This window comes from Acidimicrobiales bacterium (assembly GCA_035512495.1).
Taxonomy (GTDB): domain Bacteria; phylum Actinomycetota; class Acidimicrobiia; order Acidimicrobiales; family CADCSY01; genus DATKDW01.
Genome location: DATKDW010000039.1, coordinates 1 through 103,424, shown reverse-complemented (window position 1 = coordinate 103,424; position 103,424 = coordinate 1). Strand labels below are relative to the sequence as shown.

At 72.0% G+C, this 103,424-nt stretch carries 95 protein-coding genes; 41 read left to right on the top strand and 54 right to left on the bottom strand.

Annotated features, from left to right (window positions below):
• Positions 1-1,269, bottom strand: a 1,269-nt coding sequence (locus VMN58_05065) for an ATP-binding protein (protein ID HUF32566.1), incomplete at its 3' end; no start/stop codon positions are given.
• Positions 1,270-1,332: 63 nt separating this feature from the next.
• Between VMN58_05065 and VMN58_05060 the strand changes: the two genes are divergently transcribed.
• A complete protein-coding gene (locus VMN58_05060; protein ID HUF32565.1) occupies positions 1,333-2,028 on the top strand; it encodes a DUF4388 domain-containing protein in 696 nt (231 codons plus the stop codon).
• Here the strand turns inward: VMN58_05060 and VMN58_05055 are convergent, their stop codons facing one another.
• The 9 genes from VMN58_05055 to VMN58_05015 form a co-directional block, all read right to left on the bottom strand.
• Positions 2,029-2,841 (bottom strand): tRNA (adenine-N1)-methyltransferase, encoded by an 813-nt coding sequence (locus VMN58_05055; protein HUF32564.1) that lies wholly within the window; start codon positions 2,839-2,841, stop codon positions 2,029-2,031.
• A complete protein-coding gene (locus VMN58_05050) occupies positions 2,838-3,776 on the bottom strand; it encodes an ATP-binding protein (protein HUF32563.1) in 939 nt (312 codons plus the stop codon). The genes VMN58_05055 and VMN58_05050 overlap by 4 nt, the downstream gene beginning before the upstream one ends.
• Positions 3,773-3,973, bottom strand: coding sequence for a MoaD/ThiS family protein (locus tag VMN58_05045; protein HUF32562.1), 201 nt, complete (start codon positions 3,971-3,973; stop codon positions 3,773-3,775). The genes VMN58_05050 and VMN58_05045 overlap by 4 nt, the downstream gene beginning before the upstream one ends.
• Before the next feature lie 49 nt (positions 3,974-4,022).
• Positions 4,023-4,256 (bottom strand): hypothetical protein, encoded by a 234-nt coding sequence (locus VMN58_05040; protein HUF32561.1) that lies wholly within the window; start codon positions 4,254-4,256, stop codon positions 4,023-4,025.
• Positions 4,256-4,480, bottom strand: a complete 225-nt coding sequence (locus VMN58_05035; GenBank protein ID HUF32560.1) for a hypothetical protein — start codon at positions 4,478-4,480, stop codon at positions 4,256-4,258. The genes VMN58_05040 and VMN58_05035 overlap by 1 nt, the downstream gene beginning before the upstream one ends.
• Entirely contained in the window at positions 4,477-4,800 is a 324-nt protein-coding gene (locus VMN58_05030; GenBank protein ID HUF32559.1) for a hypothetical protein, read from the bottom strand. Before VMN58_05030 ends, VMN58_05035 begins: the two co-directional genes overlap by 4 nt.
• Positions 4,801-4,893: 93 nt before the next feature.
• A complete protein-coding gene (gene dacB, locus VMN58_05025) occupies positions 4,894-6,285 on the bottom strand; it encodes a D-alanyl-D-alanine carboxypeptidase/D-alanyl-D-alanine-endopeptidase (GenBank protein ID HUF32558.1) in 1,392 nt (463 codons plus the stop codon).
• Positions 6,286-6,325: 40 nt separating this feature from the next.
• Positions 6,326-7,792 carry a CoA-binding protein gene (locus VMN58_05020; GenBank protein ID HUF32557.1) on the bottom strand — a complete coding sequence of 489 codons (1,467 nt, stop codon included), beginning with the start codon at positions 7,790-7,792 and terminating at the stop codon, positions 6,326-6,328.
• Positions 7,789-8,442, bottom strand: a complete 654-nt coding sequence (locus VMN58_05015) for an acetate--CoA ligase family protein (protein HUF32556.1) — start codon at positions 8,440-8,442, stop codon at positions 7,789-7,791. Before VMN58_05015 ends, VMN58_05020 begins: the two co-directional genes overlap by 4 nt.
• A 20-nt stretch (positions 8,443-8,462) precedes the next feature.
• On the opposite strand from VMN58_05015, the gene VMN58_05010 reads away from it, so the two are divergent.
• A complete protein-coding gene (locus VMN58_05010; protein HUF32555.1) occupies positions 8,463-10,217 on the top strand; it encodes a beta-N-acetylglucosaminidase domain-containing protein in 1,755 nt (584 codons plus the stop codon).
• Positions 10,218-10,282: 65 nt separating this feature from the next.
• On the opposite strand, the gene VMN58_05005 is transcribed toward VMN58_05010, so the two are convergent.
• Together VMN58_05005 and VMN58_05000 are read right to left on the bottom strand one after the other, a co-directional pair.
• Entirely contained in the window at positions 10,283-11,215 is a 933-nt protein-coding gene (locus tag VMN58_05005) for a TIGR03564 family F420-dependent LLM class oxidoreductase (protein ID HUF32554.1), read from the bottom strand.
• A 28-nt stretch (positions 11,216-11,243) separates the two neighbouring features.
• On the bottom strand, positions 11,244-11,852 hold the full coding sequence (locus VMN58_05000; protein ID HUF32553.1) for a TetR/AcrR family transcriptional regulator: 609 nt from the start codon (positions 11,850-11,852) through the stop codon (positions 11,244-11,246).
• Between the two features lie 76 nt (positions 11,853-11,928).
• Between VMN58_05000 and VMN58_04995 the strand changes: the two genes are divergently transcribed.
• The 5 genes from VMN58_04995 (at position 11,929) to VMN58_04975 (ending at position 19,848) form a co-directional block, all read left to right on the top strand.
• Positions 11,929-13,032, top strand: a complete 1,104-nt coding sequence (locus VMN58_04995) for an amidohydrolase family protein (GenBank protein HUF32552.1) — start codon at positions 11,929-11,931, stop codon at positions 13,030-13,032.
• A gap of 47 nt (positions 13,033-13,079) precedes the next feature.
• On the top strand, positions 13,080-14,237 hold the full coding sequence (locus VMN58_04990; GenBank protein ID HUF32551.1) for an FIST N-terminal domain-containing protein: 1,158 nt from the start codon (positions 13,080-13,082) through the stop codon (positions 14,235-14,237).
• 76 nt (positions 14,238-14,313) lie between these two features.
• Positions 14,314-16,143, top strand: coding sequence for a transketolase (locus tag VMN58_04985; protein ID HUF32550.1), 1,830 nt, complete (start codon positions 14,314-14,316; stop codon positions 16,141-16,143).
• A 4-nt stretch (positions 16,144-16,147) separates the two neighbouring features.
• Positions 16,148-17,266, top strand: coding sequence for a transaldolase (tal, locus tag VMN58_04980; GenBank protein HUF32549.1), 1,119 nt, complete (start codon positions 16,148-16,150; stop codon positions 17,264-17,266).
• Between the two features lie 149 nt (positions 17,267-17,415).
• A complete protein-coding gene (locus tag VMN58_04975; GenBank protein ID HUF32548.1) occupies positions 17,416-19,848 on the top strand; it encodes an EAL domain-containing protein in 2,433 nt (810 codons plus the stop codon).
• A gap of 9 nt (positions 19,849-19,857) precedes the next feature.
• Here the strand turns inward: VMN58_04975 and VMN58_04970 are convergent, their stop codons facing one another.
• Positions 19,858-22,407 carry a fused MFS/spermidine synthase gene (locus tag VMN58_04970; GenBank protein ID HUF32547.1) on the bottom strand — a complete coding sequence of 850 codons (2,550 nt, stop codon included), beginning with the start codon at positions 22,405-22,407 and terminating at the stop codon, positions 19,858-19,860.
• 89 nt (positions 22,408-22,496) lie between these two features.
• On the opposite strand from VMN58_04970, the gene VMN58_04965 reads away from it, so the two are divergent.
• Positions 22,497-22,973 carry a helix-turn-helix domain-containing protein gene (locus VMN58_04965; protein ID HUF32546.1) on the top strand — a complete coding sequence of 159 codons (477 nt, stop codon included), beginning with the start codon at positions 22,497-22,499 and terminating at the stop codon, positions 22,971-22,973.
• Positions 22,974-23,000: 27 nt separating this feature from the next.
• A complete protein-coding gene (gene cofH / locus VMN58_04960) occupies positions 23,001-25,259 on the top strand; it encodes a 5-amino-6-(D-ribitylamino)uracil--L-tyrosine 4-hydroxyphenyl transferase CofH (protein ID HUF32545.1) in 2,259 nt (752 codons plus the stop codon).
• A gap of 139 nt (positions 25,260-25,398) precedes the next feature.
• On the opposite strand, the gene VMN58_04955 is transcribed toward cofH, so the two are convergent.
• Entirely contained in the window at positions 25,399-25,584 is a 186-nt protein-coding gene (locus VMN58_04955; protein ID HUF32544.1) for a hypothetical protein, read from the bottom strand.
• 59 nt (positions 25,585-25,643) lie between these two features.
• Here VMN58_04955 and VMN58_04950 point away from each other — a divergent pair, with 59 nt between their 5' ends.
• Positions 25,644-26,771: a TIGR00730 family Rossman fold protein gene (locus tag VMN58_04950; GenBank protein HUF32543.1), complete on the top strand. Its 1,128-nt coding sequence runs from the start codon at positions 25,644-25,646 to the stop codon at positions 26,769-26,771.
• An 82-nt stretch (positions 26,772-26,853) separates the two neighbouring features.
• Complete coding sequence (locus VMN58_04945; protein ID HUF32542.1) at positions 26,854-27,069, top strand: hypothetical protein; 216 nt, start codon at positions 26,854-26,856, stop codon at positions 27,067-27,069.
• 20 nt (positions 27,070-27,089) lie between these two features.
• On the opposite strand, the gene VMN58_04940 is transcribed toward VMN58_04945, so the two are convergent.
• Positions 27,090-27,290, bottom strand: a complete 201-nt coding sequence (locus VMN58_04940; GenBank protein ID HUF32541.1) for a hypothetical protein — start codon at positions 27,288-27,290, stop codon at positions 27,090-27,092.
• Positions 27,291-27,360: 70 nt separating this feature from the next.
• On the opposite strand from VMN58_04940, the gene VMN58_04935 reads away from it, so the two are divergent.
• Positions 27,361-28,113, top strand: a complete 753-nt coding sequence (locus VMN58_04935) for a hypothetical protein (protein HUF32540.1) — start codon at positions 27,361-27,363, stop codon at positions 28,111-28,113.
• Here VMN58_04935 and VMN58_04930 read toward each other — a convergent pair.
• Positions 28,110-29,174: a hypothetical protein gene (locus tag VMN58_04930; protein ID HUF32539.1), complete on the bottom strand. Its 1,065-nt coding sequence runs from the start codon at positions 29,172-29,174 to the stop codon at positions 28,110-28,112. The genes VMN58_04935 and VMN58_04930 overlap by 4 nt on opposite strands.
• A 74-nt stretch (positions 29,175-29,248) precedes the next feature.
• Entirely contained in the window at positions 29,249-31,090 is a 1,842-nt protein-coding gene (typA, locus tag VMN58_04925; protein ID HUF32538.1) for a translational GTPase TypA, read from the bottom strand.
• Between the two features lie 65 nt (positions 31,091-31,155).
• On the opposite strand from typA, the gene VMN58_04920 reads away from it, so the two are divergent.
• Entirely contained in the window at positions 31,156-32,817 is a 1,662-nt protein-coding gene (locus VMN58_04920; protein HUF32537.1) for a chloride channel protein, read from the top strand.
• A gap of 122 nt (positions 32,818-32,939) precedes the next feature.
• Here VMN58_04920 and VMN58_04915 read toward each other — a convergent pair whose 3' ends face one another.
• Positions 32,940-33,083, bottom strand: coding sequence for a hypothetical protein (locus VMN58_04915; GenBank protein HUF32536.1), 144 nt, complete (start codon positions 33,081-33,083; stop codon positions 32,940-32,942).
• A 152-nt stretch (positions 33,084-33,235) separates the two neighbouring features.
• On the opposite strand from VMN58_04915, the gene VMN58_04910 reads away from it, so the two are divergent.
• Positions 33,236-34,840 carry an alpha-amylase family glycosyl hydrolase gene (locus VMN58_04910; GenBank protein HUF32535.1) on the top strand — a complete coding sequence of 535 codons (1,605 nt, stop codon included), beginning with the start codon at positions 33,236-33,238 and terminating at the stop codon, positions 34,838-34,840.
• Positions 34,841-34,867: 27 nt separating this feature from the next.
• On the opposite strand, the gene VMN58_04905 is transcribed toward VMN58_04910, so the two are convergent.
• From VMN58_04905 to VMN58_04885, 5 genes are read right to left on the bottom strand one after another with little or no spacing between them, the layout of a single operon-like run.
• Positions 34,868-36,073, bottom strand: coding sequence for a ribonuclease D (locus VMN58_04905; GenBank protein ID HUF32534.1), 1,206 nt, complete (start codon positions 36,071-36,073; stop codon positions 34,868-34,870).
• Positions 36,074-36,075: 2 nt separating this feature from the next.
• On the bottom strand, positions 36,076-36,408 hold the full coding sequence (locus tag VMN58_04900; GenBank protein HUF32533.1) for a rhodanese-like domain-containing protein: 333 nt from the start codon (positions 36,406-36,408) through the stop codon (positions 36,076-36,078).
• A gap of 28 nt (positions 36,409-36,436) precedes the next feature.
• Positions 36,437-37,024 carry a molybdenum cofactor guanylyltransferase gene (locus VMN58_04895; GenBank protein HUF32532.1) on the bottom strand — a complete coding sequence of 196 codons (588 nt, stop codon included), beginning with the start codon at positions 37,022-37,024 and terminating at the stop codon, positions 36,437-36,439.
• Positions 37,021-37,941 (bottom strand): hypothetical protein, encoded by a 921-nt coding sequence (locus VMN58_04890; protein ID HUF32531.1) that lies wholly within the window; start codon positions 37,939-37,941, stop codon positions 37,021-37,023. The genes VMN58_04895 and VMN58_04890 overlap by 4 nt, the downstream gene beginning before the upstream one ends.
• A gap of 40 nt (positions 37,942-37,981) precedes the next feature.
• Complete coding sequence (locus VMN58_04885; protein HUF32530.1) at positions 37,982-38,416, bottom strand: DUF3151 family protein; 435 nt, start codon at positions 38,414-38,416, stop codon at positions 37,982-37,984.
• 66 nt (positions 38,417-38,482) lie between these two features.
• Here VMN58_04885 and VMN58_04880 point away from each other — a divergent pair, with 66 nt between their 5' ends.
• Positions 38,483-38,746 carry a hypothetical protein gene (locus VMN58_04880; protein ID HUF32529.1) on the top strand — a complete coding sequence of 88 codons (264 nt, stop codon included), beginning with the start codon at positions 38,483-38,485 and terminating at the stop codon, positions 38,744-38,746.
• Positions 38,747-39,336: 590 nt separating this feature from the next.
• Here the strand turns inward: VMN58_04880 and VMN58_04875 are convergent.
• The gene (locus VMN58_04875) at positions 39,337-40,095 is read right to left on the bottom strand and encodes a lipase family protein (GenBank protein HUF32528.1); all 759 of its coding nucleotides are present in this window, start codon (positions 40,093-40,095) and stop codon (positions 39,337-39,339) included.
• A 586-nt stretch (positions 40,096-40,681) separates the two neighbouring features.
• Here VMN58_04875 and VMN58_04870 point away from each other — a divergent pair.
• Positions 40,682-40,906 (top strand): hypothetical protein, encoded by a 225-nt coding sequence (locus tag VMN58_04870; GenBank protein HUF32527.1) that lies wholly within the window; start codon positions 40,682-40,684, stop codon positions 40,904-40,906.
• Positions 40,907-40,969: 63 nt separating this feature from the next.
• On the opposite strand, the gene VMN58_04865 is transcribed toward VMN58_04870, so the two are convergent.
• From VMN58_04865 to VMN58_04845, 5 genes are all read right to left on the bottom strand, one after another.
• On the bottom strand, positions 40,970-41,773 hold the full coding sequence (locus VMN58_04865; protein HUF32526.1) for a methyltransferase domain-containing protein: 804 nt from the start codon (positions 41,771-41,773) through the stop codon (positions 40,970-40,972).
• A 152-nt stretch (positions 41,774-41,925) separates the two neighbouring features.
• A complete protein-coding gene (locus VMN58_04860; protein HUF32525.1) occupies positions 41,926-42,342 on the bottom strand; it encodes an ester cyclase in 417 nt (138 codons plus the stop codon).
• A 171-nt stretch (positions 42,343-42,513) separates the two neighbouring features.
• Positions 42,514-43,281, bottom strand: coding sequence for an alpha/beta hydrolase (locus VMN58_04855; protein ID HUF32524.1), 768 nt, complete (start codon positions 43,279-43,281; stop codon positions 42,514-42,516).
• Positions 43,278-44,726: a pyruvate kinase gene (gene pyk / locus VMN58_04850; GenBank protein HUF32523.1), complete on the bottom strand. Its 1,449-nt coding sequence runs from the start codon at positions 44,724-44,726 to the stop codon at positions 43,278-43,280. Before pyk ends, VMN58_04855 begins: the two co-directional genes overlap by 4 nt.
• A 46-nt stretch (positions 44,727-44,772) precedes the next feature.
• Positions 44,773-45,174 carry a VOC family protein gene (locus VMN58_04845; GenBank protein HUF32522.1) on the bottom strand — a complete coding sequence of 134 codons (402 nt, stop codon included), beginning with the start codon at positions 45,172-45,174 and terminating at the stop codon, positions 44,773-44,775.
• Positions 45,175-45,196: 22 nt separating this feature from the next.
• Here VMN58_04845 and VMN58_04840 point away from each other — a divergent pair, with 22 nt between their 5' ends.
• Positions 45,197-45,790, top strand: coding sequence for a histidine phosphatase family protein (locus VMN58_04840; GenBank protein HUF32521.1), 594 nt, complete (start codon positions 45,197-45,199; stop codon positions 45,788-45,790).
• A 27-nt stretch (positions 45,791-45,817) separates the two neighbouring features.
• On the opposite strand, the gene VMN58_04835 is transcribed toward VMN58_04840, so the two are convergent.
• The gene (locus VMN58_04835) at positions 45,818-47,014 is read right to left on the bottom strand and encodes an acyl-CoA dehydrogenase family protein (protein HUF32520.1); all 1,197 of its coding nucleotides are present in this window, start codon (positions 47,012-47,014) and stop codon (positions 45,818-45,820) included.
• A 123-nt stretch (positions 47,015-47,137) separates the two neighbouring features.
• On the opposite strand from VMN58_04835, the gene VMN58_04830 reads away from it, so the two are divergent.
• The 4 genes from VMN58_04830 to VMN58_04815 are packed head-to-tail and all read left to right on the top strand — an operon-like array spanning position 47,138 to position 51,956.
• Entirely contained in the window at positions 47,138-48,883 is a 1,746-nt protein-coding gene (locus VMN58_04830) for a family 43 glycosylhydrolase (protein HUF32519.1), read from the top strand.
• Between the two features lie 33 nt (positions 48,884-48,916).
• Positions 48,917-49,678: a decaprenylphospho-beta-D-erythro-pentofuranosid-2-ulose 2-reductase gene (locus VMN58_04825; protein HUF32518.1), complete on the top strand. Its 762-nt coding sequence runs from the start codon at positions 48,917-48,919 to the stop codon at positions 49,676-49,678.
• The gene (locus tag VMN58_04820; GenBank protein ID HUF32517.1) at positions 49,675-50,580 is read left to right on the top strand and encodes a decaprenyl-phosphate phosphoribosyltransferase; all 906 of its coding nucleotides are present in this window, start codon (positions 49,675-49,677) and stop codon (positions 50,578-50,580) included. The genes VMN58_04825 and VMN58_04820 overlap by 4 nt, the downstream gene beginning before the upstream one ends.
• On the top strand, positions 50,577-51,956 hold the full coding sequence (locus VMN58_04815) for an FAD-binding oxidoreductase (GenBank protein HUF32516.1): 1,380 nt from the start codon (positions 50,577-50,579) through the stop codon (positions 51,954-51,956). The genes VMN58_04820 and VMN58_04815 overlap by 4 nt, the downstream gene beginning before the upstream one ends.
• Here VMN58_04815 and VMN58_04810 read toward each other — a convergent pair whose 3' ends face one another.
• Positions 51,957-52,745 carry a transglutaminase-like domain-containing protein gene (locus VMN58_04810; GenBank protein ID HUF32515.1) on the bottom strand — a complete coding sequence of 263 codons (789 nt, stop codon included), beginning with the start codon at positions 52,743-52,745 and terminating at the stop codon, positions 51,957-51,959.
• A gap of 65 nt (positions 52,746-52,810) precedes the next feature.
• On the opposite strand from VMN58_04810, the gene VMN58_04805 reads away from it, so the two are divergent.
• Genes VMN58_04805 through VMN58_04795 form a run of 3 tightly spaced genes read left to right on the top strand, consistent with a single transcriptional unit; the run spans position 52,811 to position 55,524 of the window.
• Positions 52,811-54,334, top strand: coding sequence for an AMP-binding protein (locus VMN58_04805; GenBank protein HUF32514.1), 1,524 nt, complete (start codon positions 52,811-52,813; stop codon positions 54,332-54,334).
• Between the two features lie 57 nt (positions 54,335-54,391).
• A complete protein-coding gene (locus VMN58_04800) occupies positions 54,392-54,751 on the top strand; it encodes an STAS domain-containing protein (protein ID HUF32513.1) in 360 nt (119 codons plus the stop codon).
• A gap of 11 nt (positions 54,752-54,762) precedes the next feature.
• Positions 54,763-55,524: a glycerophosphodiester phosphodiesterase gene (locus VMN58_04795; GenBank protein HUF32512.1), complete on the top strand. Its 762-nt coding sequence runs from the start codon at positions 54,763-54,765 to the stop codon at positions 55,522-55,524.
• Positions 55,525-55,532: 8 nt separating this feature from the next.
• Here the strand turns inward: VMN58_04795 and VMN58_04790 are convergent, their stop codons facing one another.
• Positions 55,533-56,894, bottom strand: a complete 1,362-nt coding sequence (locus tag VMN58_04790) for an FAD-binding oxidoreductase (GenBank protein ID HUF32511.1) — start codon at positions 56,892-56,894, stop codon at positions 55,533-55,535.
• Between the two features lie 217 nt (positions 56,895-57,111).
• Here VMN58_04790 and VMN58_04785 point away from each other — a divergent pair, with 217 nt between their 5' ends.
• From VMN58_04785 to VMN58_04775, 3 genes are all read left to right on the top strand, one after another.
• Complete coding sequence (locus VMN58_04785; protein ID HUF32510.1) at positions 57,112-58,383, top strand: hypothetical protein; 1,272 nt, start codon at positions 57,112-57,114, stop codon at positions 58,381-58,383.
• Between the two features lie 102 nt (positions 58,384-58,485).
• A complete protein-coding gene (locus VMN58_04780) occupies positions 58,486-59,181 on the top strand; it encodes a nucleoside monophosphate kinase (protein HUF32509.1) in 696 nt (231 codons plus the stop codon).
• A gap of 43 nt (positions 59,182-59,224) precedes the next feature.
• Positions 59,225-60,493: a L,D-transpeptidase gene (locus VMN58_04775; protein ID HUF32508.1), complete on the top strand. Its 1,269-nt coding sequence runs from the start codon at positions 59,225-59,227 to the stop codon at positions 60,491-60,493.
• On the opposite strand, the gene VMN58_04770 is transcribed toward VMN58_04775, so the two are convergent.
• From VMN58_04770 to VMN58_04750, 5 genes are read right to left on the bottom strand one after another with little or no spacing between them, the layout of a single operon-like run.
• Positions 60,494-61,435, bottom strand: a complete 942-nt coding sequence (locus tag VMN58_04770) for an acyl-ACP desaturase (protein HUF32507.1) — start codon at positions 61,433-61,435, stop codon at positions 60,494-60,496. It abuts the gene before it with no gap.
• Positions 61,436-61,472: 37 nt separating this feature from the next.
• Positions 61,473-61,958 (bottom strand): hypothetical protein, encoded by a 486-nt coding sequence (locus VMN58_04765; GenBank protein HUF32506.1) that lies wholly within the window; start codon positions 61,956-61,958, stop codon positions 61,473-61,475.
• A 31-nt stretch (positions 61,959-61,989) separates the two neighbouring features.
• Positions 61,990-62,637, bottom strand: coding sequence for a DNA-3-methyladenine glycosylase 2 family protein (locus tag VMN58_04760; GenBank protein ID HUF32505.1), 648 nt, complete (start codon positions 62,635-62,637; stop codon positions 61,990-61,992).
• The gene (locus tag VMN58_04755; protein ID HUF32504.1) at positions 62,634-63,752 is read right to left on the bottom strand and encodes a mannosyltransferase family protein; all 1,119 of its coding nucleotides are present in this window, start codon (positions 63,750-63,752) and stop codon (positions 62,634-62,636) included. The genes VMN58_04760 and VMN58_04755 overlap by 4 nt, the downstream gene beginning before the upstream one ends.
• Entirely contained in the window at positions 63,749-65,278 is a 1,530-nt protein-coding gene (locus VMN58_04750) for a glycosyltransferase family 39 protein (protein ID HUF32503.1), read from the bottom strand. Before VMN58_04750 ends, VMN58_04755 begins: the two co-directional genes overlap by 4 nt.
• A gap of 121 nt (positions 65,279-65,399) precedes the next feature.
• Between VMN58_04750 and VMN58_04745 the strand changes: the two genes are divergently transcribed.
• The gene (locus VMN58_04745; GenBank protein HUF32502.1) at positions 65,400-66,953 is read left to right on the top strand and encodes an NAD(P)/FAD-dependent oxidoreductase; all 1,554 of its coding nucleotides are present in this window, start codon (positions 65,400-65,402) and stop codon (positions 66,951-66,953) included.
• Between the two features lie 20 nt (positions 66,954-66,973).
• Here the strand turns inward: VMN58_04745 and VMN58_04740 are convergent, their stop codons facing one another.
• Together VMN58_04740 and VMN58_04735 are read right to left on the bottom strand one after the other, a co-directional pair.
• Positions 66,974-67,429, bottom strand: a complete 456-nt coding sequence (locus VMN58_04740; protein ID HUF32501.1) for a hypothetical protein — start codon at positions 67,427-67,429, stop codon at positions 66,974-66,976.
• Positions 67,430-67,627: 198 nt separating this feature from the next.
• A complete protein-coding gene (locus VMN58_04735; GenBank protein HUF32500.1) occupies positions 67,628-68,986 on the bottom strand; it encodes a glycosyltransferase family 39 protein in 1,359 nt (452 codons plus the stop codon).
• A gap of 62 nt (positions 68,987-69,048) precedes the next feature.
• Between VMN58_04735 and VMN58_04730 the strand changes: the two genes are divergently transcribed.
• Positions 69,049-70,428 carry a glycosyltransferase family 39 protein gene (locus tag VMN58_04730; protein HUF32499.1) on the top strand — a complete coding sequence of 460 codons (1,380 nt, stop codon included), beginning with the start codon at positions 69,049-69,051 and terminating at the stop codon, positions 70,426-70,428.
• Here VMN58_04730 and VMN58_04725 read toward each other — a convergent pair.
• From VMN58_04725 to VMN58_04695, 7 genes are read right to left on the bottom strand one after another with little or no spacing between them, the layout of a single operon-like run.
• Entirely contained in the window at positions 70,319-71,836 is a 1,518-nt protein-coding gene (locus VMN58_04725; GenBank protein ID HUF32498.1) for a glycosyltransferase, read from the bottom strand. The two genes, VMN58_04730 and VMN58_04725, sit on opposite strands and share 110 nt — an antisense overlap.
• Positions 71,833-73,842 (bottom strand): hypothetical protein, encoded by a 2,010-nt coding sequence (locus VMN58_04720; GenBank protein ID HUF32497.1) that lies wholly within the window; start codon positions 73,840-73,842, stop codon positions 71,833-71,835. The genes VMN58_04725 and VMN58_04720 overlap by 4 nt, the downstream gene beginning before the upstream one ends.
• A 1-nt stretch (position 73,843) precedes the next feature.
• Complete coding sequence (locus VMN58_04715; GenBank protein ID HUF32496.1) at positions 73,844-75,766, bottom strand: hypothetical protein; 1,923 nt, start codon at positions 75,764-75,766, stop codon at positions 73,844-73,846.
• Positions 75,767-75,816: 50 nt separating this feature from the next.
• Positions 75,817-76,848 carry an NAD-dependent epimerase/dehydratase family protein gene (locus VMN58_04710; protein ID HUF32495.1) on the bottom strand — a complete coding sequence of 344 codons (1,032 nt, stop codon included), beginning with the start codon at positions 76,846-76,848 and terminating at the stop codon, positions 75,817-75,819.
• Complete coding sequence (locus VMN58_04705; GenBank protein ID HUF32494.1) at positions 76,848-77,897, bottom strand: NAD(P)-dependent oxidoreductase; 1,050 nt, start codon at positions 77,895-77,897, stop codon at positions 76,848-76,850. The genes VMN58_04710 and VMN58_04705 overlap by 1 nt, the downstream gene beginning before the upstream one ends.
• The gene (locus VMN58_04700; GenBank protein ID HUF32493.1) at positions 77,894-79,318 is read right to left on the bottom strand and encodes a GMC family oxidoreductase; all 1,425 of its coding nucleotides are present in this window, start codon (positions 79,316-79,318) and stop codon (positions 77,894-77,896) included. The genes VMN58_04705 and VMN58_04700 overlap by 4 nt, the downstream gene beginning before the upstream one ends.
• A complete protein-coding gene (locus VMN58_04695) occupies positions 79,315-79,617 on the bottom strand; it encodes a hypothetical protein (GenBank protein HUF32492.1) in 303 nt (100 codons plus the stop codon). Before VMN58_04695 ends, VMN58_04700 begins: the two co-directional genes overlap by 4 nt.
• Positions 79,618-79,674: 57 nt before the next feature.
• Between VMN58_04695 and VMN58_04690 the strand changes: the two genes are divergently transcribed.
• Together VMN58_04690 and VMN58_04685 are read left to right on the top strand one after the other, a co-directional pair.
• On the top strand, positions 79,675-81,402 hold the full coding sequence (locus VMN58_04690; protein HUF32491.1) for a hypothetical protein: 1,728 nt from the start codon (positions 79,675-79,677) through the stop codon (positions 81,400-81,402).
• A 10-nt stretch (positions 81,403-81,412) separates the two neighbouring features.
• Complete coding sequence (locus VMN58_04685) at positions 81,413-82,162, top strand: polyprenol monophosphomannose synthase (GenBank protein HUF32490.1); 750 nt, start codon at positions 81,413-81,415, stop codon at positions 82,160-82,162.
• Here VMN58_04685 and VMN58_04680 read toward each other — a convergent pair whose 3' ends face one another.
• Positions 82,163-82,912: a class I SAM-dependent methyltransferase gene (locus VMN58_04680; protein ID HUF32489.1), complete on the bottom strand. Its 750-nt coding sequence runs from the start codon at positions 82,910-82,912 to the stop codon at positions 82,163-82,165.
• Positions 82,913-83,075: 163 nt separating this feature from the next.
• Between VMN58_04680 and VMN58_04675 the strand changes: the two genes are divergently transcribed.
• A complete protein-coding gene (locus tag VMN58_04675; GenBank protein ID HUF32488.1) occupies positions 83,076-84,254 on the top strand; it encodes a glycosyltransferase family 4 protein in 1,179 nt (392 codons plus the stop codon).
• Complete coding sequence (locus VMN58_04670; protein HUF32487.1) at positions 84,251-88,603, top strand: alpha-(1->3)-arabinofuranosyltransferase family protein; 4,353 nt, start codon at positions 84,251-84,253, stop codon at positions 88,601-88,603. Before VMN58_04675 ends, VMN58_04670 begins: the two co-directional genes overlap by 4 nt.
• A 4-nt stretch (positions 88,604-88,607) precedes the next feature.
• On the opposite strand, the gene coaA is transcribed toward VMN58_04670, so the two are convergent.
• The 3 genes from coaA to arfB are packed head-to-tail and all read right to left on the bottom strand — an operon-like array spanning position 88,608 to position 90,233.
• Complete coding sequence (gene coaA / locus VMN58_04665; GenBank protein HUF32486.1) at positions 88,608-89,567, bottom strand: type I pantothenate kinase; 960 nt, start codon at positions 89,565-89,567, stop codon at positions 88,608-88,610.
• A 1-nt stretch (position 89,568) separates the two neighbouring features.
• Positions 89,569-89,769 (bottom strand): hypothetical protein, encoded by a 201-nt coding sequence (locus VMN58_04660; protein HUF32485.1) that lies wholly within the window; start codon positions 89,767-89,769, stop codon positions 89,569-89,571.
• Positions 89,770-89,816: 47 nt separating this feature from the next.
• A complete protein-coding gene (gene arfB, locus VMN58_04655; protein ID HUF32484.1) occupies positions 89,817-90,233 on the bottom strand; it encodes an alternative ribosome rescue aminoacyl-tRNA hydrolase ArfB in 417 nt (138 codons plus the stop codon).
• 40 nt (positions 90,234-90,273) lie between these two features.
• On the opposite strand from arfB, the gene VMN58_04650 reads away from it, so the two are divergent.
• Positions 90,274-90,951, top strand: coding sequence for an alpha/beta fold hydrolase (locus VMN58_04650; GenBank protein HUF32483.1), 678 nt, complete (start codon positions 90,274-90,276; stop codon positions 90,949-90,951).
• Between the two features lie 9 nt (positions 90,952-90,960).
• Here VMN58_04650 and VMN58_04645 read toward each other — a convergent pair whose 3' ends face one another.
• Positions 90,961-91,218: a NifU N-terminal domain-containing protein gene (locus VMN58_04645; GenBank protein HUF32482.1), complete on the bottom strand. Its 258-nt coding sequence runs from the start codon at positions 91,216-91,218 to the stop codon at positions 90,961-90,963.
• 49 nt (positions 91,219-91,267) lie between these two features.
• A complete protein-coding gene (locus VMN58_04640) occupies positions 91,268-91,483 on the bottom strand; it encodes a hypothetical protein (protein HUF32481.1) in 216 nt (71 codons plus the stop codon).
• 87 nt (positions 91,484-91,570) lie between these two features.
• Here VMN58_04640 and VMN58_04635 point away from each other — a divergent pair, with 87 nt between their 5' ends.
• Entirely contained in the window at positions 91,571-93,004 is a 1,434-nt protein-coding gene (locus tag VMN58_04635; GenBank protein HUF32480.1) for an FAD-dependent oxidoreductase, read from the top strand.
• A gap of 33 nt (positions 93,005-93,037) precedes the next feature.
• On the opposite strand, the gene VMN58_04630 is transcribed toward VMN58_04635, so the two are convergent.
• Positions 93,038-93,820 (bottom strand): SDR family NAD(P)-dependent oxidoreductase, encoded by a 783-nt coding sequence (locus VMN58_04630; GenBank protein ID HUF32479.1) that lies wholly within the window; start codon positions 93,818-93,820, stop codon positions 93,038-93,040.
• A gap of 63 nt (positions 93,821-93,883) precedes the next feature.
• Here VMN58_04630 and VMN58_04625 point away from each other — a divergent pair, with 63 nt between their 5' ends.
• From VMN58_04625 to VMN58_04610, 4 genes are read left to right on the top strand one after another with little or no spacing between them, the layout of a single operon-like run.
• On the top strand, positions 93,884-94,822 hold the full coding sequence (locus VMN58_04625; GenBank protein HUF32478.1) for an alpha/beta hydrolase: 939 nt from the start codon (positions 93,884-93,886) through the stop codon (positions 94,820-94,822).
• 1 nt (position 94,823) lies between these two features.
• Positions 94,824-95,480, top strand: a complete 657-nt coding sequence (locus tag VMN58_04620; GenBank protein ID HUF32477.1) for an alpha/beta hydrolase — start codon at positions 94,824-94,826, stop codon at positions 95,478-95,480.
• Positions 95,481-95,490: 10 nt separating this feature from the next.
• Entirely contained in the window at positions 95,491-96,951 is a 1,461-nt protein-coding gene (locus VMN58_04615) for an AMP-binding protein (protein ID HUF32476.1), read from the top strand.
• A gap of 46 nt (positions 96,952-96,997) precedes the next feature.
• Complete coding sequence (locus VMN58_04610; protein ID HUF32475.1) at positions 96,998-98,077, top strand: Zn-dependent alcohol dehydrogenase; 1,080 nt, start codon at positions 96,998-97,000, stop codon at positions 98,075-98,077.
• A 30-nt stretch (positions 98,078-98,107) separates the two neighbouring features.
• Here the strand turns inward: VMN58_04610 and VMN58_04605 are convergent, their stop codons facing one another.
• Positions 98,108-99,118 carry a tyrosine-protein phosphatase gene (locus VMN58_04605; protein HUF32474.1) on the bottom strand — a complete coding sequence of 337 codons (1,011 nt, stop codon included), beginning with the start codon at positions 99,116-99,118 and terminating at the stop codon, positions 98,108-98,110.
• Between the two features lie 189 nt (positions 99,119-99,307).
• On the opposite strand from VMN58_04605, the gene VMN58_04600 reads away from it, so the two are divergent.
• Positions 99,308-101,071 carry a bifunctional diguanylate cyclase/phosphodiesterase gene (locus VMN58_04600; GenBank protein ID HUF32473.1) on the top strand — a complete coding sequence of 588 codons (1,764 nt, stop codon included), beginning with the start codon at positions 99,308-99,310 and terminating at the stop codon, positions 101,069-101,071.
• 174 nt (positions 101,072-101,245) lie between these two features.
• Positions 101,246-103,424 (top strand): sodium-translocating pyrophosphatase (locus VMN58_04595; GenBank protein ID HUF32472.1); only part of this gene is annotated, 2,179 nt, incomplete at its 3' end.

Below are 103,424 nucleotides of genomic sequence, written 5' to 3'. Positions count from 1 at the left end.
TGCGACCTCGGGCTCGGCCGGGGCCGGGCGGGAGAAGAGCGGTGCCGGAGTCGGCTCCGCCGCTGCGACCTCGGGCTCGGCCGAGGCCGGGCGAGAGAAGAGCGGCTGCGGCTCGGCCGGGGCAGACGGGGCAGGATGAGCCTGTGGGGCGACCGGAGCTGCCGGAGCGACCGGGGCTGGCGCGGCGAGGGAGCGGAGGATCCTCGCTGGCAGCGTGACCCTGGCGGTGACGCCCCCAGCGTCGGAGGTGAGGGACAGGTGGACCCTGATCCCGAACCGGTCGGCGACCCGGGCGACGACGGCAAAGCCGAGCTGCGGGCCGAGGACGACGTCCTCGGCAGGCGGGCGGGCCAGGACGTCGTTGGCTGCGAGGAGGTCAGGGGTGGCCATGCCGAGGCCCTTGTCGACGATGGTGACCAGCATCCCGTCGGTCGCCGGCTCGGCCGTGACCGACACCCGGCTGAACGGCGGCGAGAACCCGGTGGCGTTCTCGATCAGCTCCGCCAGCAGGTGAGCGGTGCTCGCTGCCGCCGTCCCGTCGAGGGCGACGTCCATCGATCCGGTGATGTCCACGCGGGCGTAGTCCTCCACCTCGCTGGCGGCGGCTCGTAGCACGTCGGCGACGGGAACGGGCTGCCGGCGACGGCGGGCGGGGTCGGCACCCGCGAGGACCAGGAGGCTCTCGGCGTTGCGCCGCATCCGGGTCGCCAGGTGGTCGAGGGCGAAGAGGTGCTCCAGCTGGTCGGGGTCGGTCTCGCTGTCCTCGAGGTCGTCGAGGTAGCGCAGCTGGCGGTCCAGGAGCGACTGGTTTCGGCGAGCGAGGTGGAGAACGGTCTTCTTGACGCTGGCGCGCAGCGCGGCCTGCTCGTGAGCTGCACGGGTCGCGACGTCATGCACCGCGTCGAGGGCGGCCGCCAGCTGGCCGGCCGGACCGTCCAGGTCGCCGGCCAGTGGCTCGACCTCGGGGACCTCGGTGCCGGGGCGCTGGATGGCCACCACGGCGTGGCGGAGTGCTGCCTCTCTACGGCCCGCGGCCTCGGCGAGCTCCTCGAGGGGTTCGGCCTGACGCCGCTCTGCGCGCCTTGCGCCGAGGGCGGCCAGCCCGCCGACGACGAGGACCACAGCGGCGGCGATTGCTGCGGGCGGCACCGCGGCACCGGTGAGGTCGACCGACGTCGCAGCCACCGCGCCGGCGCCGACGACGGCGAGGCCGGCGAGCGGTGCCGCAGCGGTCGGTGGGATCCAGGTGTGGCGCTTTCGCTCCGGCACGTGGGGGCTCCTGTCGGGATCGGTCGTGGTCTGCGCCCGTGGTGCGGTTGGGCACGGTCAGTGGTGACTGTCAGGAGCATCGGCGGCCTGAGGGGAGGCCTTGAGGCAGAATGGCCGCCCTCGCCGGCACCGCCGGCCCCGCCCGAGGAGGCCACCATCGTCGACCCTCAGACCGCCGGACCCTCCCTCGACGGTGACCTGGCCGACTTCCCGGCCCCCGAGATCCTCCGCCTCCTTGCCACCAGCGGCGCCACCGGACGCCTGACCGTCGGCACCGCCGAGCCACGTCACGTCGATCTCCGGGGCGGCCTCGTGGTCGGTGCCGGGGGTCCCGATCGGCACACCGGCGACGATGACGCGCACGAGGCGGTGGTGATGACGGTCCTCGACCTGGTCGTGCTCGGGTCCGCCCCGTTCCGGTTCGACGCCGAAGAGCATGCCGGGGACGCCGCCGGGGAGGGTGCCGAAGGCGTCGAGGTGGCCGCGGTCCTCCACGACGTCGACGAGCGCCTCGAGGAGTGGCGCGAGATCGCCACCGTCATCCCCTCGACCTCCGTCGTCGCCCGCCTCGCCCCGTCGCTCCCGCCGGGAGCCGGCGCGGTCACCCTGGCCGAGGAGGAGTGGGCAGTGGTCGCCGCCCTCGACGGGCGCCGCACCCTCACCGACGTGGTGGTCGCCACCGGGACCGGCGCCTTCGACGTCTGCGCCCTGGTCTACCGGTTGGCCCGCCTCGGCGCCGTCGAGGTCGAGGGGGACTGATCAGCGAGGGGTCCGCGGGGCCTTGAGGCCCCCAGGGATGGGCCCGAGGAGCCTGGCCGAGGTGAGGAACCCGGTGTGGGCCACCATGCGGTGGTCGGGGCGGACGGCGTCGCCCTCGACGTGCCAGGTCCGCTGCAGGACCTCCACGGTCTGCGCCAGCTCGAAGTCGCTCTCGTCGAGCGCCTGACGGACCTTGGCGACCTGGATGACCGACGGGGAGTACGACACCAGGGTCCCACCTCCCCGCAGCGCCTTCTCGGCGTGCGGCACCGCCCGCCAGGGCTCGGGGAGGTCGAGGATCACCGCGTCGACGCCGCGCTCGTCGATCCCCTCGTAGACGTCGCGCTCCTCCACCCGGTACCGCTGGCGCGCCGCCTCCTCCCCCACGAAGGCGGCCACGTTCTGGCGGGCCCGCTCGGCGAAGTCGTCGCGCAGCTCGTAGCCGACGACGTCGGCGCCGGCTCGCACGAGGGTCATCGACAGCGCACCGGATCCGACGCCCGACTCAAGGACCCGGACCCCGGGGTGGATGTCGGCGAGGACCAGGATCGGCCCGAGGTCCTTCGGGTAGATGACCTGCGCACCACGGGGCATCCGCAGGACCGTGTCGGTGAGGGTGGGGCGCATGGCGGTGTAGCGGGCGCCGGTGGTGGAGCGGACGGTCACGCCTTCCTCTTGGCCGATCACGTCGTCGTGGGACGCCACACCCGTGTGGGTGTGGAACTCGCCGCCGGCGACGAGGGTGACCAGGTACTGCCGGCCCTTGGCGTCGACGACGATGATCCGCTCCCCCGCGGCGAGTGGGCGGTTCACCCTGGCCTCGGGGGCCGCACGGCAACGGGTTCGGCGCCCGCAGCGCGCTCGACGAGCCGACAGAAGGCGCACACCTCCGTGGTGGTGGGCGCGCCGCAGGACGAGCACTCCCCCAGCCCCTCCTGGCTCGCCTCGGTCCCGCCGGTGAAGAGGTGGGACGCCTTGTCGAGGAACTCGAAGTAGAACGCCGCCTTGGCTCCCGGGGATGCGACGTCGATGTCGTTGAGGGCCTCCTTGTACGCCAGGTGGCGGTTCCCGGTCGCCATGGGGCACTCCTCGACCTGGTAGTCGATCCCCCGCAGGACGCAGTACGCCGCCATCTCCCGCTCAGCCAGGCGCACGAGGGGCTTGATCTTGCGAGGGAAGCCCGGCCGGGCGGGCAGCACCGGCAGCTGACGACCCAAGTACTCGGTGTTCCAGCGCAGCACGTTGCCGAACAGCACTGCCGCCTCGTCGTCGAGGTTGTGCCCGGTGGCGACGGCGTCGTAGCCGCCCTCCAGTGCAGCGGTGTTGAACAGGTGGCGCTTGGAGAGCCCGCACGCCGAGCACGGGGCCCGCCGAGCGGCCTTGGCGCCCGTCGGCACGTCGAAGCCGTGATCGTCGCGGAGGTCGACCTCGACGAGGTGGAGGCCGCGCTGCTCGGCGAACGCCCTGGCGTGCTCGCCGGAGACGTCGCTGTACTCGCCGATGCCGAGACCCAGGTAGAGGCCGTCGGCCTCGTAGCCGAGGTCGACCAGGAGGTCCCACAGAGCGAGGGAGTCCTTGCCACCGGACACGGCGACGAGCACCCGCTCGCCCGGCGCCAGCATGTCGAACCGGTCGAGGGTGCGCCGGACCTGCTCCCGGCAGTGGCCGATGAAGTGCTCGGCACAGAAGTTGGCGTTGTGGCGTCGCACGTCGATGACGGCCGGGCCACGGCACACGCGGCACTTCACGACGCACCACCAGAGATGACGGGCCGGATCTCGACGGCGTCGTCGTCGGCGAGGACGGCGTCGCCGGGAACGAGGGTGTCGTTGCGGATCACGAGCACCGACTCACGGTTGAGCTCGAGGCGCCTGAGGAGGACCTCGACGCGCACGGGACCCTCGACCTCGATCACACGCCTGGGGTTGCGGAGGGTCACGTGCACGCAACCATGATGGCGGTGGGGCGACCGGCAGCGAAACCGGCCGCCGGCGTCAGCCCTCGACCTCGACGCCGGAGCCCCCGACGATGGTCACTCGCCGGTCGCCGTTGCGGATCAGGAAGGCACCACCGGGCTCGAGCTCCTGGCGGAAGACGACGACGGGCTTGTCCAGCTTGCGAAGCAGCTTCGCCCCGACCAGGACGACCCACACGACGACCCAGGCCTTCGAGCCTTCGAAGAGGCCCCGGGCCATCGCCTTCTTGCGCAGGACCGTGGTGATGGGCATCAGACGCGATGGATCTCGACCACGGTGGTCTTCTTCTTGCCCTTCCGCTTGCCCCAGGCAAAGGCGATGGCGACCACCACGACCGCCGCCACCGCGCCGGCGGCGATCACGTAGCTCCGGCTGGCATCGCCGACCTGATCGACCTCGCCACGGATCTCCCGGAGCTTGCGCTCGATGTCGTCGCGCGACACCTCGTCGGTGCTGGTGGCGTGCTTGCTGCTCACGACGTGGAGCCTCGCTTCTTGGTGGCGGACAGGGCGAGGGCGATCACCACGGCGCAGGCGACCACGGTGATGAGGTACGGCGCCCACGACCAGCTGCCCTCGAAGACCGTCGTCTGCGACTGCAGCGCCCGCAACAGGGCGACCGCCAGCAGGATGCCGCCGATGCCAACGAGGAACGAACCACCGATGCCGAAGGCCACGTAGCGTCCGAGGCCCTTGAGCGGCTCGACGGTCTGCTGGATGGCGTAGGTGCGGATGAGCTCCCACAGCTCGGCCACGAGGGTCGGCAGCGACTTGTCCTTCGCTCGGTTCTCTGGCACGGGCGCTCCTCGCGGGCCGGGGGTGCTGGGCGACGCCCGAAGGCGGCCTCGCCCTTCCTATCTCCCCGCCAGCCGGCTGGCAAGCACCAGGGACTAGGGGTGGGCGCCGGGCCGGAGCGGATCGAGCGCGGGGAGGTCCAGTGGGGCGGTGAGGATGGTGACGAGCATGTCCTGGAGGGCCCCGCCGTCGGCGCCCGCTTCGAGCCCGTTGGCCACGTAGGCGAAGCGGAGGCGCCGCCCATCGGCTGCTTGCACCTCGCCCACCAGGGCAGACACGGAGCGGATCGAGCCGGTCTTGGCTCGCAGCACTCCGGCCACGTCGGTCCCGCGGTAGCGATGCGCCAGCGTCCCCGACTCCCCGGCCACCGACAAACCGGTGGTGATGGGACCAGCGGGGTCGGCCGTGGCCAGGACGTCGAGGAGGAGGCGGCAGGTGACCCGGTTGCCGGGGTCGAGCCCGGAGCCGTCGAGGACGCTCACCCCCGCGAGCGGGAGCCCCCTCGCGGCGAGGCTCTCGATGACGGCACGGGCGCCGGCGGCGGTGCTGCCCTGGCCGAGCACCCGCAGGCCAAGCTCCTTGAGGAGCAGCTCGGCGGTGCCGTTGTCGCTCTCCCGCAGCAGCTGGCGCACGAGCTCGGAGACGGGGGGCGACTCCACGCTGGCCAGGGGCACGGCGGGGCTCGGCGCCACCCCGGCTGCCGGCTCCCCCACCACTTCGATCCCCCGTGCACGCAGGAGCTCGGTGAGGACGCCCGCTGCCCCGACCGCAGGATCGGCGAACGGCAACATGGGGGGCACGCGCGAGAACCCGTCGTTGACCGACAGGGCCGACAGCGGCCCGATCTGGCCGTCCAGGGCGTAGCGGACGGGCCAGCTGGCCACGTAGCGCTGCTGGTCGTAGCGGCTCTCGTCGCCGATCACCCCACCGCGGACCACGGTGATGCCGGCGTCGCGAACCCGGTCGGCGACGGCCTCGAGCAGCGTCACCAGCGCCGGTTGACGGCGGAAGGATGCAGCCCAGTCAGCAGTGCCGAGCACGGGATCGCCGCCGCCGACGAGCCACAGGTCGCCCTCGACGATGCCCTCGACAGGATCAGCGGCGACGACGGCGGTCGTGACCAGGCGCTCGTCGGCCGGGAGGTGCTCGAGGACGGCCACCGCCGTGAGGAGCTTCAGCGTCGAGGCTGGCACCACCGGCTCGTTCGGGAGGTGGTCGACCAGCGTGCGGTCGCCCTGCTCGACGACCAGGCAGGACCCCGGTGGCGTGGCCTGGACCACGGCGTCGAGGGCGGCCACTTGGCGCCGTTCGGCCAACGAGGCGAGGAGCGCCGCCGGCACCCGACGGGGCGAGAGCACCGGTGCCAGCGGTGACGGCGCCTGCGCCACCGGGGCGGCGTCTGCTGCAGCGGGCACGTCGCGCACGGCGACCGCCGCGCAGGCGACGGCCACGAGGCCGAGGATCACGCTGGCCAGGTGACGGGGCACCCGGCGATGGTACGAGGGCGGGAAGGCCCGCCCGTGTCGTCTACAGGCCCCGGCGCTGGCGCCACCGGGCGTGGCGCCACAGGTGGTCGAGGGCGGTGACAGCCCGATTGGACGAGGCGTAGCAGAGTCGACCGCTGGCCCGGACCGCGGCCGGTCCTGGGTTGTCGGGGGTGGCGACCGCCAGCTCGGTGGCGGTCAGGATGGGCTTGCCCGTGCGCTCGCTGACCTCGGCGGCCGCCTCGGCGAACCGGGCGTCCTGGCGCTCGTGGTACGCCACGATCCGCTCGAGGCCGTGGTCCGGGTAGAAGGGGCCCTCTCGCATGAGGCGAGCCTGGTTCGACTGGATGCCGAGTCCCAGGTAGATCACGGCGTCGACAGCGTCGTGGCACGCGACGAGCTCCATGACCTCGGGGATGGTGTCGCGGGTCTCGCCACCGGCGAGGTCGACCGGGTTGTTTCGGCTCCACCGGGGTGGGAGCTTCTCGTCGATCGCGGCGAGGAGGTCGTCGGGCAGCGCCACCAGCTCGAGGGACGTGTGGGCGAGGGCGTCGGCCGTCACCACGCCCCAGCCGCCGGCGGTGGTCATCACCACCACGCGCGGCCCGGCAGGCAGCGGCTGGGTGGCGAAGGTGGCGGCGGCCTCGAAGGCCTCCTCGACGGTCGCGGCGCGGGTCACGCCTGTCTGGCGGCACACGCCGTCGAACACGGCATCGTCGCTGGCGAGGGAACCGGTGTGGCTGGCTGCGGCCCGTTGCCCGTAGGCCGACGCGCCCCCCTTCAGGAGCACCAGCGGCTTGCGCGCGGTGACGGAGCGGAAGCGCTCCGCCACTTGGCGGCCGTCGCGGATGCCCTCCACGTAGGCGAGACCGACCGCCGTCTCGGGGTCGTCGCCGAAGAAGTCGAGGTAGTCGGCGACCGTGGTGGCCGCAGCATTGCCGGCGGAGACGGCGCGGCTCACGCCCACACCCGTCTGCACCGCGTAGTTCATGAAGCTCGACACGAAGTTGCCGGACTGACTGGCGATCCCGATGCGGCCCGCCGGGGGGTAGGGGGCCACGATCTGCGCGCACAGCGACGACGGGGTCGAGAGCACGCCCTGGCCGTTCGGGCCGGCGAGGAGGATCCCGAGCTCGTCGGCGAGGGCCACCAAGTCGGCCTCGGCGGCCGCGCCCTCCTCCCCCGCCTCGCCGTAGCCAGCCGAGGTGACGAAGGCCGCCCGCACGCCCTTGGCGGCGCAGGCCCGCAGCAGGTCGGGGTTCGCTGAGGCGGGAGTGCAGACGAAGACGAGGTCGGCCTCGTCGTCAGGCAGGTCGTCGATGGAGGTGGCGCACTGGATCCCGAGGACTTCGCCGCCCTCCCGGTTGGTGGCGAAGACCCGACCCTGGTAGCCGCTGGCCAGGATGTTGTGCAGTGCCACGAACCCGAACTTGCCGGGGTGGCTGGAGGCGCCGGCGACGATCACGCCGCGAGGGTCGAACAGCGCCGAGAACCGCGTGGTGTCGCTCATCGGGCCTCCACCTCCAACAGAGCGTCGACGGCGACGGGCCGGCCTTCGGGGGTGATGATCACCGGGTTGAGGTCGGCAGACACCACGTCGGCCTCCGCCTCCGCCACCGCCGCCAGGGCGAGGATGAGGTCGACGACGGCGCCCCGGTCGACGGCAGCCTCGCCCCGAAAGGCACCAAGGAGCGACGAGGTCGAGAGGTCGTCGAGCATGTCCTCGGCGTCGACGCGTGCCAACGGCACCATCCGAAAGGTGACGTCCTTGACGGCCTCGGCGAGGATGCCGCCGACCCCGAGCATGACCGTCATCCCGAACTGGGGGTCGCGGTGCAGCCCGGCGATCAGCTCTCGGTTGCCGGTGACCATCGGCGCCACGAGCACCCCGACCTCACCGTCGTCCGGGGTGGCGGCGTCGAGGAGCTCTCTCGCCGCCGCGCGCACCGCCGCCTCGTCGCCGAGGCGGAGCCGGACGAGCCCCCGCTCGGTCTTGTGGGCGATGCCGTCGCCACAGAGCTTGGCGACGACGGGGAAGCCGATCTCGGTCGCTGCCGCCGCTGCGGCCTCGGGATCGTCGACGACGCGCTCGTCGGCCACGGGCACACCGTGGGCGGCGAGGCGGCGCTTCGACTCGGCCTCGGAGAGGGTGGAGGGCATGGCGGCGTAACGTAGTGGCCATGACGCAGGCGACCCCCGCCGGGCCCCTCGTCGGCGTCATCGAGGGCTTCTACGGCCGGCCATGGTCCTGGCCCGAGCGCTCGGTTGTCGCCACGTGGTGTGCCGAGCGGGGGATGACCCACTACGTCTACGCCCCGAAGGACGACCCGCTCCACCGCGAGCGCTGGCGGGAGCCCTATCCCGGTGCCGAGCTGGCGGCCTTCGGCCGCTTCGCCGACGGGTCGCCCCTGGCCCTGTCGTTTGCCATCTCCCCCGGACTCTCCATCGACGTCTCGTCCGCATCCGATCGCGATGCGCTGTGGGCAAAGGTCGCGAGCGTGCTCGAGCGTGGCGCGTCCTCGGTCGTGCTCGCCCTCGACGACATCCCCGACCGGGAAGGCCTGGGGGAGGAGCACGCCGCCCTCACCGCCTGGCTGCACGGCCGCCTCGACGGCGACGCAGCGCTGGCCCTGGTGCCCACCCAGTACATCGGCAGCAGGCCCACCGCCTACCTGCAGGCCCTGACCTCACTGCCCGACGACGTCGCCATCGGCTGGACGGGCGAGTCGGTCGTCAACGACACCATCACCGTGGCCCACGCCGAGCGGCGGACCGAGGCCCTCAGCGGACGGCCGCCACTGCTGTGGGACAACGTCCCGGTCAACGACGCCGTCATGGCCGACCGCCTCTTCCTCGGTCCGGTCCGCGGTCGCGAACCCGGCCTGGCTGGCGCCTGCAGCGGGTGGCTGGCCAACGCCATGGTCCAACCGACCGCCTCGCTGCTCCCGCTGGCGTCGATCGCTGCTCACCTGCGGGGCGACGACCCGTACGAGGCCTGGGCGACGACGGCCGACGAGCTCGGTTGGCGGCGCCTGGCCGAGGCGTGCGACGGCACCGAACCCAACCGCTTGGTCGACGAACTCCTCGGCGCGGTCGACGAGGCGGCGACGTCGTTGGCGGGCGATGCCCTGGCGACGTGGCTCCGGGAGGCCGAGGACTGCCAGGGCCCCGGGCTGGAGGACGAGGCCGGGACCTGGATCGACCAGACCCAGGCCGAGGCCACGGTGGGCAGGCGGGCCCTGCGCCTGCTGCGCACCGCCCGGGAGGCGACAACCGGTGATGACGCCGACGCCGTCCTCGGCCGGGCCTTCCGCCTGCTGGCCGAGTGGCCTGCCGTCCGCCGCAGCCCCCACACCGTCTTCGGGCCCCGGTGCAGCGCCCGCCCCGCCCTGTCCCAGCGAGCCGACGGCGGCTGGCGCCTACGCTCCGACGCCCTGCAGGAGGATGCCAACGCCCTCGACCGCCTCGCTCGAGCAGCGTTGGCGGCGGCATCGACGGTGACGGTCGGTGCTCCGGCGGGCGCATCTGTGATGATCTCGCCCATGCGCGCCTTCCGCATTGCCCTGCCGGCGTCAGATCTCGACCGGTCGCGAGCCTTCTACGAACGGGTTCTCGGGATCGACGCCGACGACACCGTCCCTTCCCGTTTGTACTTCCACTGTGAGGGCTTCATCGTCGCCCTCATCGATCGGGCCGTCGAGGCCCACGACGAACGACTCCCACTGCACCCGCTCCCCGACAACCTCTACTTCGCGACCGACGACCTCGACGCCACCTTCGATCGGGCCACGCACGTCGGAGCCGAGATCACCTCACCCATCGAGATGCGGCCCTGGGGCGAGCGGTCGTTCTACTGCACCGACCCCGACGGTCACTTGCTCTGCTTCGTCGACGACAGCACGCTGTTCCTCGGCCACGGAGCCGACTGGGACTGAGCGAGCAGCATCTGGGTCAGCTCGCTATCGAGCTCACGTCACCTCGAATTCGACAGCACGTTGGCTCAGCTGGCGGCGGCGAGTCCCACCAGGAGGTCGTGGGTGCGCTGGCGGGACGCCTTGCGGTCGCCTCCGACCGGGAAGGGGGCGGCCCACACGTCGGTGGCCCCGGCGGCGAAGAGCTGTCGGATCTGGGCCTCCACCGCCGCCTCGTCACCGATGATCGCCGCCTCGGCCGGGCCCGCCACCTCCCCGTGCTCGAGGATGCGCTGGTAGTTGGGCAGCTGGCCGTAGACCTCGAACTGGCTAGCGGCGACCTGGCGCGCCTCGTCGATGTCGTCGTGTACCGCGACGGGCAGGCCGGCGACGATCCGGGGCGCGGGGCGCCCGGCAGACTTGGCGGCACGGGTGATCCGGGCCGCCACGTGGGACTCGACGGCCCGGGCGTTGGCCATCCAGAGGATGGTGCCCGCCGCGCGCTCCCCCGCCACCCGGAGGAGTCGGGAGCCGAGGGCGGCGACGAGCACCGGGATGGGCTCGCCTCCGGTGATCGGCTGGGCCATGCCGCTCGGCTGCGCCCGCACCTGGTGGTCCTCGCCTCGGAAGTCGACGGTCTCGCCGGCCAGCAGGCTCGTGAGGATGGTCACGTACTCCTCGGTATGACGACCTGGGTGGTCGTAGGACAGGCCGAGGGATCCCTCCACCACCGGCTGGTGCGAGGGACCCACCCCGAGCACCAGGCCGGGGCGACCCATCGAGGCCACCACCGCCTCGGCCCGGTTGGCCTGGAGGACCGGATGGCAGAGGTACGTGGGCAGCACCGCCGTGCCGAGCTCGATGCTGGTGGTCGCCTTGCCGGCGTGGGAGATGGGCAACAGGGCATCGCCGGCCACCGCCCCGGGCAGCCACATCGAGGCGAAGCCGTCGGCCTCGGCCTGCACTGCCTGCTCCACGATCCGCTCGATCGTGGATCCCCCACCTGTCAGCCCGATGCGCATGGCCCGGAACGTACCGCGTCCGCCCCGCTCAGGGCTCCAGGGCGGAGCGGAAGAATGCCTTGACGTGGTCGAGGCGACGAGCGAGCGCCTTCTCGCCGAGCGGGTCCTCCTCGAGCAGGGCCTCCAGGAAGGCGGCGTCGCTGAAGTAGCTGAGGAGGGCGCCGTAGCCGGTGAGGAGCATCTGCGCGGAGTCCTGACGGCGGAACCTCCCGGCGTCCATCTCACGTTCGAAGAAGGCGACGGCTCGGCGGAAGTAGGGGGTGAGGGCGACACCGATGTCGATCCCGTGACCGCCACCGTCGATCGCCTCCCGCCGCAGCAGCCTGATGAAGTCGGAGTTCTCGGAGAAGAACTCGAAGCTGGCGTCGAGGACGTGGTCCACCATGGTCCAGCCCTCTCGCGGGCCCGCGACGGCCTGCTCGACCCGAAGCGCGAAGTCAGTCACGCACAGGGCCCAGACCTCCTGGTACAGGGCCTCCTTCGAGGCGAAGTGGTGCAGGAGGCTCTGGCGGCGGATCCCGACCTCGTCGGCGATGAGGTTGAGCGAGGTCCCGTCGTAGCCGTGCTCGGCGAATGCCCTCGTGGCTGCCAGGACGATGGCCTCTCGGGTCGAGGGGACCGACTCCTGAGATGCCATGGGCCGAGGGTACCGGGGTCCATCGGCCCGGCTCGGGACTCCACCACTCCCATGGCGGGCCGTAGGGTCGTCCTCGATGGCCTTCACCCTCACCGTCGCACGGGTGCTCGGCTGCCCGGACGCCCTACCGGGCCCCGCGACCGTGGTGATCGACTCGGGAGAGATCCGGGCGGTGACCCCTGCGGAGGCGGCGGCTGCCGTCGAGCCCTGGACCCTCGTGCCGGGCTTCGTGGACCTCCAGGTGAACGGCATCGGCGATGTCGACGTCGCCACCGCCGACGGGCCCGACTGGGCCCGATTGGACGCCCACCTCCTCGGCGCCGGCGTCACCAGCTGGTGCCCGACGCTCGTCACGGCGCCCCTCGACGTCTACCCGGCTCGTCTCGAGCGGGTGGCCGCCGCAGCCGTCAGGCCCGAAGAGGGACAGCCCCTGATCGTGGGTGCCCACCTGGAGGGCCCCATGCTGGGGGGCCGTCCCGGCGCTCACCCACCGGCCCACCTCCAGCCCGTCGACCTGGCCTGGTTGGACTCCCTCCCACCGGTGGTGCGGCTGGTGACGATCGCGCCGGAGCTCGACGGGGTCATCGACGCCATCGGCCTCCTCCGCTCACGCGGGATCGTCGTGAGCCTCGGGCACTCCGCCGCGGAGGCGTCGCAGGTCACGGCCGCAGTCGACGCCGGGGCCACCATGGTCACCCACCTGTACAACGGGATGGAGCCGCTGCACCACCGCCGGCCGGGCCTGGTGGGCGTCGGCCTCACCGATGAGCGCCTTGCCGTCGGGTTGATCGCCGACCTGGTCCACGTCGACCCCACGGCGCTGGCCCTCGCGTTCCGTGCCAAGGGGCCCGGGCGCGTCGTGCTGGTGAGCGACGCCGTGGCATGGCAGGCGGAGCGCATCGGCCGCACCGAGATCCGCCACGACGGGACGGCGCCACGGTTGCCCGACGGCACGCTGGCCGGGAGCAGCCTCACGATGGACGCCGCCATCCGCAACATCGTCGCGAGCGGCGCGGCGTCGCTCGAGGCCGCTGTCGCCGCCGCCAGCACCTCCCCCGCTGCCGTCCTCGGCCTGGACGACCGGGGCCTGGTGGCGCCGGGCCGGCGCGCCGACCTGGTGGCCCTCGACGGGGACCTGGAGGTTGTGGCCACTTGGGTGGGGGGCGTCCGGCGACCGTGAGGCCGTGCCACCCCCGAATCGGCGATCGTCGCCGGTAGGTTCCGAGGGTGACCTTCGCCGCGGCCCTCTCCCAGCACCCCCTGGCGACCCACGCCGTCGGCGAGGTCGTGGGCGAGGTCCTCGACGGTGTCGGTGAGGCCCCCGACCTAGCGCTGCTGTTCGTCAGCACCGCGCACACCGGGGCGGTGGACGACATCGCCGGGGCCGTCCGCGACCTCCTGCGGCCGTCGACGCTCCTCGGCTGCACCACCGCCACGGTGGTCGGCGGCGGGCGCGAGGTGGAGCAGGGGCCCGCCATCGCCCTCTGGGCGGGGGCATCGGTGGCGGCGACACCCTTCCGGCTCCAGGCCGAGGTCAGCCCTGACGGAGCGGCCGTCAGCGGGTTCCCCGAGCGCGCCGATCTGCCCGACGACGCCAGCGGGGTGCTCCTCCTCGGCGATCCCTTCACCTTCCCCGCCCACGAGTTCGTCGAGGGCCTCCGCGACCAGACCGGCCTCGACCTGCCCGTCGTCGGCGGGCTGGCATCGGCTGCTCGGGGACCCGGCGGCAGCCGTCTCCTGCTCGACGGAGGGATCGTCGACGACGGGGCGGTGGGGGTCGTGCTCTCCGGCGTCGAGCTGTCGACCGTCGTGTCGCAGGGCTGCCGCCCCATCGGCAGCCCGATGGCGGTCACCCGCAGCGAGCGCCAGGTGATCTACGAGCTCGCCGGGCGTCCGGCGCTGGAACGGGTCCAGGAGATCGTCGCCGGCCTCGGCCCGGAGGACCTCGCCATGGCCCAGCACGGTCTGCACCTCGGCCGCGTGATCGACGAGCAACAAGCCGACTACGGCCGAGGGGACTTCCTGATCCGCAACGTCATCGGCGGCGATCGCGATGCCGGCGCCATCGCGGTCGGCGACGAGGTCCAGGTGGGCGCCACCGTCCAGCTCCAGGTGCGCGACGCAGATTCCGCCGACGAAGACCTGCGGCGCATGCTGCACGGCCGTGCCGCCGACGCGGCCCTCCTCTTCACCTGTGCCGGGCGCGGCTCGAACCTCTTCGGGGAGCCCGACCACGACGCGCGGACGGTCGACGAGATCCTGGGGCCGCTCGCCATGGCCGGCATGTCCTGCGCCGGCGAGATCGGGCCCGTGGGAGGGCGCAGCTTCCTCCACGGCCTCACCGCCTCGCTCCTGATGCTCAGCGACCCGGCGGGCCCAGCCTGAGGCCGCCGGCGCGCCCCGCCCCGCTGGGTAGGGTTGGCGGTCCTCCGTTCCCGAGACCCGATCAGGTGGTCAGTCGATGAAGAGCCTCGAGACCTGCGAGCAGCTGGCCCAGCAGCTGCGCGTCGACTCCGTCCGCCAGGTGGACCGAGCCAGCTCTGGCCACGCCACGTCGTCGATGTCGGCCGCCGACCTCATGGCGGTGCTGCTCACCGACCACCTCCGCTACGACTTCGACCGACCCGACGACCCGTCGAACGATCACCTGATCTTCTCCAAGGGTCACGCCTCACCGTTGCTCTACGCCGCCTACCGGGCGGCGGGGGCCATCACCGACGACGACTTGATGAGCTTCCGCGCCTTCGGGAGCCGGTTCGAGGGTCACCCGACCCCGGTCCTCCCGTGGGTGGACGTCGCCACCGGATCCCTCGGCCAGGGCCTGCCGATCGGTGTGGGCATCGCCCTCGCCGGCGCAAGGCTCGACCGCATCCCCTACCGAGTGTGGGTGCTCTGCGGCGACAGCGAGATGGCCGAGGGGTCGATGTGGGAGGCCTTCGCCCACGCCGCCCACGAGAACCTCGACAACCTGACCGCCGTCATCGATGTCAACCGATTGGGTCAGCGGGGCGAGACGATGCACGGCTGGAACCTCTCCGCCTACAGCGAACGGGCCCGTGCATTCGGCTGGCACGCCATCGAGGTCGACGGCCATGACCTCGAGGCGATCGACGCCGCCTACGCCGAGGCAGCTGCGACGACCGGGCGCCCCACCGTCATCGTGGCCAGGACGGTCAAGGGCAAGGGCGCCTCGGCCGTGGCCGACGCCGACGACGCCCACGGCAAGCCCCTCGCCGACGCCGACGCCGCCATCGCCGAGCTCGGTGGGCGCACCGACCTCACCGTCGAGGTGAACGTGCCCGTGGGTGGCACCCCGCACCGCTTCGACGTCGGCACCATCGACCTACCCCGCTACGAGGTCGGCAGCGAGGTCGCGACCCGCAAGGCCTACGGCGAGGCGCTCGCCGCCCTCGGCGCCGGGCGTGGCGACGTGGTAGCCCTCGACGGTGAGGTCAGCAACTCGACGTTCTCGGAGATCTTCCGGGACACCCACCCCGACCGCTTCTTCGAGATGTACATCGCCGAGCAGCAGCTCGTCGCCGCCGCGGTGGGCATGCAGGTCAGGGGCTGGGTCCCCTTCGCGTCGACCTTCGCCGCATTCCTGAGCCGAGCCTACGACTTCGTGCGCATGGCAGCCATCAGCCGTGCCGACCTCCGGCTCTGTGGCTCGCACGCCGGGGTCTCCATCGGCGAGGACGGCCCGTCACAGATGGCCCTCGAGGACCTCGCGTCGCTGCGAGCCATCCACAGCAGCACCGTCCTGTACCCGTGCGACGGCAACCAGACGACCCGTCTCGTCGAGCTCATGGCCGACCTCTCCGGCATCTCCTACATCCGGACCACCCGAGGAGCCACCCCGGTGATCTATGGGCCCGACGAGACCTTCGCGGTCGGGGGGAGCAAGGTGCTGCGGTCGTCCGACGACGATGTCGCCGCGCTGGTCGGAGCCGGCGTGACCCTGCACGAGGCCCTCAAGGCGGCCGACGCCCTGGCCACCGAGGGGATCGCCGTGCGGGTGATCGATCTCTACTCGGTGAAGCCGGTCGACGTCGACACCATCCGCCAGGCCGCCGGCACCGGGCTGATCGTCACGGTGGAGGACCACTGGCCCGAGGGCGGCCTCGGTGACGCCGTGCTCGATGCCCTCGCCGACACCACCGATCCGGTCCGGGTCGTCAAGCTCGCCGTCGCCGGCATGCCCGGCTCGGGCAAGCCCGACGAGCTGCTCCGCTTCGCGGGCATCGACGCCGAGACCATCGCCGCCGCAGTGCGCGACGGCGTGCGCACCTGATCCGATGCCCAGGCTTTCCGATCTCTACGGCCAGCAGGGCCAGAGCCCTTGGCTCGACAACCTCCGACGCGACTGGCTCCAGGACGGGACCCTGCAGCGCTGGCTGGACCGAGGGGTCAGAGGGGTCACCTCCAACCCCACCATCTTCGAGAAGGCCATGTCGAGCGGCACCGCCTACGACGCGCAGCTCCGCTCCCTGATCCAGGACGGGGCGAGCGTCCTCGACGCCTACTGGGCGATGGTCAAGACCGACATCGTCGATGCCCTCGACCTCCTCGAGCCGCTCCACCAGCGCAGCGACGGCACCGACGGATTCGTGTCACTGGAGCTGGCGCCGGACATGGCGAGGAACACCGCGGCAAGCATCGAGGCGGCCCGGGCGTTCCACACCGAGATCGACCGCCCCAACCTCTTCGTCAAGATCCCCGCCACCGAGGAGGGCATCCCCGCCATCCGGCAGATGATCGCCGAGGGCCGCAGCATCAACGTGACCCTCATCTTCAGCATCGAGCGCTACGACGCCGTGGTGGAGGCGTACCTCAGTGGCCTCGAGCAGCACCTCGACGAGCGCGGTGCCGACACCGACCTGGGGACGGTCCGCAGCGTCGCCTCCTTCTTCCTCAGTCGCGTCGACACCGAGGTCGACCGCCGCCTGGGCGATCTCGGCACCGCGGAGGCATCGGAGCTCCGGGGTCGGGCGGCGGTGGCGCAAGCCAAGCTGGCGCACCGCCTCTTCCAGGACCGCTTCAGCGGTCCGCGCTGGGATGCCCTGGCGTCGAAGGGGGCGCACGTCCAGCGGCCGCTGTGGGCCTCGACCTCGACCAAGGACCCCAGCTACCCCGACACCCTCTACGTCGACACGCTCATCGCCCCGGACACCGTGAACACCATGCCCGAGGACACCCTCGAGGCCTTCGACGACCACGGCACCGTCGCCCGAACCGCTGACGACGGCGTCGAGGAGGCCGAGAAGCTCTTCGCCCGGCTGGAGGAGCTCGGGATCGACGTCGAGGACGTGTCCCGGGTGCTGGAGAAGGAGGGGGTCGACAAGTTCGCGACCTCGTTCGACGACCTGATCCAGACGCTGGAGCGCAGGGCCAGCGCCCTCGACCCCGACGGGTAGGCACCTGGACTGACCAGAGGCAGATAGCACCGACGGGCTATGGCCCGCCGCGCGCAGGTCAACGACACTGAGTGGGTGGTCGCGCGCAGACGGGGACGACAGTGATCAGCGACCCCTCCACCCTGGGTTCGCTCAGGCTGTCCGAGGAGTTGCCGAGGGACCCGTCCTGCGCGTCTCGAGCCCGCCACCTCGTCGCCAAGACGCTCCACGACTGGGACCTTCCCACGCTGGTGGAGCCGGCCACGATGATCGCCACTGAGCTGGTGACCAACGCGCTCCGGCACGCCCAGGGACCCATCAGCCTCTCGCTGCGGATCTCCAACGGCCTCCTCATCCGGGTCATCGACGGCAGCTCCGCGACCCGTCCGAGGGTCTCGCCCCTCCGGGAGGAGGAGAGCGACCGCGGTCGGGGGCTGGTCGTGGTCGACAGCCTGGCCGACGCGTGGGGCGTCCAGCTCCTCCCCCACGGAAAGGCGGTCTGGGCCCGCCTCGACCTCCCTGCCGAGCTTGCCCCCTTCGACTCGACCTCGCCACCGGGGGCCGAGCGCTTCGAAGCGCTCCTCGCCCACACCAGCGACATCATCGCCGTGCTCGAGGACGACGGGACCATCCGGTACGCCAACCCGGCGGCGGCCAACCTCATGGCGCTCGAGGGCGACATCACCGGCACCAACGGCTTCGATCTCGTCCACCCTGAAGACCGTGAGCGGGCGATGGCGTTCTTCAGCGAGCGGTTGGAGTCCCCCGGCGTGGGCCGACCCATCGAGGTGCGCGTGTTCTTCGGGGACGGCATGTGGCACACCGTGGAGGTGGTGGTGAACAACCTCCTCGACGACGAGGCCGTGCACGGGGTCGTGCTCACCATCCACGACGTCACCGAGCGACTTGCCGAGCAGGCCACCCTCCGTGACAGCGAAGCCCGGCTGCGCTCGCTCGTCGAGCACCTCTCCGACGCCATCGTCGTGCTCAACGAGGGTCTCGAGGTCACCTGGGTCAGCCCAGCGATCGAGCAGATCATCGGTGCACCCGAGGACACCAACATCGGAATGAGCGCCTTCAACGACATCCATCCGGGCGACATCGAGCAGGTCAGCTCGCTCCTGTTGCAGCTCCGCGACACCCCAGGCGAGACCGCCTCCATCGAGCTGCGCCTCCAGAACCTCCAGACGGGGTGGCGGTGGATCGAGGCGACGGCGGTCAACCGCTTGCTCGACCCCAACGTCAACGGCATCGTCTGCACCCTGCGGGACGTCACCGAGCGCAAGGCGTTCGAGGAGCAGCTGCAGTTCCAGGCCCACCACGACCCCCTCACCGGCCTCCCCAACCGCTCGCTCTTCCTGGAGCGCCTCGCCGAGTCGCTGGAGGCGCTCGACCGCCAGACCACGGGTCTGGCGGTGCTGTTCTTCGACCTCGACCGCTTCAAGGTGGTCAACGACAGCCTCGGGCACGAGGCCGGCGACGAGCTGCTGGTGATCATGGCCGACCGGCTCCGGGGCGCCATCCGCGCCGGTGACGTCGTCGCCCGCTTCGGAGGCGACGAGTTCACCGTGCTGTGCCGGAACGTAGTCCGCCTCGAGACGGTGGTGACCGTCGCCGACCGCATCGCCAGGATCATGGGCGAGCCGTGCGCCATCGGTGACGAGGAGGTCGTCCTGCGCATCAGCGGAGGCATCGCCATGGCGACCTCGTCGGACGCGACCCCAGAGTCGCTCCTCCGCGACGCCGACGCCGCCATGTACCACGCCAAGGCCCGCGGGCGGGCCCACTTCGAGGTCTTCGACGAGACGCTCCGACGTGACGCAGTCCGGCGCCTCGACACCGAGGTCGCGCTGCGCCGGGCGCTGGAGTGCGGCGGGCTCGATGTCCACTACCAGCCCCTCCTCACCCTCGCCGACCGCCGGATCATCGGTGTCGAGGCCCTCGTCCGGTGGACCGACGCCGACCTCGGGCCGGTGGCCCCGATCGAGCTGCTGGCGGTGGCGGAGGAGACCGGCCTCGTCATCCCCCTGGGAGTGCAGATCCTCGAGCAGGCGGTCGGCCAGCTGGCGTGGTGGGACGCGCACGGCCACGTGCCACTCACCATGGCGGTCAACCTCTCCGCCCGTCAGCTCGGGGCCGCCGGCCTGGCCCAGGAGGTCCGCCGGATCATCTCGAAGGCGGGCATCGACCCCGCCCGGCTCCACCTGGAGATCACCGAGAGCGCGGTGATGGAGGACATGGACGCGGTTCACGCCTCTCTTGCTGCCCTGCGGTCGCTGGGTGTCAAGCTGGCGATCGACGACTTTGGCACGGGCTACTCCTCGCTCGCCCACCTCCACCGCTTCCCGGTGGACCAGCTCAAGATCGACCGCGCCTTCATCGACGGCCTCGGCCGCAACCCGGAGGACTCTGCCATCGTGGCGGCGATCGTGAGCCTGGCGTTGACCCTCGGCTTCACCTCGGTGGCGGAGGGGGTGGAGACGGACCTCCAGCTGGCCGAGCTGCGGACGCTCGGCTGTGACCAGGGGCAGGGGTTCCTCTTCGCCTCCCCAGGCACGGCCGACGACATCGCCGCCCTCCTGGACGTCCAGAGCACGGGGTAGGGCTCGGGCTCAGCCCGGATCCGGCGACGGGAGCAACCGCGCCGCGGGCGAGACCACGGCAGTGGAGCCCGGTGGTGAGAGCCGGACGAAGTGGTGCTCGTGGCCTGCCGCCGCTGCGTCGCCCACGTTGCTGAGGAAGGCGCTGCGCGATCGGTGCCATCCGGCCTCGACGTAGCCGAGCTGAACGGTGTCGAGCCGGGAGAGGTAGGGGTCGCGGGCGGGGTCGACGGCGTCACGGAGGTCGGCGTAGAGGCGCTCCCTCGCCGGGCCCACCAGCAGGGAGGTCCTGCCGGCTTGCGCCTCACGCTGGGTGCGCGGGGCGAGGTACTCGATCACCGGGCGGTCGTCGGTGTTGAGGGCGTGGCCGGCGAAGATCCCGCTGGCGGTGACGTTCCCGGCGTAGAGGCGGAGCAGCAGGGCCTCGAGGGCGGCTTCGCTGACATCGTCGTCGACGAGGTGCCGAGCGTTGCGCGCCGCGGTGGCCGGTGCCACCGGGCGCGAGTCGACGTGTCCCACCAGCCCGACGATCGAGCGCTCGGCGAACAGGTCGCCCCGCCAGAGCACCACCTCGTCGAAGGCGGCGTCCATGGTGTTGGCGATGACGCCCAGCTCCCGCTCGGACACCTGGTAGAGCGGCACCCACTGGACGAAGATCCCCCCGGGCGCCAGGCGGGTGCGAACGGTCTCGAAGTGCTCCCGCGTGTAGAGGCTCCCCGTCCCCGCCCGCCACGGGGTGAAGAGGTCGCTGATCACCAGGTCGAAGCGCTCGGTGCTGCGCCGCAGGCACCGCCGGCCATCCTCGGCATGGATCACGACCCGGGGATCGTCGTAGAGGCCGTTCGTCCAGGGCCCGAAGTGCTCCTCGCCGAGGGCGATGACGTCACGGAGCAGCTCGCAGACGACGACCCGTTCGACTGGGAACGCCAGGGCGGCTCCGGCGGTGATGCCCGTGCCCATGCCCAGGAAGAACACCGAGCGCGGGTCCGGGTGCAGGAGGAGCGGCAGGACCGCCTGGTTGCGTTCGCCATCGAGGCCGGCGCTCCCGCCGAGGGTGTAGTGGTTGTCGACGCGCATGGTCCGGTCCACGCCCCGGGCCACCACGGCCACGGTGGCCCGGGCTCCCTCCCGCACCTCGACCACCCGCTCGTCATCCCTCCGCAGGTGCACTCGGTCAAGGCCGTCGAGGGGCGCGAGGAGGAGCGCGAGGGCCACTGCCGCGGCGGCTGCGGCGACGCCGACCCGGCGGGGTGAGGCGCGCGAGAGGGCCAGAGCGACGACCAGGGCCGGGTAGATGGCGGCGAGGCCGAGGAGGGTTCGTGACGAGCCGACCAGTGGGAGGAGGACGAACCCGGCGACGAGGGAGCCGAGCACCGCGCCGACGGTGTTGACCGCCACGAGCCGGCCGATGGCGTCGCCCGGCTTGCGCCCTGCGTCCTGGAGGCTTCGCAGGAGGTACGGCAGCACCGCGCCGAGGGCGATGCCCGGCAGGAGCATGACCGGCACGATGAGTCCGGCGACCGCGGTGAGGTAGGGGAGCCAGCCGAGGCCGCCCCCGAGCTCGCCGAGCCCGCCGGTCATCTGGTGCAGGAGCCACGGTGAGAGAGCCACCAGGTAGCCGGCGACCAGGAGGAGGCAGCCGAGCAGGACCTCCGGGCCGGGCCGGCGGATCCGGCTCAACAGGTTGGCGAGGGCGGCGCCGAGGGCCAGCGCGACCAGGAAGGTGGTGAGGACGAGGGCATAGGTGTAGGCGGAGTTCTGCAGCACCTGGGCGAAGAGACGGGTCCACACCACTTCCACCGCGAGCGTGGCGAAGCCCGAGGTCAGGGCCACCACCCACACCACCCGGGGCACCACACCCCCAACAGGTGGGGGCGTCTCACGGGCGGGCAGGCGCTCCGGTTGGGGGAGGGGGATCGTCTGCTCCCGCCGTGCCAGGGAGACGGCTACCACGCCGACGACCAGATCGACGCCCACGGCGAGCAGGTACGTCCCCCGCAGCCCCAGGGCCAGGGGCAGGACGAAGCCTGCCGCGAGGGCGCCCGTGGCCGACCCGGCGGTGTTGACCCCGTAGAGCACGGTGCCGGTCCTGGCCAGCCGGCTCGGCCGGCGGACCAGGTGCTGGCCCATGAGCGGCAGGGTGCCCCCCATGAGGAACGACGGCGGCAGGAGCAGCGAGGCAGCGATCACTGCCTTGGTGACCGTGTCGAGCGCTGGCGCGTCCATGAGGCGAAAGAGGGCGGGTTGGACGGCGTGGTAGGCATCGATCACGACGAAGTGGCCGAGGGCGGTGAGCGCGACCCCGACCTCGACGAGTCCGAAGAGGCGAAGGCTGCTGGAACCTGCGGTGGAGCGCTGGCCCCAGAACCACCCGCCGGCGGCGATGCCCGTGAAGAAGATGGCGATGGTCAACGCCGCCGACTGCGCCGTGCTCCCGAGCAGCAGGCCCAGCTGGCGCGCCCAGAGCACCTGGTAGACGAGCGCGGCGAAGCCCGAAGCGAAGAAGAGGGCGAGCAGGAGCCCGGAGGTGCTGCGTGAGAGGGGTGGTGAGGCGCCGGTCATGTCTGGACCGGGCGACAGGCTACCGGGGGCTGCACCGGTCCCCCGCCGGAGTCAGTTCTGAATCGAAACCGACGTGCTATCTTCCCTCGGTGCCCGAGCCCGCCCTCGACGTCTCCCGCCAGCAGGACTGCTCGATCGCCCGCACCCTCGAGGTCATCGGTGACCGGTGGACCCTCCTCATCCTCCGCGACGCCTTCCGAGGCGTTCGTCGCTTCGACGCCTTCCAGCGCGACCTCGGCATCGCCCGGAACCTCCTCGCCAACCGCCTCGGCAAGCTCGTCGACCACGGGGTCATGGAGCGCCGCCGCTACCAGACCCGTCCCGAGCGCTACGAGTACCGGCTCACGCCCAAGGGCATCGACCTCTCCCCCGCCCTGGTGGCGCTGATGCGCTGGGGCGACAAGCACCTGAGCCCCGACGACGGCCCGCCGCTCGACCTCGTCCACGGTCGCTGCGGCGACGTGCTCGACCAGCACTTCGTGTGCTGGACCTGCGACGAGACCGTTGCCCCCACCGCCATCCGGAGCCGACCGGGCCCCGGTGCCCACAGCACCTCCACCGCCTGACGCCCCCCATCACCCGGAGCCCCCACCGTGCCCCCGATCGACCTCATCACCGCACCCCTCGACGCCCTCCTGGCCGAGGCCGCATCGATCCGCGACCGAGCCCATGGCACCCGAGTCACATACTCCCCCAAGGTCTTCATCCCCCTGACCCACCTCTGCCGGGACCGCTGCGGCTACTGCACCTTCGCCCAGCCCCCCGCGCGGGTGACGGCGCCCTACCTGTCGTCCGACGAGGTGCTCGACATCGCCCGAGCGGGCGCGGCGGCGGGCTGCCACGAGGCGCTGTTCACCCTCGGGGAGCGCCCGGAGCTCCGGTACCCCGCGGCCGCCGAGTGGCTGGCGGCGAACGGTCACGACTCCACCGTTGACCACCTCGTCGCCATGTGTCGCCTCGTCCTGGAGGAGACCGGCCTGCTCCCCCACGCCAACGCAGGTGCCCTCGGGATCGACGAGCTCGCACGCCTGCGGCCGGTGTCGGCATCCCAGGGGATGATGCTCGAGTCGCTCAACCCTGACCTCGCGGCCCACCGGGGCTCCCCCGACAAGGAGCCGGCCCGCCGCCTGGCGACCTTGGAGGCCGCCGGTGAGCTGGCGATCCCCTTCACCACCGGGATCCTCGTCGGCATCGGTGAGAGCCGGGAGGACCGCATCGAAGCACTCGAGGCCATCGTCGCCTCGCACCGTCGCCACGGTCACGTGCAGGAGGTGATCGTCCAGAACTTCCTCCCGAAGGCGGGCACCGCGATGCACACCGCCGAGCCGTGCCCCGAAGACGAGTACCTCTGGTCGGTCGCGGTCGCCCGTCTGCTGCTCCCACCCGAGGTCCACCTCCAGGCGCCACCGAACCTGAGCGACGACTTCGGCCGGTTGCTCGACGCCGGCATCGACGACTGGGGCGGCGTCTCCCCCGTCACCCCCGATCACGTCAACCCGGAGCGGCCGTGGCCCGCCATCGAGCGCCTCGCCGTCGCCACCGAGGCACGGGGCAAGGTCCTGGCGCCGCGGCTCACCGTCTACCCCGAGCACGTGCGCGACCCGCAGCGCTGGCTCGACCCCGCCCTGCGCTTCCCGGTGATGGACCGCTCCGATGCCGAGGGCCTCGGCCGCGACAGTGCCTGGTCGGCGGGCGGCGACACCCCACCACCCATGATCCTGGTCGGCACCCCTCGAGCCGGTGGGGCCGTGGCCGAGGTGCTGGCTGGGGTTCGTGCCGGCGCCGAGGTCGGTGAAGACGAGATCGTCACCCTCTTCTCGGCTCGCGGCACCGAGATCGGGGCCGTTGCCGAGGTGGCCGACGAGCTCCGGCAGCGCGCCGTCGGCGACGCCGTCACGTGGGTGGCCAACCGGAACATCAACTACACCAACGTCTGCACCTTCAAGTGCCGCTTCTGCGCCTTCTCCAAAGGTCCGCTCTCCCTGAACCTGCGGGGCAACCCCTACCTCCTCACCCTCGAGGACATCCAGGGACGGGTCATCGAGGCGGTCCAGGAGGGTGCGACCGAGGTCTGCCTCCAAGGGGGAATCCACCCGGACTTCGACGGCGACTACTACATCGACGTGACCCGGGCGGTCGCCGACGTCGCACCAGGCATCCACATCCACGGGTTCACCGCCCTCGAGGTCACCGAGGGCGCCAAGCGCCTCGGCGAGCCCCTGGCCGACTACCTCCGCCGTCTGATGTCGGCCGGGCTCAACACCCTCCCCGGCACGGCCGCCGAGATCCTCGACGACGAGGTGCGCGCCGAGCTGTGCTCCGACAAGGTCGACACCGAGGAGTGGCTCGACGCCCACCGCACCGCCCACTCGGTCGGTCTGCGCTCCAACATCACGATCATGTTCGGTTCCATCGAGCGGCCCCACCACTGGGCACGGCACCTCATCCGCACACGAGCGCTCCAGAAGGAGACCGGCGGCTTCACCGAGTTCGTGCCGCTGCCCTTCGTGCACATGGCGGCCCCGATGTACCTCCAGCGCAAGAGCCGTCGAGGTCCGACGTTCCGGGAGTCGCTGCTGATGCACGCCGTGGGACGCATCGCCTACGCCGGCTGGGTCGACAACATCCAGGTGTCGTGGGTGAAGATGGGCCGGGACGGGGTGCGCCAGGCCCTGCGAGCCGGCGTCAACGACATGGGCGGGACCCTGATGGACGAGAACATCTCACGTGCAGCAGGTGCCACCCACGGCCAGCGGATGACGCAGGCCACGTTCGAGGAGTGGGTGGCGCCAGTCGGGCGCCGACTCGAGCAGCGCACGACCCTCTACGGGCGGGTCCCCCTGGTGATCTGAGGGTGCCGCCCGGGGTCAGGACCCGTGAGCCCCCCACCAGTCGGCTCGGCCGGAGGCCGAGGCCCCTTCCGGCGCGCGAGCGGGTGGCCCCGAGGGGAGGGGCCCGCCGACGGAGGAGGTGGGAAGGCCCCGCTCGGGGTCAGGACCCGTGAGCCTCCCACCACTCCTCGGAGAGCCGGGCCTCGATGTCGCGGAGGTTGGCCCGGGTGCAGCGCATGCAGAGGAAGGTGGTCCGACCTCCCTCGGAGCTCATCGCCCAGCCCGTGGGCAGGCCGTCGTCGGGTGCCTCCCCGGTGGCACCACAGCGGCGGCAGGAGCGCTCCACCGGCCAGAGGCTACGGCCTGGCGCCCGACCAGGCGTCGGCGTGACACCCTGTGACGACCATGACGCGACGACTCCCCGCCCACCGGACCGGAGACGACGACCTCGACGCCCTCCTCGTCGAGCTCCTCGACACGGCCGGCGCCACCAGAGACCGTGACCTGATCTTCGAGATCCTGGCGTCCGCGGTCCGCCTCGTCGACGACGCCCCGGACCGTCTCGACCTCAAGATCACCAACGCCGCGCTCAAGGAGATGCGCGAGGCGTTCCTCATGTTCTCCCCGTACCGCGATGTGTCCAAGGTGACGATCTTCGGGTCGGCCCGGACGCGCCCCGAGGACCCGCTCTACGCCCAGACCTCACAGCTGGCCGCCGCCCTTGCGGACCGCGGCTGGATGGTGGTCACCGGCGCGGGGCCCGGGATCATGGCCGCCGGCATGGAGGGTGCCGGCCGGGAGAACGCGATCGGCGTGCTGATCCGCCTCCCCTTCGAGGGTGGGGCGAACGAGGTCATCGCCGGTGACGACAAGCTCATCGAGATGAAGTACTTCTTCACCCGCAAGCTCATGCTCATCAAGGAGTCGGGCGCCTTCGTCGCCCTGCCGGGCGGCTTCGGGACCCTGGACGAGACCTTCGAGCTCCTCACGCTGGTCCAGACGGGCAAGGCGGTGCCGGTGCCGATCGTGCTGCTCGACACCCCCGGAGGGACGTACTGGCACGGCTTCGAGCACTTCCTGCGCGAGGAGGTGGCGGCCAACGGGATGATCTCGCCCGCTGACGAGGCCCTCTACCGCATCACCGACGACGTCGACCTGGCCGTGGCCGAGATCGAGGGCTTCTACCGGAACTACCACTCCCTGCGCTACGTCGGCGACCGCCTGGTGATCCGCCTCCACGCCGAGCCCACCCGAGCCGAGCTCGACGACCTGAGCGCCGAGTTCGCCGACATCCTCCAGTCCGGCCGCATCGAGCGCACCAAGCCGTTCCCCCCGGAGGTGTCGGGACGCGACCACCTCGACCTGCCGCGGGTCGTCCTGCGCTTCGACAACCACGGCTTCGCCCGCCTCCGGAGCCTCATCGACGACCTCAACAGGCTCGACAGCGCGCCGGCGACGCCCTCGAAGCCGCCCACCGTGGCCGAGCAGGAGGCCGTCGAGGAGAACCTCGACGAGGAGGAGGCAGTCTCCTAACGACGCCGGCTGTGGATGACCCGCGCAACTCACAGGGTTGCACCCCTGGTTCCCCACAGGCCTCCTCCTTCACACTGGCCCCATGGGCTACGAGGTGACGACCAGCGACGGCAGCAGCGAGGTGGTGGAGGGCGCCGACACCTACCAGCAGGAAGGGCCCCTCACGACGTTCTTCGCCACCGACTCGGCGCAGCGGGTGGTCAACGGCTGGAGCACAAGGTTGGCGAGCTACCGCACGACCGAGATCGCCCGCATCCGTCGGGTCGACCACCTCCGGGCCGCCGGACGAGTGGCCTGACCGTTCCCAGGGGGTCCCGGTCAGTCGGTGTCGTCGGTCTGGTCGAGGAGGTGCACGGCCTTCTCGACTGCCCGGCGGGCCCGGGTGAGGCGCTTCTCGTCGATGGGCAGCTCGTGTCCGCCGGCGTCGATGGACTCCCGCAGGCGGATGATGGCCAGGTCGGCCAGCTCCTCAGTGATCGCCTCGAGGCGTCTCTTGATGTCGTCGAACTCACCGGGCACGAGGGTCAACCTAGGCGAGCCGCGGGGGCGGGGCCGGGACGCGCCATCGGGGCCGTAGAGTGGCCGGCCCATGCCGACGAAGCCCCGCCCCCCAGCGGCACCCGAGGACCTCCACGAGTGGCTCTCCTTCGAGGACCCCACCGAGGACCGAACCTGGACGTTCGACCTCACCTTCCTGCTGAGCAGCTGGACGTGCATCTACGGGCGCGGGTGCCCCGGGATCGACGAGGACTCGGCTCCCGAGCTCGAGATCGGGTGCTGCACCCACGGTGCCTACTTCACCGACGACTCCGACCGGGACCGGGTCCGGGCGGCCGTCGAGCTCCTCACCGCCGACCAGTGGCAGCTGGCCGGGATCGGACGGCGCGACGGTGCGCTCGTCACCGACGATGACGGCTCCTGGATGACCGCGGTCCACGACGGCGCGTGCATCATGCTCAACCGTGCCGGGTTCCCCGGTGGGGCCGGGTGCGCGCTCCACCGTGCCGCCCTCGAGCGAGGCGAGCGGCCGCTCGACCTCAAGCCCGATGTGTGCTGGCAGGTGCCCGTCCGCCGGGTCGACAGCACCGACGAGGTGGGCCACGTCACCTCGACGGTCCGTGAGTGGAAGCGGCGGGACTGGGGTGAGGGCGGCGAGGACTTCCACTGGTGGTGCATCGAGGAGCCCGAGGCGTTCGTCGGTGAGGCGACCGTCCTCACGACCATGGCCGATGAGCTGGCGGTGCTGGTGGGCCAGGAGATCTACGACCTCCTGGTCGGCGCCGTGGCCGAGCGGCAGCGCACGGCCACCCTCGTGGCCCACCCGACCGTCAGACGGGGCTAGCGCCGCTCCGGGTTCCGGAAGGGTTGGAGCCAGGGCCACAGCTCGGGGAAGCTCGTCCGCCAGTCGTAGAGCGATCCACCCAGGCACCCGCGCTCGACGCATGCCCGCACCATCCCCTCCACGTCCGGCCCCGAGGCCCGGTCGGCGATGCCCCCGATGCTGTGGACCGGCGCGTGCGGCCGGCCGAGCGCGGCACGCATCCGGTCGATGTTCTCGGCGGTGTAGCGGTGGCCCTCCCGGTAGCCCGACGACTGCTTCCGGTCGGTCCAGTAGCTCATGGGGAGCCAGACGTCGTAGAGAGGCGCGAGCTCGGCCCAGGGGAAGTCCGGCCAGAACGCCGGGTTCACGACCTCCATCACCACCGGCGGGAAGGGGATGGCCCCGAGGCTCAGGTCGGGGAGGGCCGCCCGCAGCTCGGCACTGAGGGCGATGAGGCGACGGTTCCGCTCGGCGACATCACCGACCGCGCGTGACTCGATGTCGACCGCCACGGAGTCGACGTCGAGGCGGGACATCGCCAGTAGGCGCCTGAGGTCCGTCGCCGGGTCCTCGAAGGTCGGGAGGTACCAGGCGACCACAGCGAGGCCCCGCTCCCGGGCACGGGCGATGATCGGGAGGAGCCGCTCCGGCTCGAGGATGTCGTCAGGCGCGTCCCACTTCGAGGTCTGCACGTAGAGGGTTTGCACCCCCACCTCGACCATGCGGTCCACGTCTTCGATCTCGACCAGCGGGCCGTCCTTCCCGAAGGTCCGGCTCCAGTCGTAGACGTCGATCCAGGTCCCCAAGCCCACGTAGGCGTGCATTCCCGCCCGTCGATGCGCGGCGTCGTCGGCCGCTGCCGGTGGTGGCGGGGCGGTCGGAGGAGGAAGCGGAGGAGGAGGAGGCGGCGGAGGCGGGTCGGGCGCCTCGGGGATGGTGGGCTCGGGTGCCGCGGTGGCGGCCGCGTGGACAGCGACGGCGGTGGTCGTGGTCACCGGGGCCCGGCGAACGAGGGTGATGTCGGCGACCGGGGCCGCCGCGCACGCCGACGCGACGAGTGCCAGCACCCCCAGCCCCCACATGCTCCGCCGCCCCTGCACACGAAGGAGCATACGGGCCTGTTTCGGACCGGGTCCGTGGGCCCGGCGCTGCGCTCCTACTTCGTGGCCCGACGCCGGTCCTGCTCGCGCAGGCGGCGCTTGCGGATCCGGAGGTGGCCCGGCGTGATCTCGACCAGCTCGTCGTCGTCGATCAGCTCGATCGTGGTCTCGATGGTGAGCTCGCGGGGAGGCGTGAGCTTCACCGCGTCGTCGGCGGCGTGGGTGCGAATGTTGGTCTTCTGCTTCTCCCGCACGGCGTTGACGACCATGTCGCCCGCCTTGCTCGACTCGCCGATCACCATGCCCTCGTAGACGGCTTCGCCGGGGCCGACGAAGAGCTCGCCGCGCAGCTGGAGGTTGTCGAGTGCGTAGGCGGTGGTGACGCCGGTGCGGTCGGCGATCATGGCGCCACCGCGGCGCGTCGGGAGGTCGCCCACCCAGGGGACCCAGCCGCGGTGGCGGGTGTGGAGCAGGGCCGTGCCTCGTGTGGCGGTGAGGAGCTCCGATCGCAGTCCCAGGAGCCCGCGGGCGGGGGCCTCGAAGGTCACGACGGTGCGGCCTGGGTCACCGGGGCGCAGGTCGACGACGATGCCCTTCCGGGGTGCCAGCGACTGGGTCACCGTGCCCACGTGCTCCTCGGGCACATCGACCATGCCCTCCTCGAGGGGCTCATGGCGCTTGCCGTCGATGTCCTTGGTGATCACCTCGGGCCGGCTCACCTCGAGCTCGTAGCCCTCCCGACGCATCGACTCGATGAGCACGGCCAGCTGGAGCTCACCGCGACCGGCGACCTGGATGACGTCGGCCGACGCCGTGTCGTCGACGCGGATGGCGACGTTGCCGAGCACCTCCCGCGCCAGGCGCTCCCGGATGTGGCGAGAGGTGACGTAGGCGCCGTCCTTGCCGGACATCGGTGAGGTGTTGGGGCCGAAGGTCATGCGCAGGACGGGCTCGTCGACCGTGAGTCTCGGGAGCGGGTCGGGATCCGACGGGTCGGTCACGGTGTCGCCGATCTCGACCTCGGGGAACCCCGCCAGGACGAACAGGTCGCCGGCGACGAGCTCGTCAACGTCGGCCCGGCCCAGCCCCTCGACGCCCAGGAGCTTCGCCGGCTTGCGGGCGACCGGGGTCCCCTCGGACTTGACGATCGCCACCTGCCGGCCCGCCCGCATGGTTCCCCGCATGACCCGTCCGATGGCGAGGCGGCCCAGGTACTCCGACGCGTCGAGGTTGGTCACGAGGGCCTGGAGCGGTGCGTCGGGGTCGCCGATCGGGGCCGGGATGGTGCGGACGATGGCCTCGAGCAGGGCGCTGAGGTCGGCGTCGGGGGCGGGCATCCCGACCCCGGCCATGGTTCGACCCTCGCGAGCAATGGCGGAGATGACCGGGAAGTCGATGTGGTGGTCGGGCACCTCGAGGTCCAGGAACAGCTGGTAGACCTCGTCGAGGACCTCCTCCGGGCGGGCGTCCTGGCGGTCGACCTTGTTGAGGACCACCACGGCAGGGAGGTCGAGGGCCACGGCCTTGGAGAGCACGTAGCGCGTCTGAGGCAGAGGCCCCTCGGCGGCGTCGACGAGGAGGAGGACGCCGTCGACCATGGTCAGGGCCCGCTCGACCTCGCCACCGAAGTCGGCGTGCCCCGGGGTGTCGACGAGGTTGATCTTGATCCCGTTCCAGCGGACCGATGCGGTCTTGGCGAGGATCGTGATCCCCCGCTCCTTCTCCTGGTCGTTGGAGTCCATCACCCGCTCCACGAGCGCTTGGTGCTCGGCGAAGGTGCCGGTGGCGCGGAGGATCCCATCGACGAGGGTGGTCTTCCCGTGATCGACGTGGGCGACGAGGGCAACGTTGCGCAGCGGGACGGCCGGGCGGAGGAGATCGGAGGTGGGAACAGTCATTGACACAGCCGGTCGAGGCTACCGGGGTCGTGCCGAAGCCCCTCAATCTGGTAGCCCTTGGGGCCGTGCCGCGCCGACCACGCATCGTCCTCGACCGGCGCCAGCAGGGGCTGGTCCTCGCCGCGGTGGCAACGGGGGTCCTGGTCGGCCTGGTGGTGGCCGGGTTCGAGCGCCTCGCCGACGGCGTCGTCCTCCACCGGGTGCTCGACGCCCCCGTCTGGGTCCAGGCCGTCGCACCGGGGATCGGCCTGGTGCTCACCGTCGTGATCCTGCGCTTCGTCTCACGCGACACGAGCCCCGCCACCGCCGACGAGTACGTCAAGAGCTTCCACGACCGCCGGCCCCTCTCGCTCCGCCCGGTCCCGGGCCGTCTCCTCGCCGGTGTCGCCACCGTGGGCTCCGGTGGCGCCCTGGGGCTCGAGGGTCCGTCGATCTACGCCGGCGCGGCCATCGGCAGCGGCATGCAGCGACGCCTCGCCGGGATCTTCCGGCGCGACGACGCAAAGGTGCTGATGGTCTGCGGCGCGGCCGCTGGGGTCGCGGCCATCTTCAAAGCGCCGGCCACCGGCGTGATCTTTGCCCTCGAGGTGCCCTACACCGACGATGTCGCCCGCCGGGCTCTCATCCCCGCCCTGGTGGCGTCGGCCGCCAGCTACCTCACCTTCGTGACGCTGGTGGGGGCCACCCCCCTCTTCTCCCTGCGCGACACCGGGGAGAGCACCCAGTTCAACCTCGCCGACCTCGGCGGGGCGCTGGCACTCGGGATCCTCGCCGGTGTCCTCGCCCGGGGCTTCGCCGGCCTGGTCCACCAGGCAAAGCGCATCGCCTCCGAACGTCCCCTCCTGGTCCGGCTGCCGGTGGGTGCGGTGGTGCTGGGCGGCCTCGTCGTGGTCGCTCAGGCGGTGTTCGAGGCGCCGCTGACCCTCGGCCCCGGCTACGACGTCTTCCGCTGGGTCGCCAGCCCGGACCGGACCCTGGTGCTGATCGCGCTCCTCTTCGCCCTGCGTGGCGTCGCCACCCTCACCACCCTCGCCGCCGGCGGGACGGGGGGGCTCTTCATCCCGCTCGCCGTCCAGGGCATGCTGCTCGGCCGCTTCGTGGCCGGGGTGGTGGGCAGCGCCTCGACCCTCTTCCCCGTCATCGGCCTGGCCGCCTTCCTCGGCGCCGGCTACCGCACCCCCATCGCCTCGGTGATGTTCGTGGCGGAGACGACCGGGCGCGCCCTCTACGTCGTCCCCGCCCTGGTGGCCGCTGCCGCCTCGCAGCTCCTGATTGGCCGGGCCACGGTGTCGTCAGGCCAGCAGTCGGTCCGCTCCGGGCACCTCGAGCGTCGGTTCCGCCTCCCCATCAGCACCGCCTTGTCGACCGACGTGCTCACCGTCCCCCCCGACGCATCGGCCGCCGAGCTGGTCTGGACCCACGTGGTGGCCCGGCGCGAGCGCGCGGTCCCGGTGGTGGACGAGGCGACCTATCTCGGCATGGCCCGCATCGAGGAGGTCTCCGAGCTCGACCGCTCGACATGGGAGACCACCCCGGTCACCGAGGTCATGCGCACCGACCTGCCCCTCGCCGACCCGTCGTGGACGCTGCGCGACGCCGTCGTCGCCATGGAAGCGGCCGATGTCGACCGTCTCGCAGTCGCCGACGCCCGAGGCACCTTCGTGGGCGTGGTCCTGCTCGCCGAGATCGTGAAGCTCGACGAGATCCTCGACGAGACCGGGGGATAGGCCTCGGCGGAGCCGAGTCCGCTGAACCACCACGAGGCTGCGACGAGTAGCGGGTGGCGCCGACGGAAGGGGCCCGCCGAGCGGAGCGAGGTGGGAAGGGATCCCGTCGGTGACAGGCCCCGCTACTCGTCCTCGTCGGCCGAGAGCTCGTCGTGGAGGCACCAGCCCGCGTGGGGATCGCCGGGGTCGGCCCCACACTCGGGGCACTCCTCGAGCTGAACGAAGCCGACGTCACCGAGCTGGAGCTCGCTGGATGTGTGCTTCACGGCGCGCGCTTCCTCGTAGCGCCGATGGCGGCCCTTCTTGACCACGAGCTCTCCCGAAACGAAGTCGTCAGAACGTCCTTGCAGCCTACCGCGTCCCAGCGGCGTCGCCGCACCGGGTAGAGCAGCCGCCGGACCGCCGTACGATGCCCGCCATGGGCGCCCCCTGGTGGCAGACAGCGGTGATCTACCAGATCTACCCGCGTTCCTTCGCCGACACGACCGGCGACGGCATCGGCGACCTGGAGGGGATCCGCCGCCGCCTCGACCACCTGGCGTGGCTCGGGGTGGACGCCATCTGGCTCTCCCCGTTCTTCCCCTCGCCCATGGCCGACTTCGGCTACGACGTCGCCGACCACTGCGACGTCGACCCGGTGTTCGGCACCCTCGGCGACTTCGACCGGCTCCTCGCCGACGCCCACGAGCGCGACATCAAGGTGGTGATCGACTGGGTTCCCAACCACACCAGCGACCAGCACCCGTGGTTCGTCGAGTCCCGATCCGCCCGGGACGCCCCCAAGCGGGGCTGGTACGTCTGGCGCGACGGCACCCCCGACACCCCGCCGAACGGCTGGCGCGCCGCCTTCACGGGCGAGAGCACCTGGGTGCGCGACGACGACGGCCAGCTGCGCCCCCGGCTGCTCGACGACCCCGTCGGCATCGAGGCCAGCGCGTGGACCTGGGACGACGCCACCGAGCAGTGGTACCTGCACCTCTTCCTCCCCGAGCAGCCTGACCTCGAGTGGCGCAACCCCGAGGTCGTGGCGGCGATGCACGACACGCTGCGGTTCTGGCTCGACCGGGGTGTCGACGGCTTCCGCGCCGACGTGGTCCATGCCATTGGCAAGGACCCCGACGCTGGCCCGGACGCCGCCGCGAGCGGCCTCACCTCGCCGGAGTCCGACACGAGCGAGTGGGAGCAGACCCACGAGATCCTCCGGGGGCTGCGCACGCTCCTCGACTCCTACGACGGCGACCGGATGATGGTGGGTGAGGTCTTCCTCCTCGACACCGCCAAGGTGGCCAGGTACTACGGCGACGGCGACGAGCTCCACCTCTGCTTCAACTTCCCCCCGCTCTTCACCCGCTGGGCGGCGCCGCGCTGGCGGGGCCGGATCCTCGACGTGGAGGAGCACATGGGTTCGGTCGGCGGGTGGCCGACCTGGGTGCTCTCCAACCACGACAACCCCCGGCACCGCTCGCGCTACGGCACCGAGGCGAGAGCCCGCGCCGCTGCCGTCCTGCTCCTCGGGCTCCGGGGCACCACCTTCCTCTACGCCGGTGAGGAGCTCGGTCTCGAGGATGCCGAGGTCCCGCCGGACCGCGTCGTCGACCCCGGTGGCCGCGACGGGTGCCGGGCACCGATCCCCTGGGACCGCGACGGCCTCCATGGTTGGGCGGCGGAGCCGTGGCTCCCCTGGCCGCCGGATGCCGCCGATCACAGCCTCGAAGCGCTCCTCGCCGACGCCGCCTCGATGCCCCACCTCTACCGTCGCCTCCTCGCCGCCCGGCGCTCGAGCCCGGCGCTGCAGCTCGGCAGCATCGAGCTCGTCGATGCCCCCGACGGGGTGCTCGCCTGGCACCGCCGGCACGGCGACGACGAGCGCCTGGTGGTGGTCAGCTTCACCGCCGCGCCAGTCGACCTCGACCTGGGCGGTGCGTGGGTGATCGAGGTCGCCAGCGACGGGGCGGGTGAGGGTGGCCGGTGGGCCGGCACCCTGGCGCCCGACCAGGCCGTCGTCCTCCATCACCCCGAATGAGCTGAGGCGACGCACGCTGCGTCTCGGCTAGAGCCAGTCCGCCTCAGGGACGGGGAGGTCGATGGTGACCGCCTTGCCCGACCGGCGCTCCAGCGCCAGGCCCCCCTTGCCGTCGAAGGCCAGGGCGAACTCACCCCCGACGAGGCTGCGGATCGGGGCGCCGAGCAGCTCACCCCGCCATCCCGTGGCCAGCCGGGCGTCAGGGTCGTCGGCGAGGAAGGCCGACAGATCGGAGCGGGTGGCAAGCAGGGTGGTGTCGATGCGCAGCTCTCGGCTGATCTGGCTGATCCACGCCGAGACCAGGGCGACGGCGGGCCGCAGGTCGCGGTCGACCTCGTCACGCTTCGGACGGCGCAGCTCGCTGGCGTCGAGCTCCGTCCCGGCGCGCACCGCCTCGAGCAGCTCTTCGCCGGTCCGGCCCTTGGCATGGCGTTCGTCGAGGCCTCGCACCTTTCGGAGCTGGGCTGGGTCGCGCGGCGGGTTGTTGGCGATGCCGATGACCGCCAGGTCGGGCAGGACGAACCGGGGCGGCTGGTCGACGGCAGCCGCCCGGCGCTCCCTCCAGGCGGCGACGGCCTGCGCCACCCCCCGGGCGGTGCCGCGGAGGCTGCGGCTCTCCTTCAGGCGCAGCCACGCGGCGTCGGGCTCGGGCGGACCCCACCCGCGGGACCGGAGCTCCTCGCACTCCTCCTCCGCCCAATCCAGGCGTCCGGTCGCCTCGAGCTCCCGACGGAGGATGTCGGCGAGCTCGAGGAGGTGGAGAACGTCGGATGCCGCGTAGGTCAGCTGGTCGCCGCTCAGGGGACGCCGGAGCCAGTCGGTCAGTCGGTTGCCCTTGGGAAGGTGGACGTCGAGGACCCGGTCGACGATGGCGCTGAGCGACGGCGTCGAGAACCCGAGGAATCCCGACGCCAGCTGGGTGTCGAACAGCCGGGAGGGCACGGTGCCGCAGGCCCGCTGGAAGACCTCGAGGTCCTGGGTGCAGGCATGCATGACCGCCAGGCCGGGGCCCTCGAAGACGTCGGCCAGGGGCTCGATGTCGACGGCGAGGGGATCGATGAGGGCGCACCCGCCAGGCCAGGCGATCTGCACGAGCGCCACCTTCGGGAAGTAGGTGCGCTCCCGGTGGAACTCCGTGTCGACGGCGTAGGCCTCCACGCCGTCGAGGGCGTCGACCACCTCGTCGAGGCCGCGGTCGTCGACCACGAGGCGGTGCGCGTCCCCGGCCGGCATGCTCAGCCGGCCTCGGGACCCGTCGCCACGGGGTGGCCCTCGTCGATCCAGGCCAGGGTCCCGCCCACCACGTTGGTCGCGCGGTGCCCGGCACCGTTGAGGACCACGACCGCGGCGGCGCTGCGGCCGCCACTACGGCAGACCACGTAGACGTCGACGTCGGCGGGCACCTCGGCCCGCCGGTCGGGGAGCTGGTCGAGCGGGATGAGGGTGGCTCCCGGGACGTGGACCTCCTCGTACTCGTCGGGTTGGCGCACGTCGAGGATCCAGGCATCGCCATGGCGGTCGGCCAGCTCGGCGACGCTGATCTCGGGGATCGGGTTCGTCTCGCTCATGGCGACAGTCTGGCCCGACCTCAGGGCGTCAGGCGTTTTTGCCCTCCCACGCCGCCAGCTCGTCGGGGGTGTTGACCCCAGTGAGGCTCCGGGGGTCGAGGCCCTCGACCTCGGCCACCGGGAGGCGCAGCAGGGCTCGGCGTGGCGCGCGCTCCCCTGCGGCGAAGGCCACCTCCAAGGGGCCGAGGGCGTCGAGGCGCCACGCGGCGTGGAGCACCTCGCGGCGGCCGCCGGCAGTCACCGGCACCGCTGCCAGGGCACGGGGATGATCGAGCAGGGTCTCGACGACGGCCGTCACCGCATCGGGGTCGGCGGCGGGGAGGTCGCACGCCAGGACGACCACCACCGGGGCGCCGCCGTGGCGCAGGGCGGTGATGATGCCGCCGAGCGGGCCCTCTCCGGGATGGTCGTCGCTGACGTGTTCCGCGCCCGGCAGGGAGCTCGGCACCGGACCGCCGATGACGAGCACCCGGCCGGCGCCGGCAGCGACGAGTGCCTCGACGGCCAACGACGCGAGCGCCCGCCCGTCGACTCGGATCGTCGCCTTGTCGCGCCCCATCCGCCGGCTGCGCCCGCCGGCGAGGACGGCGCCGACGAAGCGCGCCCCATCGGTCATGAACCCTCGCGGATGCGGCGGAGGTCGGCCAGGTCGTCGGCGTCGAAGTCCCGCGGCGGTCCCCCGGTGAGGATGGTGTCGATCAGGCTCGACTCGACCGCCCAGTACATGACCGACCGACGGTTGGACGAGTGTCCGGGGTGGTCGGGGTCGGCGCGACCCGTGTCGAGGAAGAGGTCGACAAGACCCAAGAGGTGCCCCAGCTCGTGGACCGCGACCGCTTCCTCCACGCCGGGACGGCCACGGATCTCGTCCGGGAACACCGCCGCCAGATCACCCCGGACGGCCACGCCGAGGGCAGACCCGGGAGTGTGGCCACCGTCGAACGACCCCTGCAGCCACAGCAGGCGGATCACGGCCACGCCGTCGCCCTGGGGGATGCGGGCCGCGGCGTCGCCGGCGCCCCGAACCTGATCAGCCGTCCAGGACTGCCGGTCACCGACGACCTCGCCCCCGCTGAGCGACACCGGCTTCCCGCTCACCTCGCCAAGCTCCCGGGTGAGCCGGTCGAGGGTGACCTGCTGAGGGCGGGCGCTGCCCTGGGTGAGCACCTCGACCACCAGGCGCGTCGCCGGCTGGGGCCGGAGCAGGACGGCGGCGTAGGTCCCCGGTGGCCCGCTCGAGTCGAACTCCGTCGCCGAAGGCGGGGGCGGGTCCTCGGCGCGTGGGGCCGTGGTCTGGGGTGAGGGGGTAGCGGTGGGGCTCGGAGCGGGTGGGGCGGCGGCGCCGTCGTCGCCGGTGGGCGCCGCGGGGGCACCGGGGGCGCCGTCGACGACCTCCGGCGGCGCGTCCTCGGCCGCGACCGAGGTGCCGTCGCCCACCGCCTCGCCGCCGGCATCGCGCGCTCCCCCGTCTGCGCACGCGCCAGCCAGCAGCACGAGCACCAGCCAGGTCGCGAGGCGGCGGCGAGTGGTCACCGGTCCATCCTGGCCGACGACGGCCGGCGATCGCGTTCGGTCAGCGCCGCAGGGAAGGGTCGAGCTGGTCGACGAAGTGGGCGCATCGCTCCGCCTCGTCGTGCTCGCCGATGGCGGCGGCCATCGCCTGGAGTCCCTGCAGGGCCCGCAGGAAGCCCCGGTTGGTCTCGTGCTCCCAGCGCACGTAGCCCGATCCCCGCCATCCCGACTGGCGGAGACGGTCGAGGCCTCGGTGATACCCCACCCGGAAGCAGGCGTACGACTCGACCTCGTCCCGTCCGAGCTCACCGAGGCGTGCCCAGCCGTCGAGGAACCGTGGGTGCCGGGCGACCACTGCGGAGACCGCCGCCCGTCGCTCGTCGTCGGGTCGGGCGAGAGCCTCGACCAGCCCCGACAGGGCCTCGGCGGGCTCGGGGTCGAGGACCGTCTCGGGCGGCCCGGAGGGCGTGAGGTTGACGGGGGTCTGGTCGGACATGGGCCCACCCTACGGCGGGCGCTCCATCCCCATCCACGCCCGGCCCGTCCCTCTACGCTCCGGCGAATGCTCCCCGAATCCCTCGACGCCGACACCATCAAGGGGCTCGCCCTCGGCACCATCGTGATCCTCGGTGTGGCGGCTGTCGTGGTCATACGCTTCGTGACCAAGGCGGTGCTGCGGCTGGTGATCGTGGCCGTCCTCTTCGTGGTTGGCGCGGGGATCTGGAGCCAACGAGCCACGCTGTCGGACTGCGCCGAGCGTGCCCGGTCCACCCCGGGGCCGGTGACGTGCGAGCTCTTCGGTGTCGAGGTGCAGGTCCGCGACTGACAGCGGCTGGTCGCGGCTCGGCCCTCGGCTACGACGTCAACTTCTGCGGAGACGCCGGCTCAACCGGCAGTATGGGCGCGTGACGAACAAGCGGTGGTGGCGTGAGTGGGGTGGCGTTCCTACCGTTCTCGACCCGAGCGAACCATTGCCTAGGTGGATCGTCGCGAGTTGGGCTGTTGCCTTCGCTGCCGTCGTTCTAGGTGCGTTACTGACCGTTCTCACCGGGGGTGATCTGTCCGTCCTGATCGGTCCTGCGGGGCTTGTCTTCATGCTCGGAACGGTGGGCGCCAGCCGTTCGGCGCAACTTGCAGGTCGACCGGAGTGGGCGAGGTGGTTGGGGTGGAGCGTTTCGGCCGTCGCCGGCGCTGCCTTCGTCATCTGGCTCGTGGTCTAGAAGGTCGGATACTTGTAGCGGTAGGCCTTTGAGGCGAGCATCGGATAAGTGATGCCCGGCGGGTCGAGCTCGGTGTCGCCGAGCTGAGCGAGCGGCTCCGATCCATCCAGTCGCGCTGGGGCATTGACGATGCGCGAGCCGGCAGTAGGGGCGGCTGTCGACTGGGCATGGAGGTGGGTTGCGTTGCTCGGACGAGTCAGCCGAGACGTTTCGCCAGGAAGCGCAGCGCTGCCGGCACGGCTCGGAACATCACGATCAGGTGCTCACCGAACCGGTAACGGCGGTAGGTGATGTCGACTTCTTCGCCCCGGTACTTCTGGACGAGCTTGTCGACATCCGTGATCTCGGTCGCCTGGTCGTGGACCGCGTGGTAAAGGAACATGGGCGTAGCCGGTGTTGCTTGCCCGCACCGGGTCGCCGCGAAGCCGGCCCGCGCTCCCGGGAGGTCCGAGATCGTCGGCACGCTGAGGATGCTGCTCATGCGAACGAATGGGAAGCTCATGGCGAGCTGCTCCATCGTCATCTCCTCGGCCGCCGCGACCATGGCTTGGCCGTGGGCCGTCAGATGACCGGAGAGGTCGAAGTCCGGGAAGGTGCGGCTCGCTGCGATGCAGGCCCCGAACGGGATGCCGCTGAGCAGGTTCCCCGCTTCGAACATCTCCGGCGAGGACGTGATGTCGACGCCACCACCACCCGCGGCTGCGCCGACGATGTTCAGCTCCGGTGCGTATTGCGGATGCTGCTCAGCGGCGAAGAGCGTCGCCAGCGCGCCGCCGGAGTATCCCCAGAGACCGACGGGTGCATCGAGGTCGAGGTGGGCCGGCTCGAAGCTGAGGCCGGCGCGGATCCCATCGAGCACGAATCGCGCTGCCAGCGGCAGGTCGACGAAGGAGTGATGGGGTCCCGTCCAGTCGACTGCGATGACCACCCACCCACGGCGTAGGGCGAGGAGCATGACCGGGAGCTCGAGGTGGTCGCCGTGGCGCAGCGTGTACGACGGATCACCTGCCGAACCGAGGCTGTCGATTGCCGGTTGGTAGGCGAGTAGGGCGCGCCTCCTACCGTTGCGAGGAAGCATCACCGTTGCAACGCCTGCTGCGGGTGTCCCATCGGATGTGGTGGTGCGGAACTTCACGTGCCATGCGTCGACCTTTACGCGGCGACGGAACAAGCGGATGTCGACGGCTCGGCTGTCGATGATCGCGCCGGGCGCGTACGAATCAAGGTCGTCGGGCTGGTTGTAGAACGGGTCGTCACCTGGCGGTGTGATCTCGACGAGCAGTCGAGCCTTGAGCCCTTCATACACTCGCAGGACACCACGTAGGAAGGCCGCGGCGTAGCGCTTCGAGCGGCTCGTGAGGTCAGCGCGCCTGGGCACGGCAGGCAGTGTCACGAAGCAAGAAGGTAGCGACGGGCATCGTCGCTCGACGGCTCGGGCTCCCCGACCGCCCCGATCATCCAGTTCCGTTCGACTCGGACGCTGGACGCTCAGCAGTAGACAAGAGGACCACAACCTCGGTGGTCGCTCACGGTCGCCTCCGGTGCTGCTTCGCCTCTTCACGCGCAGCGCGGCGCTCCTGCGCCCGCTGCCACTTGTCGTGCCGGCTGCGACACGCCTTTCGGCAGAACCGCTGATTCCCGGAACGTTGCTCGAACAGCACCCCGCACCGCCAGTACGCGCACACCGCCAGCCGCTCCGGATCGAAGTCGGCATCGGTCACGTGGTCGTCGGCAGCCTCTTCGATCCCACCAGTAAACCCCAGTAGGTGTGGACTCGCCGCTGGACACCCGGCATCCGGCTGAGGATGGGTACGACACGCAGGGCAGCCTCAGAGCATCGGTGACCAGGCGATGGCGGTGAACCACTGGTCGACTGCGCATGCGGCCGGACAAGCGGACCATCGCGTCCAAGCAGCCGCGATCTCGGCCATCTCCCCGGCTCCGGAGATGCCGAACTCAGTGACGTAGGCAACGACCTCGGGCGCCTCGAACCATCCGCGCTCGAACGCCGCCATCTGCGCAACGGCGAGCTCCGATCCAACGACACGTCCTTCTGTGGCGAGTTCGATGCGCTCGAAGCCTGCCCCGGCGAGCAGACCACGAAGTTCACGGCCCACCCGCACGTTGCCACTCTCTCTTGCGCACTCCTGTATCTCCTGACTCCGGTCGAGCAGCGGGTCGTGGGGGTGCATCATCCGAGTGCCCCAGTCTGTGTCTCCAACTCCGATCACCGCGCCTGACCTCACCACCCTCCGAGCCTCGCAGAGAACGGCGGAAGCATCTGCGACGTGCTGTAGGACGGCGTTGATGTAGACCGCGTCGAACGCCGAGTCGGTGAACGGCAAAGCCGCACCGTCGCCAGCCGCGACTGGGCTGCTTGGTATGGGAACCGGATGGACGTCAACGCCGATGACTCGACCCGGCAGTCCAACTGTGATCGACCCGGGGCCGCATCCGATGTCGAGCACTCGCATGTCCGTCCGGAGGTGCGGAACTAGGAAGGCAGCCCACCGATCGGCGTTGCGCCGGCTGTGCGCTGGACGATGTCGGCGAACGAGGTAGTCCTCGTAGTTCGTGCGTGTCTTCGACAGGCTCACATGATTGGTCGCGACTCGGCCGCAGGGCGACCACATTCTCGATCATCGGCCGTCCCGAAGTGCCGACATGTCCACTCGCACATGGTGCGTGCAGCGTCGTCATGGTCGCCCTCGACGTCTGTGTGCCCCTGCGCGACGTGCAGAGCGCGGCCCCGCATGCCGACCCGAGACCGGCCGTCCCCGCGGGATCAGGAACCGGGCGGTTCCATGACGCCGAGTTGGACCATGAGGGCCATGGAGTCGAAGTACTCGCGCTCTCGCAGGATCTTGCCGTCGGCGATCTCGATCACGTTGCAGCCGAGCATCTCCACGGTCTTGCCGGTGGGCGCGATGCCTTCGAGCTCGCCTTGGTGAGTGCCCCGCGCGGTCATTTCGATCACCGAAGTCGACTCGTTGGGCGAGAACTGGTGATCGATGGTGAAGGCCAGGTCGGGGAATGCGGACAGGTAGGTTTCAGCGACGGCAGCTCCGGCCTCGGCGTCGCCTTGCTCGCCATCGGGGCCCCGGTACGTGTACTCGGGGTGGTACAGGTCCCGGAGGCGGGTGAAGTCACGGTGGTGGATCACATCGAACATCTCGCGGTGGATGCTTGCCACATCGGCCATCGTCGGCTCCCTATGCTCGGTGACGCGCGTGCGTCCTCGCACAAGTCGTATACCTCGGCAGGGGCGATGACAAGACCCTCAACCGGGCAGATCAGTGGAGGTCATGGGTCACGAACTCCCGGAACCACGGGTCCGGGCCCAGCCGCGCCGTGACCAGGAGGAGGCGCCCGCTCAGGCCGCGCCGACGAGGACCAGGAGGCGGCGCACCAGCTCGGCGAAGGCCTCGGGATGGCTGCGGTGGGCGCCATGGGAGGCGCCCTCCAGCACCGCCAGCTCGGCGCGGGGGATCTCGCCGGCAAGCTGGTCGGCGGCGTCCATCAGGTGGCGCGGGGAGCGGGTACCCCGCCCGACGACGACCGGGATGGCGATCAGGGCGGGGTCGTAGGGCACCTGGCCCTGGCGAACCGAGATCAGCTCCATGGCCAGCGCCGGACCCTCGGCCCGCCGCTGGCGTCGAGTGCCCGCCGGGAGCGCTTCCCAGCGCTCGTCACCGAGCATCCGACGCAGGAAGGCCTCCGCCGCATCGCCGGGATGGCCGTCGGCGTTCGAGCGAGCCAGCGCGGATCCTCCGGGGGTCGTCGACGGCCACCAGGGCTGCCAGGGCATCGGCGCCTCGAACGCCACCACGCCGGTCACGACCTCAGGGTGTCGCTCGGCGGAAGCGAGCGCCACGACACCGCCGTAGCTGTGCCCCGCCACCACACCCGGCCGCCCGTCGAGGACGGACAGGAGGTCGCCGACGTGGTCGTCGAGGCCGGCGGGTGGTCCCGCGTCGAGGGAGCGCCCGTAGCCGCGACGGTCGTAGCGGACGACGTGACGGTCCCGCAGGGCGCCGGCGACCCGGACCATGCTGGCGGCACGGTCCATCGAGCCGTGCAGCAGGACGACGACGGGACCCGGTTGGTCCCCGCCCCGCTCGACGACGTGGAGCCCGCTCAGTGGACCCGGACGAGGCGCAGGACGTCGGCCGCGGGCTCGGCGTCCTCCGGCGATCCGGCCAGGACGGCGACGATGTCGCCGGGGCGGACCACCTTGCGGTCGACGGCGGCCTTGACGGCGAACCAGACGATGTCATCGATGTTGGTGTACACACCGGTCACGACGGCCTCGATCCCCCACGCCACCGACAGCTGCCGGGCGGTCGCCTCGGAGGGGGTCACCGCGAGGAGGGGGGCCGTGGGCCGGTAGCGCGAGATGGCCCGGGCCGTGCTGCCGCTGCGGGTGCAGCACAGGATCGCCGCTGCCTCGACGTCGAATGCGGCCCGCCACGCGGCAGCGGTGATGGCACTGGTGATCCGGACCGCGGGCGACGCGCCGTGGGCCGTGGCGCTCTGCTGGCGTCCGAGCCGGCTCCCCCAGCCCTCGTAGTCGAACTCCCGCTCGGCCCGCTCGGCGACCCTGGCCATGGTGGCGACGGCGCCCACCGGGTAGCGCCCGATCGCGGTCTCTGCCGAGAGCATGAGGGCGCTCGTCCCGTCGAAGACGGCGTTGGCGATGTCGGAGACCTCGGCGCGGGTGGGGGTGGGCGCGCTGATCATCGACTCGAGCATCTGGGTGGCGGTGATCACCGGGCGTCCGTAGGCCACCCCGGCGCGGATGATCTCCTTCTGGATGTGGGGGACGTCCTCCAGGGGGAGGCGGACCCCGAGGTCGCCCCGGGCGACCATCACCCCGTCGGCGGTGGCGATGATGGCGTCGACGTCGTCGACCGCCGTCTGGGTCTCGACCTTGGCGATGAGCATCGGGCCACCGGTCCCCACCTCCCGGCGAACCGTGCGCACATCTTCGGCAGTGCGGACGAAGGAGATGGCGATGGCGTCGATGCCCTCCTCCATCACCGCTGCCATGAGACGGAGATCGTCGGCGGTGGGGGTGGCGATGGCGAAGCGCTCCGGCGGCAAGTTCACACCCGGCCGACCCTGGAGCCGACCACCGTTCCGGACCCTGGCCACCGCCCGGTCGGCACCGACCTCCTCCACGATCAGCTCGACGCCTCCGTCGCCGAGAGCCACCAGGTCCCCCACGATCAGGTTCGGGAGCAGGGCGGCGTAGTCGACCGAGATGCGCGTCATCGAGCTCACCGTCGAGGCGTCGTCGTAGGGCGCAAGCTCGACGGTGACATCGTCGACGAGGTACACGCCGCCCTCGGGGAACGCGGCCGCCCGGACCTTGGGGCCGGGGAGGTCGGCCATGACCCCGATGTAGCGGCCCGAGTCGGCGGCGGCCGCCCGGATGCGGCGGAGCCGGTCGATGTTCCCCTCGATGGGCCCGTGGGCCAGCCCGATGCGCGCCATGCTCATGCCGGCGTCGATCATCGCCCGGAGGGTCTCGGGCGACTCTGATGCCGGCCCGACGGTCGCGACGATCTTCGTGCGGGGGGCCATGCGGCCTGAGGCTACCGGTGGCCCTGCGGTGGGCCGGACCGCCGGGCTACGGGGAGACGCGCCGGCGCAGCGGGTGGTCGCCTGGCACCTGCACCAGGCAGATGCGCAGGCCGTCGGGGTCGGCCACCCAGGACTCCCGCAGGCCCCAGGGCATGTCGGCGGGTGGCGCCAGGATCGCCGCGCCCGCATGGGCGAGGCGATGGTGCTCGGCGTCGACGTCGGCGACCTGGAGCCAGAGGCGAACGGGCCCGTCCTCCGGCCCGGCACCGGCGTCGCCGTGGGCGCTCGCCTCCAGGAAGCCCCCGCCGAGAAACCACACGACACCCGACACCTCGCCCCCGGTGCCGTACTCCCGGTAGCGGGAGAGGCCGAGGACCTCGTCGTAGAACCGAACCGTCCTGGCGAAGTCGGTTGGGTAGAGAAGCGTGCGGCTCGACAGCACGTCCACGGCGGACTCCTAAGGTGTGTGGGTGGAGCTGATCATCATTCGTCACGGCCTGCCCGTCCGCATCGACGACGCACAGGGTCCCGCCGACCCCGAGCTCAGCGCCGAGGGCCACGAGCAGGCGAGGCAGCTGGCGGCGTGGCTCGCCCACGAGCAGATCGACGCCGTGTACACCAGCCCGATGCGCCGGGCCCGGGAGACGGCCGCACCCCTCGCCGACGCGATGGGCGTCGAGGTGGTCGTCGACGAGGAGCTCGCCGAGTTCGACCGCGATCAGCACTTCTACATCCCCCTCGAGGAGCTCAAGGCGTCGGGCGACCCCCGCTACACGGCCATGATGCGTGGCGAGCTCGAGGGCGAGGTCGATGCGGAGACCTTCCGCCAGGTCGTGGTCGTGGCCATGGAGCGCGTCATCGAAGCCAACCCGGGCAAGACGGTCGCTGCGGTGTGCCACGGCGGTGTCATCAACGCGTACGCCAGCCACGTGCTCGAGATCGCCTCCCCCCTGTTCTTCGAGCCCCCGTACACCTGCGTCAACCGCTTCCTGTGCTCCAGCCGGGGGCACCGCAGCATCCGCAGCCTCGGCGAGACCGGCCACCTCCACGCCCAGCGGGGCTGACAGCACCCGCGCTGACCGCACCCGCCATCAGGAGCGGGGGACCTCCAGCCAGGGACGGTCCTTGTCGAGCCGGATGTCGCCCGGCAGCCCGAGCACCCGCTCGCCGAGGATGTTGCGCATGATCTCGGAGGTGCCGCCCTCGATGGAGTTCGCCCGCGCCCGGAGGAACGCCTGCTGGAGCGAGCGCGAGCCCATGGCGGTCGAGGAGCGCTCCATGTCGTAGCCCCTCGGGTACAGCATGGCGTCGGGGCCCATCAGGTCCATGCAGAACTCGTAGACACGCTTGTTGAGCTCGGCGAAGGCGAGCTTGCCGGTGGAGCCCTCGGGACCGGGGACGCCCTTCTGGCGGTTCTGGGACGCACGGATGTTGGTCAGGCGGTTGACCTCGGCCTCGATCCAGAGGCGGACGAGCTCGTCGCGCTTGACCTCATCGTCCACGCCCCGCTCCTTGAACAGCTTGACGGCCTCCCCGATGGGGCCCGAGCCACGGGGGGCGATGGAGCCTCCGATGGACACCCGCTCGTTCATGAGGGTGGTGAGCGACACCCGCCAGCCGTCGCCAACGTCGCCGAGGCGCTCGGCGTCGGGGATGCGCACGTCGGTGAAGAAGACCTCGTTGAACTCGGCGTCGCCGGTGATCTGGCGCAGCGGCCGGACCTCGACACCGGGAGCTTGCATGTCGACCACGAAGTAGGTCAGGCCCTTGTGCTTGGGCTGGTCGGGGTCGGTGCGCACGACGAGCATGCCCCAGCGGCTGATGTGGGCGAGGGTGGTCCAGACCTTCTGGGCGTTGACGATCCACTCCTCGCCGTCGAGCACCGCCCGGCCGGACAGCCCGGCGACATCGGAGCCGGCGCCGGGCTCGCTGAAGAGCTGGCACCACACCTCCTCGCCGGTGAAGAGGGGTCGCAGGTAGCGATCTTGCTGGTCCTCGGAACCGTGGGTGACGACGGTGGGGGCGCCCATCCCGTGGCCGATCGGGTTGCGATAGTACGGGTTCGGTCCACCCGCCTCGAGGATGCGCTCGTTGACCAGCTTCTGGAGCTTGGGCGAGACCTCGAGGCCGCCGCGGCCCCGGGGGAAGTGCACCCAGGCGAGGCCGGCGTCGAACTGCGCGCCGAGGAACGTCGTCTCGTCGGTCGTGCTCGGGTCGTGGTCGGCGAGGAGCCGCTCGACCGTCTCGGTGACGAGCTGCTCGTCGGTGCTGGCGTCGACGACGGCCATGCCTGTGTCCCCCTCGGGTGCGGATCGGATGTGACCGATGGTAGCCCCGAGCCCCAGCCGGGACTGACATCGACGTCAGCGGGGTGACGTCGATGTCGACGCCACGAACCGTACGCTCGACGGGTGCTCACGAACCCCCGGCGCGCCGTCGCCGTCCTCCTCTGCCTGGCCACCGTGGCGGTGTCGCTGCACCTGTCGGCCGGCAGCGCCGGGGCCTACCCGGGCGGCCCCTGGTTCGAGCCCTCGAAGCGCTACGACGAGAACTTCCCCGACCCGAGCATCCTGGTCGACGACGGGACCAACTACGCCTATGGCACCGCCACCGGCGGGGCCTACCTGCCGGTGATGAGCTCAACCGACGGCCTCACCTGGACCGCGCGCGCCCGCTACGACCAGCCGGACTGCGTCGACGATGAGGTCGACCCCTACTTCAACGACGCCCTTCCCTGCCCCGCCCGCTGGGCCCCCGACCGCCCCGTGGACGGACGGCTCAAGAAGGAGGTGTGGGCCCCCGGCGCGGCACGCATCGGCAGCCGCTTCGTCGTCTTCTACACCGTTCTCGCCCAGCTCTCCCCCGAGCGCTACTGCATCTCGGTGGCCACCTCCGGTTCACCCCTGGGCCCCTTCGTCGACGACTCGACCGGACCCGTCGTGTGCGACGCTGACCCCAAAGGTTCGATCGACCCGCAGCCCTTCGTCGACACCGACGGCACGCCGTGGCTCCTGTGGAAGAGCGAAGGGGTCCCCGGGAGCGAGCCGACGAGGATCTGGTCCCGTCAGCTCGCTCCCTCGGGCATCGCCTTCGCCGACGGGAGCCGAGCCAGCCAGATCCTGCACACCTCGCAGGCCTGGGAGGGCAGCGTGATCGAGAACCCGGCGATGATCCGCCACCAGGGCACCCTTCACCTCTTCTACTCCGCCAACGAGTGGCAATCGGACCGCTACGCCGTGGGTCACGCCACGTGCACCTCCGTGCTGGGTCCCTGCTCCAAGACGGCCGACAACCCTGTGCTGGCGAGCCGGGGCGACCGACTCGGACCGGGGGGGCCGGCACCGTTCCACGAGGCTGGCTCCGGGCGGCTCTTCCTCGCCTACCACTGGTGGAACGCCCCGTACACGAGCTACCCGCCGTACCCCGAGTGCGAGCAGGACGGCACCTGCACCAGCCAGGGCCAGCGGCGCCTCGGCATCGCCGAGGTCTCGGCGAGCGGCGACACCGTGTCGGTCGGGGGGACGCCACGCCCCTGGCCCACCATCCGCTCCATCGACCCCGCCTGTCCGGACACCATCCAGCGAGACGTCTTCAGCGACACCGACGGCAACGTCCATGCCCGCGCCATCGACTGCGTGGCCCACTGGGAGATCACGATGGGCACCGGCGACGGTCGCTACCAGCCGGCGGCCCTGGTGACGCGGGGCCAGATGGCCGCGTTCATCGCCCGCACCCTGGCGAGCACCGGCCACGCCCTCCCCTCCGAGCCCCGTCAGCACTTCTCCGACGTGGCCGGCACCACCCACGAGCTCTCCATCAACCAGCTGGCCGAGCTGGAGGTCGTGAGCGGTCGTGCCGACGGCACCTTCGGCCCGATGGACGCCGTCGACCGCGGCCAGATGGCGACCTTCCTCGCCCGGGCGGTGCGGGAGCGCACCGGCAAGGAGCTGGCCATCACCGCCGACTGGTTCGCCGACGACGACGGCAGCGTCCACGAGGCAGCGGTGAACCGTGTCGCCAGCGCCGGCATCGCCGGCGGGTTCTCCGACGGCACCTACCGGCCCTCCCGGCCCGTCGTCCGCGACCAGATGGCCTCGTTCATCGCCCGGACCCTCGCCCTCCTGGTCGAGGGGGGCTACGCCACCGTCCCCCGCTGAGGTGGCGACCGGTGAGCCGGTAGGTTCCCTCCGGTGAAGGACGCGCTCGGCAACCCGCAGACCGCACTGCTGCTGGGGGGCGGCTCCGACATCGGCTTGGCCACGATGCGGGCCATGGTGGGTCGCCGCCTCCGACAGATCGTGCTCGCCGGCCGAGACACGGCCGCTCTCCAGCCGGCTGCCGGCGAGCTCAGGACGCTGGGCGCCACCGACGTGGAGGTCACCGCCTTCGACGCCCTCGACACCGCCGGGCATGACGACCTCGTCGCCGGCGTGTTCGAGCGCCATGGCGACATCGACCTCGCCCTGGTCGCCTTCGGGGTCCTCGGCGACCAGGAGGAGGCCGAGGCGAGCGCGGTCGAGGCCGCCCGCGTCGTGGCCACCAACTACGTCGGCGCCGTCACCACCTGTCTGGCCCTCGCCCGACACATGCGGGTCCAGGGCCACGGCACGATCGTCGTCCTCTCGTCGGTCGCCGCGGAACGGGCACGGCGCTCGAACTTCGTCTACGGCTCGAGCAAGGCCGGTCTCGACGCCTTCGCCCAGGGACTCGCCGACGCCCTCCGCGGCTCCGGTGTCGAGATCGTCATCGTCCGTCCGGGGTTCGTCCGGTCGTCGATGACCGAAGGGCTCGACCCTGCGCCGATGGCGACCACACCCGAGTCCGTGGCCGACGCCATCGTCGGCGCCGTCGGGGGCGGCTCCCGCGTCATCCACGTCCCCGGCATCCTCCGCTGGGTCTTCACCCTCCTCCGCCACCTCCCGGGGCCGGTGTTCCGCCGGCTGCCCCTGTGACGACGAGCCACGTGGCCGGCGCGCCACCGTCGGGTCGAGTCGGCGACCTGGCGCGGCTCCTGCGGCCGAAGCAGTGGATCAAGAACGTCCTGGTCCTCTCGGCACCGGGTGCGGCCGGCGTGCTGACCGACCCCGGCGACCTCGCGCGCACCCTCGTCGCCTTCGTCGCCTTCTGCCTCGCCGCCAGCGGGACGTACGCCCTCAACGACGCCCACGACGTCGACGCCGACCGTCGCCATCCGACCAAGCGGTTCCGACCCGTGGCGTCGGGTGCGGTCTCGGTGGCGAGCGCCCGGGTGCTCGGCATCACGCTCGTGCTCGCCGCCGTCGCCGTCGGTGCCGCCACCGGACGGTGGCAGCTGCCGGCGACCGTGGCCGCCTACGTCGCCCTCACGACGAGCTACACCCTCGTCCTCAAGCACATCGCGGTCATCGACATCGCCGCCGTCGCCGGGGGATTCGTCTTGCGGGCCGTGGCCGGCGCCGCTGCCACCGGAGTGGACGTGTCCGAGTGGTTCCTCATCGTTGCCTCGTTCGGCTCGCTGTTCATGGTGTCCGGCAAGCGGTCGGCGGAGATCGACGCCGGGGGCGACCTGGCCGGACAGCGGGCCGTCCTGGCCTCGTACTCCCCGCAGTTCCTCCTCTACGTCCGCTCCGTGGCGTCGGGCGTGGCGGTGCTCGCCTACTGCCTATGGGCCTTCGAAGAGGCGGGATCCTCCCAGGCCGGCGTGTGGTTCCAGCTCTCGATCATCCCCTTCGTCCTCGCCGTGCTGCGTTACGCGCTTCGCCTCTCGACCGGCGAGGGCGGCGCGCCGGAGGACATCGTGATCGGCGACCGCACGCTCCAGGTCCTCGGGGTCGTCTGGGCCGCGCTCTTCGCCGCGGGCGTCCACGTCGCATGACCGACCCGCCGACCGGCACGACCACGGCGCCGACGGCGCTCACCGGGTGGGGTGGGACCGGCGCGACGGTGGCACAGGTCGCCTCGCCCAGGGGACCCGACGACGTTGCGCGCCTGCTCGCCAGGGCGTCCGACCGTGGCGTGATCGCCCGCGGCCTCGGGCGGAGCTACGGCGACTCCGCCACCAACGCCGGGGGGACGGTGGTCGACTGCACCTCCCTCAGCGGTGTCCGGTCGCTCGACCCCCGCACGGGCGTAGCCGTGGTCGACGCCGGCAGCAGCCTGGACCAGCTCATGCGCGACCTGGTGCCACAGGGGTGGTTCGTGCCCGTGACCCCTGGGACCCGCCAGGTCACCGTCGGGGGTGCGATCGCCAGCGACATCCACGGCAAGGACCACCACGTGCGCGGCAGCTTCTGCCAATGGGTCGACGCGGTCACCCTCCTGCTGCCCTCCGGGGAGCGACGCGTCGTGGGCCCCGAGCGGGAGCCGGCGCTGTTCTGGGCCACCGCCGGAGGCATGGGGCTCACCGGCATGGTCCTCGACGCCACCCTCCGCCTCCAGCCGATCACCACCTCCCGGCTCGTCGTCGACACCGAGCGGGCCCCCGACCTCGAGTCCTGCATGGCCCGCATGGTCGAAGGCGACGCCCTCCACCGGTACTCCGTCGCGTGGATCGACTGCCTCGCCCAGGGGGCGTCGCTCGGTCGCTCGGTCCTGACCCGCGGCGACCACGCCACCGTCGACCAGCTCCCGCGCCGTCAGCGCGCCGAGCCCCTCCGCTACGAGGTGGGACCCCGACTGACCATCCCGGTCGACGTTCCTTCGGGCCTCCTCAACCGCTTCAGCGTGGGGGCCTTCAACGAGCTCTGGTATCGCAAGCCCAGCAGCGATCGGCTTGGCGAGGTGCAGGGGATCACCCGCTTCTTCCACCCCCTCGACACGGTCGTCGGGTGGAACCGCCTCTACGGGCGCCGGGGCTTCCTCCAGCACCAGTTCGTCGTGCCGCTCGGCGCCGAGGCCACGCTGCGCGCCATCGTCGAGCGCCTCGCGGCAGCTCGCTGCGCCTCCTTCCTCGGGGTCCTCAAGCGCTTCGGGCCCGGGAACCCTGGCCCGCTCTCGTTCCCCATCCCGGGGTGGACCCTCGCTCTCGACATCCCGGTGGGTGACCCCGACCTGAGCGGTCTCCTCGACGGGATCGACGATCTGGTGGCCGAGGCCGGCGGACGCCTCTACCTCGCCAAGGACAGCCGGATGCGCGCCGAGCTGCTACCCACCATGTACCCGAGGCTCGAGGAGTGGCGGGCGGTGCGCCGCTCGGTGGACCCCGACGGCGTCCTCCAGTCCGACCAGTCGCGGCGCCTGGGCCTGTCCTGATCAGTTGAGCTTGGCGCGGAGGCGGTGCGCTGCCTGCGCCAGCTGCGCCGACGACGCCTCGTCGGGGTGCTCGCCGGCGAGCCGGTCGAGGATGCCCGCCGCCTCACCGAAGCGACCCGACGACGCCAGCACCGCCGCCAGCTTGCGGTGCTCGGCACCACCGGCATCGGGCATCGACGACCGCAACGTCAACACCCAGCTGAGGAGGTCTCGGTCCCCCGAAGTGGTGGCGATGCCTTCCAGGTTGCCCAGCATCCGGGTGATGATGGCCACCGTGCCGACCGGCCTCAGGAACGCGGGGTCGAACTCGGCCCCGGGCCCGTGCACCTGGTGGAAGCGCTGCCGGCAGGCCGCCTCGTCGAGGACGGCGCCCCGAGCGAACGCATCCACGAAGACGTCGGGGTCGATCCCGTCACGGACAAGGAAGTGCCCGGGCATGGACACGCCGGAGAGGGGCACGCCCACGCGCCTGCCCACCTCGATCATCACCACGGACAAGGTGATGGGGATGCCCACCCGCCGCTCCAGCACGTCGTCGAGGAACGAGTTGCGAAGATCGTGGTAGTGGACGTCGTCGCCCGTGAAGCCCAGCTCGACGAAGAGGTGCCTGCGCAGTGCGTCGAGAGTGGATCCGAGCACCCCGCCAGCGATCTCGTCGAGGCGGGCCTGACCGGCCGCCGGGTCGAGGTCCGGGTGCGCATGGGCGGCGATGAGCAAGGCTGCCTCGTCGAGGGGGATCGCTCCCTCCGGCCGGTGCACCAGCTCGACGAAGCGTGCGGTGGCGTCCACCGGGACCACCGTACCGAGCGGTGCCCCGGGGGAAGGACAGGAGGGGTGCGATACGGTCCAGGCCCATGTATCCCGGTATGCACGCCCAGCAGACACCCGACAAGGCGGCCTACGTCATGGCCGGCTCCGGTGAGACGGTCACGTACCGCCAGCTCGACGAGCGGTCCAACCGACTGGCCCACCTGTTCAGGGCGGCCGGGCTCCGTCGGGGCGACAGCATCGCCCTGATGCTCGAGAACCACCCCCGGTTCTTCGAGATCTGCTGGGCGGCCCAGCGCGCCGGCCTCTACTACACCGCCATCAGCTCGCGCCTGACGGCGCCCGAGGCCAGCTACATCGTCAACGACTGCGGCGCCCAGGTGTTCATCACCTCCTCGGCAAAGCGCGACGTCGCCGCGTCGCTGCTCGGGTCGACCCCGAACGTCAAGGTGCGCCTCATGCTCGAGGGCGACGCCGAGGGCCACGACGCCTACGAGGCCGCTGTGGCCGAGCACCCCACCACGCCGATCGACGACGAGTCCCAGGGCGTCGACATGCTCTACAGCTCGGGGACCACCGGTCAGCCCAAGGGTGTCAAGGTGCCGCTCCCGGATGGGCCGGTCGACGCCCCGTCGCCCGTGCTCGTCCTCGGCCAGATGCTCTACCAGTTCGACGCCGACTCGATCTACCTCTCCCCCGCCCCGCTCTACCACGCCGCACCGCTGCGCTTCACCATGGCGATCCACCGCATCGGCGGCACCGTGCTCGTGATGGAGCGCTTCGACCCGGAGGACTTCCTGCGCCTCGTCGAGGAGCACCGGGTGACGCACACCCAGGTCGTGCCCACGATGTTCGTCCGCATGCTGAAGCTGCCCGAGGAGGTCCGTGACCGCTACGACCTCTCCAGCCTCCAGGTGGCCATCCACGCCGCCGCTCCCTGCCCCATCCCGGTGAAGGAGCAGATGATCGAGTGGTGGGGTCCCAAGGTCTTCGAGTACTACGCCGGCACCGAGGGCAACGGGTTCTGCGCCATATCCTCCGAGGAGTGGCTCGAGCACCGGGGCTCGGTCGGCAAGCCCCTGATCGGCGAGCTCCACATCCTCGACGAGGACGGCAAGGAGCTCCCGGCCGGCGAGGCCGGCTCGATTTTCTTCGGCGGCGGTTCGGAGTTCGAGTACCACAACGACCCGGAGAAGACGGCGGCTTCGCGCAACGAGCACGGGTGGTCGACCCTCGGCGACGTGGGCTACGTCGACGACGACGGCTACCTGTACCTCACCGACCGCAAGGCCTACATGATCATCTCGGGGGGAGTGAACATCTACCCACAGGAGGCCGAGAACGTCCTGACCATGCACCCCAAGGTCCTCGACGTGGCCGTCCTCGGCGTGCCCAACGAGGACTTCGGCGAGGAGGTCAAGGCCATCGTGCAGCCGATGGACATGGCCGAGGCCGGACCCGACCTCGAGCGCGAGCTGATCGCCTTCTGCAAGGAGCAGCTCGCCGACTACAAGTGCCCGCGATCGGTCGACTTCCGCGACGAGCTGCCCCGCCACCCCACGGGGAAGCTCTACAAGCGCCTCCTCCGCGACGAGTACTGGCCCTCCTAGGCCTCAGCGTCGAGGCATCCGCGTCACCGCCGCCCGATGCTGTGACACTTCGGGCTCATGGCGAAGCGCCACGACGGTGAACAGGGCGATGCGACCTCGGACGAGACCTCGCTCGAGGTCGCCGGCGACCGAGCGACGATCGTCCTTCGAGGCGAGGTCGACATCACCTCCGAGGGCGGAGTCGACGACGCGGTGGTCGAGGGCCTCCGCCGCGGCGCGGAACTCATCACCATCGACCTCTCCGATGTGGTGTTCATGGGGTCGTCGGGTCTGGCATCGCTGCTTCGGGCCGAACGAATCGTCAAGGAGGCCGGTGGTCACCTCGAGCTGCACCGCCCCAGCCGCGCGGTGCGCGACCTGCTCGACATGACCCACCTCACGGAGCGGTTCACCATCCGCGACGCGGAGGCGCCGTAGGTTGGGCGGCGATGCCCTCCTCGCCATGGCCTGTGCTCGACCACCCCGGACCGCTGGCCTTCGCCCACCGCGGTGGGGCCAGCGACGCCCCGGAGAACACGCTGCCGGCCTTCGCGCACGCCGTGGGCCTGGGCTACCGCTACGTGGAGACCGACGTGCATGTCACCGCCGACGGCGCCCTCGTCGCCTTCCACGACGAGACGCTCGACCGGGTGACCGACCGCACCGGCCGGATCGCCGACCTCCCATGGTCCGAGGTTCGCAGGGCACTGGTCGACGGGACCGAGCCCATCCCCCTCCTCGAGGACCTCCTCGGCACGTGGCCTGACCTCCGCGTGAACATCGACCCCAAGCACGACGCCGCCGTCGAACCCCTGGCTGAGGTGCTGCGGCGCACCAACGCCACCGACCGGGTCTGCATCGGGGCCTTCTCAGACAGCCGCCTGGCCCGCCTGCAGGACGAGCTCGGGCCGGACCTCTGCACGTCGCTGGGGCCCAAGGGCACAGCCCGGCTGCGTGGGGCGAGCTTCCGGCTGCCCGCCGGCGCGCTGCTCGCTGGCTGCGCACAGGTGCCGGTGCGGGCGAAGGGCGTCACGATCGTCGACCGCCGGTTCCTCGCCGCCGCCCACCGCCGCGGCCTCCAGGTCCACGTCTGGACCATCGACGACCCCGACGAGATGACCCGGCTCCTCGACCTCGGGGTCGACGGGATCATGACCGATCGCCCCGCCGTGCTGCGCGACGTCCTCGAGCGCCGCGGCGAGTGGGTCTGACCACGCGCCTAGGGAAACAGGACGTGGGGGTTGAGCAGCCCCCCGGGGTCCAGGGCGGCCTTGATGGCTCGGAGCGCGGCGATCTCGGCCTCGCTGCGGGCCAGGTGGAGCCAGCGCCGCTTGGCGCCGCCGATGCCGTGCTCGGCGCTGATGCTGCCTCCACGGTGCGCCACGAGGCGCAGGACGGCATCGTCGACGCGTTCGTCGGCCGGGTCGGGACCCACGACGTTGACGTGGAGGTTCCCGTCGGCGGCGTGACCCCAGATCACGCATCGGGCGCCCCCAGCCACGCGCTCCACCACCGCCCCCACCTCGGCGATGAAACCGGCCACAGCGTGGAGCGGGAGGGTCACGTCGAGCTTGTGGGGGGTCCCGAGGGCTCCCACCGCCTCCGTGTGCCCCTCGCGCAGCCGCCAGAGCGCCCGGCGGGGTCCGGGGTCCTCGGCCACCGCGACATCGACCACCCCTTCGACGAGGGCGACCGCCTCCCCGCCGGCCATGCCGCCGGCCCACTCGAGGAGCAGGAGTGCCCCCACGCCCTGCCGGACGTCGAGGGGGACGGTCACCCCGAGCTGTCGGGCCACGAGCTCCAGCCCCTCGGGGAGCATCAGCTCCGCCGCCTCGAGCACCGTCCCGGCCTGACGGAAGGTCATCAGCGCCGCCATGGCGGCGTCGACCGACGTGAGCGCGACCAAGCAGGTCACCAGGTCTTTCGGGGCTGGTGCCAGGCGCAGGCGGACGGCGGTGACCACCCCGAGCGTGCCCTCGCTCCCGCACAGGAGCCCGGTGAGGTCGTAGCCGGTGTTGTCCTTCTCGAGGCCGTGGAGGCGGGACACGATCGAGCCGTTGGCGAGCACCGCCTCGACCCCTGCGACGCGAGCGCGCATCGAGCCGTGGCGGAGGTGCTGGTTGCCACCAGCGTTGGTGGCCACCATGCCCCCGATGGTGGCCGTGGCCCGGGCTCCGAGGTCGATCCCCGGGACGAGCCCGTGGGGGGCCACGTGGCCCCCCACCGCCTCGAGGGTGGCCCCGGCCCCCACCGTGACCTGTGCTGCCAGCGGATCGACCGGTCCGAGCGTGTCGAGCCGGCGGGTCGAGAGCACCACCTCCCCGTGGAGGGGGACCGAACCCCCGACCAGCCCCGTGTTCCCGCCCTGGGGGACCACCGCGACCCCGGAGGCGGCACACGCCAGCAGCACGGAGGCGACCTCGGCCGCATCGGCGGGTCGCACCACCGCCGGCGTCGCGCCTCGGTACCGGCCGGTCCAGTCGACCTCGGCGCCGGCACGGAGGTCGGCGTCGACGAGCACGTGGTCCGGTCCGACCGCCTCGCGAAGGCGGGCGACGAGATCGGCAGGCGGCACACTCACCCGCGGGGCCCGTCGATGGTGGCCATGCCGGCACGCTACCGGCGTCCTCGCACCCTGCCGGGCAGCAGCGTCTCGCCAGGTCAGAGGACAGAACACGTCCGGCGAAACAGGAAGAACCGGCCCGAACGTCGAACCAAGGGGAGGAACGGGGGAACAACACCAGGCGCGCCGCCACCCGGGGCGCCGCTCGACACAGCGGGAAGGAGGCATCGGCGACATGGACGAGCGGATCGATGTCGACCTTCCCGTAGCCGAGGACGTCGTCGGAACGGCGTCCGTGCGGCTCCTGCGCGCCGGCGTCTCCCGGCCCGAGCGCCTCGAGGCGCTCCGCCTCCTCGGGATCCTGGGTGGCCACGCCGACGGCTCAGGGCGCGTCCGCCTCCGCCTCGAGGTGCTGGCCGGAGAGTTCGCCATCCCCGAGGCCGTCGCCGCCCGTTCGCTCCGGCACCTCGTGACCGGCGACGTCGTCCGGCTCCTCGGTGGCGACCTGGTGGTGGCCGGCGTCGAGCCCCCCGTCCACGGCGGGCTGCGCCTGGCCGACTTCCTCGACCACGTGGCCGCCTCCTTCGCCGACGACGTGGCCGCCCCCGCCGCCCGTCCCGAGATCGACAGCCGGCCGGCGCTCATCCCCCCGCCCGTGGCGGTCGCTCCCCGCACCACGAGCTTCGACGACCTCGACACCGAGTGGCTCGACGTGCCCCTCGAGCCGGCCCCGGTCCGGCGGGGTGGGGTCCGCCCGGCGCTCGCCGGGGTCGGTGCGGCCGTCCTCGCCATGGTCCTCGCGCTCAACCCGAGCGCCCCGCCGCCGCCCTCATCGGCCATCGCCGGCGCAGCGGCACGCGCCGATGTGGGAGAGCAGCGGGCCGCCACCGCTGCCGCCCGCTCCCCTCACCACGTCTCGCCCACCGATCCGCAGACCAGCCTCACCCGCGCCATCGAGGACATGACCACCGCCGGGCGCTCCACGGCTCGCATCGTCACCACGCCCCCGAGGGTCCGGACCGCGCCAGACGGCGAGATCACCCTCGGCCCCGACCCCGCTCGCGGCGACGACAACGCGGAGCCCGACGCGCCGACGGCGCCGTCCAATCCGACGCCGAGCGAGCCCACACGACCGGTCCCCCCGTGCCTGTCCGTCATCCCCGAGCTCCACGTCACCTCGGTCACGACCAGCCTGCGCGACGGCCGTCTCCGCACCGAGGTCGACTCCGAGGACGTCCGGCACTGGGTCGTGGTGATCCGCGGTGCGGCCGAGAACCCGGCAGACGCCGAGATCATGGTCGAGCACCTGACCCTCAGCGCTGAGATCGCCGAGGAGCTGATCGTCGTGACCGGCGTCGACCTCCTCATCCCCGCCGAGGGCGTCGAGTGGATGGTGGAGATCCCCACAGCGAGCCGCAACCAGCCCGAGGTGGGCCCGGTCGAGGTCGTCATCGACGGTTGGCACCCGACCGACCCCGACGCCGCGGTCTGCCCCGACGAGTCCTGAGGTCCTCCCGGGATGCCGGACGGGGCCGCTGGGCGTCAGGCAGAAGGCAGCGCGGACGTAGAAACATTACGCTCCCCCCAACGAGAGGGCGGGAGACGTCAGATGGGTGAACGGGCACGGCTGATCGTCCTCGGCAGGCAGGGCGCCGGCAAGGGGACGCAGTGCGTCCGGCTGGCCGAGCGCCTGGGCGTGCCCCACCGCTCCACGGGCGACCTCCTGCGCGCCGAGGTGGCGGCCGCGACACCCCTCGGCAAGGAGGTCGCCGACCACCTCGAGGAGGGTCGCCTGGTGCCCGACGACCTCGTGCTCGACCTGGTGGCGACCACGCTCGGCAGCCCCCGTGCCCGCGCCGCGGGCTACCTGCTCGACGGCTTCCCGCGGACCCTGGCCCAGGGTCAGGCCCTCTTCGAGGTCCTCGGCCGCGATGCCGCCCACCTGGCGATCGAGCTCTACGTGCCCACCGAGGTGGTGCGGCCCCGCCTCGCCGCCCGTCGCGTCTGCCTGGGCTGCGGCGCCGTGACCTCCGCACCAGCAGGCGGCCCCGAGTGCCGCACCTGCACGGAATGCGACGGTGAGGTCGCTCGACGTGCTGACGACACGGACGAGGCCATCAAGCGTCGGCTGGCCCTCTACGAGCAGGAGTCCTGCCCGCTGCTGATCTGGTTCGACCGCCAGGGCCTCCTCACGTCGGTCAACGGCGTCGGCGAGCCCGAGGAGGTCTTCGCCCGGCTCACCGCCGTGGTCGACGCCGCCCTCGCGTCCCGCTCCGGTGGCGCCGGCCTCCTCGACAGCCACTGACGAAGGATCGGGCCACGGGCCGCCGGCCGTATGCTGCTGAGCCGTGCACACGCTCTCCTCCCGCCGGCCGCTCGGCGCCGCCCTCGCCGTCGCCTGCATGGCCCTCCTGGTCACCGCCGTTCCGGCCGCCGCCGAGACAGCGGCTCCCGATCGCCTGCACGCCTTCGGAGGCGCGTCCGACCATGGCACCCCAGACGCCAGCCCGGAGCACCGCCTGGTGGGCATCGCCGCCCAGGGCGCGGGCCGGTACTGGGTGGCCACGAGCGACGGTGGGGTCCACAGCTATGGGGGGGCGCCGTTCCACGGCTCCGCAAGCGGGCACCTCCTGGCCGCACCGATCGTCGGCATGGCTGCGACGCCCGACGGCACCGGCTACTGGCTGGTGGCGGGCGACGGCGGCGTCTTCTCCTTCGGTGGTGCGCGGTTCCATGGCTCCGCCGGCGCCATGCACCTCAACCGCCCGATCGTGGGGATGGCGTCGACGTCGACCGGACGTGGCTACTGGTTGGTGGCGTCCGACGGCGGGATCTTCGCCTTCGGCGACGCCGTCTTCCACGGTTCGACAGGCGACATGCGACTCAACAGCCCCGTGGTGGGGATGGCGGCCGACCACGCCCCAGGGGCGACCGGCTACTGGCTCGTCGCCGCCGACGGCGGCGTCTTCTCCTTCGGCGCGACCTTCCACGGCTCCGCGGGCGGCATCACGCTGGCGCAGCCCATCGTGGGCATCGCGGCTGCCCCGGGGGGCTACCGGCTGGCGGCCGCCGACGGGGGTGTCTTCACCTACCGGGCCCGCTTCCACGGTGCCGCTCCCTCGAGCACCGCCGAACCGGTCAGCGCCATCGCCAGCAACGGGTCCGACGCCTACTGGCTGCTCCGCTCGCCTCGGCGTCCGGCCTACACCGGGCCGGCCGTGCCCGCCGGGTCGGGCTCCGGACGCCGGGTCATCTACTCCAACAGCGATCAGCAGATCTGGTTGGTGGCGGGCGACGGCGAGGTCGACCGCAGCTACGCCGTCTCCGGGCGACGCGGGGTTCCCGCGGCCGGGACCTACAGCGTGTTCTCCAAGTCGCGTACGGCCTACGCCGGCCACGACGGCATCACCATGGCGAACATGGTCCGCTTCGCGTGGGGCGACAGCCTGGCCATCGGCTTCCACGCCATCCCCCGCGACGCCGAGGGCCGTCCGCTCCAGAGCGAGGACGACCTCGGCGGCTACCGCAGCGCAGGATGTGTCCGGCAGGCTGACCGGGACGCCGCCTACCTCTACGACTGGGCGCCCATCGGCACCACGGTGGTCGTGCTCCGCTGACTACGGGGCGGCGACGCTGAGGTCGCCGCGCTCGGCAGCGCGGGCCGCCTTCGCCTCACGGCGCTCGTTCATGCGACGGCCCGCCTTGCCCACACGCTCGATGTGAGCCAGGACCGAGGAGCGGGCCTCCTCGGCCTCGGGGCTGAGACCCTGGATCGACTCGAGGCCCCAGTGCTTGACGACCACCGGCTGGAGGATGTGGTCGTGGTGGGCGGCGAAGTCGTAGATGCCGGCCTGGGCGATGGCCTTGGCGTGGTTGGCGAAGTTGGGGATGCCGGTCCCGGGCATGGAGAACTCGCGCACGTTGCGGTCGATCGCCAGCACCACGAGGGAGGGGTCGAACTCGATCATGGTCGAGGTGATGTCGCGGTAGAAGACGTGGTGCAGGTTCTCGTCGCCTGCCACCCTGGCCATGATCTTCTGACCCCGCTTGTCCTCCATCCGCCGCCCGGTGTTCCCGTGGGCGATCCGGGTGGCCAGCTCCTGGAGCGTGACGTAGACGAACCCGTCGGCCACGGTCGGCGGCTCGGGGACCTGCCCGCCGCTGATCTGGCTCATCCGACCGCGCTCGAGGGACACCGGGTCGACGCCCCTCGTGACGGTGAGGTAGTCGCGGATCACGATGGCGTGGCGGCCCTCCTCGGCCGTCCAGCGCTTCGACCAGGCACCCCACACCTCGTCGCCACCGAAGAGGTTGTTGATGGTCCGGAAGTAGTGCGGGAGGTTGTCCTCGGTCAGGAGGTTGACGAACAGCGAGCTGCGAACGGCCTCGTCCATCGGCGCCTCGTCCGGCGACCACTCCTCGCCGGCCTCGAAGTCGCGTCCCTCGCTCCACGGGACCATCTCGTGGGGGAACCACTCCTTGGCGTTCGTGAGGTGGCGCTCGAACAGCTCCTCGGCGATGGGAGCGAGCTCGTTGAGGATCTCGGCGTCGGTGCGCATCTCCCTATCCTACCGACAGGCAGGTAGAGGGCAACGCTCACGACCGTCCCTCGACCTCCTGGGCCACGTGGAGCACAGCGCTGCGGTCGGCCCAGTCGGCGGCAAAGGTCGGGTGGCCGGCAGCGGCCATCGCGGCCAGCACCGCTGGGTCGTCGTCGACCACCACCGCCACCTCCCGCCCCGCAGCCACCCGTGCCAGCACCTCCACCTTCACCTCGGCCGCCGGGCGGAACGTGCCGGACGGGCGCATGTGCAGCGGGCGGCCCCCGATGCCGTGGGCCGCCAGCCACGCCTCCGTGTCCGCCCGGTACCGCTCGGGACGGCCCGTCAGGAAGACGATGTCGTGATCCTCGGCGAGGCGCGCCACCACCGCCAGGCCTTCCGGGTGGGGTGGGTCGTGGCGGGCGGCGGCGAAGAACCCGTCCCAGTCCTTGGGTCGGTGCTCGATGTGGTGCAGGCGATGGCGCACATCGGCCACCACGCCGTCGATGTCGATGACCGCCAACGAACGCTGCGTGCTCACGGGTCCACCGTGCCCGATCCCGGCGCCACCGTCACCGGCCGCCCTCGGGCCGGAGCTCGATGGCCCGCCAGCAGTACCAGGCGGCGACCGATCGCCATGGCCGGTACGCCTCGCCCCTCGCCTCCAGCTCGTCGGGCGAGGGCACCGATCCCAGGCCGTGCAGCCGGGCGTAGCCGTTGCGGACCGCGAGGTCGCCCGTCGGCCAGACGTCGAGGCGACCGAGCTGGAAGATGAGGAACATCTCGGCCGTCCACCGCCCCACCCCCCACACCTGGGACAGCTCCCCCACCACGGCGTCGTCGGACAGCGCGCCGATCCGGGCGAGGCGGAGCTCCCCCGACACGACCCGAGCCGCGAGGTCGAGGATGGCCCGGGCCTTGGCGCCCGAGAGCCCGGCGCCGCGCAGGGCGTCCTCGTCGAGGGAGAGGACCGCCTCCGGCGCGAAGCGTCCAGGCACGAGGGCGACCGTGCGCGCCCAGATGGCAGCGGCGGCACCGCCCGCGAGCTGTTGGTGGACGATCGACGACGCCAAGCTCTCGAAGTGGGTCCGTCGCCCGCCCCGTCGCCAGCTCATCGTGCAGGGGCCGGCTCGAGAGACGATGGCGGCGAAGGCCGGATCGGCCCGGCTGATCGCCGCGTCCGCCAGCGCCAGGTCCGCTGCCTGCGTGCCAGCCTTCATGGGACGAAGGTACCGAGCAGAGCCATCGTGGTGAACGCCACCAGCCCGGCGGCGGCGCTGGTGACGGCGAGGCGGTCGAGCCAGGCGGGGCGCGTCACGATGGCTAGGCCGAGCACCAGGGGGAACGCCGCCAGGCCGTAGCGCTCGAAGGACCCGAGGCTCTCGGCCGAGAGCGCCGCCGCCAGCAGCACGGCCGCATAGGCGCCATAGGACACCGGCAGGGTTCGGAAGCACACCACGAGCAGGCCGAGGAACAGCACGATCCAGGGCAGGTGGAGCCCATCGCCGAAGGTGCCGTCCCCGAGCAGGGCGGCCCCGGACTGGAAGATGCGCACCACCGGGTTCACGAAGCCGCCTCGGAGCTCCTCCGACGCGTGGAGCTCGACGGGGAAGCGCCAGTCGCCGAAGCGGACTTGCACCCAGACCAGGTACGAGAAGAGCCCGGCCACCGGGCCGACCACGGCGCCGAGGCGCGCCACCCGCTCTCCCGGGGTCGCCTCGCGGAGGCCGCGGGCTCCCTCGATGGCCGCCGGCAGGGCGAGGGCGGCGCCGAGGGGCCGGCTGAGGGCGCTCAGGAACCCGAAGATCGCTGCGCTCCACCAGCGCTGGCGGCGCAGCGCGAGGAACGTGGCAATGCTGAGCGCCAGCATCACCGACTCGGCGTAGCCGAGCACGAGCACCAGCGCCGGCGGTAGCAGCGCGAGGTGCCAGGCGGCGCGACCCGCGAGGTCGGTGTCACCGGTCTCGGTCCGGGCGAGCCGGTGCAGCAGCGCCCCTGCAGCGAGCGCCGCCATGTTGGCGACGAGGATGAGCGCGACACCCACATTGCCCAGGAGGGGGACCGCCAGCAGGGCGGCCAGGAGGGGGACGAGAGGGAAGAACCGGAGTGCCTCCCGGGCCACGCCCTCGTAGCCGTGGTCGGCGATGTCTCGGTAGAACGCCGCATCCCATGCGAAGAGCCCCTGCTCCAGCTGGAGGGGTCGTACCCCTGCCAAGAGCTCGTCGGAGACGACGATCGCCACGAGGGCGCCGAGCGCGACGGCGACGCGGGCGAGGGCCCAGGCCGGCAGGGCCGCCCGGAGGTCCCTCGGCAGCTTCCCCGCCAGCTCCCTCACCCAGTCGGCCCGAACCGGAAGAGCCACGCGTGCTCGAACTGCTCGCCCGATTCCACCATCACGGTGCGGTCGGGTCGGAGGACGGCGAGGTCGTTGGTAAGCGCCTCACAGGTTCCCTCGAGCGTGCGGTAGCCCCCAGACCACACCAGCCACACGGTCCGGTCACCGGCGAGCTCGTCGACCTCGGCGGCGAACGCTGCGGTGTCGGCCTCCGCCATGCGGTCGGCGTAGTCGACCCAGTCCACGAAGTGGGGGGCCACGTCGTCGGCGAGCGCCAGCTGGCGGAGGTCGTCGGGCAGGAGTCGGCTCACCGCCGGACCGAGCTGGTCTGGGCAGTAGGCCACGACGTCGCCCGACGAGGCCGTCGCGGTGACGGCCGAAGCGACCTGGCCGGCCTGGGTCCGTTGGGTGACGAGGTTGCGCGCCCCGCCGAGGAGGCCGAGGACCGCGAGGACCGCTAGGACACCGGCTTGCACCGATGCACGAGGGAGCTGCACGACCCCCACGGCCGCCATCAGCACCACCAGGGGCAAGATGATCGCGGCGTACCGGCTGGCGAAGGCGCTGTCGAAGACGTAGCCGGCGACCACTCCGATGCCCAGGGTCGCGCCGACGACGACCGCCTCCGGACGCACACCCGGTCGGGTCCTCAGGTCGAGCTCGACGCGACTGCTGCCCACCGCTCGTCCGAGGAGTCCGATGGCCACGAGGGCGAGGAGGAGGAAGCCCAGCAGCTCGGCCTCGGCGTTGGCTCCGCCACCGAAGTCCCGGAGGGTCACCATGAGCACCGTGGCCGGTCGCTCCGGCCTGCCCCACGGGGTCCCGGTGCTGCCCGCCTGGACCAGGAACGACGGCAACCACGGCAGGAAGAGGATCCCACCGGCGGCGACACCGACCGCCAGCCTCGTCGCGGTCCGGCGGAGGTCACCCGGGCCGACCCGCCACGCCTCCCACGCCAGGGCTCCGCCGACGGCGGCGAGGAGGAAGAAGGCCCAGTAGTGGGTCAGCAGGAGGAGGCCGCTGACCGCCGCGACGGCGACCAGCCAGGGCGCGCTGGGCGCCGACCGGGCCTGCCGCAGCGCCAGCCAGCCGAGCAGCACGAGCACGATCACCAGGGCGTACATCCGCACCTCGGTGGCGTACCGCACGGCGAACGGCGAGGTCGTCAGGATGACGAGGGCGGCAACAGCCACGGGCGCTCCTCCGTGGCGCCGGCCGACGAGCGCCATCAGCGGCAGGGCGACGACACCGAGGAGTCCCGAGAGGGTCCGGACGGCGAGGTCACCCGAGCCGACGAGCCGCATCCAGCCGTGCAGGAGCAGGTAGTAGAGCGGAGGATGCCCGTCGCGCTCCAGGGCATCGACCATCTCGCCGACCGGCAGGCTGGCGATGTTGACCGTCAGCGCCTCGTCGAGCCAGAGGTCCGACCGGCTCCACGCCCGGAGGACGACCCCCGCCACCACGGCGAGGACGAGGGCGACGACGAGCACCGGCGGGGGTCCGGCGTCGGCGCGGCTGGAGGGCACGGGGCGCCACGGTAGTCCTGCCCGGCGGGCTCATTGGGGTCCGCCACGATGTGCATGGCCGTCGCGGCTCGACGGTAGGGTCAGCACCGTTCGTGCTCCACCGACGAGTCTGCGAGTACCCATGGCCCCGCCGCAAGGCGACACGCACCCCGCTCCCGACCCCCACGAGGTCGTCATCATCGGCGCCGGCCCCGCCGGCCTGACCGCCGCCTACCAGCTGGCGAAGGCTGGTGAGCGGTCGACGGTCCTCGAGTCGACCGACGTCGTCGGCGGCATCAGTCAGACGGCGGAGCGCGACGGCTGGCGCTTCGACATCGGCGGTCACCGGTTCTTCACCAAGGTCCGAGAGGTGGAGGCGCTCTGGCACGAGATCCTCCCCGACGAGGACTTCCTCATGCGGCCGCGCATGAGCCGCATCTTCTACGGAGGCAAGTTCTACGACTACCCCCTGAAGGCCGGCAACGCCCTGAGGAACCTCGGCGTCGTCGAGGCCGTCCTCTGTGTCCTCTCGTACGTCTGGGCGCGCGTCCGGCCACCGAAGGACCAGTCGAACTTCGAGGGCTGGGTCTCGGCCCGCTTCGGTGCCCGCCTGTACCGCACGTTCTTCAAGACCTACACCGAGAAGGTCTGGGGCGTGCCCGCCACTGAGATCCAGGCCGACTGGGCGGCCCAGCGGATCAAGAACCTCTCGCTCTTCACCGCCGTGCTCAACGCGCTCCTGCCGAAGCGCAACCAGAAGGACATCGCCTCGCTGATCGAGGAGTTCCAGTACCCCAAGTACGGTCCCGGCATGATGTGGGAGCGCTGCCGCGACCTGGTCGTAGAGGCGGGCTCCGACGTCGTCATGGAGGCCCGGGTCACCAAGGTCCGCCACGATGGCGGCCGGGCCGTCGAGGTGGTGTGGGTGCGAGACGGCGTGGAGTCCGCCCACCCCTGCACCGACGTCGTCTCGTCGATGCCTCTCCCGTCGCTGATCCGGGCCATGGACCCACCGGTGCCCGACGCCGTGCGGGCGGCCGCCGATGACCTCAAGTTCCGCGACTTCCTCACCGTGGCGCTGGTGGTGCCGGAGGAAGCCGGCTTCCCGGACAACTGGATCTACGTCCACTCCGCCGACGTCCACCTGGGCCGCATCCAGAACTTCGGCTCCTGGTCGCCCTACCTGGTGAAGGAGGGTCGGACCTGCCTCGGACTGGAGTACTTCGTGTTCGAGGGCGACCACCTCTGGACCATGGCCGACGACGATCTCATCGCCCTCGGCGCCCGCGAGCTCGCCACACTCGGGCTCGTCGATCCTGCCCGCGTCGAGGCCGGCTACGTCGTGCGCATGCCCAAGGCCTATCCGACCTACGACGAGCACTACCGGGCCAACGTCGACGTCCTCCGGGCCTGGCTGGCCGAGCATGCTCCCAACGTGCACCCCGTCGGCCGCAATGGCATGCACCGGTACAACAACCAGGACCACTCGATGATGACGGCAATGCTCACCGTCGAGAACATCCTCGGCGCCCGCCACGACATCTGGGCGGTCAACGTCGAGGAGGAGTACCACGAGGAACGCGCCGCCGAGGGACCCGAGGACGTGCGCGTCAGCCGGTCCGGCCGGGCCGCACCGATCATCCCGAGGGCGGTGCAGGACGCGGCGGCCGAACAGCGCCGGCTCCGGAGCGGCTGAGCTCCGTCACCGCTGAGCCGTCACCGCCGGAACAGGCCGCGCTTCTTCTCCGAGGCGGCCTCGAGCTCGGCGATCCGCCGCTGGGCCTCGGCGAGCTTCGCCTCTGCTTCCATCCGCCGCGCCCGCTCCTCGTCTAGCTCCGACCGGACGAGGCTCTCGGCCCGCCGGGTGATCTCGATCTGCCCCTCCAGGCGCTGACTGACGGCGGACGCCACCTTCTCCGCGATCTGGTCGACATCGACCGACGCCTTCGTCGCCCGGGACCGAGCCGGCGCGCGCGACGCCGAGCCCTTCCCGCTCGCCTGCCGCCGCTTGCGCTCCTCGCTCACCGAACGCTGCGAGAGCTGCACGACACCCCCGCCGTCGCGTGATCCGTCCAGCTTCCCCTCTGAGACCAGCTGTCGGACGCGTCGCTCCGATACCGACAGGATCTTCGCCGCCTGGGCGGCCGTGTAGGTCTGCGCTGCTCGTGCCATGACGACAGGCTACGTCAGGAGACCAGCGCGGTGCTTCCGGAAGGCTTCCGCCGGGAAGCCCACAGGGCTGAACCCCCTCCGGAAGGCTTCCGCGCGGAAACCATCCGGAAGATCGACACCTTCCTGGTTTCCGGAAGGCTTCCGGCCGGAAGTCACCGCAACCAAACCGCTTCCGGAAGGCATCCGTCCGGTGCCGGATCAGCGGTCGGCTGCCCACCGGGCGCGCACCATGTCGGCCAGTGCTCCCAGCAGGGCCGCAGCCGCCAGGACCTGGAAGGGGATCATCGGAACGTGGAAGCGGACGTCGCCGAAGAAGACCAGCGGCGGGAGGACGAGCGACACAGCACTCAGCAGCAGGAGCAGGCGGCCCGGGTCTCGACCCCGCAGCAACCACGGCATGGCAGCCATCGCCGTCAGCAGGGTGGCGAAGAAGACCGCGTTGGCGACTGCCTCCAGGATCGAGCGCCGAAAGGGGGGGATGAACGGGTCGGCGCCGTAGCTCTCGGCGGCGTGGAGCCCGTCGGTGTCGTCCTTGAAGGTGTGGAACAGCCGGAGCGGGACGAGGCGGAGCTGGTCGGCCGGCTGGCCGAGGATGTGCTCCAGCCCCTTCCGGCGACCTTCGGCGTCACGGCGCAGCTCGTACTCCGGCCGCTCGAGGTGGTCGTAGCCGTCGAGGCACGACGGGGGCATCTGGAAGGCGCCGGTGGCCTCCGGGTTGTTCCCGATGCAGAGGTTGTCGCCCATGTTCGTCGAGATGATCACCGGCGACGTCATGACCACCGCGTTTCGGAGCGTCCAAGGGGCGATCACCGCGACGGCCGCAAGGCCGGCGACCAGCACCGATCGACCGACCGCCCGCCATCCCCAACCGGCACCCCACCAGCCGACCAGCGCGAGGACGGGCAGGAAGAGGAGGGACGGCGGACGGACCAGGGCAGAGAGGCCCACGAGCAGCCCGAAGCCGACCAGGGCGCCGAGCGGACGTCGCTCCCATGGGGTCGACACCAGCACCAGCACCGCGAGCAGGGCCAGGGTGATGAAGAGCGTCTCGGTCAGTGCCAGGGCGGCGTGGAAGACCAGGTTCGGGAAGACGGCCATGATGCCCGCGGCGAGGAGGGCAACTCGCTGGTCGAAGAGCCGGCGCCCGATCAGGAAGACCAGCACGAGCGACGATGCGGCGCAGGCGAGGTTGAGCCCCACCACGAGGCCCATCCGGCCGTCCGGCAACGGGCTGTGGTCGGCGAGCCAGAAGAGGGCTCCCAGGACAGCCGGGTAGCCGACGGGGTAGTAGGCGGTCGGCTGGCCGTCGGGGAGGCGGTAGCCGTTCCCCCGGGCGATTTCCTCGGCGAAGACCGTGTAGAAGGTCGGGTCGTGGAGACCGACCGGCTGACGAGTGGCGTAGAGCGCCCACGCCACCCGCAGGGCGACGCCGAGGACCACGATCCCGAGCAGCCACCAGCGGGTGCTGCCGGCCCCTGACCAGGGTGCGCCTCGGGGAGCCGTCGTCGTGAGGCCGGGCGGCGGGGTCGCTCCGGTCCGGGTGGTCGCGGTCGGCACGGCCGCACATGGTAAGGGCGACCCGAGCCGGACGAAGCCGGGCCCCGCCGTAGCATGCCGCCGTGACCGAGCCCCACCCGAGCCCACCCGAGGTCCAGGGCACTCGAGGGTCCCGGCGCTTCGCCCTCGGCCTGCTCGTCATCGTGGTCGTCGCGCTCGGCGTACGGGTCGCCTTCACGCTCCTGGTGGACCCCCAGGTCCCTGAGGTGAGCGACGCCGCGGCGTACCACATGCTCGGCGAGAACCTGGCCGAGGGCCGAGGCTTCATCCGGCCCTTCGACCGCACCATCCTCGGCGAGATCCGCCCGACAGCCGAGTACCCCCCGCTGCTCCCCGCCGTCCTGGCCCTCGCCCACCTCGTCGGCATCGCCTCGGTCGACGGACAACAGCTGGTGCTCTGCGTCGTCGGCACGGCGACGGTCGCCGTGATCGGGCTCCTCGGTCGCCGGGTCGGTGGTGACCTCGTCGGCCTCGTCGCCGCCGGCGTCGCGGCCGTCTACCCCATGCTCTTCCAGAGCGATGCCATCTTGATGCCGGAGACGCCGTTCGCCCTCCTCGTCGCCACGACGCTCCTCTTCGCCCACCGGGCTGCCGAGCGGCGTGGCCTCGACGACATCGCCCTCGTCGGGGTCACGGCTGGACTCGCCGCCCTCACCAGGGCCGAGGGGCTGCTACTCGTCCTCTTCCTCGTCATCCCCCTCTCGGCGCGAGTCGCTGACCTCTCGTGGCGCCGCCGCGCCACCCTCTGCCTGGTCGGTCTGGTCGCAGCCGCCCTCGTGGTCGTCCCGTGGACGGTCCGCAACGCGGTGCGCTTCGACGGCGCCCTCGTGCCGGTCTCGAACAACATGGGCACCGCCCTCGACGGGGCCAACTGCGACCGCACCTACCACGGCAGCCAAACGGGGCTCTGGCTCTACGATTGCTTCGGAGGCTTCGACCTCAGCGAGCAGGACGAGGCCGAGGCAGCGGCGTTCCATCGTGACCGCGGTTTGCGCTACGTGGCCGACAACCTTGGTCGCCTGCCCACCGTGCTCGCCATCCGCCAGGGGCGCACCTGGGGCCTCTACGACGTCGGCCAGCAGGTCACCGTGGAGTCGTTCGAGGGCCGCGACCGGCGCTGGCAGGAGGTCGGCACCCGCACCTACTGGCTGCTCGTGCCCTTCGCCGTCGGGGGCATCATCGTCCTCCGCCGCCGACGGGCGCTGATGTGGCCCATGCTGTCGACGGTCGTCCTCGTCGTCGTCACCACGACGGTGACCTACGGGAACCAGCGGTTCCGGGTGGCGGCTGAGCCTGCCATCGTCGTGCTGGCCGCCACCGGCGCCGTCGCCCTCATCGACGAGGCACGGCGACGCACAGGAGGGAGGTCCCGAACGGAAGCGGCACCCGTCCGATCAGCAGCCGCTCCAGGAGGGTCAGCACCATCGCCGCCCGGTCGATGAGGAACGACGTCTGATCGAGTCCCAGCTCGGCGTCTCCTCCCGAGGCCAAGCGCCGCTTCAGCCACACCGGCCCCACCAGCCAGCTGAAGACGTGAGTCATGAGAAGGGGCTCGAACCCGGCCGCCACGAGCTCGGCCCGCAGCGTCCGGCGGTTGTAGCGTCGAACGTGGCCCAACGCCTCGTCGGCCGCGCTCCACAGCCATCGGTGGGCGGGCACGTTCACCACCAGGTGCCCGCCGTCCGCCAGCACCCGGCGGGCCTCGACCAGTGCAGGGACCGAGCCGGCGAGGTGCTCGATGACGTCGAGGAGGCAGACGACCTCGGCCGTCCCGGTGGCGAGCGGCAGGTGGTCCACCCCCGCCTGGACCGCGGGGAGGCCGTGGTGGCGGTGCGCCTGCGCCACGAGCCGATGGCTCCCCTCGGCCACGACCACCCGGTCCGGCGCCCACCCCAACATGGCGGTCACCCCACCCGCGCCCGCGCCGGCATCGACCAGCCACCCGTCGGTCGACTCCGAGGCGGTCGCTCGTCGCAGCGCCGTGGCCACGAAGGCCGCCTTGCTCCGGAACCACCAGTGATCGCGGTCTGTCGCCATGAGGAGGGCGGCGTTGTCGCCGTCGAAGACACCGGCGCCGGTCGTCCCGGGGGAGGCGGCCGCCACCGGCGTCCGGCTCGGCAGTTGGCCGGCACGGACGTGGCGAGCCCGGCGCCAGATCCGTGCGGTGGCCCACACCATGGCTGTGCCGTCCCGGACGACGTTCACCTTCGAGCGCTCGTCGTGTCGCCACTCGACGGGGACCTCCTGGACACCGATGCCGAGCGCCCCGGCGACGGCGATGGCCTCGGCGTCCCAGGCGAAGCCCCGCTCTCGACAGTGCGGGAGCACCGCTCGCCACACTGCCGCGGACGCCGCCTTTGCACCGCACTGGGTGTCGACGATGCCCGGGGTGATCGTCGCCTGGAGGAGGCGGTTGTAGGTCCGTCCCAGCGCCTCGCGCACACGGCCCTCGGGGCGGGTCACGCGCGAGCCGGAAAGGTCCCGCGACCCCACCGCCAGCACCGGTGCCCGTGTGGCCGCAGCGATGATCCGCTCGAGCTGTTCGAGCGGCGTCGACAGGTCGAGGTCGCAGAACGCGGCATAGGACGCGGTGGTCGAGGCCAGGCCGGCCGCCACGGCCCCGCCCTTGCCCTGGTGTTGCCGTCGTAGAAGGCGGACCGGGAGGCCCGGCGACGCGGCGATCAGCGCTTCGACCGCCGCCGCGGTGCCGTCGCTGCTCCCGTCGTCGACGAACACCAGCTCGCTGCCCGCCGGTTGGCACGCGATGAACGCGACGAGGGTCTCCCCGTACTCGGCGAGGCGTTCGTCCTCGTCGAAGACGGGGACCACGAGGGCGACATCGGTGGTCACGACGGCTCCCAGTCGAGCGGGGCCAGGAAGAGGCCGACCGTCTGGCGGTCCCAGCGTCGCTGGAGCTCGGCGTAGCGGGCGAAGCGGTCGTGCCAGGGGTCGTCATGGGACAGGAGGTCGTCCTCGACGAGCTCGAGGAGGAGCCGGCTGCCGACCAGGATCTCGGGGTCGGCCGGGAGCGGCACCGGCAGGCGGCCCGCTGCCTGCACCGTGAGACCACGGTCGTCGAGCCGCACGACATCGAGCGTGGCAAGGTGGGACTCGACGGCCGACCGGAGCGCATCGAGCTCCCTGCGGGCGTCACGGTCGAGCCCCTCGACGAGCACGACCCGACGGGCGCCGGGGAGCACCGCGGCGGCATCGTCTCCCTCCCGGATCAACAGGCGCTGCGCCTCCTGGTCCCGAAGGCGCCGGGACGGGCCCATCTGACGTTCCATGCCCTCGTCGTCGACCAGGAAGGCGATGCCGCGTCGTTGGAGCTCTGCCATCACCGGACCGCTGTACGGCTCGGCGAAGCGGATGCCCCGGAGGTCGATGACCAGGGGTCCCTCGCCCTCGAGCGCCGCCATCCCGTCGTTGAGCCGGTGCACGACCGGGATGGCCCAGGCGTCGGCTGCCGGGCCGGCGTCGGTGTTGCTGGTGGGCAGGGTGAGGGCCGACATGACGGCGACGAGGACGACGAGGACGACGGGGAGGCCCAGGCGCGGGCCTCGACCCTCGAGGGTCCTCTGCGCCACCAGCGCCAGGGCCAGGGTGGCGAAGGCGGCCACCGGCCAGAGCCAGCGGAACTGGTGGGGGGCGATGCCGAGGAAGCTGACGGGCAGGCTCCACGCCGTCACCAGGCCGGCGGCCAGAGCCACGCCGGCGGTGATCGCAGCCGTCCACGTGGCCCGGTCGTGCTGGCGTCGACCCCACCACCCGGCGAGGGCGAGGAAGAGGCTGAGCAGTGCGAGGAGGGCGATGGCCGCCGTGGTGCCGGGGAGGTCGGGCAGGCGCACGTCGTAGCCAGGACCGAGAGCGCCGTCGGCGGCGGGCTGCAACGTCTGGCCGAACGAGGGGCGAAGCCACCACGGCGGGGCCGCCACCACGCCCGCCACCACCTGCGTGCCGAGCTGGGGTCCGATGGTCTCGGCCGAGTCGCCGGCGTTGCCCGCCAGGCGCGCCAGGTTGCCCTGCCCGTCGCTGGTCAGCTGCTCGATCAGGGGTTGGCTCCACGCCAGCACCAGCACCAGCACCGCCACCCCGCCCATCCGCACCACCTGTCGACGGGTGCCGGCCCACGCCTCCTCGTCGAGGCGGCGCTGGCGGCGCAGGGCCAGGGCCAGGCCGACCGCGCCCCACAGGCCCAGGGCGGCGAGGAGCACGGCGTAGCTGAGGTGGGTCTGGAGGATGAGGCTGCCGGCGCCCACGGCCAGGGGGAGGGCGACAACATCCCCACAGGCCAGTGACCACACCAGCACGAGCACCAGCAGGAAGGTGAGCAGCAGGCTGTGCGGCTGCCACGGATCGAAGAGCAGCTCGCTGCCCATGCTCCACGCCAGGGTGACTGCGACCAGCGTGGCCAGGGCGGCGGTGGCCACGCCTCCCCGGCGGCGGGCCATCACGGCGATGAGGACAAGGGCGAGGCAGTTGAGGAGGGCGGCGCCCACGGCCACGCCCACCTCGTCGCCGAGCTTGGCCGGCACGGCCAGCAGGTCGAACAGCAGGGGTCCGGGGTTGTTGAAGTCGGTGCCGGCGCTGACCGAGGCCGAGGTCCACGTGCCGAGCAGCGGGTGGTGCTCGGTGAGGACGTCGCGCGCCCGGATGGCGAAGTAGGCGTTGTCGCCCACCGGCAGCCAGCCCCGGCTGGCGGCGCGGACGGTGGCCACGACCACGGGCAGGACGGCGAGGGCGATCGCGGCGAGGAGGAGCCCGCCCTCGGCCCGGGTGGGGCGGTGGCTGGGCGCGTCGTTTCGCGTCGGTGGACGGGGATCGGCCTCGGCGGCCGCAGGGCGGATGTCGACCACGTCAGTCCATTGTGTCGACAGGACCGACGAAGACCGCCGTCGGCAGGCCCAGGTCGAGCATGCGTGTCATGGCATCCTGCGCCGTGACCGGCGCGCGGCTGTCGATCGCGACCGCGAAGAGGTTCTCGTCGACGTCGACAAGGCGATCGGACATCCCGGCGGCCCGGAGCTCGCGCAGCACCTGCTCCCGCAGGCGTTGGTACTCGACCTGCTCCTCGGGGCTGCGCGGGTCGATCCCTGCCACCTCGACGACCCCGGACTTGGCCCGCCACCGCTCCACGTGGAAACCGGTCGCCAGGTGGACGACGGCGGTGGCTGCCTCGGGGCTCCGGACGCGGTGCCGCGCCACCGGCACGCCCCACGGCGAGATGGCACCCACGTCGAAGCCGGCACGCTCGAGCTCGTTGACCAGCGCGATCCCCTGCGAACCGATGTAGAGGGCATCGGACCACGTGACCAGGTACCGCCCGTCGCGCCCACCGCCCGCGAGCCCGCCACCCTCGAGGGCGTCGACCACGTCGGGGACGATGCGCCCCATGGTGTCGGACAGGGGCCGTGCGGGGAGGTCCACCGCCCACGCGTCGACAGAGAACACCAGCGCCGAGGTGACGCCGACGACCGCCAGCGCGCCCACCCCCGCCCTGGCGGCGCGCGCGCCTGGCTGCGGTCCGAGTCGCCGGTGCACCACGGCCGCTGCGGTCCAGACCACGGCCAGGAGGAGCAGCGCAGCGATCCCCCAGGCCCAGATCATCAGGTAGTACCAGAGCTGGCCGAAGATGCGGCTGATCGAGACCGCGGCGAAGAGCAGCGCCACGCCGATCACGGCGTGGAGCCGGAGCAGGAGGTGGTGGCGGAGGCGCCACGCACCCCAGACCGCTACGAACCAGACCAGCAGGCAGAGGGTGCCCGGCACCAGGGGTCCACGCGGCGCCTGGGAGGCGTCGACCAGTGAGCCCGTGGCCGCCTGCTGCTCGGTGACGAGTCGCCACGGGTCGAGGTGGAGCAGGACCATCTCCCCTCCCCGCTGCAGGCCGACCGACTCCTCCGGCGGCGAGCCGAAGTGGTCGACGAGGAGCGACATGTTCCCCGGCGTCCGTGCCACCTGATCGACGATCGGGGCGATCCACAGGGCGGCTCCCACTGCGACCGACACCAGCACCCAGGTCACGACGTTGCGGCGGGCGGCGTGGTCGTGACGTCGCTTCCAGCCGAGCAGGGCGACGCCGATGACGGCGAGGCCCACCATGCCCGCCGTCACCCCGACGTAGGGGGTGTGCGTCTGGACGCACATGCTCGCGGCCAGCGCACCGAGCGGGAGGACGACGATGTCGCCGTCGAGCACCGACCAGGCCACCAGCATCAGCACGACCCACCACAGGAGCGGCATGTAGGGGTTCCATGGCTCGGTCAGGGTGTCGGCCCCGTAGGCGCGGGTGAGGATCGCCAGCACCGTGGCGACCCCCAGCGCCAGGCGGAGCCCGGCGCGCCGCCACGCCAACCAGAGCGCTGCGGCCATCGCCGTCGCGTGGAGGACGGCCGTGGCGCCCTGCATGGCCCAGGCGCTGGAGCCGAGCAGGCGGTAGGTGGGGGCGAGGGCCCAGAAGCTGAGCGGGCCGGGGTGGCTCCCCTGCTCGGCGCCGAGCACCCCGATGCGGCCGGGGAGGCCGATCAGCGGCGTGTGACGGGTCCCCACGTCGCGGATGCGCAGCTCGGTCATCGCCAGGTCGAGGATCGGGTACCACTCGGCGCGACGAAGCGCGATCACCGCCACCACGAGCGGCGTCACCAGCACCACCATCATGACGGCCAGCGGTGCCCTCACCGCCCTGCCATCCGGTCGACCTCGCGGTCGGGGGCGGGTGCCGGCCACCTCGCTGTCCGGGGCGTCGTCGAGCGCGACGCCGGACGGAGGGGCAGGGGGCATGGGAGGCGAGCATACTTTCGGGCCCCGGCGATCCCGGGACGCCCCGGGGCCTACGGGAGGTGCTTGAGCAGCTCGAGCACGCCGAGGCGGACCGGTGACTGGTGGTGCGACCCCGTAGCACCGGCCAGCTCCTGACGGTGGGCCAGGAACCACTCGTAGGACTCCACCACCATCGATGCGTTCGAGTGCGAGGGTTCCCACCCGAGCTCGGTCCGGGCCCGGGACGTGTCGAACCAGAGCGACTCGCCGTAGAGCAGCCAGTGGTACGGGGCGAACGGCACCAGCTTGGCGCCGCTGAGGGCGCGCATGGCTCTTCGGGCGGGCCCGACCGGGAGGGAGCGCACTCGCGAGCCGGTGCCGGCGTGGTCGCAGAGCGCCTGGAGCGTCTCGCGCATGGTGCCGAACTCCGTCGCGCCGATGTTGTAGGTGGCCGGTCCGGCCCGCTCCCCTGCGAGGAGGCACGCTTCGGCGAGGTCGTTGGCGTGGACGAGCTGATAGCGGTTGTCGCCCCGACCGAAGACGAAGACGGGGGCGCCCTCGGCGACGAGCTCGAAGAGGATCGCCATGATGCCGAGCCGGCCGTGGCCAAGGATGGTCCGGGGTCGGATCACCGTTACGTCCTGGCCGGCCGCCACGGCGTCCCGGCACAGCGCCTCGGCCTCGAGCTTGGCCCGCCCGTAGGCCTCGAGCGGGCGCGGTGGCGTCGTCTCGTCGACCGGGTTCCGCTCGGGGATCCCGTACACGGCGCTCGACGACGTGTGGACCACCTTTGCCACCCGCGCCTGGCGAGCGGCGAGGAGGACGTTGGCGGTCCCGACGACGTTGACCGACCAGAACAGCTCGCGGTCTCTGGCCAGCGGCACCTGGGCGACGTTGTGGAGGACGACGTCGACGCCCTCCACCGCCGCCCGGAGGGCGTCACGGTCACGCACGTCGCCGGTGACGTGGTCGACACCGGCGATTGCCGAGGCTGGCGGGTTGATGTCGAAGGTCCGGACCGCGTCGCCGCGGGCGAGGGCGGCTTCGGCGAGGAGGGTGCCGAAGTACCCCGTGCCGCCGGTGATGAGCGTGGTTCGGGCCATCAGAGGGCGTGCCCGTGCTCGATGCACCAGCGGATGCTCGTGCGCATCCCCTCGAGGAGGGCCACAGACGGCTCGTAGCAGAGCTCGGCCCGGGCTCGGGAGATGTCGCAGGCGATGGTGTCCTTCAGCTCACCGAGCACGTGCACCGCCTGCACGTAGCGGCCCCGCTCCTGGAGTAGCCGGTCGATCGTGGCCGCCACCTCACCCACCATCCGCGGCACGCGCACCCCCCGGCCGGACACCGCCAGACCCTCGGCCATGAGCGCGGTGCGCACGGTGTCGATGATCGTGTTCAGCTCGTACGGTTCGGCGTCGGCGATCCAGTAGGCCTGGCCCGGCGCGCCGGCTGCCACTTCGGCCCGCTGCATGCCGTCGACGAGGTTGCCGACGTACACCATCGAGCGTTGCTGGGTGCCGTCGCCGATGATGGGGAACCGCCCGCGACGGACGGCGGCGAAGAACCGTGACTGCCGCGCCGGCTGGTGCGGGCCGTAGAACCACGGCGGTCTGAGGATCACCGTCGTCACGTCACCGCGATCGTGGCTGCGCTGCACCAGCTGCTCGGCCTCGAGCTTCGACTGCCCATAGGCGAGGTAGGGGTTGAACGGCGAATCCTCGGTGAAGCGGTCGGTGGGGCGGTCGTTGGCGCCGAAGGGCGAGTTCGACGACACGTGGACGAAGCGGCCCGTGCCGGCGCGCCGCGCTCGGTCGAGCACGAGCTGCGTTCCGCCCACGTTCACGTCGAAGAGCTCTCTCACGAGCGACCTCGGGTGGATGACGGATCCACAGTGGAACACCGTCGCCCCTCCCATGCCTTCGAAGAGGCGATCGACCGCGTCGGGGTCGCGCAGGTCGCCGGCAACGACCTCGACGGTTGGCCCGACCACCTCGAGGAGGGCGACCTCCTCCGGTCGGTGCACCAGGCAGCGGACGCGCGCACGATCGGTGGCGAGCGCCCGCACCAGGTTGGTGCCGAGCCAGCCGGAAGCACCGGTGACGACCACCTCCCGAGGGGCGATCTCGTCGGGGCGGGACTCGGTGTCGGTCATCCGTGCTCCAGGAAGTGCTCGGCGTTGCGGGCGGCGATGGTCATGATCGCCGCCTGGGGGTTGACCCCGGGAGCGTCGGGGACGAGGGAGGCGTCGTTGACGCGGAGGTTCCGGTGGCCCCACACCCGCCCGTAGCTGTCGGCTCCGGTCCGGGCGCGGTCCTCACCCATGCGGATCGACGACGTGAGGTGCACCGTCATGAGGCTGGTGCGCTGGCGGCTCACGGCTCCCCACCATGGGAAGAGGTCGGCGGGCCGCCGGGCGACGCCGGCACCCGTGACCGACGGGTAGAGCTCGGTCGCGCCTGCCGCCAGGAGGACCTCGCCGAGGTGGACCAGGCCACGGGCCAGGCGGCTGACGTCACCCTCGGTGAGGCGATACGTGACCAGGGGGGCCTTCAGGCCCGGGATGGCAAGCACTCGGCCTGCACCTTCGCTCCTGATCGCCGCGTAGTAGACGGCGACGTCCTCCCAGTGGGCGAGGGCGTCAGCGGTGTCGGCGGTCGAGTCGGCGAGGGCAAGGGCCACGTGGCCGCGCCTGCTGGCGGAGCCCCCGATGGTGAGGTTCGGAGCGAACTCGGTGATCCGGTGCATCGGAACGTCGTCGTGGTCGACGGTGTGCGGGAACCGGGCGGCGACCTTGATGGTGGGGTGCAGCTTGAGGCCCCTGCCGATGTTGGCCCGGATGCCACTGCGCTGCAGGAGGGCGGGCGACTGAATGGCGCCCCCGCAGACGAAGACGTGCTCCGCCCGGATGGTGAGGTCCTCGATCGTGCCGTCCGTGCGCCGTCGCTGGCAGCGGGCACCCGTCACGCGGTCCCCCGAACGCTCGAGGCGCAGCACCTTGGTCTCGGGCACCACCTCGGCCCCGTCGGCGACGGCCTGGGGGATCAGCGTGCGCGCCATGGTCTGCTTCGTGCCCCGCCCGGCGGTGTCGTAGCGGAAGACCCGGGGGAACTCGACCGACCGCCAGCCGAGTGCGGTGGCACCGCGCTCGAGCAGCATCGACGACAGGGGCGCGTCGGCCGGAACCTTCTGCACCGACTGGGCACGCTCCACCTGCTCGGCGTGGCGGTCGAGCACCTCGGCCGTGAAGCCGTCGATCCGGTAGGTGTGGCGCCACTCCTCGGCCAGCTCGCCGGGGAGCCGGTGCCACAGACCGCTGTTGATCTCGGTGCTCCCACCCACGCACCGGCCCTCGGCGAAGGCGATCGGGGGGGCTCCGAGGGCGGCGGACGGGCCATGGTGGCGGTACTTGGCGACCATCTCCTCCAGGGAGAAGGGTTCGACGGCATCCGGCTCGACCCATGGCCCCTCCTCGACCACGGTGACCCGGCGACCCCGCGCCGCCAGCGCGGCGGCCGTGGTGGCGCCGCCCGCTCCGGACCCGACGACCAGGACCTCGGTGTGGAGGATGGTCACGTGGCGGGCCCCGCCACCAGCTCCTGCTCGGCGAAGAGGACCAGCCCGGCGAGGAGGCGCTCGTACTGGCGGAGGAGGCCGACGGGGCTGCGCTGCAGTGAGGAGAGCACCTCGGCGGCCGACGCCCGGCGCACGAAGGCCCAAGCGGCGAGCGCGAGAGACTCGGCGACGACTCCGGCACGCAGGTGCTCCGGCATGTCACTGAGGGTCGCGTCGACGTAGTCCTCGATCGCCGCCCGCTGTGCCCGGTCATCGGTCTCGATGAGCGACGCCACCACCTGGCGCTCGAACCGGAGCATGTTGATCGACACTAGCGGCGGTTCCCGCACCACCTCTCACCACTACCCTGACCGCGCATGGCCTCCCAGAGCACCATCGGCGAGGCGCGCCCGACCGCTCCCGGGGGAGCCAGAGGAGGAGCGGACGGCCACCGGCGCCACCTCCTCGACAGGATGAGCCCGGCCCAGCGCACCGCCCTCGCCATCGGCGTCCTGCTCGTCACCTTCGCGCTCCCCCTCCACGGTCTCCTGCGGAACCAGGGTCCCCCGATGGAGGAGGGGTTCATGTTGGTCTTCGCCGAGATGGTGATGAACGGGAAGGTCCCCAACCGGGACTTCCTCCACCTCTACGGGCCGGGGAGCCTCTGGGTCCTCGCCGCGGTGTTCGAGGTCGTGGGTGTCTCCCTCACCGCCGAGCGCCTGGTGGGGCTCACCCAGCAGGTCGGCCTCGTCCTGGGCGTATTCGCCATCGCTCGCCGGTGGGGCCGGACCGTCGCCGTCGCCTGCGGCGTGATCTCGGCGATGATCATCATCCCGCCGATCGGGCTCACCGCACTGGCGTGGGTGGGTGGTGTCGCCCTCGGGCTCTGGGCCGTCCACCTGGGGTCGCTGGCCCGAGTGACCACCGACGAGCGTTGGGCGGGACGGGCGGCCGTCGGTGCGGGGCTGCTGGCGGGCGCGAGCCTCCTCTACCGCCCCGACCTGATCGTCGCCCTGGCGCTGGGGGGCGCCGTCATCCTGTGGGGGATGAGGCCACGCCTCGTGCGTCGAGTGCTCATCGGCGGCGCCGCCGGAGTCTCGCCCTACCTCGTGCACCTTGCCATGGCCGGACCGGGCAACGCCGTCCGCGGCATGATCATCGACCCGGTGTTCCACCTGCGCGGGGGACGGGCACTCCCCATCCCCCCCTCGCCCCGGGAGCTCCAGGGCTTCCTCCAGCGAGCAGGCGACATGGAGCCCTTCGGCTGGCCCCTGCCGATGCCCCCCACACCGATGCAGATCACGCTGTGGTTCTTCCTCCTGCCCCTCTCCGTGATCGCGCTCCTCGCTGCCGGGGCCCTGCTCGTGCGGCGCCGCCCCGGCAGCCCCCGGGCGATCGCCCTGCTCGCGGTGGCGGCCTTCAGCCTCGGCATGCTCCCCCAGGCGGTGCAGCGCGCCGACTCGACCCACCTGGCGTGGGTCAGCTGTGTGCCGATGGCCTTCCTCCCGATCGCCGGCGTGGAGCTGCTGCGACGCCTCCGACCCTCACTCGCTCCTCGCCGGCAAGGCGCCCTCGCCGGCGGCGCCGTGCTGGTCGCCGTGGTGCTGCTCCTGCCCGCCTTCACCGCCCGGTCCTACAGCGATGCCGTGGCCCAGACGTTCGGCATCCACCGCCTCTCCTTCCCCATCACCCACGAGGGCCGGACCTTCTACTACGGCCGCCCCGACGTGGCCCGGGCACTCCCGCCGCTGCTCGCCGAGGTCGAGCGCATCACCGAGCCGGGGGACCGTCTATTCGTCGGGACGTCCGACCTCCGCTTCACGCCCTACAACGACGCCTTCATCTACTACCTCCTCCCCCAGCTCGAGGTTGCCACCTACTACGTCGAGCTCGATCCGGGGGTCGCCAACGCCCCTGGGTCCGGGCTCGCCGACGACCTCGCCTCAGCCGACGTCGTGGTGCTCACCAGGGTCTGGGACGACTGGGACGAGCCGAACGACGCCCGCATCCCGGGGTCGGACGAGCCCAACCGCGTGCTCCACGACCAGTTCTGCACGGTGGCGGTGTACGCGGACCTCTACGAGCTCTTGGAACGCTGCCGTTAGTGTCGCCCCGATGCGAACCCTGGTGGTGATCCCCACCTACCTCGAAGCGTTGAACATCACCGAGGTGCTCCACCGGGTGCGCGAGGTGTTGCCAGACGTCGACATCCTCGTCGTCGACGACAGCAGCCCCGACGGCACCGGCGCGCTGGCGGAGGCGGCTGCCGCCGCGCTCGGCGGCATCGACGTGCTCCACCGGCCCTCGAAGGACGGCCTCGGCCCCGCCTACCGCGCCGGGCTCGGGCTCGGCCTCGAGCGGGGCTACGACATCCTCGTGCAGATGGACGCCGACCTGTCCCACGACCCGGCGGTCCTCCCACGGCTCCTCGAGGCGGTCCACGCCGGGGCCGACGTCGTCATCGGCTCCCGCTACGTCCCCGGTGGGTCCGTCCCGGACTGGCCGTGGCACCGCGAGGCCCTCTCGCGCTACGGCAACCGCTACGCCGGGTTCACGATGCGCACCGGGGTGGCCGACTCGAGCGCCGGGTTCCGCGCCTACCGGGCGACGGCGCTCCAGGCGATCGACCTCCCGGCCACCCGCGCCCGCGGCTACGGCATCCAGCTCGAGATCACCTACCGGATGTCGCGACTGGGTGCGGGGATCACCGAGGTCCCCATCGCCTTCACCGACCGCCTGCGGGGGAAGTCGAAGATGTCGATGCGGATCATCGCCGAGGAGATGGTGCTCATGACCTGGTGGGGCGTCCGCGACCGGGTCCTCCGCCGGGGATCCGCCCCCCGCAGCAGCCGGCCTCTCGGCTGATCAGTACGGCCAGGTGGGGTCGCGGTGACCGAGCAGCCGGGTGAGGCGCCCCAGCCGGGCGACGATCAGCACCTTGATGGCGACGTTGCGGGCGAACCACGGCACCTGGGCCACCTGACGAAGCGCGTTGGTCGCCCGCCCCGTCGGTGACAGGTCCTCCCGCCGGTACTCGGCCATCGACCGTGACCGGTCGACGTAGCGGAAGCGACCGCCGGCGAGCAGCGTCGTGGCGATGGCGAGGGTGACCCCCACCGAGGAGAACGAGTCGTGGATGAGCAGGGTGCCACCCTCGGCCACCCGGTTCCCCCAGTCGACGATGTCGGCCCTGGCCGGTGCGAAGCGGTGCGCACCGTCGATGTAGAGAAGCTGGATCGGACGGTCGACCGACCCACCGGCCTCCTGGGAGGGGAGCCGGACGTGGCGCACCCGGTCGGCAACGCCCGCTCGCCGGAGGTTGGCGAGGTAGGTCTCATGGTCGCGCTGGCCCTCCTCGGCGGGCCCGACGATCTGCTGAGGACCGCGGTCGTTGCCTGCGTGAGGATCGATCGCCACCACCTCGGCGCCCGCGGGGGCGGCGGTGGCGAGCACGATCGCCGAGCGTCCGTGGTAGCTGCCGATCTCGACCACGAGGTCGCCGTCGCCGAGGGCCGACGCCCGGTCCCAGAGCAGTCGTGCCTGGCCCTCGCTCATCCAGCCCTCCACGTCGGCGACCGACGCGAAGGTCGACTGGAACGATGCGGGCGTGGGCATTGGGCGGCCTCGGGGTAGGTCGGACGGTCGTCGATGTCGGGCCGTCGGCAGGGGGGTGACCTAGGATAGATCGCTGCCGTTCGCCCTCCGCTGGCGTCCACGACGCCCGGCGACCCGTCCCCGATCCTGACGAGCCCGCCTCCGTGACCACCGAGCCCTCGGCGTGACCTCCTCCGATCACGCGTCCAACATCGCCAAGCTCGGCGACATCGCCGCGTCCGCCGGGCTCCGCCGCATCCACCTCGTGTCGTGGCGCGACCTCGACGACGTGGAGGCGGGCGGCTCCGAGGTCCACGCCGCGACCGTCTCGCGGCTGTGGGCCGAAGCCGGGATCGAGGTGCTCCTCCGCACCTCCTACGCCCAGGGCCACCCACCCCGTGTGCGCCGGGACGGCTACGACGTGGTCCGCAAGGCCGGTCGCTACATGGTCTTCCCCCGCGCCGCCATCACCGAGGCCGTCGGGCGCTACGGGAAGGCCGACGGCCTGGTCGAGATCTGGAACGGCATGCCCTTCTTCTCCCCGCTCTGGGCGAGGGGGCCCCGGATCGTCTTCCTGCACCACGTGCACGCCGAGATGTGGCAGATGGTCCTCCCACCCAGGCTGGCGGCGATCGGCGACACCATCGAATGCCGCATCGCTCCGCTGCTGTACCGGCGGTCGCGGATCGTGACGCTGTCCGAGTCCTCCAAGCGCGAGCTGGTCGACGACCTCGGGTACCACGACGACCGCGTCACCGTGGTCCCGCCGGGCGTCGAGCCTGCCTTCACGATGGGCGACGAGGCGCGGTCTCCGCACCCGTTGGTGGTCGCCGCCGGCAGGCTGGTGCCGGTGAAGCGCTACGACCTGCTGATCGAGGCCCTGGTCGAGCTCAAGGCCCGCCAGCCCGCTCTCGAGGCGGTCATCGTCGGGGAGGGCTACGAGCGCATCGACCTCGAGCGGCGAATCGCCGCCCACGACGCCGGCTCCTGGCTGCACCTGCCCGGTCGCCTGCCGTTGGAGGAGCTGATCTCGCTCTACCGGCGCGCCTGGGTGCTCACCAGCGCGTCGGCCCGCGAGGGATGGGGAATGACCATCACCGAGGCGGCCGCCTGCGGCACACCGGCAGTGGTCACCGACATCAACGGTCACGCCGACGCCGTCGTCGCCGACCGCAGCGGGCTGCTGGTCGACGGGCGTGACGGTTTGGTCTCCGGCCTCGACCGGGTCCTCTCCGACGACACCCTGCGCGCCCGGCTCTCCGAGGGGGCCCGCGCCCACGCCGCGCCCCTCACCTGGGAGGCCACCGCCCTCGGCACCCTCCAGGCGCTGGCCGACGAGGCGAACCGACGCCGGCGTCGATGAAGCGTCCCCGCTGGCCCAGGCGACGGCGCGCGCCCAGAGACCAGAGCGACGAGGGGATCGTCGCGGCCCGCCGACGCCGGCGAACGTCCGTCGGGCGACACCTGCTGCTGGTGGCCATGGCCTACGTCCCCCTGGTGCTCACCTCGCCGGGACGAGTGGCGGCCGACACCAAGACCTACCTCTACCTCGACCCGGGTCGCCTCCTCTCCCGAGCGGCGTCTATGTGGGACCCCAGCATCGGCCTCGGCACCGTGACCCACCAGAACATCGGCTACCTCTGGCCCATGGGGCCCTGGTACTGGGTCTTCGAGCGCCTCGGGTCACCCGACTGGGTCTCCCAACGCCTCTGGCTCGCCACCGTCATGTTCGCGGCCGGCGCCGGGGTGCTCTACCTCCTTCGCAGCTTCCGCTGGCGCGGCCCGGGGATGTTGGCGGCGGCGACGCTCTACATGCTCAGCCCGTACGTCCTCCACTACGGGGCCCGCATCTCGGTGATCCTGCTCCCCTGGGCTGCCCTCCCCTGGCTCATCGGCCTGACCGAGCGCGCCGTCCGTCGGCGCACGTGGCGCCACCCCGCCCTCTTCGCCCTGGTGGTGGCCACCGTCGGCGGAGTCAACGCCACCGCCCTGGTGATGGCGGGGATCGGGCCGTTGCTGTGGCTCCCGTTCGCCATGGCGTCGAACCGGGAGATCACCGGTCCGACGGTCGTCCGGGCCGCCGGGCGCATCGGCGTCCTCAGCCTGGCGTGCTCGCTCTGGTGGATCGCCGGACTGGCCGCCCAGGGCGCCTACGGCATCGACATCCTCCGATTCACCGAGACGGTCGAGACCGTGGCCCGCACCTCGCTGGCCTCGGAGGTGCTCCGCGGGCTCGGCTACTGGTTCTTCTACGGCGGCGACCTCCTCGGGCCATGGATCGAGCCGGCACGGAGCTACACCCAAGAGCTGTGGCTCATCGCCATCGGGTTCGCGGTGCCCGTGGTCGCCTTCACCGCTGGCGTGGGCATCCGGTGGCGGCACCGCGCCTACTTCGTCACCCTCCTCGCCGTGGGCACCGCCGTGGCGGTCGGGGCCTTCCCCTACGACGGCCCGTCGCCGCTCGGCGCCCTGTTCACGGACCTGGCGACCTCATCGACCGCGGGCCTGGCGCTCCGCAGCACGCCTCGGGCGGTCCCCCTCGTCGCCCTCGCCCTCGCCGTCCTGGTGGCCGCCGGCATCTCCGCCCTGGCCCGGCGCTCGCCGCCCCTGGCGCTGCCCGCCACGCTCGCCGCCGTCCTCCTGGCGGTCGCTGGGCTGCCCCCACTCTGGACGGGCGACATGATCGGGGAGAACCTCGAGCGTCCCGAGGAGATCCCCACCCATTGGCACGAGGCCGCCACCTGGCTCGACGAGCGCGGTGACGCCACCCGGGTCCTGGTCGTCCCCGGGATCGACTTCGCCTCGTACCGGTGGGGCAACACCGTCGACCCCGTGCTCCCCGGTCTGATGGACCGGCCCATGGTGGCCCGGGAGCTGATCCCCTACGGCTCACCCCCGTCGGCCGATCTCCTCATGGCCCTCGACCGGCGCTTCCAGGAGGGCATCCTCGACCCGGCCGCTCTGGCGCCGATGGCTCGCCTCCTCGGCGCCGGCGACGTGCTCTTGCGGTCGGACCTGCAGTTCGAGCGCTACCGGACGCCTCGCCCCCGGGCCTTGCGGGCCGAGCTCACGCCGACCCCGACGGGGCTGGCCGAGCCGGTGACCTTCGGCCCGCCGGCGCCGAACGACGCCGTCCGCTCGATCCCCCTCGTCGACGAGATCACCCTCGCCACGCCCCCCGGTGCGCCCCACCCCGCGCCCGTGACGATCTTTCCCGTGAAGGACCCCCGCCCCATCGTCCGCGTCGCGCCCGCCGGCCGCCCGATCATCCTCGCCGGCGATGGTGAGGGCGTGGTGGAGGCAGCTGCCGCCGGCCTCCTCGATGGACCCGGGGCGCTGCTGTACGACGCCGACCTGCTCGATGCCGAAGACCTCCGCGCCGCGATGCTCGATCGGGGCGCGACGCTGGTGCTGACCGACTCGAACCGGCGGCGAGCACGTCGCTGGAACACGGTGCGCGAGAACGTCGGCGTCACCGAGCAGACCGGCGAGGTCGCGCTCGAGGCCACCGACGTCGACCAGAGGCTCCTGCTGTTCCCCGGCGCCGGCGACGACACCCGGACGGTCGTCGAGCAGCGCGGGGTCCGGCGCGTTCAGGCCTCGAGCTACGGCAACCACATCAGCTACAACGCCGAGGACCGCCCCGCCTACGCCTTCGACGGCAATCCCACCACGGCGTGGCGCACCGGAGCGTTCGGCGACGTCATCGGCGAACGACTGCTCGTGGAGGCGGAGTCACCCGTCACCACCGACCGGGTGGGTCTCACCCAGACCCTCACCGGCGCCCGCAATCGCTGGATCACCGAGGTAGAGCTCCGTCTCGACGGCGAGCCCGTGGGACGGTTCGTCCTCACCGAGGCGTCGAGGACCGAAGGCGGCCAGGTGATCCCCCTCGGGGCGTCGCGCACCTTCACCACCCTCGAGGTCATCGTCGTCGACGACAGCCACCGCGGCGTGGAGGTCGACGGCCTCAGCTCGGCGGGCTTCGCCGAGGTCGACGTCGCCGGGATCCGCGTCGACGAGGTCGTGCGCCTCCCCCGCTCGCTGCTGTCCACCACCGGCGAGGCGTCCGCCGACCAGCCCCTGACGATCCTCCTGGCACGAGCGCGCTCCGATCCGCGCGAGCTCTACCGCAGCGACGAGGAGGTGGCGCTCAGCCGGGCCTTCGAGCTCCCCACTCCCCGACGCTTCGAGCTCACCGGACAGGCACGGTTGTCGGCCCGAGCACCCGACGCCGTCATCGATGCCGCGCTGGGCCACGAGGGCCTCCCCGCCGCCCGGTCGTCGGACCGCATCGTCGGCAACATCGGCGCCCGGGCAGCGTCAGCCTTCGACGGTGACCCCTCGACCGTCTGGCGACCGCCCGTGGGCGAGCAGGTCGGCCGGTGGGTCGAGCTCGAGTCCGGCGCCCCGATGGACCTTGACGGCGTCGACCTCACCGTCGTCCGCGACGGCCGCCACTCGGTGCCCACCCGAGTCCGCGTGGTGGCCGACGGGCGCGAGGTCGCAACGGTCGACGTCGCCCACCAGGACGACGTGGCCACCGAGGGGGCAACGGCGACCACCCGGCTCGACCTCCCGCCCGTCCGGGCCACGACGGTTCGCCTCGTCGTGGAGGAGGTCCGCGTGGTCACCGGGACCGACTCGTTCTCTGACTTCCCCCACACCCTGCCGGTGGGGATCGCCAACATCAGCCTGCCGGTGCGGATGCCCCCGACGCCCGACCAGGTCGACTCCGGCTGCCGCACCGATCTTGCGACCATCGACGGCGAGCCCGTCTCACTGCGTGTCACGGGCTCCCTCGGCAACCGGACCGGCAGGCAGGGCCTGCAGGTGAGCGGCTGCGGAGCGATCAGCGGCGGCATGGACCTTCCGTCGGGTGAGCAGGTGCTGCGCGCCGCCGACGGACGTTCGACGGGGATCGACCTCGATCGACTGGTCCTCACCGCCGATGTCCCGACCCCGGGGGTCACGACCGCCTCGCCCGTCCTCGAGGTCACCGGGCAGGGACGCAGCAGCGTCGACCTCGACGTGAGCGCCATCGATGGCCCGTTCTGGCTCGTGCTCGGCCAGAGCCACAACGACGGGTGGGCGGCCTCGGCCGACGGCCTCGGTGACCTCGGGTCCCCACGGATCCTCGACGGCTACGCCAACGGCTGGTGGGTCGAGCCCGGAGACGCCGACACGCTCAGCATCGCCCTGCGCTGGACCCCGCAGCGATGGGTCTGGCTTGCCCTCGCCCTCTCGGCACTTGGTGTCCTGCTGTGCCTCGCCCTCGCTGTGCTCGACCGCCGCCGAGGCGATCTCATCCCCGACGAGGACACCTCCCTGCCCTGGCAGCCGTGGTTGGACTCACCGCTCACCGGCGCAGGGGGGCGTCCCGACGTCACCGTCACCGCAGCGGTGGCGGTGGCGGCAGGCGCCATCGCCGCCCTGCTCCTGCGCCCGTGGGCAGGGCCGCTGGTCGCCGTCCTCGCCCTCCTCGCGCTGCTGGTCCGGCGGGGCAGAGCGGCCATGGCTCTCGGCTCGGTCGGCTTGATCGGCGCCGCCGGGGCCTATGTCGTCGTCAAGCAGGCCCGCAACGCCTACCCGCCGGACTTCGGCTGGCCCTCGTTCTTCGAGACCGCCCACATCCTCGCCTGGCTTGCCTTGCTCCTCCTCCTCACCGACGTCCTGGTCGCTTGGGCGAGACGCCGGCGCCACTTCGGCTGAGCCCCTACCGACGACGGAGGCGCACTCCTCGGACCGCGTGGTCGCACCCCTTCTCCAGGATGAGGTGAGCGCGCTCGCGCGTCGGCGCGATGTTCTCTCGCAGGTTCGCCCCGTTGATCTCGCGCCAGATCCCACGGGCGGTCGCCACCGCCTCCTCGTCGCTGAGGGCGGCAAAGCGGTGGAAGTACGAGTCGGGGTCGGTGAAGACCGTCGCCCGGAGCGTGAGGAAGCGTTCCACGTACCACTGCTCGACGTCCTGCTCGAGGGCGTCGACGTAGATCGAGAAGTCGAAGAAGTCGGAGACGAAGACCGAAGGGGGCCGTCCCCCTCCCGTGCCACCGGTCTGCAGGACGTTGAGCCCTTCTACGATCACCACGTCGGCCCGGCGGACGACCTGCTCCTCGCCCGGGACGATGTCGTAAGCGATGTGTGAGTAGACGGGCGCAGTGACCTTCTCGGCACCGGACTTGAGAGCCGCCATGAACTCCACGAGGCGTCGTTGGTCGTAGCTCTCCGGGAAGCCCTTGCGGGCCATGAGGCCGCGCTCCTCGAGGACCGCGTTCGGGTGGAGGAAGCCATCGGTGGTGACGAGGTCGACGCGCGGGTGGTCGGGCCAGCGAGCCAGCAGGGCCTGCAGGATGCGGGCCGTGGTGCTCTTGCCGACCGCGACGCTGCCGGCGACCGCGATGACGTAGGGCGCCTTCGCTGCGGGACGTCCGAGGAAGGTGTCGCTGACGGTGGCCAGGCCCTGCGTCGCCACCACGTGGAGGTTGAGCAGCCGCGAGAGCGGCAGGTAGACCTCGGCCACCTCGTCGAGGGACACGTGCTCGTTGACGCCCTGGAGGTCGGAGAGATCCTGCTCGTCGAGGGTGAGCGGCGTGGCGGCTCGCAGGGCGCTCCACTCCGCCGCGCTGAAGTCGGCGTAGGTCGAGGCTGCAGTGCCCCGTCTCGCTCCGGCGCCCACATCAGTCCTTGCTGGCGATCTGGTTCGGCGTGACGTTCACCTTCGGCTCGTACTCGGCGACCTCGACATCCCGGGCCACTCCCCCGAGCGTGGCCGCGAGGGCGGACCGGCAGGTGCCGCAGGGGCCGTAGAAGCGCTCGGAGACGTCCTGCTGACAGCGGGGACAGGTGAAGCTGAGTCGGTCGGGAACATCCTCGGTCACCCCGCCACGATGCCAGACTGCGCCGCCCACACCGGCCAAACCGGTGGCTACCACTCACTCGGGGGCCGTCGGCGATCCTTCTTCTCCGAGTGCTTCCGCTTGGCCTCGACCCGCCGGCGCTTGGCCGCCCGGGAGGGCTTGGTCGCACGACGGGCGGGCACCACCCGCAGACCCTCGGCGAGCCGGGCCGACAAGCGCTCGAGGGCCAGCGAGCGGTTCCGTGCCTGCGACCGCTCGTCGGACGCGGCTGCCACCACCACCGGTCCGAGACGCTCCAGGAGCCGTTCCCGCTGGCGGGGGCCGAGCGACGACGAGGCGGTGATGTCGAAGATCACCTCGACACGGGTGTCAGAGGTGTTCGCGTGCTGGCCCCCGGGCCCGCCGCTGCGCGTGAAGCGGAACGCCAGCTCCGAGAGGGGGATGGTGCACGACCGGTTCACGACGAGGCGGTCGGGGTCAGCCACGCTCCGACCGTACCGGAGCCCTCCGCTACGTTCCCGGGCCATGAGCAACCCGGTCGCCCTGGTCCACGGCTTCGCATCCTCCTTCGAGCGCAACTGGCGGGAACCCGGCTGGGCCGACCTCCTCGCCGAGGCCGGCCGCGAGGTCGTGCCCGTCGACCTGCTCGGCCACGGGACGGCAGAGCGCCCCCACGACCCGGCCGCCTACGCCAACCTCGAGGGCCACCTCGGCGCAGCCCTGCCCTCGGGACCGCTCGATGCCATCGGGTTCAGCCTCGGGGCGCGCGTCCTGCTCGGCCTCGCCGCCCGCGAACCCGCCCGCTTCGAGCGACTCGTGGTCGCCGGCGTCGGCGAGAACCTCTTCCGTGACCACGACGCCGAGCCCCTCGCCCGGGCGGTCGAGACCGGCGATGGCGGGGCGGGAGGCATCGCCCACCTGTTCGTGCAGTACGCCGCCGGCTCGGGGAACGACCCCGTCGCCCTCGCCGCCTGCCTGCGCCGGCCCGAGGAGCCGCTCACCGAGGCCGACCTGGGGCGCATCACCTGCCCGGTGCTCGTCGTGCTCGGCGACAAGGACTTCGCCGGCCCCCCCGACCGCCTGGTCGCGGCCCTGCCCGATGCCCGACTCGTGGTCCTGCGCAACGTGGAGCACTTCGCCACCCCGAAGGACTTCGGGTTCATCGACGCCGCCCTGGAGTTCCTCGACGCCGTCCCGGCGTGACCTCGTGAGCTAGAGGTGCTCGGCAGCGGCAGCCTGGACGGCGGGGGTGATCGACTCCCAGTCGGCGCCGGGACGCCGCGTGACCGTCACGAAGTCTGCCGTGGCGAAGACCGACGCCACTCCCCCGCCCGCCAGGATGGCCGCAGCGAAGGGGTACGGGGCCGCTGCCTCCGGCGTCGAGACGTTGATCATCTCGGGCAGGGTGGTGTCGAGCGTGTACTTCATGGCGTCGGGGTTGGGCGTCGGGGACGGGGTCGCGGTGGCCATGGCCCCAACCTACCGAGTGCCGTCGCCGCTGCCGTCCACCTCGGCCCGGTCAGGCCTCGCGCTGGATCTCGGGGCGGTCGAAGTGCTCGTCGGCGATCTGCTCGGCGGTCCTCGCCAGCTCCAGCTGGAGCGACTCGATCTCCTCGGTGAGCATGGCCGCCCGCTCCCGGCGGCCCTGCACCAACGCCCGCTCGCGCTTCTCGACGAGGTCGGTGAGCTGCAGCTCCACACCCACGGCGTGGTCCTCGAGACGGGGGTCGGTCATCGCCTGGCCCTACCCGGCGTCGCCGCGCAGCACTCACGGTGCCCGGCGTCGCACGCATCGAGTGGTGGTGTCCCTAGCATCGTCGCGATGGCCCCACGATACGACCTCGTGATCGTCGGCATGGGGTCGGCCGGGATGCCCGCTGCCGAGTTCGCCGCCACCCTCCCCCTCAGGGTGGCCATCGTCGAGCGCGACCGGGCCGGTGGCGACTGCCTCTGGACCGGCTGCGTCCCCTCCAAGGCCCTCCTCGCCGCCAGCCGTGCCGCCCACACCATGCGCACCGGGCACCGCTGGGGCCTGCCCGTGCTCGACCCCGAGATCGACACCGCGGCAGTGTGGTCGCGGGTCCGGGCCGTGCGAGCCGAGATCGCCGCCACCGACGACGACCCCGCCCGCTTCGCGCGACTGGGGGTGGAGGTCATCAAGGGGGAGGCCACCGTCACCGGCCCCCACGAGGTCACCGTCGGCGAGCGCAGGCTCCGGACCCGTTTCGTCCTGGTGTGCACGGGGAGCCGTCCCGCGACCCCGCCGATCGATGGCCTCGACGAGGTCGCCCACCTGACCAACGAGGACGTCTTCGAGCTCGACCGAGCGCCCGCATCCCTGGTGGTGGTGGGTGGGGGGCCGGTCGGCGTCGAGATGGCCCAGGCGATGGCCCGCCTCGGCGTGGACACCACCATCCTGCAGCGAGGCGATCGCCTGCTCGCCCGCGAGGAGCCCGAGCTCGCCGACCGGATGACCACGATCCTGCGGGCCGACGGGGTCGACGTCCGGCTCGGCGTCGACGCGGCCCGCCTCTCCCTCGACACCACCGGGCGCAAGGCGGTCCAGTGGATCGGCCAGCTCGGCGTTCGCCAGGTCGCCGCCGACGAGGTCCTCCTCGCCGTGGGCCGCACCCCCAACGTGGAGGGCCTCGGCCTCGAGGAGCTCGGGGTGGGGATCGGGGCCCACGGTGTGGTCGTCGACGACCGGATGCGCACCACCGTGCCGTCGGTCTATGCAGCTGGCGACGTGAACGGCCGTGCCCGGTTCACCCACGCCGCCGCGCACCAGGCCGTCCGCGCCATCCGCGACATGTTCTTCCCAGGCACCGGCAAGGCGAGCGCCCTGGTCCCCTGGTGCACCTTCACCGACCCGTCGCTGGCCCACGCCGGACTCACCTCCGTCGAGGCTCGCCTCGAGCACGGCCCCGACGTCGAGGTCCACCGCGTCGAGCTGGCCCGCTCGGACCGCGCACGCGCCGATGGCAGCACCGAGGGCGTCATGATCGCCGTCACGGCTCGGGGTCAGCTCGTGGGGGCGCACCTCCTGGCCCCCGAGGCGGGCGAGGTCATCCACGAGCTCGCCCTCGCCATGCACGTCGGAGTGAAGCTCACCGACCTGGCGTCGCTGGTCCACGTGTACCCCACCATCTCGACCTCCGTGGGCCAGATGGCCGCCGAGGCGGCCTACGCCCGCGCCTCCCGGTACCACTGGCTCGTCCGTGCCGGCCGCTGGGCGTCCCGCCTCCGCCGAAGGTAAGCGCCTCGCCGCAGGTCGGTGACGGGCCCCGCATCATGTGTTTTGGATGGTGAGGCCGCCGTCGACCACCAGGACGGCGCCGGTCACGAAGGACATGGCAGGGAGCACGAGGCTCAGAGTGGCGTGGGCAACCTCCTCCGGGTCGCCGTAGCGCCGCATCGGCACCCGCCGCCGGGCGAACTTCGCCTTGGCCTCCTCGGGGATCCCTGCGGTCATGCCGGTGCGGATCGGCCCCGGGCACACGCAGTTGACCGTCACGCCGGTCGGCCCGAGCTCGACGGCGAGGGACCGGGTCAGCCCGATCACACCGTGCTTCGCTGCGGTGTACGGGCTGATGTACGCCGTGGCGCCGAGCCCCTCGGTGGACGCGATGTTCACCACCCGGCCCGCGCCGTCTCGGATCAGCGACGGCAGGCAGGCCCGGACCATCCGTCCGTGGGCGGTGAGGTTCACGGCCACGGTGGTCGACCACGCCACCTCCCATGCCTCGTCTCCGATGGCGCTCGGGATGCTGACCCCCGCGTTGTTCACCAGGATGTCGACCGGGCCCAGCTCGGCCTCGACGGCGGCCACCACGGTCGGGATCGCCTGGGCGTCGGTGACGTCGAGCACCCACCCCCGCGCCGTGCCGCCGGCACCCGTGATCTCGGTGACCACGGCGTCAACACCCTCCTGGGTGCGGTCCGTGACCGCCACCCGGGCACCCTCATCGGCCATCAGGTGGGCCGTGGCCCGGCCCATCCCGCTCGCCGCTCCGGTCACGAGGGCGACCCGTCCGTGGATCGACCGCTCCAGCACCGTCAGCCTCGTCGTCATGCGCGGGACCGTAGCGGCCGCCAGCCGGCCTGACCCCAGGGTCAGGTGACCTACGATCCGGCGGTGACCGCCGTGGAGCTCGACGACGACGAGGCAGCCGCCGCCTCCTTCCCCAGTGCCCGCCGCCCCGACCGCACCCGAGCTGTGTCCTCCTGGGGCCTGCGTCTGGCGGTCTACGAGTGGGGCGACCCCGACGGCCCGCCGCTCCTCCTCGCCCACGGGGGCTTCGACTTCGCCGGCACCTTCGACGTGTTCGCCCCCCTGCTGGCCGAGCAGGGCTGGCGGGTGGTGTCGTGGGACCAGCGGGGCCACGGCGCTTCCGAACACGCCGCCCTGTACAGCTGGGATGCCGACGTGCGCGATGCCCTCGCCGTGCTCGACACGGTGACGCAGACCCCGGTCCCTGTCGTCGGCCACTCCAAGGGCGGCGGGCTCATGCTCCAGCTCGCCGACGCCTGCCCTCACCGGGTGAGCCACCTGGTCAACCTCGACGGCCTGCCCTCCAACCGACCCACACCCGACGTCCCCGACCACGAGCGAACCAGGTTGCTGGCCGGCGATCTCACGGCGTGGCTCGACCACCGCCGTCGCGCCGCCCAGGCCGAGCGCAAGCCCGGGAGCCTCGACGACCTGGCCCGACGGCGGGGCCGCATGAACCCCCGGCTGCCGGTCGAGTGGCTCCGGTACCTCGTCACCGTCGGCGCCCGCAAGGACCCCGACGGCTGGCGGTGGACCATCGATCCCGCCCTGCGCTTCGGCGGGTTCGGGCCCTGGCGGCCGGAGTGGTCGCTGCTGCGCATGCCCGGCTTCGGGATGCCGTTCCTGGGTGTGCTCGGTCTCGTCCAGGAGGACATGGGCTGGGGCACGACGCCCGACGACGTGCTGGCCTACCTCCCACCCGGAGCGACCTTCGTGCCGATGCCCGACGCCGGCCACTTCGTCCACATCGAGCGGCCGGCCGAGATCGCCGCCCTCATCGCCGACTTCCTGCCGAGGCCCTGACGTGAGCGACCCCACCCTCCTCACCCACAACAGGGTCACCCTGGCCCTGCACGAGCTGCGCAGCGGCACGGGACGGCCGCTGTTGCTCCTGCACGGCCTCGGCGAGCGCGCACCGGCGGAGGTGCCAGCGGTGGCTGCGGCCTGGCCAGGTCCGATCCACGCCCTCGACCTCACCGGTCACGGCGCCTCCACCGTCCCCGCCGGGGGCGGCTACACGTGCGAGGTCCTCATGGGCGACGCCGACGCCGCCATCGCCCACCTCGGGCCGGTGACCGTCCTCGGGCGCGGGGTCGGCGGCTACGTCGCCCTGCTCATCGCCGGCGGCCGGCCGGCCGAGGTGCGCGGCGCGATCATCGCCGACGGCCCCGGCCTCTTCGGCGGCGCCTCCGGCCCGTCGTCGCCCCGACACACCACCGTCCCGGCCGACGCCGTGGCCCCGCCCGACCCCTTCGCCCTCCAGGACCTCGCCACCGACGTCCGCCCGCCGGACTACGCCACCAGCTTCGTCAGGCAGGCCACCCACGGCTCGGGCCTCGAGACCCCGATCACCGTGGCCGCCATCGGCAGGCCGGTCTGGCTCGAGGCCGTGGTCGGGGAGGTCGGGGTCGCCACCGGCTCCGTCGCCGAGGCCCTTGCCACCTACGCCGACGTCATCTGAGGAGGCTCCCATGGCCACGCTGTCCATCAGCCGCACCATCTCCCTCCTGGCCGAGCAGGCACCGGACCGACCCGCCATCACCTGCGACGGACGCACCATCAGCCGCGGCGAGCTCGACCGGCGCACGAACCGCCTAGCCCGCGCCTACCAGGCGCTGGGGGTGCGCCAGGACGACCTCGTCACCATCGCTCTGCCGAACAACATCGAGTTCTACGAGGCGACGATCGCCACCTGGAAGCTGGGCGCCACCCCCCAGCCGGTGTCGGCCAAGCTGCCCACACGCGAGCGGGAGGACATCGTCGAGCTGGCCGACCCGGCGATCGTGGTCGGCGCCGAGCCCGGCAGCCACGGCGGACGCACCGTCCTGCCTGCCGGTCACGAAGCCAGCCCGTCGCTGTCGGACGAGCCGCTCCCCGACCGGTCACCCGCGTCCTGGAAGGCGCCCACCTCCGGCGGCAGCACCGGCCGGCCGAAGATCATCCTCGCCGGCAACGGGGGGCGCCTCGACCCCGAGGCGGTGCCCGGCAGCCGCATGCGCCGCGACGGGGTGCAGCTGGTGCCCGGCCCGCTGTACCACAACGGGCCCTTCGCCTTCTCGATGCGGGGCCTCCTGCACGGCAACCACCTGGTGGTCCACCGACGCTTCGACGCCGCCGCCACCCTTGCCGACATCGAGGCCCACCGCGTCGACTGGGTGCTCCTCGTCCCGACGATGATGCACCGCATCATGCGCCTGCCCGAGGCCGACCGCCTCGCCAAGGACCTCTCCTCGCTCGAGACGGTCCTGCACCTCGGGGCGCCCTGCCCCCCGTGGCTGAAGGAGGCCTGGATCGAGTGGCTCGGCGGTGAACGGATCGCCGAGCTCTACGCCGGGACCGAGGCGCAGGGCGTCACCTGGATCATGGGTGACGAGTGGCTCGAGCACCGGGGCTCGGTCGGGCGGCCCATCGGCGGCTCACAGATGAAGATCCTCGGCCCCGAGGGCGACGAGCTGCCACCGGGTGAGGTCGGTGAGGTCTTCATGCGGCCCGCCGAGGGATCCGGCCCGACCTACCGCTACATCGGCGCCGAGGCGCGCGAGCGCGATGGCTGGGAGTCGCTCGGCGACCTGGGCTGGCTCGACGAGGACGGCTACCTGTACCTCGCCGACCGCAGCGCCGACCTCATCCTCTCCGGAGGCGCCAACGTGTACCCCGCCGAGGTGGAGGCGGCACTCGACGAGCACCCGCTCATCCGCTCGAGCGCCGTGATCGGCCTCCCGGACGACGATCTCGGGGAGCGGGTCCACGCCCTCCTCGACACCACCGGGGAGGTCGGGGACGACGAGCTGCGGGAGCACCTCGGCGGACGGCTGGTCCGGTACAAGGTCCCGCGCACGTTCGAACGGGTCGACGAGCCCCTCCGTGACGACGCCGGGAAGGTCCGCCGCTCGGCCCTGCGCGCCGAGCGCCTTCCTCCTCCGGAGGCCTGACGCCCCGGGTAGGTTCGGCGCACCACGACCACCAGGGGGAAGCGCAGTGCGAGCAGCAGTCCTACCCGAGATCCCGTCCGCCCTCGAGATCCAGGACGTCACCATCGACGCGCCGGGTCCGCGCGAGGTGCTCATCGACACCGCCGCCGCCGGCGTGTGCCACTCCGACCTCCACTTCATGGAGGGCAAGTACCCCTACCCGACCCCGGCGGTGCTCGGCCACGAGTCGGCCGGGGTGGTCGCTGCCGTCGGTCGCGACGTCACCTACGTCGAGCCCGGCGACCACGTGATCACCTGTCTGGCGGTGTTCTGCGGCAGCTGCGCCTACTGCACCAGCGGCCGTCCGCAGCTCTGCGACAAGACCGAGACCCGGCGTCCTGCCGACGGCCCGCAGCGCCTGTCCCGCGACGGCCAACCGGTGTTCCAGTTCCTCGACATGTCGAGCTTCGCCGAGCAGATGCTCGTGCACGAGCACGGTGTGGTGAAGATCAACCCCGAGATGCCCCTCGACCGCGCTGCCCTCATCGGCTGTGGCGTCACCACCGGCCTCGGCGCCGTCTTCAACACCGCCAAGGTCCGTGCCGGCGAGACCGTGGTCGTGCTCGGCGCCGGCGGCATCGGCCTCAACTGCATCCAGGGCGCCGCCATCGCCGGCGCCGGCCGGATCATCGCCGTCGACATGGTGGCCTCGAAGCTCGATCTGGCCCGCTCCTTCGGTGCCACCGACACCGTTGACGCTTCTCCGGGCGATGCCGTCGCCCAGGTGATCGAGCTCACCGGCGGTGGCGTCGACCACGCCTTCGAGGCCATCGGCCTCAAGGTGGCGGCCGAGCAGTGCTTCGCCATGCTGGCCAAGGGAGGCACGGCCACCATCATCGGCATGATCCCCATCGGCCAGAGCGTCGAGCTCCCCGGCTTCGCGTTCCTCTCCGAGAAGCGCATCCAGGGCTCGAACATGGGCTCCACCAGGTTCCGGATCGACATGCCCCGCTACGTCGACATGTACCTCCGGGGTCGCCTCAAGCTCGACGAGCTGGTCTCGGCCCGCCGGCCCCTCGACGAGATCAACGCCGCCTTCGACGCCATGAAGGCCGGCGAGGTCGCCCGCAGCGTCATCACCTTCTAGGTCCGGCGAGGTTTGGCGCCCGGGCGGTGCTCAGGTGAGCAGCAGGTCCCGGAGGCGGTCGAGGGTGGTCGGCGCCATGCCCCCTCCTTCGACCAGGTAGCGCTCGACACCGCCGTGGTGGTCGTCGACCCGGTCCAGCGCGGCACGCAGGGCCGGGCGGGGCGCGCTCAGGAACGGCCGCACCCGCTCGACATCGACCCCCACGGCCTCGAGTCGGGGTCGCAGCTCCTCGACCCGGCGGTTCGAGCGCAGCACCGTCGAGAGCTCGTAGTCGTCGAGGATGTCGCCCTCATCGACCCCGAGGACAGCCAACAGCAGGGCGGCGCTCACCCCCGTGCGGTCCTTGCCGGCGGTGCAGTGGAACAGCGCCGGCAGCCCCTCCGCATCGGTGAGGCGGGTCAGCAGGGACGCGAAGCTCGGCGCGGCCTCATCAACCATCTGTTCGTACAGATCCACCATGAAGCCGATGCCCAGCTCGTCGAGCTCGCCGGCGAGGAGCTGGTCGATCAGCTCCCGGCCCTCGCCCGCGTCGCCCCCGATGGCGAGGACCACCGAACGGACGCTCCCGTCGACGGGCAGCGCGCTCGGCGCCCGCTGCCGCTCCACGTCGCGCCGCAGGTCGTACACCACCCGGAGGCCCATCCGATGGAGCAGGGCGGCATCGGCGACGGTGAGGCCGCCGAGCGCGTCGGAGCGGAAGACCCTCCCCCAGCGCGTCGTGGCTCCGCCGGCGGCCCGGTACCCACCGAGGTCGCGGAAGTTCAGGGCACCCTCGAGGGCGACCTGGCGCTCAGCGGCGACGACCGCAGGGCCGCCGGCTGCAGGGGCGACCGCGACGTAGTGCCGTCCGGGCTCGAGGCCGGTGAGGCGCACCTCGGTGCCGTCGTCGACCCGCGCCACGGGGGCGGCGTGGTCGATGGCGTCAGGGGTCGGACCCACGCTCACCTCGACCGGGACCGGGTCACCGACGCTTCGCCACCGCACGGTGAGGTCGCCGTCGCCGACGCCCTCGACGGTGAGGTCGGTGATGGTGGCGCTCATCGGCCCTGCCCCTCCCGTCCCGTGTCGGACACGGATCGACCACCTGCTCGGATGTCTGCGAAGCCTAGGGGCCGGCCTCGAACGACGCTGACGACACGACGACCGGGCGGACCCCGACGCCCAGGCCCCCGAGACCCGACCCCTCAAGATCGGCGTGCAACGGCCGATGCTCCGAGGGAAGGGAGATCGATGCCGTCCAGCCAAGCACCACCGCCCGTCCCGACGCGGGCGGCACTCGACGACATCGGCTCCATCGCGCCCTTCTCCAAGGTCTTCGACGTCGCTCCCACCGGGATGGCCCTGGTCATCGAGGAGGACCTCATCGTGGCGGTGGCCAACCAGGCCTTCTGCCGGCTCCTGGGGCGAGACGCGGCCTCCGTCCGTGGTTCGCACGTCTCCGACGTGGTCCACGTCGAGGACCTCGTCGATCTCGCCCAGGGCGCCAACCGGGTCATCACCGACGTCGCTCCCACCTTCGTCGGGACCGCACGCCTCCTCGCAGCCGGCGGCCCGATCTGGACCGAGGTCCGGCTGAGCGCCCTGCCCGCGATCGAGGGAGACCCCCGGATCTTCGTGGTGCAGGTCACGGACATCACCGAGCGACTCCAGCACGACGCCATCGTCGCCCACCAGGCGATGCACGACGACCTCACCGGCCTGCCCAACCGGCTCCTGCTCGCCGACCGGCTCCGCCACGCCCTGGCCCGGCGCACCATCCGCTCGGACGACGTCGCCGTCATGGCCATCGACCTCGACCGCTTCACCCTCGTCAACGAGACCTTCGGCCAGACGGGCGGGGACATGCTGCTGCGCATCGTCGGAGAGCGAATCGCGACGGTCATCGGGCCAGCTGACACGGTGGCCCGGGTGGGCTCCGACGAGTTCGTCGTCCTCTGCGAGGCGGTCACCGGGACCGATGCTGCCCTGACGACGGCCCAGTCCATCGCCGCCGCCATCGGCGAGCCGCTCTGGCTCGACGCCACGGGGGGCGCCGTGGAGATCCTCACTGCCGCCAGCGTTGGTGTCACCGTCGCCGGCCCCACCGAGACCGATGCCGCCGAGATCCTGCGCGAGGCCGACGCCGCGCTCCACCGCGTCAAGGGCCACGGCGGCGGGCAGATCCACCTCTACGACCGCGAGTCCTTCGACGGGGCCGTGGAGCGGCTACGGACCGAGAACGCCCTTCGCGACGGCATCCAGCGCGACGAGCTCTTCGTCCTCTTCCAACCTGCCATCTCGTTCGCGTCCGGGCGCATCGCAGGGGTCGAGGCCCTCGCCCGCTGGACGCACCCCCAGCGCGGCCTGGTCCTCCCCGACGAGTTCATCCCCCTGGCCGAGGAGTGCGGTCTCATCGACCCCATCGGGCGCTGGGTGCTCAGGGAGGCGTGCCGAGCGGCCGCGGGCTGGTCCGACGCCGTCGAGGGACCGCTGGACCTGGCGGTCAACGTCTCTGCCCGCCAGCTCCGCGATGACAGCCTCGTCGACGCCGTCGTCGAGGCCCTGGCCGACAGCGGGATGCCACCCGAGCGGCTCTGTCTCGAGGTCACCGAGACCGCCCTCATGGACGACCGAGTCGACGGCGTGGCGATGCTGCAGAACCTCAAGGATCTCGGTGTCCGCATCGCCCTCGATGACTTCGGCACCGGATGGTCGTCGCTGGCCCACCTCCGCGACGTCCCCCTCGACGTGGTCAAGATCGACCGGACGTTCGTCCGCTCTGCCGTCGAAGAGGTCGCCGACCAGGAGATCGTGCGAAGCGTGATCCAGCTCGGTCATGCCCTGGGACTCGCCGTGGTCGCCGAGGGCATCGAGGACGACGAGCAGCACCGGCTGCTCGCCGACCTCGGCTGCGACCAGTGGCAGGGCTACCTGTGCTCGGTCCCCGTCAGCGATGCCGAGCTGGCCGCCATGCTCGACCGGCAGGAGCCAACGGGCACCGTCGAGTCCCCGTAAGCCACTCGCGCCCGTCTCGGTGGCGACGGCCGTCCCTTCCTCGGGCGCCACCGCGCTTTGGCCTCCCGCGCCGGTGACCGGTAGGTTGCGCGCCACCGAAAGCCACATCGGGCGCACCTTGCCGCGCCCACACCTCGCCGGGTGTCCGACGCCCGGCCCGATCAGGAGAGATCCTTGGACTCCGTTCCCTACCTCGCCGTCGTCGCCGCGCTGGCTGGCCTCGGCCTCGCCTTCTACTTCTTCGGCGTCGTCAAGAAGGCCAGCCCGGGCGATGCCCGCATGGTCGAGCTGATGGAGGCCATCCAGGAGGGCTCCCGGGCCTTCCTGCGCCGTGAGTACCAGGCGGTGGCGATCTTCGTCGTCGTCCTGTCGGTGCTCATCGCCCTGCTCCTCGACAACGGCCTCTACGCCGCCGGGGCCTACCTGGTCGGCGCCGTGTTCAGCGCCCTGGCGGGCTTCATCGGGATGACGGTGGCCACCATGGCCAACGCCCGCACCGCCGAGGCGGCCAAGTCCGGCGCCCAGGTCGCCCTGCCACTGGCCTTCCGGGGCGGGGCGGTCATGGGCTTCACCGTCGCTGGCCTCTCCCTCATCGGCGTCGCCGCCGCCTACATCCTCTTCGTCGACGTCCTGACGATCGAGAACCCGATCCAGGTCGTCACGACCTACTCCCTCGGCGCCTCGTCGATCGCACTCTTCGCCCGCATCGGCGGCGGCATCTACACCAAGGCCGCCGACGTCGGCGCCGACCTGGTCGGCAAGGTGGAGGCCGGCATCCCCGAGGACGACCCGCGCAACCCGGCCACCATCGCCGACAACGTGGGTGACAACGTCGGCGACGTCGCCGGCATGGGAGCGGACCTCTTCGAGTCCTACGCCGGCTCGCTCATCGCCCCCATCGCCCTGGCAGGCTTCGCCTTCGCCGACACCGTCGACGGCGTGCCCGCGGGCTTCCAGGAATCCGCCCTCCTCTACCCGCTGGCCATCGCCACCTTCGGGATGCTCGCCGCCATCGTCGGCGCCTTCACCGTCAGGACCGGCCCCGGCGCCACCGGGCGCGACCTCGCCAAGGCGCTCCACCGCGGCACCTACGTCGCCGCTGGCTTCACCGTCGTGCTCGCCTTCGTCCTCGGTTGGTGGCTCTTCGGCGACATCACCGACCGCTGGTGGGGCTTCCCCATCGCCGTGGTCGCCGGCCTCCTCGCCGGCCTCGCCATCGGCAAGCTCTGCGAGTACTACACCTCTGACCACTACCAGCCGGTCAAGGACATCGCTGCCTCGTCCGAGACGGGCTCGGCCACCACGATCCTCGCCGGCATCGCCACCGGGAAGATCTCGGTCACCGGCTCGGTGCTGCTCGTCGTCGCCGCCATCGGCGCCGCCTACGCAGGCGCCGAGTACGCCCTGCCCGACCTGGCCAACTCCGGCATCTACGGCGTGGCCATCTCCGGCATCGGCATGCTCGCCACCCTCGGCGTGGTGGTCGCCACCGACGCCTACGGCCCCATCGCCGACAACGCCGGCGGCATCGCCGAGATGGCCCACCTCGACCCATCCGTGCGCGAGGTCACCGACGAGCTCGACGCCCTCGGCAACACCACCGCGGCGGTCGCCAAGGGCTTCGCCATCGGCTCCGCCGTCCTCACCGCCCTGGCGCTGTTCGTCTCCTTCCAGGAGTCGATCCGGGCCTCCGGTGGCGAGATCACGCTGAACATCGGCGACGTCGACGTCTTCGTCGGTCTCTTCATCGGCGCCATGCTCCCGTTCCTCTTCGCCGCCCTCACCATGAACGCCGTGGGCCGGGCCGCAAACCAGATGATCGAGGAGGTGCGTCGTCAGTTCCGGGAGATCCCGGGCCTGCGCGAGGGTCGCGAGGGCGTGGTGCCCGAGTACGCCAAGTGCGTCGACATCTCCACCAGCGCCGCCCTCAAGGAGATGATCGTCCCCGGCTCGCTTGCCGTGGTCGTGCCGCTCGTGGTCGGCTTCATCTCGGTCGACGCGCTCGGCGGCCTGCTCGCCGGTGTCCTCGTCACCGGCTTCGCCATCGCCATCTACATGGCCAACGCCGGCGGCGCCTGGGACAACGCCAAGAAGTACATCGAGGCCGGCCACCACGGCGGCAAGGGCTCAGAGCCCCACAAGGCTGCGGTCGTCGGCGACACCGTGGGTGACCCGTTCAAGGACACCTCTGGTCCGGCCATGAACATCCTCATCAAGGTGATGACCGTCGTGGCGCTGATCTTCGCCCCGGCCTTCGTCGACTTCGGCCTCTTCGAACCCCGCCGGATCACCTCACGGTGCACCGTGACCGCGGCGAGCACCTCGGGGTCGGGCGCGACCCCGAGGCCGGGGC

Excerpts from the sequence above, each read along its gene's own strand:
- VMN58_04680 (HUF32489.1), bottom strand. The coding sequence starts at position 82,912 with ATGCCCACGCCCGCATCGTTCCAGTCGACCTTCGCGTCGGTCGCCGAC.
- VMN58_05015 (HUF32556.1), bottom strand. The coding sequence starts at position 8,442 with ATGCCCTCCACCCTCTCCGAGGCCGAGTCGAAGCGCCGCCTCGCCGCC.
- VMN58_04865 (HUF32526.1), bottom strand. The coding sequence starts at position 41,773 with ATGTGGTCGCCCTGCGGCCGAGTCGCGACCAATCATGTGAGCCTGTCG.
- VMN58_04910 (HUF32535.1), top strand. The coding sequence starts at position 33,236 with ATGGGCGCCCCCTGGTGGCAGACAGCGGTGATCTACCAGATCTACCCG.
- VMN58_04800 (HUF32513.1), top strand. The coding sequence starts at position 54,392 with ATGGCGAAGCGCCACGACGGTGAACAGGGCGATGCGACCTCGGACGAG.
- VMN58_04770 (HUF32507.1), bottom strand. The coding sequence starts at position 61,435 with ATGCGCACCGACGCCGAGATCCTCAACGAGCTCGCTCCCATCGCCGAG.
- VMN58_04935 (HUF32540.1), top strand. The coding sequence starts at position 27,361 with ATGCCGACGAAGCCCCGCCCCCCAGCGGCACCCGAGGACCTCCACGAG.
- VMN58_04740 (HUF32501.1), bottom strand. The coding sequence starts at position 67,429 with ATGGCACGAGCAGCGCAGACCTACACGGCCGCCCAGGCGGCGAAGATC.
- VMN58_04880 (HUF32529.1), top strand. The coding sequence starts at position 38,483 with ATGCTCCCCGAATCCCTCGACGCCGACACCATCAAGGGGCTCGCCCTC.
- VMN58_05000 (HUF32553.1), bottom strand. The coding sequence starts at position 11,852 with ATGGCATCTCAGGAGTCGGTCCCCTCGACCCGAGAGGCCATCGTCCTG.
- VMN58_04650 (HUF32483.1), top strand. The coding sequence starts at position 90,274 with ATGAGCAACCCGGTCGCCCTGGTCCACGGCTTCGCATCCTCCTTCGAG.
- VMN58_04995 (HUF32552.1), top strand. The coding sequence starts at position 11,929 with ATGGCCTTCACCCTCACCGTCGCACGGGTGCTCGGCTGCCCGGACGCC.
- VMN58_04805 (HUF32514.1), top strand. The coding sequence starts at position 52,811 with ATGTATCCCGGTATGCACGCCCAGCAGACACCCGACAAGGCGGCCTAC.
- pyk (HUF32523.1), bottom strand. The coding sequence starts at position 44,726 with ATGGCCCCCCGCACGAAGATCGTCGCGACCGTCGGGCCGGCATCAGAG.
- VMN58_04705 (HUF32494.1), bottom strand. The coding sequence starts at position 77,897 with ATGACCGACACCGAGTCCCGCCCCGACGAGATCGCCCCTCGGGAGGTG.
- VMN58_04970 (HUF32547.1), bottom strand. The coding sequence starts at position 22,407 with ATGACCGGCGCCTCACCACCCCTCTCACGCAGCACCTCCGGGCTCCTG.
- VMN58_04900 (HUF32533.1), bottom strand. The coding sequence starts at position 36,408 with ATGAGCGAGACGAACCCGATCCCCGAGATCAGCGTCGCCGAGCTGGCC.
- VMN58_04630 (HUF32479.1), bottom strand. The coding sequence starts at position 93,820 with ATGACGACGAGGCTGACGGTGCTGGAGCGGTCGATCCACGGACGGGTC.
- VMN58_04835 (HUF32520.1), bottom strand. The coding sequence starts at position 47,014 with ATGGCCGTCGTCGACGCCAGCACCGACGAGCAGCTCGTCACCGAGACG.
- VMN58_04695 (HUF32492.1), bottom strand. The coding sequence starts at position 79,617 with ATGCTCCGGTTCGAGCGCCAGGTGGTGGCGTCGCTCATCGAGACCGAT.
- VMN58_05005 (HUF32554.1), bottom strand. The coding sequence starts at position 11,215 with ATGCGCATCGGGCTGACAGGTGGGGGATCCACGATCGAGCGGATCGTG.
- VMN58_04905 (HUF32534.1), bottom strand. The coding sequence starts at position 36,073 with ATGCCGGCCGGGGACGCGCACCGCCTCGTGGTCGACGACCGCGGCCTC.
- VMN58_04710 (HUF32495.1), bottom strand. The coding sequence starts at position 76,848 with ATGGCCCGAACCACGCTCATCACCGGCGGCACGGGGTACTTCGGCACC.
- VMN58_04600 (HUF32473.1), top strand. The coding sequence starts at position 99,308 with ATGCCGTCCAGCCAAGCACCACCGCCCGTCCCGACGCGGGCGGCACTC.
- VMN58_04875 (HUF32528.1), bottom strand. The coding sequence starts at position 40,095 with ATGCTCCTCGCCCTACGCCGTGGGTGGGTGGTCATCGCAGTCGACTGG.
- VMN58_04605 (HUF32474.1), bottom strand. The coding sequence starts at position 99,118 with ATGAGCGCCACCATCACCGACCTCACCGTCGAGGGCGTCGGCGACGGC.
- VMN58_04950 (HUF32543.1), top strand. The coding sequence starts at position 25,644 with ATGACGCGACGACTCCCCGCCCACCGGACCGGAGACGACGACCTCGAC.
- VMN58_04760 (HUF32505.1), bottom strand. The coding sequence starts at position 62,637 with ATGAAGGCTGGCACGCAGGCAGCGGACCTGGCGCTGGCGGACGCGGCG.
- VMN58_04635 (HUF32480.1), top strand. The coding sequence starts at position 91,571 with ATGGCCCCACGATACGACCTCGTGATCGTCGGCATGGGGTCGGCCGGG.
- VMN58_04885 (HUF32530.1), bottom strand. The coding sequence starts at position 38,416 with ATGTCCGACCAGACCCCCGTCAACCTCACGCCCTCCGGGCCGCCCGAG.
- VMN58_04895 (HUF32532.1), bottom strand. The coding sequence starts at position 37,024 with ATGACCGATGGGGCGCGCTTCGTCGGCGCCGTCCTCGCCGGCGGGCGC.
- VMN58_04815 (HUF32516.1), top strand. The coding sequence starts at position 50,577 with ATGACCGACCCGCCGACCGGCACGACCACGGCGCCGACGGCGCTCACC.
- VMN58_04715 (HUF32496.1), bottom strand. The coding sequence starts at position 75,766 with ATGCCCCCTGCCCCTCCGTCCGGCGTCGCGCTCGACGACGCCCCGGAC.
- VMN58_04690 (HUF32491.1), top strand. The coding sequence starts at position 79,675 with ATGGCCTCCCAGAGCACCATCGGCGAGGCGCGCCCGACCGCTCCCGGG.
- typA (HUF32538.1), bottom strand. The coding sequence starts at position 31,090 with ATGACTGTTCCCACCTCCGATCTCCTCCGCCCGGCCGTCCCGCTGCGC.
- VMN58_04640 (HUF32481.1), bottom strand. The coding sequence starts at position 91,483 with ATGACCGACCCCCGTCTCGAGGACCACGCCGTGGGTGTGGAGCTGCAG.
- VMN58_04645 (HUF32482.1), bottom strand. The coding sequence starts at position 91,218 with ATGGCCACCGCGACCCCGTCCCCGACGCCCAACCCCGACGCCATGAAG.
- tal (HUF32549.1), top strand. The coding sequence starts at position 16,148 with ATGCCCAGGCTTTCCGATCTCTACGGCCAGCAGGGCCAGAGCCCTTGG.
- VMN58_04985 (HUF32550.1), top strand. The coding sequence starts at position 14,314 with ATGAAGAGCCTCGAGACCTGCGAGCAGCTGGCCCAGCAGCTGCGCGTC.
- VMN58_04670 (HUF32487.1), top strand. The coding sequence starts at position 84,251 with ATGAAGCGTCCCCGCTGGCCCAGGCGACGGCGCGCGCCCAGAGACCAG.
- VMN58_05040 (HUF32561.1), bottom strand. The coding sequence starts at position 4,256 with ATGCCCATCACCACGGTCCTGCGCAAGAAGGCGATGGCCCGGGGCCTC.
- VMN58_04945 (HUF32542.1), top strand. The coding sequence starts at position 26,854 with ATGGGCTACGAGGTGACGACCAGCGACGGCAGCAGCGAGGTGGTGGAG.
- VMN58_04685 (HUF32490.1), top strand. The coding sequence starts at position 81,413 with ATGCGAACCCTGGTGGTGATCCCCACCTACCTCGAAGCGTTGAACATC.
- VMN58_04795 (HUF32512.1), top strand. The coding sequence starts at position 54,763 with ATGCCCTCCTCGCCATGGCCTGTGCTCGACCACCCCGGACCGCTGGCC.
- VMN58_04745 (HUF32502.1), top strand. The coding sequence starts at position 65,400 with ATGGCCCCGCCGCAAGGCGACACGCACCCCGCTCCCGACCCCCACGAG.
- VMN58_05020 (HUF32557.1), bottom strand. The coding sequence starts at position 7,792 with ATGAGCGACACCACGCGGTTCTCGGCGCTGTTCGACCCTCGCGGCGTG.
- VMN58_05010 (HUF32555.1), top strand. The coding sequence starts at position 8,463 with ATGACGCAGGCGACCCCCGCCGGGCCCCTCGTCGGCGTCATCGAGGGC.
- VMN58_04785 (HUF32510.1), top strand. The coding sequence starts at position 57,112 with ATGGACGAGCGGATCGATGTCGACCTTCCCGTAGCCGAGGACGTCGTC.
- VMN58_04930 (HUF32539.1), bottom strand. The coding sequence starts at position 29,174 with ATGTGGGGGCTGGGGGTGCTGGCACTCGTCGCGTCGGCGTGCGCGGCG.
- VMN58_04860 (HUF32525.1), bottom strand. The coding sequence starts at position 42,342 with ATGGCCGATGTGGCAAGCATCCACCGCGAGATGTTCGATGTGATCCAC.
- VMN58_04615 (HUF32476.1), top strand. The coding sequence starts at position 95,491 with ATGGCCACGCTGTCCATCAGCCGCACCATCTCCCTCCTGGCCGAGCAG.
- VMN58_04780 (HUF32509.1), top strand. The coding sequence starts at position 58,486 with ATGGGTGAACGGGCACGGCTGATCGTCCTCGGCAGGCAGGGCGCCGGC.